Origin of the sequence: Duganella aquatilis (genome assembly GCF_009674565.1) — a bacterium.
GTDB lineage: Bacteria > Pseudomonadota > Gammaproteobacteria > Burkholderiales > Burkholderiaceae_D > Rugamonas > Rugamonas aquatilis.
Genome location: NZ_WKJL01000013.1, coordinates 57,672 through 171,912 on the forward strand (window position 1 = coordinate 57,672; position 114,241 = coordinate 171,912).

Sequence of the window (114,241 nt, forward strand, 5' to 3'; positions counted from 1 at the left end):
GATGGACGGCCGCATGCCGATGATGGATGGCGAGCAGGCCACGCGCCTGATCCGCGCCGGAGGTAACGAAGACTACCGCGTGCTCGATCCGGAGGTGCCGGTGATCGCGCTGACCGCCAACGCCAGCGACCACGATCGGGCGCGCTACCTGGCGGGCGGCATGGACGGCTTCCTCAGCAAGCCGGTGGACGAGCGGCTGCTGTACGACCAGGTGGAAAAAGTCATCGCCCAGCACCTGAGCCGCGGCCGGACGCTGCGCCCGACCGATGTCGAACACCTGGAATCGCTGGACCGGCAGTTCGGTGTGGCGCCGGCGCCGCAGGCAGGCGACGCGGCGACCGACACGGTGCAGATCATGCCGCTGGCCGGCCTGTCACACAAGCACATGCAGCGCATCACGCAAGCCTTCCTGGACGAGGCGCCGCGCCGGCTGGAGACGGCGCGCGCGGCGGTGGTCGCCGGCAACGCCGGCGCGGCAGCGGCGGCGATCCACGCGCTGAAAGGCAGCGCCGGCTACCTGAATTCGCCGCACCTGCATTCGCTGTGTCACGAAATGGAAGCCGCCGCCAGCGCCGGCGACCTGGTCGAAGTGATCGACATGCTGCCCGGCGTCGAAGCGGCGCTGGACAAGGCCTGCGCCGACCTGCGCAGCGCCTGAACCGGGGTCAGTGCCGACATTCGGACATTGGGTCGCGCGCGACCTAATGTCCGAATGTCGGCACTGACCCCGGTTCAGCAAAGTTTGGCGTTTTCCGCGACAATGGAGGGCTTCGTTCCCATGCATCGGAAATTCCATGAACATTCCTGATAGCGCGCTGGCTGCGCGCGACGGCCTGCCGCCCGATGCGCGGCGGATCGCCATGTTGTCGGTCGCCATCGGCGTCGGCATGTCCGCGCTGGACACCGCCATCGCCAACACCGCCCTCCCCGCCATCGCCGACCAGCTGCACACCACGCCCGCAGCCTCGGTATGGATCGTCAACGTTTATCAATTGGCCATGGTGGCCACGCTGCTGCCGTTCGCCGCCCTCGGTGAAGTGATCGGCTACCGGCGCGTGTGCCTGTTCGGCATCGCCATGTTCACCGCCGCCTCGCTGGCCTGCGCGCTGGCCTGGTCGCTGCCGTCGCTGGTAATCGCGCGGCTGTTCCAGGGCATCGGCGGCGCCGCCATGATGGGCGTGAACACCGCCATGGTGCGCGCCATCTTCCCGGCCAAGCTGCACGGCCACGGCTTCGGCCTCAATTCGCTGGTGGTGGCGGTCGGCTTCGCGGTCGGGCCCACCGCCGCGTCGCTGATCCTGGCCGTCGCCTCGTGGCCCTGGCTGTTCGCCATCAATGTGCCGCTGGGCGTGATTGCCGTGGCGCTGGGCCGCCGCGTGCTGCCGCACACGCACCGCGCCAGCCACAAGATCGACGCCCCCACCGCCATCCTCAACGTGTTTGCCTTCGGCCTGCTGATCCTGACCTTCGGCGACGCCGCCCACCAGGAAGGCTGGCGCAAGCTGCTGCCGGAAGTGATCGCCACGCTGATCTTCTTCGGCCTGCTGCTGCGCCGCCAGGCCGGCCACGCCGCGCCAATGCTGCCGGTGGACCTGTTCCGGCGCCCGCTGTTCACGCTGTCGGCGCTGACCGCCGTCTGCACCTTCGCCGCGCAAGGCCTGGCCTTCGTCTCGCTGCCGTTTTATTTCGAGACCACGCTGGGCCGCTCGCCGATCGAAACCGGCTTCCTGATGACGCCATGGGCGGCGCTGGTGGCGGTCATGGCGCCGATCGCCGGCCGCCTGAGCGACCGCTATCCTGCCGGCGCGCTGGGCGGCATCGGCACCGCGTTGCTGTCTTCCGGCCTGGTGGCGATGCTGATGCTGCCGCCGAATCCCACGGTGCTGGACATCGGCTGGCGCATGGCCTGGTGCGGCATCGGCTTCGGCTTCTTCCAGGCGCCGAACCTGAAAGCCATCATGGGCAGTGCGCCGCCGGCGCGCGCGGGCGGCGCCAGCGGCATCGTCGCCACCGCGCGGCTGATCGGCCAGGCCAGCGGCGCGGCGCTGGTGGCCTACTGCTTCACGCTATCGGCCACGCGCGGCACCTCGTATGCGCTGATCCTTGCGGCGGTGTTTGCGGGCGTCGCCTGCATCGCCAGCTTCTCGCGGCTGGTCGTGTCCAACGAACTGTGAGCCGCGTTTGCGCGGACGCTGCTACACTCTCCGGCAAACGATCAAGGAGACGTCAGCATGTCCAACCGCACGCTTAACCTGACCGACACACTGTACGACTACGTGCTGGCGCACTCGCTGCGCGAGCATCCGGCACAGACGGCGCTGCGCGCCGCCACCCGCGGCCACGAACGCGCCAGCATGCAGATCTCGCCGGAACAGGGCCAGTTCATGGCCTTGCTGGTCGAGCTGATGGGCGCACGCAATGCGATCGAGGTCGGCGTCTTCACCGGCTACAGCGCGCTGTCCGTGGCGCTGGCGCTGCCGCCCGAGGGCCGGCTGGTGGCCTGCGATATCAGCGACGAATACACCAGCGTCGCCAGACCGTTCTGGCAGCAGGCCGGAGTGGCCGACAAGATCGACCTGCGTCTGGCGCCAGCGCTGGAGACGCTGCAGTCGCTGCTGGCGGACGGCGAGGCCGGCCTGTACGACTTCGCCTTCATCGACGCCGACAAGGTCAGCTACGATGCCTACTACGAAAGCTGCCTGCAGCTGGTGCGTCCCGGCGGCCTGATCGTGCTGGATAACACGCTGCGCGAAGGCAAAGTCACCGCCCGCGCCGACAACGACGATACCGCCGCGCTGCAAGCGCTGAACATCAAGCTGCGCGAGGACCATCGCGTCGACATTTCCCTGCTGCCGATCAGCGATGGCGTGACACTGGCGCGCAAACGCTAGCGCTGCGCGCGGGCCACCGGCTATTTCGGCCGCGCAGGCTGGATGTCCTCGTCAGGTTTGCTCAACAGGCCGGCGCGCAGCTGCTGCACCGCCACCGCGACTGATCGCGCGACGTTGCGCACCTCCTGCTGGAACTTCTCGTCCTTGTCCAGCACCAGGTGGCTCTCGGCGTAGGATTCGTAATAGCCCACGTAGCGGTCCAGCGCCGACTGCTTGCCGGCGTCGATCAATCCCATCCAGTCCAGCCAGTCGGCCAGGCCACGGCGCAGACCTTCGATGCCGGCCACGTCGCCGTGCACCACCAGCCCATACGCGCGGCCCGACAGGTGCTTGGGATAGTCCCAGCCAGCCAGTTCCAGCTCCTTGGCCTCCGCCGCCTTCTTGCCGTGCGTGGTGGTCGGATCGGGATTGCCGCCGTCCGCGCAGACCAGCCGGTCGATCATCAGCTTCAGCACCGACGGCGCCTGATACCAGTAGGTCGGCGTCAAAATGATGACGCCGTGCGCGGCCACCCACTTTTCGTAGATCTCCGCCATCCAGTCGTTGGTCTGGCGCTCGCCGTGGTTCGGGTAGCAGCTGCACGGCCAGTGACACAGCGGCATAGCGGTGGAGACACAGCCCTTGCAGGGATGGATGTGCAGGTCGTAGCCGGACGTGAGCAGGCTCAGATCCAGCACGTCGGCCTCGATATCCGCTTCGGCCAGCGCTTCCCTGGCCCATAAGCTCATGCGGTAGGTCTTGGAGATCTCGCCGGGGCAGGAACCGTCGTTGCGCGCCGCGCCGATAATCAGCAGCACGCGCGAGCGGGTTTGCGGATCTTTCTGGCGCTGCTCGGCCGCCAGCAGACGATCGCGCGTCGCCTTCCATTCCACCGACAGATCGTAATCGGGGTCAGCAAACTCGCTGCCCGCTTTCTGCGTGACGGGCGACTTGCGGCTGTCCTGGTAATTATGCCAGGCGATCTCCTCCACCTGCGCCAGCGCCGCCTGCACCGGTTCGAAGTTCGGGTCCTTGAACGAGCGCATGAACTGCAATTTGAATTCCTGGCGCTCCAACTTCTCCGGCGCCTGGCCCTGCCTTACCTCTGGTTCCGCCATGTGACCTCCATTTGATAAGCCAGCTTGGCACGCACGCCGGCGCTGCTCCGTTCGCTCACGCACACTCCTACACGCCCACGGCGCGTACACCTACTGCGGTCATGGCCGAGGCGGCATAGCATGTACCTGCAATCTTTTCAAAGGAGACCATCATGAGCCAGTCCAACAAACCCGATCCACGCGGCTTCAAGCCGGGCGCCAATATGCCGCAGGACGGTTACAACCCGAAACAGCAGGGCATGTCGGAAAGCGGCAACCACGCCACCGGCCATCCGGGCAACGATACGCCGCCGGGCAACCTGCAGCACGATCCGAAGGAGCAGTCGGAACGCGCGCTGCGCCAGGATAACCACAACCGCGCCGACCAGCGCAACGAGCAAAGCGCGGCTGCCGCCGCCACCGCCGCCACCCACCGCGACAAGAACGCCGGCGCGCGCGGCGACGACTCCACCGATACCAATCGCGACCGCAAGCGCTGATCAAAAGTAAATTCCAGTTTACTGGACACGGATTTCCTGTAAAATGGAAATCCATGGACATCAATCTTCTCATCGCCCGCCGCGTGCGGGAACTGCGCGACGCCCACGGCCTGTCTCTCGATGCGCTGGCGTCGCGCAGTGGCGTCAGCCGCTCCAACATCTCCCTGATTGAACGTGGCGAAAGCAGCCCGACGGCCGCCGTGCTGGATAAACTCGCCAGCGCGCTGGGCGTGGCGCTGGCCGCGCTGTTTGAAGATAAAAACGCTGAAGCCGAGCCGTCGCCGGTCATGCGCGCAGCAGCGCAGCCGGTATGGACCGATCCCGGTTCCGGCTATTTGCGCCGCAGCCTGTCGCCGTCCGCGCCGTCGCCACTGCAACTGGTGGACGTGGTGTTCCCCGCCGGCCAGCGCGTCGCCTACGACAGCGTGCCGCACAACGCCGACATTCACCAGCAGATCTGGATGATCGAAGGCGCGATGGAAATTGGCGTCGGCGAGCAGCAATGGCGGCTGGAGGCCGGCGACACGCTGGCGATGCGCCTGGATCGCCATATCGTCTACCACAATCCGACCCGCAAGCAGGCACGCTATCTGGTCGCGCTGACCAGCCAACCAGCCAACAGGAGAAGCCAATGAATGCAAGCGCGCCAACGATCGCGGTCCGCCGCATCAACGCTGACGAAGCGCACACGCGCGCCGATGCGCTGGCCGAAGCACTGGCCGACGTCTTGCTCGATTGCGTGGAAGGCGGCGCGTCGGTCAGCTTCATGCTGCCGCTGCCGCGCGCGAAGGCGCTGGATTTCTGGCGCGGCGTGCTGCAAGGCGCGGCGCGCAAGGAACGCGTGCTGCTGGTGGCTGAAACGGCAGCAGGCCGCATCATCGGTACCGTCCAGCTGATCACCGCGCAGCCGGACAACCAGCCGCACCGCGCCGACGTCGCCAAGATGCTGGTCCACCGAGACGCCCGCCGCCGTGGCGTGGCCGCGCAGTTGATGGCTGCCGTCGACCAGGCCGCGCGTGAAGAAGGCAAGACCGTGCTGGTGCTGGACACCGTCACCGGCGGCGACGCCGAACGCCTGTACCAGCGCGCCGGCTGGCAGATGGTCGGCATGGTGCCGAATTTCGCACTGATGCCGGATGGCGCCTTGTGCGGCACCACTTTCTTCCACAAGCAGCTTTAAAAGTCGGTCTCGCCCTCGATCACCACCGGATAACCGCTGATCGCGCGCGAGGTCTGCATGCCGGCCATCACCGCCGCCTCCACGCATCCCGCGTTGATGCCGGTCTTGATCCAGTCGCCCGTCAGGAACAGGTTGGAGAAGCCCGATTGGTCGGTGCGCAGGCGGTATTTGGTGCTGTCCACCACCGACATCACATAGCGCTCGGACGGATCGACATTGGCGCGCCAGTACTGCGAGTCGAACCGCTGCACCCCGGTGGCCCCGCTGCCATCCACCAGCCACTGCCACGGGAACGCGCCTGCCGGTCCGGCCGCCGACCACAGGGAGGCGATCTCCTTGCTCAACTGGTGAATCGCGCCCTCCTTCGCCACCTGCGCCATCCGCTGCGGGAAACCGTGGTCGCTCACCGGCGGATAGCTCTCCACCGGCAGCGCGCTGCAGAAGTAGGACACGTTGCGCGGGTCCAGCGGCGCCGGCCAGTCCTCGCGCACCAGCAGCTGATCCATCGGCGCCCAGGTGTCGAACGGTTCGGTGAAGCCGCTGAGCACCGGCTGCTGCCCCTGCGGCTGATTGGCCCAGCCCATTTGCGCCAGATCCTTGTCCAGCCAGACCTGGTAGGCCTGCGTCGCCACTGTCTGCACCTTCTCGGAGGTGGCCAGCAGCGCCGGGCTTTGCGCCAGCAGCTGCGGGCACAACACCGGCAGGGAGCCGATCGAAATACCGAACACCACCTGATCGAAATCGACGCCGCGCTTCAGCGTCACCGCCGGCAGCTCCTTGCCGAAGGCGTCGCGGTACACTTGCGGCCAATCGGTCCAATGCGATTCCAGGTTGATGCCCTTCTCCTGCAACAGCGCGGCCTGCGCCGGATCGATCTGGCCGTACAGCGGCTCGCTCGGCCAGCAATCCAGGCCTTTCACCGGCACCAGCGGATCGTAAGCGACGCCGGCCAGCTGCACCTGCTGCGTCATGCGGATGCTGCCGATCTGCGCGCCGTCCGGCACCAGCTCCTCGACCTTGTGGAAGAACCGGAACTTGACGCCACGCTTCAACAGCGCCTGATACAGCGGCGTGAAGATGGTGTCGCCCATCCCGGCCTGCATCTTGAACATGATGCCGCCCCTGTAGGCCAGGCCGATACGCGCCATCGCGCGCAGCATGGTGCCGGCTTCCGCGTTCGGCTTGTCGAAGGCGCCGCCTTCATAGGCGAAGATCAGGTCATAGAAACCGCGCACCGGCGCCGACTGCACGCATAGCTGCTCGTCGCCGCCATGCTTGCGCAGCCAGTCGCGGAAGTCGATATTGTTGATCACATCGAAGCCGTGCCTGATCACGCCGTCCTCGAACACGCCCTTCATCACCGTGATGCCGAGATCGAGGCAGATGAACAGGCGGCGGATATCGTCCGCCACATCGCCATCGGCGTTGGCGATCAGCTTGCCGTAACGCGCATGCAGCTTGCCGCGCACGCCGGCCATGGCGCCGGCCAGCGCCAGATGCTGCCCTTCGCCGGCGTCTTCCGCCATGTTGAACACCATGCCGGACAAGGCGCCGGCCAGCAGCGACACGTCGTCCAGCAGCTCGTGCGCCGACGAGGTCACGCCTTCGGCCAGGTGATACAGCCAGTCCGGAATGACGCCGGTGTGGTGTGGATGCGGCGGCAGTTCCATCTCCCTGGTGAGATTATCCAGGCCGCGTATCCACTGTTCGATCCAGCCGACCATGGCCACCGCCATCTGCCACAGCGTGATCTTCTGATCGCCCTCGCCCGGTTCGCCCGGCAGCGTGGGGAACACGATGGACCAGTTGCGCCACTGGTCGCCGACGCTCTCGGACAAGGCCACGTAATCCTGCTGCTTGAAGGCGGCGCGCCAGGTGGCCAGCGGCGCACCGGGCGGACGCTCCAGGCTTGCGTAAGCCGCCTTGATCATCTTGAACGCATTCGAATAAAAGCCGAACCAGATGTGCAGGCCATGCTCCTCGATGCGCTGGCCGTATTGGGCATTGCGGCCGCTGGCGCCTTTGCCGCCCAGCCGCCAGCCTTGCTGGTAGACGGTGATGTCGTAGTTGTTCTGCCAGCCCGGCTGCTCGGTGAGGTAGTAGGCGGTGGTCATGGCGCTGACGCCGCCGCCCAGGATCGCGATCTTCTGCGGCGCGATCGACGAGTTGTCCACCAGTTCCTCGCCCGGTTGCGCGGTGAAGTCGAAGTTCAGGTAGTACGGCAGGATGGCCTGCTGCGCGCCGAGTTGCAGGCCCAGTGTCTCGTTGAGCGGGAAGCTGTCGAAGGCGTGCAGCACCGCCTCGTATTCGTAGCCCAGCACCTTGCCGCTGTGGATCTTCTCGATGGTGGCCGGCGCCGCGAGGATGGCCTGGTACACCGCCTTGATGCCCGCACTGTCCGGGAACTGCTTGAGAAAGATCTGATCGATGCGCGGATTGCGCAGCAGCGAAATGATGTCATCCCAACCGGCGACGTCCATGTTGAAGAAATCGGGAATCGACAGGAACAGCTCAATGGCCTGCTCGATCAAGTCCAGCAGGCTGCTGACTTCCCTGTCGGCGCCGCTCTGTCGCGTGGCGGTCACTTCCAGCAGCGGATGCATGGCGATCTTCGTCTCCGGCGAGAACGGATGAAAGCCCTTGGCCGACAATGCGCAGCGCTGCGCGTCGATCTCGTATTCGCACAGATACTTGGGATAGCCGAACAGTTCGCGGCCGTTAATCAGCGCCATCGCGTCGTCGACGAAGATGTGGGCCGGGTAGTAGTAAATGTGGGCCAGCTTGCCCTCGTCGTCCATGGCGCCGACCATGATCCAGGTGACGATATCGATCTCGGTGATCCAGCCCTTGGCGTGATCGACCGGCGCCGCCGAATCGGCGTGGTTCACCTGCGTGAAGGTGATCAGCACATACGGCGAAATCGCCTTGAACGTCATGCGCTGGCCGGCCACCGTGTTCAGCGTGCCGTCCAGCGTGGCCTGCAGTTTCGCCAGGTCGCCCTTGACGAAAAAGCCGTACATGTCGGAGTTTTTCAGCTGCAGCGGTGAATGCATCATCACCGAGCCGCCCTGGTAAATATACGAAGGTCTGGTCGCCATGGCATCAAAAGGGAAATTAAAACAATGCCATAAGTGTATTTCAAATTCGGCACAAGTTGCCAAAAATAAATGTACAGATGAGCGTGTAAAATGGCGTCATGGCCAGAGATCAACATGAACAACGCGCGTGGGTGCGCATGCCGTCCGGACGCCGCCTGGACCTGCTCGATCCCACACCTTTCGACTGGGACGACAGCGACCTCGCGCTGGGCCTGGCGCGCACCTACCGCTGGGGCGGACATTCGGCGTGGCCGCTGCCGCTGTCGGTGGCGCAGCACTCGCTGACGGTGATGCATGTGCGCGCCGCCGCGTGCACCGCCATGGGCCTGACGCTGCCGCCGGTGTCGGCGCTGCGCGAACTGCTGCATGACGCGGAAGAAGGCCTGCTCGGCTTCGACTGCATCTCGCCGCTCAAGCCTTTTCTAGGCGACGCCTTCAAGACCTTGTCGCAGAAACTGGAGGCCGCCGTCTTCCTGCGCTACGGCCTGCCCGGTTGGACGCCGAAGGAACACGCCGCCCACAAGCTGGCCGACCGCCTGGCCGCCGCCAGTGAAGCCGTCCACATCGCCGGCTGGTCCGCCAAAGAAGTGCAGCAAACGCTGAAGATCAGCGTGCCGCCGCTGCACGACGATCCGCTGCAAACAATCTACGGCGGCACCGCCTGGGAACCCTGGCCACCCGCCCTCGCCGCCGAACGCTTCCTTGCCGAACTGGAGCGGCTGAAGGCCTGCAGCGGCTGACGCGGCCGCTTATACCAATGTATAGCTATACGGCCCGGCCAAGGTTGACGAAAATGACTTCATCAACCTCACCTGGAGCCAGACCATGAATACCGCTTCCGTCGTCATCGCCGATGTTCACCCGCTGATCCGCGCCGGCATGGCCGCCCTGATCGAGTCCGATGGCAAGTTCAAGCTGCTGGGCCAGGCCTGCAACGGCAGCCAGGCGCTGGAGATGTGCGAACGCCTGCAGCCGGACCTGGTGTTGATGGACATGAACATGCCGGACTGCGACGGTGTCGAAGCCATCGGCCGCATCCGCGCTGGACGGCCCAACGCCAAGGTCATCGCCCTCAGCGGCCACGAAGGCGAGGAAGACGCCGACCGCAGCATGCGCGCCGGCGCCCACGCCTACATGCTGAAAAGCGCCGCGCTGGCCGACCTGATGACCTGCATCCACGCTGTTTTGCAAGGCAAGAAATTCATGATGCCTGAACTGGCCGTCAAGCTGGCCAGCCGCATCCACGCCAACCAGCTGACGCCGCGCGAGCGCGACATCCTGATCCACTTGGCCACCGGCATGAGCAACAAGGTCATCGCGCGCGCCGCCGGCATCGGCGTCGGCACGGTCAAGTTCCACGTCAAGAGCATCATGGCCAAGCTCAACGTCTGCACCCGCACCGAGGCCGCCATGGTGGCCGCCAAGCGCGGTCTGGTCCACCTGAACTGAGGCGCTGGACATGCCGGTTTTCCGTGATAAAATTGCCAATTTTTCCGGAAGCCAACATGATCGTCGGTATAGACCTTGGTACGACCAACAGTTTAATCGCCGTATGGGACAACGGCGCGCCACGCCTCCTGCCCAATAGCCTGGGCGACGTGTTGACGCCATCGTGCGTCAGCCTGGACGACGACGGCACCATCCTGGTGGGGCGCGCCGCCCGCGAGCGCTTGCAGACCCATCCCGACCGCACCGCCGCCGTGTTCAAGCGCTACATGGGCAGCGACAAGAGCATACAGCTCGGCAGCCGCCAGTTCCGTCCGGAAGAATTGTCGGCGCTGGTACTGCGATCGCTGAAAGAAGACGCCGAAGCGGCGCTGGGCCATCCGGTCACCGAAGCCATCATCACGGTGCCGGCCTATTTCTCCGACGCGCAGCGCAAGGCCACGCGCGCCGCTGGCCAGTTGGCCGGACTGAAGGTCGACAGGCTGTTGAACGAACCGACCGCCGCCGCGCTGGCGTATGGCATCCATTTGCGCGGCAGCGAGACCAAATTCCTGGTGTTCGATCTGGGCGGAGGCACCTTCGACGTCTCGGTGCTGGACCTGTTTGAAGGCGTGATGGAAGTGCGCGCCTCTGCCGGCGACAACACGCTGGGCGGCGAGGACTTTGTCCATGCGCTGGTCAACCATTTCTTCGCTCACCACACGCTGCCGCCGGCACTGCGCAGCGATGCGTATTTCATGCAGCGCCTGATCTTCCAGGCGGAAGCCGCCAAACGCGCGCTGAGCGACGCCGCCAACGCCACGCTGCGCATCCAGCATCAGCAGACCGAGTACGTGCTGGAACTGGATGAAGCGGTGCTGGAACGCGTCAGCGCCGGCCTGCTGCAACGGCTGCGCGATCCGGTCGAGCGCGCGCTACGCGACGCCGGTCTGCGCAGCGCCGAACTGGACAACGTAGTGCTGGCCGGCGGCGCCACCCGCATGCCGCTGGTGCGCAAGCTGGTGGCACGCATGTTCGGCCGCTTTCCTTCCTGCGAGATCAATCCTGACGAGGTGGTGGCGCTGGGCGCCGCCGTGCAGGCTGGCTTGAAGACGCGCGATGCGGCGCTGGACGAGGTGGTGATGACCGACGTCTCGCCCTACTCGCTGGGCATCGGCGTGGCGATGCAGCTGGGCGACGGCAGCTATTCCAGCGGCCACTTCGATCCCATCATCGAACGCAATACGCCGGTGCCGGTGAGCCGCGTCAAGCGCTACTACCCGGTCGCCGACAAGCAAAAGAACCTGGAACTGCACATCTACCAGGGCGAGGCGCGGCTGGCGAAAGACAATATCCGTCTCGGTACATTGAATTGCAAGTTGCCCGGCGCCAGCATTGAAGCCGGCAGCATCGACATCCGCTTCACCTACGACATCAACGGTTTGTTGCAAGTCGAGGCTACCATCGTTGCGACGCAGGAAAAACATACGCTGGTCATCGAAGACAATCCGGGCTTGCTGTCCGAAGCGGATATCGCGGCGCGCTTCGCTCTGCTGTCGGAACTGAAAATCCACCCACGCGACCGGCTCGAACACCGCACCTTGCTCGCGCGTGCCGAGCGCCTGTACCAGCAACTGCGCGGCCAGCAGCGTGACTGGCTGGGGGAACACATCCGCAGCTTCGAACAGGTGCTGGAGACGCAGGACAAGCGCCAGATCGATGCCGTCCGCCAGCAGTTCATCACCGCGCTGGACGATATCGAACACACCAGCTACACCCAACAGTAAGACCACATGAACGACACGCCATTCTTCATGGAGCATCTGGGCTTGCGTCCGGATGCTGACGAGCGCGCGATCCGCCGCGCCTATGCCACCCTGCTGAAAAAGATCGACCAGGAAGCCGATCCTGCCGCGTTCCAGTCATTGCGAGAGGCTTACGACAACGCACTGTTGTGGGTGCGCCACGACAATCAAACCGGGCACGAAGCAACGATCGCGGCGCCGGCGCCAACGCCAGCGGAGGACGATCCGTCTACGCTCGCCAGTGCAATGTTCGCCGAATTCCTTCAGCACATGCCAGCGCTGCCCGCTGATGACGACGCCCTGTGGCAGCAGGCGCTGCAACAAAGCCTGGACGATGAGCGCCTGATCGGCATCAGCACCCGCGAGCTGTTCGAGCATCACATCGCAGCTTTGCTGGCGGGCGGTTGGCAGCCCGGCCACGAAGCCTTGCTGGTCGCCGCTGTCAAGGTCTTCGGCTGGGGCGACGACCGCCGTCGCTTGCGCAGTCTGGGCGAGGCCGGCATGATGCTCGATGCCGCCATCGACGAACGCGCCACCTTCGACCTGCAAGCGGCCGACGTGCGCTACGACCAGCGCCAGCTGATCGCCCGCCTGCGCGACGACACTCCGCCGACTACCCGCCAGCTGATGGAGGGCTTGCCGCTGCTGGAGCAACTGATCGCCCGCTTCCCGACCTGGCTGGCCATGGTCGCCAGCGCCCCGCTTATCATGCAGTGGCGGGCGTCGCACGCCCAGTTATCGAAGTGGCGCAAGCTACCCTTCCGGGCCGAACGTGCCGCCAGCAAAGCGGTGAGGGGCCGCATAGGACTGCTGATCTGGGCTATCTTTATCGGCATGATGGTGTTGGGCAGCCTCTTCTCTCCCGGCGAAAAAGCCAAGCCGCAAGTGGCGGACACTGCGGCGGACTACGCCAGGCGCGGCGCGACAGCGCTGGATCAGCACAATCTGACCGACGCCATTGACAATCTGACGCGCTCCCTGCGGCTGTCCAAGGATGCCGACAACTACGGCCTGCGCGCCATCGCTTACGCCTGGAATGGGCAGCTGGAACTGGCGCAGCAGGATATCGACCAGTCGGCAGCGTTGAATAGCGCCAGCCCGATGTTGTTCCGCGCAAGAGGCACGCTGGCCGGCAAACGCAAACAGTACGCCGAAGCGGTCGATGCCTTTAGCCTATCGCTGCAACTGGACCCGAACCATGTATTCACACTGCTGCAGCGCAGCTTTGCCTACTTTGAGCTGCACAATTACCCTCAGGTGCTGGCCGATACCGGCCAGGTACTGAAGCTGGATCCCAGCATCGGTATGGCCTACTCGCTGCGCCTGGACGTGGCCTGGATGCAAAAGGACAAGGCGGCGGCCATGAAGGAAATAGAAAGGATGCTGGCCGCCCGTCCAGACAGCAGCTACGCCCACCATGTTGCGGCCTTCTCATACACGCAGTGGGGCATGCGTCCGGAGGCAATCGCGGTACTGACGCGCGGCATCGAACGCGCCCCAAGCGCCAATCTCTACCTGTACCGCGCCCAGTTGCGTCCGTCCGCAGAACTGGCGCAGCGACGCAGCGACCTGGCCAAGGCCCTGTCGCTTGAACCACAATCCTTCAGCATCGCGCGCGATAGTGCGGAACTGGAAATCGGCACCGCTCATTTCAGCGACGCACAGCCCATCCTCACCTCGGCCCTGAACAAGGCCGCCCTCAGCAAGAGTCAGCGAAGCACATTGCTGGGCCTGCGCGGCATTGCCTATACCCAAACCGGCGCCGCCGCGCTGGCCCAGAGCGACTACAACGCAGCCCGGGCGCTGGTCGACAACGAAACCGGCCTGAACAACCTGTGCTGGTTGCTGGCGACGCATGACACCTCGCTGGACCTGGCGCTGTCGCTGTGCGATGCTTCGCTGGCAAAAGCGCCCGATGACGCCGCAGCGCTCGACAGCCGTGGCATGGTGTTGCTGCGCATGGGACGCTACCAGGAGGCCATCGCCAGCTACGACGCGGCACTGGCGAAGCGCCCTGGCTACTATACCTCGCTGTACGGGCGTGGTCTGGCCAGGCACAAGCTGGGCGCACATGCCAACGGCAACGCCGATCTGAAAGCGGCACGCGCCATTGACGACGGCGTAGACGAGGAATTCAGGAATATGGGACTCAAAGCAGGCTAGGCTTATGCCAGAGGCAACACGGTGGGGAAAGGTCTAGACTCCGGGGCATTCTGATTGTTATTGGAGGCATTCCGTGTTCCTTTTCCCCCACCGCCTGCTGGCCGCCTTCCTGCTGGCCTGCGCCGGCCTTGCCCAAGCCGCAGCGCCGATGGCGACCACCCAGGCGCCCGGCTATTACCGCATCATGCTGGGCGACTTCCAGGTGACCGCGCTGTCCGACGGCACGCATCCGTTCCCGGTCGATACAGTGATGACCAATATCACGCCGCAGCAAGCCATCCAGGATCTGGCCGATGTCGACCTCAAGCTGCCGGTGCAGGGCTCGATCAACGCTTTCCTGATCAACACCGGCAACAAGCTGATCCTGATCGACAGCGGCGCCGGCGCGCTCTACGGCCCGTGCTGCGGCAAGCTGATGGCGCATCTGCGCGCCGCCGGCTACCAGCCCGAGCAAGTCGACGAGGTGCTGCTGACCCACCTGCACAAGGACCACGCGGGCGGCATCCTGCAGAACAACGCCGCCGCCTTTCCCAATGCCGTGCTGCGCCTGTCGCAGGCAGAAGCCGATTACTGGCTGATGCCGGCCAACAAGGCCAAGGCGCCGGAGTTCCTGTCGACCTTCTTCGACGCCGCGCAAGCCGCGGTGGCGCCGTACAAGGCGGCCGGCCGCTATCAGCCGTTCAAGGATTTCGGTCCGCTGGAGCCGGGCATCGATGCGCTGCCGGCGCCGGGACACACGCCCGGCCATGCCGCCTACCTGGTGCAAAGCAAGTCGCAGCAGCTGCTGATCTGGGGCGATATCGTCCACGTGGCCGGCATCCAGTTCCCGCATCCGGGCGCCACCCTCAAATACGACAGCAGCGAACCTGACGCCCAGGGCACCCGCGCCAAACTGCTGGAGCTGGTCACCGGCAAGCAACTGATGGTCGGCGCGGCGCACATCGCCTTCCCCGGCCTGGGCCACGTGCGCCGGCACAAGGGCGAATACGAATGGCTGCCGCTCAACTATGACGAGACACCGCCAACTCAGCGATAAGCCGGTGAGCGGCGACTAACCCTATCGGGTATGTCGCTTCTTGCAAATCTGCCGTATTTCGCCAAACCGCCCCATGCTGCATCATCTGTGCTGAAGTCAACCACTGGATATGCAGCATGGCAAGCATCAAGCCCACTCCCGACCTGCGACCTGCGCGTCTGAACGCACTCGGCGAATTTGCCGCCTCCATCGCGCATGAAGTCAAGCAGCCGCTGGCCGCCATCACGCTCAACGCGCGCGCCGGCCTGCAATGGCTGGACCAGCATCCGCCGCGCGTGGAGGAAGCGCGCGCCGCCCTGCGCATGGTGCTGGAAGCCAGCACGGCGGCAACCGCCATGGTGCGCAGCCTGCACGGCATGGCCTGCCAGGCCGCGCCCGAACGCAGCGTGTTCGTCGTCAACGACATGGTGCGCGACGTGTTGCAGCTGCTGCGCGCCGAGCTGCGCCTGCAATGCATCACCGTCACCGAAGACTACGGCCCGGACTACCAGCTGAACGCCGACCGGGTACAGCTGATGCAAGTCATCATGAACCTGATCCTGAACGCGATTGAAGCGTTGCGCGACATCCACGACCGGCCGCGCACGCTGTCCCTGCACACCGGGCTCGACGGCGACGCGCTGTGCATCCGCGTGGCCGACAACGGCGCCGGCATTCCGCCGGCGCTGGCCGAACGCATCTTCGATCCCCTGTTTTCCACCAAGCCGGGCGGCACCGGCATGGGCCTGGCCATCTGCCGCAGCATTGCCCAGGCCCACGGCGGCGGCCTCCGGAGCGACAACGCCCGGCCGCACGGCGCCGCTTTTCACCTCAGCTTCAAGGAGTACACCTTATGGACCCCATCTCGATCCTGATCGCGGACGATCATCCCCTGATCCTGGCCGGCTTGAGCGCGCTGATCAGCGCCATGCCGGAATTCCGCCTGGTGGCGCAGGCCACCGACGGCCAGCAGGCGGTCGACCTGTACCGCCAGCACCGCCCGGACGTGGCCATCATGGACCTCAGCATGCCGCGCCTGAACGGCGTCGAGGCCATCGAACAGATCCGCGCCTGGGACGCCAACGCCAGCATCGTCATCCTCACCACCTACCAGGGCGACGAAGACGTGTACCGCGGCCTGAGCGCCGGCGCCAAGGCCTATCTGCTGAAAGACGCCAATACCGGCCAGCTGGTCGATTGCCTGCGCACGGTGGCCAGCGGCCAGCAATTCCTGCCGGCCGAAGTGGCCAGCAAGCTGGCCGAACGCAAGGGCACCAGCCAGTTGTCGCGGCGCGAACTGGAAATCCTCGCCCACCTCGCCACCGGCAAGAGCAACAAGATGATCGCGCGCAGCGCCGACATCGAGGTCGGCACCGTGAAATTCCACGTCAACAATATTTTGGCCAAGCTCAACGTCGCAAGCCGCACCGAAGCCGCCACAGTGGCGGCCCGGCGCGGCTTGCTCAGCGTCTTCTAAGATTACTTGGCAGGAACGGCCGGCAGAATCTTGTGGACGCTGCTGGTGCGTTCCGGCGCCTTGTGCACCATGGTGTAGGCGTAGTCCACGCCCATGCCGTAGGCGCCCGAGTGTTCGCGCACGATGGCCATCACGGCGTCGTAGGTTTCACGGTGGGCCCAGTCGCGCTGCCATTCCAGCAGCACCTGCTGCCAGGTCACCGGCACCACGCCGGCCTGGATCATGCGCGCCATGGCCTGGTCGTGCGCTTCTTTCGAGGTGCCGCCGGAGGCGTCGGCCACCATGTAGATTTCGTAATCGCCTTCCAGCATCGCGCACAGGGCAAAGGTGGTGTTGCAGACTTCGGTCCACAGGCCGGCCACGATGACTTTCTTCTTGCCATTGGCTTTCAGTGCGTCGCGCACTTTCTGGTCGTCCCACGAGTTCATCGACGAACGTTCCAGAATGTCTTTTTCCGGGAACACGTCCAGCAGTTCGGGATAGGTGTGGCCGGAGAAGGCCTCGGTTTCCACGGTGGTGATGGTGGTTGGGATGTTGAAGACCTTGGCCGCCTTGGCCAGGCCGACGGTATTGTTTTTCAGCACCTGACGGTCGATCGACTGTACGCCGAAGGCCATTTGCGGCTGGTGATCGATGAAGATCAGCTGGCTGTTTTGCGGGGTCAGGACTTCTAGTTTAGGATTGCTCATGATGGGTTCCAAGTGGTGTAAAAAGGAACCTTCATCTTAGGGTTTGACAGCCACAAACGCCACTCACCTAAATATAGGCTTTGCACGGTTCCTGGCTCTGTTAAGCTGTGGATTACGATTCACTACGGACTTGCCATGAACGAACAACTTACCGCCCTGACGCGCGGCCTGCGCGACCTGCACAAGCAGCTGATCAACCTGGAAACCCAGTATTTCGGCGCGGTCGGCAGCCCGCTGGAGCACTTGCAGCTGATCACCAACCATCCGCATTTCGCCTGGCTGCAAAAACTGTCCGGCCTGATGACGCAGATCGACGAGCGGCTCGACGAAGAAGAGCCGGTCACGGTGGAGGAAGCCAAGGCCTTCCGCCAGTCGCTGGAAATGCTGATCGGCCCGTGCGAGGAAGGCGACCAGGAGTTCCGCGCCAAGTACAACGCGCTGCTGCACGACGGCCCGGAACTGGTGATGGCGCATGGTAACGTGCGCCGGCTGCTGACCGCTATCTGAATCCGCGCAACCAGCGTTTCCAGCGCGCCTGGCCGGCGTAGGCGCATGCGGCCGGCACCACCAGCCGCATGCAGGTGCCGCCGCTGGCGCGGTTTTCCAGCGTCGCCTGACTGCCGATGCGGCTGGCGCGTTCGAACAGGCCGGTCAGGCCCCAGCGCCCGGAACTGCCGTGGTGGGCGATCTGCGGATCGATGCCCTTACCGTCGTCCAGCACCTGTACGGTGAACTGGGCCTCGCCGTAGGCCAGCTCCACCTGCACCGACGCCGCATCCGCATGGCGGAAGGCGTTGATCAGCGCTTCGCGGGCGATGCTGTAAACCTCGCACGCCACCTGCTCGTCCAGCGGACGCGGCTTGCCCTGCGTGCGCAGGCTGAACACGGCGCGATGGCTCTCCTCCAGTACTTCGCCCACCAGCATCAGGCCGCGCGCCAGGTCGCCGTCGCCCATGGCGCCGGAACGCAGATCCTGCAATTCGTCGCGCCCCTCTTCCATCACCTTGTCCGCCATCCGCAGCACGCGTTCGATCTTGCCCCGCGCCGGCGAGTCGGCCGGCAGGCCGGTGAGCGCCGACTGGAAGCTCAAGGTCAGGCCGTGCACGCTTTGCAGGAAACTGTCGTGCAGCGCGCGGGCAATGCGCTCGCGCTCGGCCGTGCGGGTGGCCAGGCGCAGCGTCGCCTGGTTCAGCCACATGCGGTACAGCAGATACACCACGCCGGCCAGCAATGCGGTGCACAGCAGGTAGAACAGCGGCGTCTGCCTGAAGGTCGGCAGGATGCGCAGCGCGACCACGGCCTCCCGGTCGTTCCACTGGCCGAACTGGTTCACCGCCGCCACGCGGAAACGGTAATCGCCCGGTTCCAGGTTGGTGTAGGAAACGGCGCGGCGCGTGCCGGGATCCTGCCACTCCGCGTCCACGCCTTCCAGCTGGTAGCGGAAGCGCAGGCCTTCGGGCATGGTGTAGCTGAGCGCCGTGTATTCGATGCGCAACGAAGTAGTGCCGGGCGCCAGCAGCACCGGCTTGTCCAGCTCCAGGTAGCGCTTACCTTGCGCCACCAGCGTTTCGATCTTGACCTGCGGCGGATGCGGCAAGGGATAGGCGCGCGTGCTGTCGAGCCGGGCGATGCCGTTGGTGCCGGCAAACCACAGCTGTCCCTCGGCATCGGCCACCGCGCTTGGCACGTGGTTGGTGATGGAGGCAAAGCCCGGATAGCCGTCCAGCGCGCCGTACAGCGCATAGTTGATGGGAAGCTCCGGATGTTCCAGCGCAATCCGCCAGTCGACGGCGCGCACGTGCACCACACCCTTGCTGCCGTTGAACCAGCGATCGCCATTGGCCGAGATCGCCATGCCGGAGACGCGCGACAGCACATCCGGATCTTGCGCGTTGAGGCGGCGGAACTGCCCGCCCTGCAACACCACCACGCCGGCATTGCCGCCCACCACCACTTCCGGGCCGCTATGCACGAAGGTGATGGCGCCGATGTCGCCTTCCTCGTGCGGTGCATAGCGGGTGATGCGGCCCTGGTCGTAGTACAGCAGCGTGCCGTCGTTATAGCCGAACCACATGGCGCCCGGCGCCCCCGGCGCGGCAAACGCCACCACCGCCGGCAAGCCCAGTTCGGCCTGCGACATCCACTTGCCGCCCTGCCAGCGGAACAGTCCGCGCCGCGTAACGGACAGCCACAGCGCCTTGCCATCATCCACCATGCGCACGGCGTTGACGACGCCGTGCTCCTCCAGGCCGGGCGGATAGGCGATGCGTTCCACCGTCTTGCCATGGCGACGTTCGATGTCGTGCGGCCCGGCCCTGAGCAGGCCGCCGTCGGCGCTGTTGGCCAGCGCGCCGTATTCCGTTTCCACGCCGCGCTCCAGCAGCCTGGCCGAGCCGTCGGCGTTCAGCCGCCACAATTCATTGGTGGGTCTGGCCAGCACCAGCACCCGCCCCGCCTCGTCGTGGGCAAAGGTGAAGAAGCGCTCGCCGCCGGACAGCTTCACCGGGAACAGGCGGTTCTGGCGGAAGCGTTCGACGCCGGCCTGGGTGCCGATCCAGATGCTGCCATCGCGATCTTCAAACACCACGTTGCCGGTCAGGTTGCTGACCTGCCAGGGCTGGTCCAGCCGGCTGTCCGGCTTGCCGGTGGGCGTGAACACACCGCCGTGCTGGCGGCCGACGCCATCGGTGCGGCAGACGCCGGGGCAGTTGAGCGCCCAGTAATTGCCGTCGCGGTCGAACAGGCCGTCTTCCTGCCCTTCACCCAGCGCCATCCACTCCGGGCGCGGCAGCTGTTCCCCCGGCTGCTGGGCAGGCACAGGGGTCAGCCTGTCGTGCGAGTCGAGCCACAGCCGGCCGTCCGGCGATGCGCTCAGGTTGGTCGTGTCGTAACCACTGAGCACGGAACGGAAGCGCTGCCCGCCGTGCGCGAGCACCATCAGCTGCTCGCCCGCCGCCAGCCAGATTTGCCGGTACTGGTCGATCAGGATGTTGGACACCCGGCCGCGCGGCAACCCCATCGCGGCGCCGACATTGCGCCACGCGCCCTGCTTCAGCTGCAGCAAGCCGCCATTGGTGGCGGCCCACACCACGCCGTCGTCGTCAGCGATGACATTGATCACGCCAGGAATCAGGTCGGGGCCGACATGGGAGGGATAGTGCGTCAGATGGCCTTTACTCAACCGGCTGACGCCACCGAAGATGTAGCCGATCAGCAGGTCGCCGTTGCGCAGCGCCTTCAGTGCGGTGATCGGTTTGGCGGGCATGGCCTCCCCGGGCAGCGCCTCGAAGCGCTGGAAACGGAAGCCGTCAAAACGGTACAGGCCGGTGCTGCTGCCGATCCACAGCCAGCCGTCGGCGGTTTGCGCCATGGCGGCGATTTCCCCTGGCGCGCCGTCCTTGCCGGTCCAGATGTCGTGATGGTAGTCGCTGAGTGCAACCTTGCTATCCAGTGCCCAGGCGCGCGGCGCGATGCAGGCCAATACCAGCAACAACAGGATTATGCGGCGACTCACAGGGAGGGCAATCAGGTCATTAATCAAGCTGTATCATAGACTAAAAAGCAAAAATATAAAAACCTATCAATTAGATAGATACAATAAAATTTACCAATCATGTTGCAGGCGTTAATCTGGTCGCAAGTTCCACCGATTAAGAGAGCAACATCATGACTATCCAAGCCCGCCTCCAATCCCTGCCACTGCCTGTCAGCGCCATCGCCCTGCTGGCTGCCATCGTGCTGGGCAGCCTCGACTATCAGGCCGCCGGCTGGCTGCTGTTCGGCATCGGCGTGATTACCTGGGCACGTTTCGATTCCCGGCACTTGCTGAAAGCCGACCGCAACGGCCTTTCCCCGGCGCTTGCGCTGCTGGCCTACACCGCGGTGGCCGCCGACCAGGCCAACGCCGCCGTGACGTTTGCGCTGGCCTTGCATGCGCTGGTGGTATTCCTTATCCTGATCAGTCGTCATCTCTCCGAAGAGGGAGCGCAAGCAATTTCTCAGCAAAAAGGCATAAGCCAGCGTATTTAAAGTGGTTTTTTCAGATATCCACACCAACTGTGGATAAGGGTGTGAATAACCGCCACTTGACAGCCGAGAACGCCTTTAACGACGGGCTTTTCAACAAAATGCCTAATCCACAGGCATATTTTTTCCTTTGAAAAATCAATGACTTAGGAAATGTCAAAAGTCGGCGCACGGAGATTTTTCGTCATCTTGAAAAAATAATTTTTGTGCATAAGTGGGATGCAGGACACCGTTGTCGCGCAGCACTGGGAATCCTTTGACAAAAGTGCTGGCAAGGAATAGTGTCACTCTGGAGTTCGGCCAGTTCGACTTACGATGGGAATCTGCATGAATCAGAACGACGACGATACCGATTGGATGATAGAAGACGAGGCGCAGCCCGGCAACGAGACGCGCCAGGGCGGCGCCAGTGCAGCCCCGGCGCCGCCGCCATGGCGGGTGCTGATCGTTGACGATGATGTGGATGTCCACGTTGTCACCAAGTTCTCGCTCAGCAACGCCTGCTTCCAGGGCCGCCGGCTCAGTTTTCTGCATGCCTACAGCGGCGAGGAAGCGCTCAACGTGCTGCGCAACACCCCGGACATCGCCCTGGTGTTGCTGGACGTCATCATGGAAACCAGCGACGCCGGCCTGCACGTGGCGCGCCAGATCCGCGACAGCCTGCACAACAACCTGGTGCGCATCGTGCTGCGCACCGGCCAGCCGGGCCAGGCGCTGGAGCACAGCATCATCCTCGATTACGACATCAACGATTTCTGGTGCAAGACCGACCTCACCACGCGCAAGCTGTTCACCACGGTGATTTCCTCGCTGCGCGCCTATGCCGGGCTGGAGGAAGCGCATCGCCACAGCGTCGCCCTGCAAAGCGAGCTGGACCGGGCTCTGAAGCTGCTGGCCGCCGTCGACCAGCATGCCGTGGTTGCCACGCTGGATGCACGCGGCCACTTCGTCACCGTCAACGACAAGTTCTGCACCGTGTTCCAGTACAGCCGCGAGGAGCTGGAGGGCGCCGACGCGCGCCTGCTGCACGCCCCGCCCTATCCGCAGGACCAGCTGGCCGATGCGCTGCAGGCGCTGAAAGATGGCGAAGCATGGACCGACGTCATCACCACCTGGCGCCGCGACGGCCAGGAAGTCCGGCTGCGCATCACCGCCACCGGCGACGGCGGCGGCGCCATCATCGTCGGCAGCGTGTTGCAGGCGCTCAAGATTCCGCTTTAAGTTTCGCTTAAGTTACGGATCCATAAGCATTTTTCCGGATATCCACAAATCCTGTGCATAACTATGTGGATAGCACCCCATTGACAACGGATACAGCCTGTAACGGCGCGGTTTTCTACAAACTGCACATCCAACAGGCAAAACGAATACCCTTAAAAATCAATGACTTATATTCTCACGGATTGTCACGCAAAAAGTTTTCAAAAAAATTCTTGCCAACATGATTTGTGTATAAGTAAACCTGGGCGCGGTATATCAATGCGTGGTTTTTCGCCGCTGATCCGGGTGCAATAGCACGCGTTCGATCACCTTGGGATCGACGTTGTGCGATTTCAGGTATTCGATCGCACACACGGTATTAAAACTGGACTGCACCAGGATGCCGCGGTTGACGACGGCGCTCCATTCCTCGTTGTGGCGGGGCTGGAATAAGCTGACCGGCGGGGCCGATTCCAGGCTCTGGACTAGCGAGACGTTCATCATGATCCTTCGTGAAAGTGAGGGGCTGCCGCCCCGATCGTCGATGCGCTCAGGGAGTATGGCCGACGCTCCGACAAAGTCAATGTCAGCCTCCTATCATTCCGCAATTAAAACCTTCCGTTCTATAATGTGGCATGAACCCCGACCGCCCGCGCCCCCATTCCCTGCTCGATCTGTTCATCTCCTTCACCCTGCTTGCGCTGCAAGGCTTCGGCGGCGTGCTGGCCGTGGTGCAACGTGAGATGGTGGAACGCAAGAAATGGCTGACGCCGGAAGAGTTTCTGGAAGACTGGGCCGTCGCGCAGATCCTGCCCGGCCCCAACGTGGTGAATATCTCGCTGATGATCGGCGACCGCTACTTCGGCCTGCGCGGCGCGCTCTGCGCCCTGGCCGGCATGCTGTGCGTGCCGTTGCTGGTGGTGCTGGGACTGGCGCTGCTGTATGCGCAGTACGGCAATCATTCGGGCGTGGCCGGCGCGTTGCGCGGCATGGCGGCGGTGACGGCCGGACTGATCGCGGCCACCGGCGTCAAGCTGGGGGCGGCGCTGCGCAAGCATCCGCTGCCGGGGTGGCAGACCGGGCTGATTGTGCTGCTGTGCATGGTCTTCGGACTGGCGCTGCACCTGCCGCTGGGCTACACGCTGCTGATCCTGGGCGGCCTGAGCTTTGCACTCACCTGGCGCAAGCTGAAAGGCGCAACCGCATGAACGAGGCGCCGCTCCACATCGTGTTGACCTTTGCCGACTGGCTGGGCCTGTTCGGGCATTACCTGCTGCTGTCGCTGCTGTCGATCGGCGGCGCGATTTCGACATCGACCGAGATGCACCGCTACCTGGTGGTGGAGCATCATTGGCTGACGCAGGCGCAGTTCAATAATTCGATGGCGATCGCGCAGGCGGCGCCGGGGCCGAACGTGCTGTTCGTGGCGCTGATGGGCTGGAACGTGGGCTTGAATGCGGGCAGCTATGCGGCGGCGCTGGCGGGCGTGGCGGTGACCATGCTGGGGATTCTGATTCCCAGCACCACCCTGACCTATTTTGCTGCGCGCTGGGGGCATCAGAACCGCGACCTGGTGGGCGTGCGCGCTTTCAAGCAGGGCATGGCGCCGGTGGTGGTGGGGTTGATGGTGTCGGTTGGGCTGATACTGGCGGCGGCCGGCGGCGATGCGGCAAGCGATTGGCCGCTGTGGGTGATTTCGCTGGTGGCCGGGTTGCTGATCTGGCGGACGCGGATTCATCTGCTGTGGCTGCTGGCGGCGGGGGCTGTTATTGGCTGGTTTTTACCCCTCTAGCCGCCGGTGGCCGGGTTTTACTTGTTCTGATAACCGCCGTAGTATTTTACCGGGCTCCAGTCTGGCGCCACCCCGAGTTTCGATGGCGCGTACTGCGCATACTCCGGCGCGGCGTAGACGACTTTGCCGTTGACGATCGTCAGGCTGGATTCCAGGTTCTTGATCTTCTCCACATCCATCGTGAAGTAGTCCTGCGGCAGGATCACCAGGTCCGCATACTTGCCTTTGGTCAGCGTCCCTTTCAGCTTCTCTTCGCCGCTCATCCACGCACTGCCTTGCGTCATCAGCTTCAGCGCCTGATAGCGGCTCAACACGTCCTTGCGCTGCCAGATCGCCAGTCCGCCCGCTGTCTTGCCGCTCACCGCCCAGTAAATCGAGGGCCACGGTCCATAGCTCGATACGCGCGTGCCATCCGTGCCCAGGCCGACCGGAATCTTCATCTCCAGCATCTTCTTAATCGGCGGCATCTGGCGGGTCTGCGCGCCGTACTGCTTCCAGTACAGCTCGCCCTGGAAGTACATGCGGTTCTGCACCGCAATGCCGCCGCCCAGCGCCTTCACGCGCGCCAGCTGCTTGTCGCTGATGGTTTCGGCGTGGTCGAAGAACCAGCGCAAGCCGTTCAGCGGCGTGTCTTTATTGACTTTTTCGATCACCGCCAGGTCGCGGTCGATGCTCTCGTCATACGTGGCGTGGATGCGGAACGGCCAGCGGTTCTTGATCAGCAGGCGCAACACCGGCTCCAGCTCGCCTTCCATCTCGTGCGGCATGTCCGGACGCGGCTCCAGGAAGTTCTCGAAGTCGGCCGCGCTCCACACCAGGTTCTCGCCGCCGCCCTCGGTGTTGTAGCCGTTGGCGTAGAACAGGTGATCGTTCTTGTCGGGATGGGTTTGCGTCAGCCAGCGCTGGTAGTCTTCCAGTTCCTTGCCCGGCTTCTGCGCGAACAGGTAATAAGAAGTGCGGACCGTCAGCTTGCCGTTCCTGGCCAGCTCCAGGCTCACCGCGTAATCGTCCGGATAGGCCTGGCCGCCGCCGCCCGCGTCGATGGCGCTGGTCAGGCCGAGGCGGTTCAGTTCGGTATAGTACTGCTGCGTCGAGTTCAGCTGTTCGTAGCGCGGCAGGACATTGGTCTTGGCCAGCGTGCCGTACAAAATAGCCGCATTCGGCTTGGCGATCAGCATGCCGGTCGGCTTGCCGTCCGCGCCCAGCTCCACCACGCCATCCTTGAATTTGGTGTCGGCGTTGTAGCCCAGCGCGGCGATACCCTTCTGGTTCAGGTAACCCAGGCCGTACAGGTAGAGAATGAACACCGGTTTGTCCGGCACCGCCGCATTGATTTCTTCCAGCGTCGGCAGGCGCTTTTCTTCGAACTGGAATTCGTTCCAGCCGCCCACCACCTTGATCCAGGCGCCGTCCGGCGTGCGCGCGGCCTGCTCCTTGAGCATCTGCAGCGCTTTCTTCAGCGAGGTCACGCCATCCCAGCGCAGCTCGGCGTTGTAGTTCAGGCCTTCGCGGATGATGTGCAGGTGCGAGTCGTTCAGGCCGGGAATGACGGTCTTGCCGGCGGCGTCGATCACTTGCGTGGTGGAGGATTTGAGCTTGAGGATCTGGGCGTTGCTGCCCACCGCCTCGATCTTGCCATCCTTGATGGCCAGGGCTTGCGCGAAGGCGCCCTCTTTGCTCATGGTGGCGACCTTGCCATTGGTGATGATCAGGTCGGTTGCGTGCGCGGGAAGCGCGCAGGCGATTGCTGCCGCGAAGGCGAGCTGGGTCAATTTCATAACGACTCCTAAAAATAAAAAAACCGGCGCGATCCGAAGGATTCGCGCCGGCCGTGTCAGAGAATTGAGGCCAGCTCAGTTCTCCGGATTACTCTTTGATTGCTTCGATAGCGAAGCTCAGGGTCACTTCATCGCCAACGTTAGGAGCGTAAGCGCCTGCGTTGAATTCGGTACGCTTGATGGTGGCGGTGGCGTTGGCGCCGCAAGCCAGTTTCTTGGCCATTGGGTGTTCAGCGCACTTGAAGTTGGTGATGGTCAGGGTCACTGGCTTGGTCACGCCCTTGATGGTCAGGTTGCCTTCCACGGTCGATGGCACGTCGCCTTTGAAGTTGACCTTGGTCGACTTGTAGGTGATGGTCGGGAACTTGGCGGTGTCCAGGAATTGTTCGCCCTGGATGTGGCCGTCGAACAGTTTCGAACCGGTGTCCACCGATTTGGCATCGATCGTTGCTTCTACCGAACCGGTCTTGGCAGCGCGGTCCAGCGTTACCTTGGCGGTGGTGCTGTTGAAGCGGCTTTGCTGGTTGCTGAAACCGAAGTGGCTGTAACCAAAGCTGGAGAAGGTGTGGTTGACGTCGGAGACGAAGGTATCAGGGGCAGCGAAAGCGGACAGGGAAACGCCGGCGGCGATCAGCAGGGCAACAATTTTTTTCATTTAGAAACTCCTAATGTGGTGAACAAGATTGTTCGAGTGAGGACGATTATGCTCGCGACATCTAAAGTTGTAAAACGAAAAATTTACCGCTTTACTATCGATAAAATCGATCATATCAGCGTAGCGTTATCATAACGGAACGAAAGGCGAAGGGAATCTGCCGAAAGACTTAGACCGGTGAGTCGTTCCCGCCGCAGGCGGGAATCCATGCAGAGGAGATTACGCCGCGATCGCAGCGTCGGAGACAGGCGTTTGCTTCAAAATCCGGCCCAGCAGGCGCTGTTCCAGCGCGGCAAACGCCGCATTGCCCCGCGCGCGCGGACGCGGCAGGTCGACCTTCATGTCCAGCGTAATCCGGCCGTCCTCGATCAGCACCACGCGGTCGGCCAACGCCAGCGCCTCCTGCACATCGTGCGTGACCAATACCGCGGTGAAACCGCGCGCCAGCCACAGAGACTCGATCAGCTGCTGCATCTCGATGCGCGTCAACGCATCGAGCGCGCCGAGCGGTTCATCGAGCAGCAGCAGTTGCGGCTCATGCAGCAAGGCTCGCGCCAGGGCGACGCGCTGACGCTGGCCGCCGGACAGCTCGGCCGGCCAGTCATCGGCGCGCTCCGCCAGGCCGACGGTGGCCAGCGTGGCCGCCGCCGCATTCAGCGACCGTGGCAGGCCGAGCGCGACGTTGTCCAGCACCGTCTTCCACGGCAGCAGGCGCGCCTCCTGGAACATGATGCGGATGCTGGAGGCGATGCTGCCCGTACCGATCTTGATGCTGCCCTGGTCGGCTGTCTCCAGCCCGGCGATCGCGCGCAGCAGCGTGCTCTTGCCGCAGCCGCTGCGGCCGACGATGGCGACAAACTCGCCGGGACGCAGTTCCAGCTGCACGTCATGCAGCACTTGGCGCGTACCGAAGGATTTGCTGACGCTCTCCAGATTCAGCGCCACGCCCTGGCGGCGCGCCGGTGGCGCGGAAGTCCAGGTCGCGCTCTCGCGCGGCAATGCGCCCGTATCGAACAAAGCGGTAGAAATATGCATGGGATCTCCTTAACGGTAAGCCGGGTTCCAGCGCAGGAAGTGTTTTTCCAGCCCGCGCGACACCAGATCGGCCGCCTTGCCCAGCAAGGCGTACAGCAGAATCCCGACCAGCACCACATCGGTTTGCAGGAACTCGCGCGCATTCATGGTCATGTAGCCGATGCCGGCTTGCGCCGAAATCGTTTCCGCCACAATCAGCAGCACCCACACCAGGCCGAGCGAAAAGCGCACGCCGACCAGGATGGACGGCAGCGCCGCCGGCAGGATCACGTCGCGGTACAGCGGCCAGCCGGACAGGCCATAGCTGCGCGCCATCTCGATCAGGCCCTGATCCGCCGAGCGGATGCCGTGGAAGGTATTCAGGTACACCGGGAAGAACACGCCTACCGCCAGCAGGAACAGCTTGGCCGTTTCGTCGATGCCGAACCACAGGATCACCAGCGGTATCAGCGCCAGCGCCGGGATGTTGCGGACCATTTGCAGCGTGGTGTCGAGCAGCGTTTCCGCGCGGCGGAAGCTGCCGGTCAACAGCCCAAGCAGCAGGCCCAGACTGGCGCCGATGGCGAAGCCGGTGGTCGCGCGCCACAAGCTGGTACGCAGATGCACCCACAGCTCGCCCGACACCGCCAGCGTCCAGAAGGCTTTCGCCACCGCCCACGGCTCCGGCAGGATGCGGCTGGACAGCCAGCCCAGTTGCGACGATACCTGCCACACCGCGATCAGCAGCACCGGCAGTACCCACGGCGTCCATATGCTTTGCTTCTTCATCTACGCGGCCTTCTTCTTGGGCAGGATGTCGCTGGCCATGATCTCGCCGAACGGGCCGCTCAGCGATTGTTCGCCGTGGTCCCGCCCCTTGCCCAGCAGCGGGAACACCAGTTCCGCGAAGCGGTACGACTCTTCCAGGTGCGGATAGCCCGAGAAGATAAAGGTCTCGATACCCAGGTCGGCGTATTCCTTGATACGCGCAGCCACGGTTTCGGGGTCGCCCACCAGCGCGGTCCCGGCGCCACCACGCACCAGTCCCACGCCGGCCCAGAGGTTGGGCGATACTTCGAGCTTGTCGCGGCGTCCGCCGTGCAAAGCTGCCATGCGTTGCTGTCCTACCGAATCCATTTTGGCGAACGAGGCCTGCGCCTTGGCGATCACTTCGTCATCCAGATTGCTGATCAGTTCATCGGCGGCGCGCCATGCTTCCTCGTTGGTTTCGCGGACGATGACGTGCAGGCGGATGCCGAATTTGACGGTGCGGCCACGCTTGGCGGCGCGCGCGCGGATGTCGTCCAGCTTCTCGGCCACGGCGGCCGGCGGCTCGCCCCAGGTCAGGTAGACGTCCATCTGCTCGGCCGCCAGTTCGTGCGCCGGTTCCGACGAACCGCCGAAATACAGCGGCGGATGCGGTTTCTGCACCGGCGGATACAGCGTCTTGGCGCCCTTCACCTTGATATGCTTGCCGTCGAAATCGTAGCCCTTGTCGCCGCCCTCGCCCGCCAGCGACGCGCGCCATACGCGGATGAATTCATCCGAGATTTCGTAGCGCTTGGCGTGATCGGCATACAGGCCGTCGGCTTCCAGCTCGCCCTGGTCGCCGCCGGTGACGACGTTGATCAGCAGGCGGCCATTGGACAGGCGGTCGAAGGTCGACGCCATGCGCACCGCCAGTCCCGGCGTGGTCAGGCCCGGACGGATCGCCACCAGGAACTTGAGGTTTTGCGTCACGTGGATCAGCGACGAGGCGACCACCCATGCGTCTTCGCAGGAACGGCCGGTCGGCAGCAGCACGCCGTCGTAGCCCAGCGTATCGGCGGCCACCGCCACCTGTTTCAGGTAGTTGCCGTCGATGGCGCGCGCGCCCTTGGAGGTGCCGAGGTAACGACTGTCGCCATGGGTCGGAATAAACCAGAACAGATTCAGGGACATCTTGACTTCCTTATTGCGCCGCCAGCTGTTTCGCCGGCAGGGTTGCATCCTTGACCGCGATCGGTTTCGGGATCAGTTTCAGATTCGAGAAAGCATCGGCGACCTTTTGCTGTTGGTCCAGCACGTCGGCGCTGATCGGCTTGACGCCGTAGCTGTAGCGCGAGGCGGCCAGCGCCACAATGTCCACATCCAGCCCGGTTTGCGTGGCCAGGATGGCGGCGACTTCTTTCGGATTCCTGGCGCCCCACTCGTCGATGCGGGCGATTTCTTCCAGCACGATGCGAACGATGTCGCTGTTCTTCTCGGCATACGGACGCGCAGCCAGGTAGAACTGGTGATTGGCCACCAGCCCTTTACCGTCAGCCAGCACGCGCGCGTTCAGCTGCTTTTCGGCGGCGGCCAGGAACGGATCCCAGATCGCCCAGGCATCCACGCTGCCGCGCTCGAACGCGGCGCGCGCGTCGGCCGGCGGCAGATAGACCACTTCGATATCCTTGTAGCCCAGGCCCGCCTTCTCCAGCGCCTTCACCAGCAGGTAATGGACGTTGGAGCCTTTGTTCAGCACCACCTTTTTGCCTTTTAAATCAGCGAGGCTGCGCAGCCTGGAATCCTTGTGTACGACGATGGCTTCGCTGCCCGGCGACGGCGGCTCGTTGCCAACATAAACCAGGTTGGCGCCGGCCGCCTGCGCAAAGATCGGCGGCGCTTCGCCGACCGTGCCGAAGTCCACGCTGCCGACGTTCAGGCCTTCCAGCAGTTGCGGGCCGGCCGGGAATTCCGTCCATTTCACGGTGACGTTGCGCGAGGCCAGGCGCTGTTCCAGCGTGCCGCGGCCTTTCAGCAGCGTCAGCGTGCCGTATTTCTGGTAGCCGATGCGGACTTCCTGTTTGGCCGCCGTCTGCGCCTGCGACTGGCCTGCGCCGGCCGCCATCACGCCGGCCGCAAACAGCAAGCCCAGGGTATGACGGCGCGAAGCGCGTTTCTGTTCGATACTCATAAAGACTCCTTAGCGCGCCAGGCGCACAGGCTGGGCCGGCGCCACAAACACGTCATCCTGCCGCAGGCGCGGTGCGTTCAGGCATGCCGACAACGCATCCACGCCGGCCTGCACGCGCCAGGCGATGGCCGGATCGACCGTCAGGCCGCTGACGTCGTTCCAAGTCAGCTGCTGCGACGTCGCATAAATACTGGTGAAGACCTGGCGCGCGTCCAGCGCGTGCAGCACCGGGCGCAGCGCATAGTCCAGCGCCAGCATGTGCGACTGGCTGCCGCCGGTGGCCAGCGGCAGCACCAGCTTGTCCTTCAGGCCGTCCTGCGGCAGCAGGTCGAGGAAGGCTTTCAGCAGGCCGGTGTAGGAAGCCTTGTAAATCGGTGTGGCGATCACGATGGCATCCGCGTCGGCGACGGCATCGACCGCGCGCTTCAGGGCCAGATCGGCAAAATCCGCATGCAGCAGGGCTTTTGCCGGCAGGTCGCGTACTTGCAGTTTGCTGTGGCGGTGGCCCAGCGCGGCCAGCTTGTCGCCGACGTGATCCAGCAAACGGCCAGTGCTCGATGGCGCCGCCGGACTGCCGCTGATGAGAAGGATGCTCATGGTCTGTCCCGTGATTTTGATGGTGGCGTTCAGCATAAATCTGCACCATTGAATTCAAAACGAATTGTTTTGCGCTTCGATATGCAAAATCCATTGCATGATTTTTCCGCATAAGGAAAGCCGGATTTCTTCGTGTACTGACTTTGGAACGCTCTTCATACTGGCAAGACCGATTCCTCTCTCAAGTGGACATACCATGTCTAATGCCTTACTCAAACCGTCGCACCATCCTGCGCACGATCCGCTACACGTCGCGGCCGAACTGGCGCAGCGACTGGCCGCCAGCGCCAATGCGCGCGACCAGGCAGGCGGCCACGCAGCACAGGAACGCGAGTGGATACGTGAATCCGGCCTGCTTACCTTATCCATCCCGGCTGCCTACGGCGGCCAGGGCGCGGACTGGCCGACGGTCTATCAAGTGATACGCATCCTGGCCCGCGCCGACAGCGCGCTGGCGCATATCTTCGGTTTCCACCATCTGCAACTGGCCGGCATACAGCTGTACGGCAGCGCGCAGCAGCAGCGCCGCTTCCTGACGCAGACGGTGGAGCAGAATCTTTTCTGGGGTAACGCCCTGAATCCGCTCGACAGGCGCACCCTCGCGATCGATGCCGACTATGGCTTCCAGCTGGATGGCGTGAAGAGTTTTTCGTCCGGCTCGGTGGGTTCGGACTGGCTGACCATCTCGGCCTGGCACGAGCCGTCGCAAAGCGCCCTGATCGGCGTGGTGCCGACGCGCCAGCATGGCGTGGCGGTGCAGGCGGACTGGGACGCCTTCGGCCAGAAGCAGACCGACAGCGGCAATGTGCACTTCAATCAGGTGTCGCTGCCGTTGACGCAGGTGCTGCAGGCGCCGGGCGTCCAGCCAACGGCGCAGGCTTCGCTGCGGTCGCAGGTGGCGCAGCTGATCATGGCGAACTTATATCTCGGTATCGGCGAAGGTGCGTTTGAAACTGCGCGCGCCTATATCGCACAGGAAGCGCGGCCCTGGTTCGCTTCCGGCGTGGAGAAGGCCGGCGCCGATCCGCTGGTTCAGCATCGCTTCGGCCAGTTGTGGCTCAAGCTGCGGCCTGCCGCCGTGCTGGCGGACCACGCAGCACAGGAGCTTGATCGCCTGTTCCGTCTCGGCGCGGCCGTCACGGCACAGCAGCGCGGCGAGCTGGCGGTGTCGGTGGCCGAAGCCAAGGTGCTGGCGCATACGGCCGGCGTGGATGTCAGCAGCGAGATCTTCGAGCTGACCGGCGCGCGCTCGACTTCCGCCAAATTCGGCTACGACCGCTTCTGGCGCAACGTGCGCGTGCATACCTTGCACGATCCGGTCGACTACAAAATCCGCGACCTCGGACGCTATGCGCTCGACGGCACGCTGCCCGAACCTACTGCTTATTCCTGATTTTTCAATGACTACTCCCCTGATTCGCATCGAGCATGCGAGCAAATCCTTCGGCGACTTTCATGCGGTGCGCGATGTGTCGCTGGATGTGGTCCAAGGCGATATCTTTGGCCTGATCGGCAAGAGCGGCGCCGGCAAGTCCACGCTGCTGCGGTTGATTAATCTGCTGGAACGGCCGGACCATGGTGCGATCACGGTTGATGGGCGCGAACTGACGTCGCTGTCCAAGCGCGATTTGCGCGACGCGCGCGCCAATATCGGCATGATCTTCCAGCAGTTTAATCTGCTGCAGAATGCGACCGTTTCCGATAACGTCGCCTTCCCGTTGCATATTCATGGCGGGCAAAGCAAGCAGCAGATCGCTGCGCGCGTCAGCGACTGCCTGGCGCTTGTCGGCCTGTCCGACAAGGCTGACAGCTATCCCGCGCAGCTGTCGGGCGGGCAGAAACAGCGCGTCGCCATCGCCCGCGCGCTGGCCAGCAAACCGGCGGTACTGCTGTGCGATGAGCCGACATCGGCGCTGGACGCCGAGACCACGCGCGCGCTGCTGGCGACGCTAAAGGACATCAATCACCGGCTGGACGTCACCATCGTCATCGTCAGCCATGAACTGGACGTGATCGGCACGATCTGCGACCACGTCGCCGTCATCGAAAACGGCGCCATCGCCGAACAGTTCGCGCTCGACGACGCCACCAGCCTCGCCGCCCCACGACACACCGCCCTGGGCCGCGAACTCGCCGCCGCCGTCGCCACCCGCGCGAGCGCGGCGAATGCCATCGCCGCCATCGCGCCACTGGAGACCGCCCATGTCTGAACTCCTGTCCTCGCTGGGCGCCTCGGCCAACGCCATCGTCGCCATGCTGCCTGAAATGTGGGAAGCCCTCGGCCAGACGCTGGTCATGCTCGGCATCGGCCTGTCCGCCGCGATCCTGATCGGCGGCCCGCTCGGCATCGTGCTGTTCCTGGTGGCCGACGGCCAATCGCTGCAAAACCGTCCTGCCGCGCTGGTGCTGGGCTGGCTGGTGAACACCGTCCGGTCATTCCCCTTCATCATCCTGCTGGTGGCGCTGGTGCCGTTCACGCGCGCCATCGCCGGCACCTCCATCGGCCCGCTGGCCGCCGCCGTGCCGCTGTCGTTCGCCGCCATTCCCTACTTCGCCCGCCTGGTAGAACAGAACCTGCGCGAAGTCCCGCGCGGCGTCATCGAAGCCGCCCACGCCATGGGTGCCTCGGAACTGCAAATCATCCTGCGCGTGCTGCTGGTGGAAGCCCGCTCCGGCCTGGTGCTGGCGCTGACCGTGCTGTCGATCAGCTTCCTGTCCTACTCCGCCGTGGCCGGCGTGGTGGGCGGCGGCGGCATCGGCGATCTCGCCATCCGCTACGGCTACTACCGCTTCGAAACCGACATCATGGTCGCCACCGTCGCCATCCTGATCCTCATGGTGCAGGTGATCCAGTTTGCCGGCAACCGCATCGCCAAAAAAATAGATAAACGCTAAAAGGAAGCACATGAACACTCGCCGCAACCTGCTGCTGGCCGCCGTCGCCGCCGCAATCAGCCTCTCCGCCTACGCCAAAGACCCGAAAGAAATCGTCATCGGCACCAGCTCCGGCCCGTATGCGGACCAGATCAAGTTCGGCATCAAGCCGATCCTGGAAAAACAGGGCTACAAAGTCAAGCTGGTGGAGTTCAACGACTACATCCAGCCCAACTACGCGCTGGCCGAAGGCTCGCTGGACGCCAACGTCTTCCAGCACATCGTCTACCTGACCAAGTTCTCGACCGACCATAAGCTGGCATTGTCGGAACTGATCAAGATTCCGACAGCGCCGATTGCGCTGTACAGCCAAAAACACAAGACGCTGAACGACGTCAAGGAAGGCACTACCATCGCCCTGCCGAACGACCCGACCAACCAGGCGCGCGCGCTGGTGCTGCTGGATCAACTGGGCTGGATCAAGCTGCGCGAAAAAACCGATCCGCTGAAGGCGTCGGAAAAGGACGTCGCCTCCAACATCAAGAAAATCAAGCTGCTGCCGCTGGAAGCCGCACAGCTGCCGCGTTCATTGCAGGACGCCGACTACGCCTTCGTCAACGGTAACTACGCGCTGGCATCGGGCCTGAAGCTGAAGGACGCGTTGATCACCGAAAAAATCTCGCCATCCTACGCCAACCTGGTCGCCGTGCGCACCGCCGACAAGGACAAGCAGTTCGCCAAGGACATCGCCGCAGCCTACCGCTCGCGCGAATTCCTCGCCGTGACCAACAAGTACTTCGCCGACTACGCCAAGACCGACTATCAGCTTGCGCTGGAAAAGTAATGCCGAAACTCATACGCTTCAACGCCTTTCAAATGAACACGGTGAGCCACCAGTCGCCCGGACTATGGACCCACCCGCGCGACAACAGCCACCGCTACAAAGACCCGGACCACTGGACCGAGCTGGCGCAGCTGCTGGAGCGCGGGCGCTTCGACGCCATCTTCCTGGCAGACGTGCTGGGCGTGTACGACGTGTTTGAAGGCAGCGCCGACGCGGCCATCAAACACGGCGTGCAAGTGCCGCTGAACGATCCGCTGGCGCTGGTGCCGCTGATGGCGCAGGCCACCAGACACCTCGGCTTCGGCGTGACATGCGCGCTGACGTATGAACATCCCTACACCTTCGCCCGTCGCATCTCCACGCTGGACCACCTGACGCGCGGCCGCATAGGCTGGAACATCGTCACCGGTTACCTGGACAGCGCGGCGCGCAACCTCGGGCTGAATCAGCAACTGAGCCACGACGAACGCTACGACCTCGCCGACGAATACATGGAAGTGGTCTACAAGCTGTGGGAGCAAAGCTGGGAAGACGGCGCGGTGGTCAACGACAAGCAGCGCGGCATCTATACCGATCCGGCGCGCATCCATCCGATCAACCATGAAGGCAAATACTACAAGGTGCCCGGCTTTCACCTGTGCGAACCCTCGCCGCAACGCACGCCGCTGCTGTACCAGGCCGGCACCTCGCCGCGCGGCACGGCATTCGCGGCGCAGCACGCGGAATGTACCTTCGTCAGCGGACCAAGCAAAAAAGTGGTGAAGAAGTATGCGGACGACCTGCGTGCCGCCGTGCGCGCCGCCGGCCGCGATGGCGACGACCTCAAAATCTACGCCCAGGCGTTGATCGTCACCGCGCCGACGGAAGCCGAGGCGCGCGCCAAGCATGAAGAATACAAGCGCCACATCGACATCGAAGCCGCACTGGCGCTGCTGTCCGGCTGGACCGGCGTCGACTTCAGCAAGTTCCCGCTGGACGCCACCATCGAATACATCGACTCCGACGCCGGCCGTTCGGCGCTGGCTTCCTTCAGCCAGGCCGACCCGGACCGCCGCTGGACCGTGCGCGAAGCGGCCCAGTTCATCGGCCTTGGCGGACGCGGACCGGTGCTGGTCGGCGATCCATCGCAGATCGCCAGCCAGCTCGAAGCGTGGCAGGACGACACCGGCATCGACGGTTTCAATCTCGCCTTCGCCGTGGCCCACGAAAGCATGCGCGACGTGGTGGAGCTGGTTGTGCCGGAACTCCAGCGGCGCGGCCGCTATCGCCAGGAGTACGACGCCGGCACTTTACGCGAGAAGCTGTTTCAGCGTTCCCAGCGACCGCGCGTCCATTCCCACTCGTTGTGATGCCAGGCCCAGTGGCCAGGCACCCAGTAGTGTGAAGGGCTAGGCGCGACCGTGATCTGTTCGACGATCACCGCAGGCATAGGCCGCGCCGGTCCTTGATACCAATAGCCCCGCTGCCATTGCCAGCCATGGTCGCGCCAGGCCCAATGGCCCTGGACCCAGGCATAGCCGGAAGCCGGCGACGGCGGTATCATCTCCTGGATCGGCGCCGGTGCGTAGCGCACGGTGGCTGGATGGTCGTGGACCACCACGCGTTCCTTGACGACGGTGGTGCAGCCGCTTAAAGCGATGGCAATAGCCGCCGCGATGATTATTTTATTTGTCATGTTCAGAGTCCTCGGTGTTGATGCGGCGATTGCCGCGCCAGCACCTATAACGCCTGAGTCGACGAATCCGATGTATAAGGCAGGTTTCCGGCGTAAGTAAATGTAATTTTTCGCCAGAGCGCGATCGACACCGCCACGGTCATGGCGCCGGTGATTACATCGACCACGTAATGGCCGCCGAACTTCGGCGTCGCCAGGATCATGCTGATGTTCACCAACAGCACCGGCCACGCGAGCCGGGTGCGCCAGAATGCGCAGGTGAACAGCACCGCCAGCACGGTGTGATAGGAAGGAATCGAGATCAGTCCTTGCAAAGCGGTTGGATCGACGGTGCGCAATGCGCCGGAACGCAGCGGTTCAAAGTCGCTCAGCCCCGACATATCCACCGCCAGCTGCGCAGCGTAGTATTTGCCGGCGCCGGCCGCCGGATAGAACCAGCTGCTGACATGGGTAATGATCATGCTGACGACCATGCCGCCGCAAAAGTCGGACAGCTGCTTGAATCGCCGCGTCAGCGACAGGTAGATCACCATCAGCGGGAACTGCACGATAAAGCTCTTGTAGCCGTACTTCAGCCACAGATCCGCCCATGGATGCTGCTGTATCCAGCGGCAGTAGGCCACCCAGTCGAATCCCAGTGCGATATCCCAGCGCGACAGCGTCGCATCCACCAGCGGCGCATCGGTGGTGACCAGAAAATAGCCAAGCGCCGCCGAAAAATTACTGAAGACGATGAGCGCGACGTAGGTCAGCAGCATGCTGCGCACGCGGGCGCTGCGCCAGCAGCGAGGGAATACCAGCGGCGTCAGGAACGACAGGACCACCGCAAGGAGAATCGCCGCCCGCTCGCCATCGCGCAAGGCCCAATGCGCATGGTAGCCCCAGGCCAGCATGAGGATCAGATAGATGGCGGATACCAGGGACAGCGCCCTCAGGCCACGATAGTCCGGCGCCGGCAGCATCATACGTGCGACATTCCCTCGGATGGTAAATTTACAATACCGGATTGTATGACAAATCTTCTCCGATATGCATAATCCCGCAGCGGCGTGCCGGCGCCGATGGCGAATTAGTCGTTGCGCATCTGCGCCTGCGACACATTGCTGCCCGGCGGGACGCTCTGCGTCAGCCACACATTGCCGCCGATGGTGGAACCGGCGCCGATGGTGATGCGGCCAAGGATGGTGGCGCCGGCGTAGATCACCACGTCGTCTTCCACGATCGGATGGCGCGGCACGCCTTTGATCAAGACGCCCTGCTCGTCCGCCGGAAAGCGCTTGGCGCCCAGCGTGACGTGCTGGTACAGCCGCACGCGCTGGCCGATGATGGCGGTCTCGCCGATCACCACGCCGGTGCCATGGTCGATGAAGAAGCTGGCGCCGATCTGCGCGCCGGGGTGGATATCGATCCCGGTCAGCGAATGGCCGATGTCGGAAATCAGCCGCGCCAGGAATGGCGAGCCAAGGCGATGCAGGCTGTGCGCCAGGCGGTAGTACAGAATCGCGATGGTGCCCGGATAGCACAGCATGATCTCGGCCACCGACGTCGCCGCCGGGTCGCCGGAAAACGCCGCCTGCACGTCGGACACCAGCAGGCCGCGCACCTGGGGCAGCTCCGCCGCGAACTGGCGCGTGATGTCGTGCGCCTGCCGGGTCAACGCTTCTTCGTCAGGGATCGCGTCCTCGGACGAGAACTGCAAACCGCGCCGCACCTGCTCGGCCAGGCGGCTCAAGGTGGTGGTCAGGGTATCGCCGACGAAGAAGTCGATGCTCTCGTCGGTCAGGTTGGGACGGCCGTAATGGGTGGGGAACAGCGCCGCCTGCAGGCCGTTGACGATAATGGTCAGCGCCTCGCGCGACGGCAGTTCGCGCACGCGGCCATGGTGGCGGATGTTGTGGGTGGCCTCGCGCGATACACGCAGCTGCTCGATCACGCTGGCCAGGTTCCAGTGTGAAGGCTTGACGGACGTGCCGTCGAAAGTATCTATAGTCATATTGTCTCGAATTCGAAAAGCACGGGCGCAGTCGCCCACCGTGCAGCATAACCACCCGATCCGCGCAGGCGAACGAATGATTTCAGCCTTTCTTATGCGGCATGCGCATATCGCGTAAAATGCCGGGTCCAACGAACAATACGCTATTCATGAATATTTTGCTGACGCTGCTGCTGGCCGGCCTGACGATGGTCGGTCCGCTCGCCATCGATACCTATCTGCCGTCCTTCCCCGCCATTACCGTGGCCTTTGGCGCCAGCCCGCTGCTGGTGCAGCAGACGCTATCGATGTTCCTGTTCTGCTTCGCGTTCATGATGCTGTTCTACGGCACGCTGTCCGATTCGTTCGGCCGCCGCCCGGTGATTCTGGTCTCGCTGGTGCTGTATATCGTGGCGTCGGTGGTGGCAGCGATGGCGCCGTCGATCGGCGTGCTGCTGGCCTGCCGCGTGGTGCAGGGCCTGGCCGCCGGCGCCGGTTCGGTGGTGGGCCGCGCGATCGTGCTGGATCGCTTCGATGGCGTCCAGGCGCAGAAGATCCTGTCGCACATCATGATGGTGTTCGGCCTGGCGCCTGCGATTGCGCCGGTGCTGGGCGGCTGGCTGCAGGTAAGCTTCGGCTGGCGCTCGATCTTCTGGTTCCTCAGTGCCTTCGGCGTGATCATGCTGGTGGCCGTCCTGCGCGCGCTGCCGGAAAGCCTGGCGGTGAAGGACCGCCATCCTTTCCATCTCGGCGCGATCGCCAAGAACTACTGGAAGGTGCTGTGTCACCACCACTTCCTGCTGCTGGCGGTAGCGGTCGGCATGTGCTTTGCGGGCGTGGCGCTGTACATCGGCTCCGCCGCCTACTTCGTGATGAATATCCTGCACCTGCCGGAAACCGCGTTTGCGTGGATGTTCGTGCCGCTGATCAGCGGCATGGTGGTGGGTTCGGCGCTGTCGGGCAAATTCGCGCACCGCTACCCGCGCAAGTCGCAGGTATGGATGGGCTTTGCGATCATGATCATCGCCGGCGTGATCAACGTCGGCTACAACCTGTTCTTCGTGGCGGCGGTGCCGTGGGCGGTGATGCCGCTGTTTATCTATTCCTTCGGCCTGGCGCTGGCCATGACGCCGCTGTCGATGATCGCGCTGGAGTACTTCCCGAATAACAGCGGGCTGGCGTCGTCGATGCAGTCGTTTATCCAGATGCTGCTGTTTGCGCTGGTGTCCGGCCTGGTGGCGCCGCTGCTGTTCGACAGCGCGCTGAATCTGGCCTGGGGCGTGCTCGCCAGCCTGGTGCTGAGCGTGATCGCCTGGCTGCTGGCGCAGACCGGCACGCCGGTCACGCACGACTGATCAGGGCCAGGGCGCGGGATTCAGGTCGATATACTGCGCCCCGCCCTGCTCCGGCTCACGCTCGGCAGGTGAGCCGCCGGGCGCCTGGGCGGGATTGCGCAGGCCCAGTATCTCCTTGCGGGCTTCGACAAAGTCCGCGCTCGACAGCGGATTGTCCTTGTCGGGCCAGTTTTCCACCGCCCACGCCTGCAATTGCTCGAAACGCTGCCACAATTCGCTGATAAAGCGGCGACGTTCATCTTCGTTATCCATACGACCTCCTTGCCTATTCCTAGCTGTTGCGCCAGTATGCCCCAAGCGCGGCGAGGGGTCGGTACGCAAGATAACTCACTAGCATGTAAAATGACGCATTAATCTGCCTTAAGCCAGAACCACGAATGCGTCTCACCTCTTTTACCGACTATTCACTGCGTACGCTGCTCTACCTGGCGGCCAATCGGGATCGCCTGGTCACCATCCAGGACATCGCCGATCTGCATGTGATTTCAAAAAACCACCTGATGAAGGTGGTTTATCAACTCGGCCTGTCCGGCCTGGTGGAGACGGTACGCGGCCGCAATGGCGGGCTGCGTCTGGGGAAGGAACCGAAGGACATCAACATCGGCGAGCTGGTACGCTCTACCGAGACCGATTTCTTCATGGCCGAATGCTTCGACCGCGCCACCGACACCTGTCCGCTGACGCCTGACTGCAAGCTGAAACACACGCTGAACGACGCCACCCGGGCCTTCCTCAACGTCCTCGATCAGCAGACGCTGGCCGACATGCTGCCGGGCGATCCAGTGCATTCGCAGAGCAAGCCGGTGCGCATCATCCGCAACTCAGTCAAATCGCACTAGGCGGCATCCTGCCGCAGCTGCGGCAGCGACGCCATTAAATCCGAGAAGCGCTGGCCCTGGATCATCACGTGTTCACGCAGTAGATGGGCGGCGCGGTCGCCGTCGCCGTCCAGGATGGCCTGCACCACGCCGTCATGCTCGTTGTAGGAATTGGCCAGCCGGTTGCGCACGCGCAGTTGCAGGCGGCGGTAGGGACGCAGGCGGCGGTATAGCGCGCGCGTCTGCTCGATCAGGAATTGATTGTGGCTGCCGGCGTAAATCGCCTCGTGGAAGATTTCGTTCTTATAGTAATACTCGTCCGGCTCCTGCGCATCAAGCGCCGCCTGGCAGGCCTGGTGCGCGACCAATAGCGACTTCTGCTCGTCCGGCGTCATGCGGCGCGCGGCCAGGCGGCCGCAGACCGCCTCCAATTCCGACATCACCTCGAACATCTCCACCAGCTGCTGCGGCCCCAACTCGGCAACGATGGCGCCGCGGCGCGGCCGTATCACCACCAATCCCATGGACGACAGCTGAATCAAGGTCTCGCGGATCGGCGTGCGCGACACGCCAAAGCGCGTCGCCAGCTCGGTTTCATCGAGATGCTGGCCGGGTTTGAGCTCGCCGACAGCAATCATTTCTTCGATTTGCTCGCGGAGAGTAGCGGAATGAGTTGTCATGCCTCCCATTATATCGCTTGACAACGTATGCGCAACCGCTATTCTTGTATACATAAAAAAGCACATTGCATATCGAATGCGATAACGATAATATTTCTTTACATCAACCCTTGGAGGACGTATGACCGCTATCACCCGCAGGTCCGTACTAGCAGCTTTGGCAGCCAGCCCTTTGTTGTTGCAACCAGCCTGGGCGCAAACCGCGCTCAAGCTGTCCCACCAGTTCCCCGGCGGCACCGTCACCGAAGGCGATTTCCGTGACCGCCTGTCCCGCATGTTCGCCGCCGAAGTAGAAAAGCGCTCCAAGGGCGCGCTGAAGTTCTCGATCTATCCCGGCTCTTCGCTGATGAAGACCAACGCCCAGTTTTCCGCCATGCGCAAGGGCGCGCTGGACCTGTCGCTGGTGCCGCTGTCGTACGCCGGCGGCGAAGTCCCGGAAGTGAACATCGGCCTGATGCCAGGCCTGGTCACCTCCTACGAACAGGCCTACGGCTGGAAGAACGCCGAAGTGGGCAAGGAACTGTCGCGCATCCTGTACGACAAGGGCATCGTGATGGTCAGCTGGATCTGGCAAGGCGGCGGCATGGCCTCGCGCGGCAAGCCGGTGGTCGATCCGGACGACGCCAAGGGCATGAAGATCCGCGGCGGTTCGCGCGAGATGGACATGATGCTGAAGGCCGCCGGCGCCGCCGTGGTCACCCTGCCGTCGAATGAAATCTACGCCGCCATGCAGACCGGCGCGATGGAAGGCGCACTGACCTCCTCCACGTCGCTGATCTCGTTCCGTCTTGAGGAAGTGTCGAAGGCGCTGACCACCGCGCGCGGCGGCTCCTACTGGTTCATGCTGGAACCGCTGATGATGTCGCGCACCGTGTTCGACAAGCTGCCGAAGGACCAGCAGCAGCTGATCCTGACCGTGGGCGCCGAACTGGAAGCCTTCGCGCTCAAATCGTCGAAGGAGGATGACCAGCAAGTGGCCGTGGTCTACCAGAAAGCCAACGCCAAGGTGGTCGACATGACGCCGGCCTCGCTGCAAAAATGGCAGGCCATCGCCCGCGCCACCGCCTGGAAGGACTTCAGCGAGAAGAACGCCAGCTGCGCCAACCTGCTGAAACTGGCGGAGAAAACGCTGTGAGCCACGGCGTAGACATCGCGCCGTCGCGCGGTCCTGCGCCGCCGGACAACGCCGTCATCGCGGCGCTGACGGCGGCGCTGGACAAGCTGAATCGCCTGCTGATGACGCTGTCCATGATTGCACTGGTGCTGACCGCGCTGGTGCTGACCTACTCGGTGGTGTCGCGCTACTTCTTCAGCGCGCCCACCGACTGGCAGGACGAGGCCTCGGTCTTCATGCTGGTCGGCGTCACCTTTTTCACCACCGCCTATGTGCAGTTCCATCGCGGCCATATCGGCATCGAAGCGGTGGCGGGCCTGCTGCCGCGCCGCGTGAATGCGGTGCGGCTGTTCGTGGTGGACCTGGCGTCGACGCTGTTCTGCGCCTTCTTCACCTGGAAATCGTGGATGCTGTTCCACGAAGCCTGGGTGGATGGACAGACCACCTCCTCCACCTTCGCGCCGCCGCTGTGGATTCCGTACTCGATGATGGCCGCCGGCATGACGCTGCTCACGCTGCAACTGCTGCTGCAAACGCTGGCCCGCATGACCAACAAACCTGACTCGGAGCGCGCAGCATGAGTGACCTGACCCTGGGCGCGCTGTACGGCGCCGTTACGCTGGTGGTGATGTTCTCCGGGATGCCGATCGCATTCGCGCTGGGCATCGTGGCCACCGGCTTTATGTACTTCTTCATGCCGCCGTCCTCGCTGGACACGGTCACGCAGAACGTCTACGAAGAGATGGCGTCGATCACGCTGCTGTCGATTCCCCTGTTTATCCTGAAGGGCGCGGCCATCGGCAAATCGCCGGCGGGACGCGACTTGTACTCCGCCATCCACACATGGATGCACAAAATCCCCGGTGGCCTCGGCATCGCCAACGTGTTTGCCTGCGCGCTGTTCGCGGCCATGGCAGGCTCCTCGCCCGCCACCTGCTCGGCCATCGGTTCGGCCGGCATTCCGGAAATGCGCAAGCGCGGCTACTCGCCGGGCTTCGCGGCCGGCATCATCGCGGCCGGCGGCACGCTGGGCATTTTGCTGCCGCCGTCGATTACCATGATCCTGTACGCGGTGGCCGCCGAGCAGTCGCTGGGCCGCCTGTTCCTGGCAGGGATCGGCCCCGGCATCCTGCTGGTGCTGCTGTTTGCCGGCTACGCCGTCTACCGCGCCCGCAAGGAATACCGCATGGCGCTGGAGATCTACGAAAAAGGCGGGCAGAAGTCGGCCTACCTGGAAGACGAGCATTTCACCTTGAAGCAAAAAGTGGAAATGCTGCCGCGCGTGCTGCCATTCATTGTGCTGCTGATCGGCGTGATGGTGGCGCTGTACGGCGGCTTCGCCACCCCGTCCGAAACCGCGGGCCTGGGCGCGCTGCTGGCGTTGGCGCTGCTGGCAGTGATCTACGGCGTGTGGAAGCCGAAAGACCTGTCGCCCATCCTCGGTTCGTCGATCAAGGAATCGACCATGCTGCTGCTGATCATCGGCATGTCGCTGCTGTATTCCTACGTGATGAGCTACCTGCACATCAGCCAGTCGGCCGCCGCGTGGGTGGTCAGCCTGCACCTGTCGAAATGGGTGCTGCTGGCGGTGATCCTGTTCATGGTGATCGTGTTCGGCTTCTTCCTGCCGCCCGTATCGATCATCCTGATGACGGCGCCGATCATCCTGCCGCCGCTGCGCGAAGCAGGTTTCGATCTGATCTGGTTCGGCATCGTCATGACGGTGGTGATGGAGATGGGCCTGATCCATCCGCCGGTGGGACTGAATATATTCGTCATCAAGAACATCGCGCCGGACATTCCTTTGAAGGATGTGATCTGGGGCGTGTTCCCCTTCCTGTTGCTGATGGTGCTGGCTGTGCTGCTGCTGTGCGTCTTCCCATCGATCGCAACCGGCCTGCCTGACATGATTATGGGAGCAAAATAAAATGTCCTGGAACACCTTGCAGCAAAATCGCGAAGCGCGATTGCAGCGCGCCCGTACGGCGTTGGGCAATGAACTGGACGGCAAAAGCCTGCCGTCCGCGCGCATCGCCGATCTGCTGCATGCGGTCATCGAATGCGGCGACCGCGTTTGCCTCGAAGGCAATAACCAGAAACAGGCCGATTTTCTCGGCCATGCGCTGGCCCATTTGAATCCGGAGCGCGTCAACGACCTGCACATGCTGCAGTCGGTGCTGGCGCTGCCGGAGCATCTGGACGTCTTCGAGCGTGGCGTCGCTTCGCGGCTGGACTTTTCGTTCTCCGGTCCGCAGGCGGCGCGCGTGGCACGGCTGGCGTCCGCCGGCAAGCTGAATATCGGCGCCATTCACACCTACCTGGAACTGTTCAGCCGCTACTTCATCGACCTGCCGCCGCGCGTGTGCCTGATCGCGGCGGAAGCGGCGGACCGCGACGGCAACCTGTACACCGGTCCGAATACCGAGGATACGCCAGCCATCGTGGAAGCGACGGCGTTCAAGCAAGGCATCGTCATCGTCCAGGTGAACAAGATCGTGGACAAGGTGCCGCGTGTGGACGTGCCGGGCGACTGGGTGGATTTCGTCGTGCAGTCGCCGCGTCCCTATTACATCGAGCCGCTGTTCACGCGCGACCCGGCGCAGATTTCGGAAATCCAGGTGCTGATGGCGATGATGGCCATCAAGGGCATCTACGCCGAATACGAGGTGCAGCGCCTGAACCACGGCATCGGTTTCGACACCGCCGCCATCGAACTGCTGCTGCCGACCTATGCGGAATCGCTTGGCCTGCGCGGCAAGATCGGCAAACACTGGGCGCTGAATCCGCACCCGGCGCTGATACCGGCGATTGAAGCGGGCTTCGTCACCTCCATCCATTCCTTCGGCTCGGAACTGGGCATGGAGGAATACATCCACGCGCGGCCGGACGTGTTTGCGATCGGACCGGACGGCACCATGCGCAGCAACCGCGCCATGTGCCAGGCTGCCGGCCACTATGCCTGCGACATGTTCATCGGCTCGACCTTGCAGATCGACTTGCAGGGCAATTCATCCACCGCGACGGCCGGCCGTATCTCAGGCTTCGGCGGCGCCTCCAACATGGGGGCCGACGCGCGCGGACGGCGTCACGCCAGTCCGGCGTGGCTGAAGGCCGGCGAGCAGGCGCGCGCAGGCCGCAACACCATCCCGCGCGGCCAGAAGCTGGTGGTGCAAATCGTCGAAACCTTCCGCGAACACATGCAGCCGGCCTTCGTGGAAAAGCTGGACGCGTGGGAACTGATGGAACAGGCCAGGATGGCCATCCCGCCGGTGATGATCTACGGCGACGACGTCACCCACATCCTGACCGAGGAGGGCATCGCCAACCTGCTGCTGTGCCGCACCGACGAGGAACGCGAGCAGGCGATACGCGGCGTGGCGGGCTACACGCCGGTGGGCCTGGGACGCGACGCGCGCATGGTGGAAAACCTGCGCGACCGCGGCATCATCACGCGGGCGGAAGATCTGGGCATCGACAAGCGCCAGGCCACGCGCGACCTGCTGGCCGCACGCAATATGAAAGACCTGGTGCGCGCATCGGGCGGTTTGTACAATCCGCCCAAGCGTTTCCGCAACTGGTAAAGGAGCACGAAGATGGAAACCTTGAACTATCGATTTGAAAACGGCACCCACCGCCTGAGCGCGCCGCCGGAAGTTGTGGGCGTGGTCGGCTCCGGCAATCTGGAAGTGCTGATCGAGCCGGCGGCGCTGGATGGCGCCTGCAGCATCGAGATCACCACCGCCGCTGTCGGTTTCGGTCCGATCTGGGAAGCGGTGATGCGCGACTTCCACGCGCGCTGGCTGCTGGCCGACACCCGCATCTCCATCAATGACATGGGCGCCACGCCGGCCGTCGTCAGCCTGCGCATGGACCAGGCGGTGCAGACCATGCTGGGAGACGCGCCATGAGCCGCCCTGTCAGCTATCAGGAAGCGACCGCGCGCGAACGCTTGCAGCATCTGTTCAACGCCGGCAGTTTCGAGGAATTCATTCCGCCGTCGGAGCGCGTGACCAGCCCTCACCTGGCGCAGCTGAACGCGCCGGTGGCGTTTGACGATGGCGTGGCCATCGGCCGCGCGTTGCTGGGCGGTGTGCCGGTGTACGTGGCGGCGCAGGAAGGCGCCTTCATGGGCGGCGCGGTCGGCGAGGTGCACGGCGCCAAGCTGGTTGGCCTGCTGCGCAAGGCGGTGGCCGACAAGGTGGCGGCCGTGGTGGTGCTGGTGGAATCGGGCGGCGTGCGCCTGCACGAAGCCAACGCCGGCTTGATCGCGGTGTCGGAAGTGATGCGCGCCCTGCTCGATGCGCGCGATGCCGGCGTGGCGGTGGTTGTGCTGGTGGGCGGCGCCAATGGCGCGTTCGGCGGCATGGGCATTGTGACGCGTTGCGCCAATGTGGTTGTCATGTCGGAAGAAGCGCGGCTGGCGATGTCCGGTCCCGAGGTGATCGAGACCGCCAACGGCGTTGAGGAATTCGATTCGCGCGACCGCGCGCTGGTGTGGCGCACAACGGGCGGCAAGCACCGCTATCTGCTGGGCGATTGCCAGCGCATCGTGGCCGACGACGTGGCGGCGTTCCGCGCGGCGGCGCAGGAAGCGGTCGGGGCGCTGGCGGATGGCGCGACCGGCTTGACGCTGGAGGCGCTGGAGGCCGAGCAGAAGATGCTGGAGGATCGCCTCCACAGCTTCGGCGCCCTGCACGATCCGATCGATATCTGGAGCGCGATGCAGATGGCGGATGCGGAGAATATTCCGATGCTGGATGTGGACAGCTTTATCGCGGCGGCGGCAGCGCACCGCAAGGGAGTCTGAGATGGACTGGAAAAAACTGGCCGATACGCTGTTCCCGCAAGGTCACACGATCGTCGAGAAAAATGAATTCCTGAGCGGCGACGCGCAGGTGGATGGCCAGCCGGTGGCGGTAATCGGCACCACCGGTCATACGCCGATCGGCGTGGAGATCGCCCTGGCGCAGGCGCAGGCGATCCTGCGCACGGTGCGCGAGTTCCCGGGCCGGCCAATCCTGATGCTGATCGATACGCAAGGCCAGCGCTTGCGCCATCGCGATGAGATGTTGGGCATCAACAGCTACATGGCCCACCTGGGCAAGTGCGTGGATCTGGCGCGCCGCAAGGGGCACAAGATTATCGGCCTGGTGTACGACCAGGCGCTGTCCGGCGGTTTTATCACCAGCGGCTTGATGGCGGATGCCTGCCATGCGCTTCCCGATGCGACCATCCGCGTGATGGGTTTGCCGGCGATGGCGCGCATCACCAAGGTGCCGGAAGAGGTGCTGACCGAGCTGGCGCAGAGTAATCCGGTGTTTGCGCCGGGGCCGGAGAATTATCTGCGCATGGGCGGATTGGAGTCGATCTGGAATGGCGATCTGGCGCAGCATTTGCGTGCCGCGCTGGCGCAACCGGTTGCGGGCGATCAGCGCAGCGCGCTGGGACTGCAGCGTGGCGGACGCCGCTGGGCGCAGCCGGTGATTGATGCGGTGCTGTCGGGCAGCCATGTTCAACGCGCATAAAGATTTCGAGCGGCATATGCTGGTGTGGCTGACCGCAGCTGGTTGGCACGCCGCGATTGCCGCTGCGCGCGATGAACACAGGACCGCGCTGGCGCTGTGGGAAAGTCAGGATTGGCCGGTCGTGGTGCGTCGGCTGGAGGCGGATGTGGAGGCGGATGAGATTTGTCTTGGCCTGCCGCTGCCGCCGCATGCGGAGACCGGCCACAAGGTTCGGATCGGGCTGCGCGCGCGCGTTGCGGATATCCGCAAGACCGCGCCTGCGGTGGCGTTGCGGTCGGCCGGCGAGCATTTCGCGGCGCTGTGCGACGAGGCCGGAGCGCTGCAATTGCGTGTATATGGCTCGCTGGCGATGCAGACCTTGACCGGCTTGCAGTACGTGTCGCCGGCTTCGGATGTGGATGTGCTGTTTCACCCTGCCAGCCGGGATCAGTTGGCGGCTGGCGTGGCGCTGCTGGCGCGGCACGGGGAGCGCCTGCCGCTGGATGGCGAGATTGTTTTCCCCGGCGGCGCGGCGGTGTCGTGGAAGGAGTGGCGGATGGCGATGGCGCATCCGGCCAAGGTGATGGTGAAGGAATTGCAGTCGGTGCGCCTGGCTGATACCGCGTCGCTGCTGGCGACGCTGGAGCCGGCATGATGCGCGCGGCGCAGACTGGCATGCCTGGCGTGGTCGGCGCGACCGGACGCGATAGGGTCTTGCGCGCTCCGTTGATACCGGCGATTCCGCTGGGCCGCGCGCAGAAGCAGGCATTTGCGCGCGAGGTCGCGCGGCTGGCGGTGCGCAGCTTGCACGCGGAGTTGTGCCTGTATCCGAAGCCGGGGCTGGTGTCGCCGGTGGACAGCGGCAGTCATGACGATATGGATGCGGGCACGTTCATGCGCAGCATGTTCGCGCTGCGCCACTACTTCAGAAAAATCTGTTTGGCAGGATTGAACGATGCGCCGTTTGCGCAGCTGAAGCAGCTGGGCATTGCGGCGGAGGCGACGATGCTGAAGGCGACGCGCGGCATCAACACGCATCGCGGCGCGATTTTCAGTCTCGGCCTGCTGTGCGCCACCGCCGGCCGCGCCCGCGCGCAAGGCACGCCGATGACGCCCGCCGCCCTCCGCGCCGCAATGCTGATCCGCTGGGGCGAAGAACTCGCCATGCACGCCGCGCCTGCCGCCAACGAAGCTGCACCGATTCCGCCATCGCGTACGCAGCTGCGCGACGGCAAGGCGAAGGCGGCGACAGTACCGGCGCAGGAGGTGGTGGCGGAGCCGCTGAGTAACGGTTTGCGTGTGGCGTCGCGGTATGCGGTGAGCGGCGCGCGGGAGGAAGGTGCGCTGGGATTGCCGTCGGTGTTCGAGGTCGGCGTCCCTGCCCTGCTGGCAGCGCGGGCGCGAGGCGCAACCGTCACCGAGGAGCGCGTCGATACGCTGTACACCTTGATGGCCCACATCAGCGACAGCAACGTCTATCACCGCGCCGGCCCGCAGGGCGCGCAAATCGTGCGCGATCATGCCGAATGTTTTCTTGCGCAGGGCGGCACCGCCCACGCCAACTGGCGCGAAGAAGCGGTGGCCAGCCATCACGTCTTCATGCGGCACCGGCTCTCGCCCGGCGGCGCGGCGGATCTGCTGGCGGCGTGCTGCCTGGTGCAGTCCATCGCAACATTGGACAACAAATGAGTCGCGCGCGACTCCTGCTGCTGTGTCCCGGCCAGGGCGATCAGCACCCTGAGATGTTCAACCTCGCGCGCACAAGTGGCGCGGCGAGCAGCCTGCTTGACCAACTCGATGTACGGACCGATGGCGACATTTTCGCCAACCGTAACGCCCAGCCGCTGATCGTGGCCGCCACGCTCGGCATGTGGGAAGCCGTCCGCGACTTCGCGCCGCCGCCCGCGCTGGTGGCCGGCTACAGCATCGGCGAACTGTCCGCGTATGGCGTCGCCGGCGCCATCGCGCCAGCACAGGGCATCGCCTTGGCCGCACAGCGCGCGCAATTGATGGACGCCTGCCAGCAGGCCGCACCGGGACAGGCGTTGTTGAGCATCACGGGCCTGACGTTGGCAAACGCGGGCGCGTTGGCAGCGGCCCACGGCTTTCACATCAGCATAGAAACGGGAGAAGACACCTGCATCGCCGGCGGCCCCGCCGCACAGGCGGAAGCATTACAGCTGGCGATTGAGGCAAGCGGCGCGCGCAGCCGCCGCCTGCCGGTGAAAGTCGCGTCGCACACAACCTACATGCAAGCCGCTGTCGCACCATTCGCGGATGCGCTGCGCGCCACACCATTCCGGCCGCTGCGGGCGCCGGTACTGGCCGGCGTGGACGCGGCGGCCGTCGAAGACCAACCGCGCGCCACCGACACCCTGTCGCGCCAGCTGGCCGAAAAAATCCGCTGGCTCGCCTGCATGGACGCCGCCGCCGAAGCCGGCATCACCGTGGCGCTGGAACTTGGTCCCGGCGCCGCCCTCTCCCGCATGCTGCAAAACCGCCATCCGCACATCGCCACCCGCTCGGTGGCCGACTTCCGCACACTGGACGGCATCCGCAAATGGCTGGACCGCGCCACCGAAGACTGATCAGCGGTTGTTCTGCGCCGCCCACGCCATGATGTTCGACGCATCCATCGCGCCCGGCTGCCGCGCCACCTCGCGTCCCCCCTTGAACAGGGCCAGCGTCGGAATGCTGCGGATCGCGTAGCGCGCCGCCAGATCCTGCGCCTGCTCGGTATCCACCTTCACCACGCGGAACTGCGGTTCCAGGCGCTGTGCGGCCTGCGCGTAGAACGGCGCCATCGTGCGGCACGGACCACACCACGGCGCCCAGAAATCCACCAGCACCGGAATGTCGCTGCGCTCGATATGCTTGAGGAAGCGCGCACTGCTCAAATCCACCGGCGCGCCGGTGAACAAGGCCTTCTGGCACTTGCCGCACACCGGCTCGGCCGCCAGCCTGGCGGCCGGCACGCGATTGACCGCATCGCAATGCGGACAGACTATATGCAGCGACTCCGGCTGCGCGTTGGTGGTACTCGTCATGTTCATCTCCAGACAGCTGACTACGAGCTGAGCATGATAATCCAAGGACGAAAAAAATGCCGCGCCGCGCGAATTTGCTTCGCGCGCGCGGCCAATCAGGGCTTACGCTGCTGCTGGGGGCGATCAGGTCTCTTTACGAGCGCCAGTCTGCTTGCTGCTCTGGGCGGCAGCTTGGGCGGCGGTTTGGGCCGGAGTGGCCTGCCCTTGAAGATTGCCGCTTTCGCGGCTTTCGGTGCCGTTCTGGCCGCTTTGCAGCGACTGCTCGCCGCGCATGTAGCGGGCGCCGTCGGTGCGGAACGGATCGGTGAATTTCTCCACTGCGTCCTGATGGCTGCGCAGCGTTTTTTCCGTTTCTTCCGAGGTGACGCGCGCTACTTCATCGGCCAGGGCCTTGGCGGTGCGGCTGGTTTCCTGAATGTGCTCTTCGGCGACTTTGGACAGGTCCACCTGGGTGTCGGCGGCGATGCGCGACAGGTGCTGCTGATACGAGCGCAGCTTTTCAGCGGTGGGCTGGGCGTGCGCGGCGGCGGCGGCCAGCGCTTCGGTGGCGCGGTGCGAGGTGATGACCTGCTGGCCGGTCTGGGTGGTTTCCTCCAGCAGGGTTTGCGCCAGTTGAATGTTCAAATCGCTGTACTGCTGAACGGTACGGAACAGGGACTTGGACATATCGTTAAAGAACGACAGTTGCGCCTCCATGTGGGTTTTAGCGGCGGGGGTGACAGTTTGGGAAAATGGGTACATAGATTTGCCTCGAAAGTAAGGTGCCTGGAAGTTGTCCACGCCACGGAATGCAGCGCGAACGTCAAGGCTACGTTAGCTCGATTTGCTACGTTTGATCTGCGTCAAACGTTACCTACTTCCCACCCTGGCGGCGCGATTCAATCAACAGCCCGCAGGTAAACAGGAATATGCCTGTCAGAAAATACCCCGTGACTGTCGGAAAAGTCGCCACGCCGTTGAAACCCACAGCATCCAGCACCGGCGCAGTCCGCGCCTGCGTCGCCACGTACATGCCGAACAGGAACAGCGCCAGGAAGGTGCGCGCGGTCCGGCTCAGGCTGCCCAGCAGGCCGGCCGCCGCCGACAGGGCCAGCACGCCGCACAGCAGCGCGGCCGCGCGCAACGGCGTGGTCGCCAGCCAGCGCACCAGCACCGGCGCGGTGAACAGCAGCGCCAGCAGCATGGCGGCCAGCCACTGTGCCGCGTAGGCGCGCTCGCGGCCGCCCGGCGTTGCCGCGTTCAGTGCGTCGACGTCGTACTGCATGTCGCGCACGCTGATCTCGCTGATCAGGATGCCCCAGATAGCGATGGCGGCGATGACCAGCGCCCCCAGCGCCGCGCTGTCGGCCACGCAGCCCCAGACGAGCAGCGCCAGCGCCGCCGCGACCGCCGCCGGATTCGTCACCAGCACCAGCGCCAGCAAGGCCAGCGCGCGGCCACCCACACCAGGGACGCGCGCCGACCATCCAAACAGCGGACGCGCCAGCCGCGCGCAAGGACGCAGCCAGCCGTTGAGCAGCGCCAACGGCGACCAGCCGCCACGCTGCGCACGCACCTTGACGCGGTCCGGCGAAAAGCGGTGGAACAGCGGTATCGCCAGCAGCAGCGGCAACAGCGCGCACACCGCGCTGCCGACGCGGGTCCAGATGATCTGCGTGGTCCACAATCCATCCGGCAGCAGCACCGCCGAGGTTGTGACATCGAAGGTGCCGCCGCCGACCACCAGGCCTTTTGACGGCAGCACCACCTGGATCGCCTCGATGACGGCGCCGATGCCGGAGAAATCCAGCAACAGCACCGGCGTCCACTGCTGATGCGCGATGGAGGCAGCCGCGCCGGCGGCCAGCTGCGCCATCCAGACGACGAAATACAGCACGTCGCCGCCCTTGCCCATCAGCGGCGGCCAGGCCTCGAACAGCAGCACCATGCTGGCGGTGAAGAACACCAGCGGCAGCAGCACCAGCGCATAGGTTTGCAGATAAATCCCGAGCTGGATCGGCCCTTCGCCGCGCAGCAGATGCAGCACCAGCATGGTGGCCAGGAAGATCAGCAGCAGTCCGCACAGGTAGGCGACATTGCCCAGCCAGCGGCCCAGCAGGAACACGCCGGAAGCCAGCGGCGTGGCGGCCAGCACGGCGCCGATGCCGCTGCGCATATCCTCGTTCATGCGGCCGCGCGCCAGATAGAAGCCGGCCAGGCCGAAGAACAATCCTGTCAGCGCCGCGCTGCCGATGGCCAGGCAACTGCTGGTGTAGGCCACGCGCGCGTCGTCGCTGACGATCATCGCCTGGCCCTGCTGCGGATCGCCGACCATCAGCCAGGTGAGCACGATCAGCGCCAGCACCGCCACCAGCGTGCCGACGCGCCGCATGCGCAGCCGCACTTCGGCCAGCAGCAGCGCCTTGAGCGCGTCGCCGAACAAGGGAGCAAAGGCCGGCGTCATACCACCAGTTCCGCGTGGTCGCGCAGCGCGTAGCGTTGCGTCATCAGGGCTTCCTCCAGCGTCGGCTCGGCCGGCGCCGCACCGGCCAGCGGCGATGAAGGATGGGCGATGCGCAGCGTGATGCCGTCCGCCTGGCGCTGCGCCTGCAGCACCTGCACCCTCGCGCGCAGCGCTTCGTAATCCTGCGGCGCCACCGTCACCGACCACACCTGGCTGCGCGCGCGCTGCACAAAGCTGTCCGGGGTATCGCAGGCCACCAGCCGGGCCTGCTTCATGATCGCCAGCCGGCCCGCCATGTTTTCAATATCGGAGACGATGTGGGTCGACACGATCACCAGCTTGCGCAAGCCGATCTCCGACAGCAGGTGGCGGAAGCGCAGCCGCTCTTCCGGGTCCAGACCGGCGGTCGGCTCGTCGACGATCAGCACATCCGGATCGTTGAGCAGCGCCTGGGCGATGCCGAGGCGGCGCTTCATGCCGCCCGAAAAACCGGCCGCCTGGCGGTGTGCGTGGTCGTGCAGGTTGACCACCTCCAGCAACCGCCGGATGCGGGCCGGATCGCGCACGCCTTTCAGCGCGGCGAAGTACTGCATGAATTCCAGTGCGCTCAAATTCGGATAGACGCCGAAGTCCTGCGGCAGGAAGCCAAGCCGCGCGCGCATGGCCTCCGGCTTTTTCACGATGTCCACGCCGTCGAACAGGATCTGGCCGCTGGTCGGCCTGGCGATGGTGGCGATCATCTGCATCAGCGTGGTCTTGCCGGCGCCGTTATGGCCGATCAGGCCCACCACCCCGGCCGGCAAATCCAGGCTGACATCGTCCACCGCGCGGACATTCTTCCCAAAGGTCTTGACGACATTCCGTAATTCGAGCATGGCACTCCTGAAATGAAAACGGGGCCGTTGCCGGCCCCGCAAGCTGGAGATTTATTCTACCTTGTTATTTAAACAGCGCCGAAGCTTTTTGCACCGTGATGGCTATCCCGATGGCGAGAGGAATACCTACCGCCAGCCAGCCGAAAGCCACCGCCACCGGACTGGTGACGCCGGTCGACGCCACCACCGAACCGGTGGCCGCGGCGGCATCGCGTTCGTGCGCCAGCTTCTTCTCGGCCGCCAGTTCGGCGTCGCTCATGAAGTGCTTGTCGGCCAGCGGACGCACCAGCAGATTGCACACCAGGCCGACCAACAGCAGGCCGGCCAGCACATACATGGTGATGTCGTAAGCCTGCGCCTTGGCGACGCCATGCTCGATCTGGTACTCGCGCACGCCGCTGATCAGCAGCGGTCCGAACACGCCGGCCGCCGACCATGCGGTCAACAGCCGGCCGTGGATCGCGCCCACCATCTGCGTGCCGAACAAGTCGGCCAGGTAGGCCGGCACGGTGGCAAAGCCGCCGCCGTACATCGACAGGATGATGCAGAAGAAGATCACGAACAGCGCCAGGTGGCCGGTATGCGCCATGGTCGGAATCGACGCATACAGCGCCAGACCCAGCACGAAGAAGATGCCGTAGGTGGCCTTGCGGCCCAGGAAGTCCGAGCACGAGGCCCAGAAGAAGCGGCCGCCGATATTGAACAGCGACAGCAGGCCGGTGAAGCCGGCCGCAATCGCGGCGATCTGCGCTTTCTGCGCCGTGTTCAGTTCATTGAAGGACAGCGGCAGGTTCAGCAACTGGCCGCCGAAGATTTCCTGCAGCAGCGGCGACGCCATGCCGAGAATGCCGATGCCGGCCGTCACGTTCAGGCACAACACCCACCACACCAGCCAGAATTGCGGAATGCCCCACACCTTGCTGGCGTGGACATGGCGGGTGGTGATCATCGCGTTGCCGTTGGCGGCGGGCGGCGTCCAGCCGGCCGGTTTCCAGCCGGTCGGCGGCACGCGGTAGGCCAGCGCGCCGGCCAGCATGAAGACCAGGTAGATGGCGGCCATCACCAGGAAGGTCTGCCACACGCCCACCGAATCCGGCGTGGCGAAATGCTTCATCAGCTTGTCGGCCAGCGGCGCGCCGATCACGGCGCCGCCGCCAAAGCCCATGATGGCCATGCCGGTCGCCATGCCGCGCCGGTCCGGGAACCACTTGATCAGGGTCGACACCGGCGAGATGTAGCCGAGGCCCAGGCCAATGCCGCCGATGACGCCGGAGCCCAGCCACATCAGCCAGATCTGGTGCTGGTACACGCCCAGCGCCGAAATCACCAGGCCGCCGCACCAGCACACGGCCGACACCACGCCGGCCTTGCGCGGACCGGCATGTTCCAGCCAGCCGCCGAACAGCCAGGCGGACAGGCCGAGGAAGACGAAGAACATGGTGTACATCCAGTTCAGCATCGAGATCTGCCAGTCGCAACTGGACGACAGTATGCGTTCCAGCAGGCCGATGTCCACCGGACAAGCCAGCGACTCCTTGATGCCCAGGGCTTTCGACAGCGGCAGCCAGAACACCGAAAAACCGTACGCCATGCCGATGCACAGGTGAATCGCCAGCGCCGCCGGCGGCACCAGCCAGCGGTTGAAGCCGGTGCCCGCGACCGTACGTTCCTTCTCCAGAAAATCAAACAAAGCCATGCACTTTTTCCCCGATTAGTGTTTCTTATGAACAATATGGGGCGCAAGGATAGCACAAATGCAATGCCTAAGGAACGCGTTTCAGGTCGTCCAGCGTGAACCAGAGTTCCTTGCGTTGTAACGGCGTTTCAGGCGTCAGCAAGGGGTTGGGAAGGTTGATCAGCACGCGCTTGTCGAGCCGTGCCTGGCGGATTTGCGCGCCGTAGTAGGTGTGAAACAGTCTTTCAAAACTGCCGTCGGCCAGCGCAGCTTCCAGGCCGCGCCGCAGCGCCTCGGCCAGCGCCGGATTGTTACGGTTGACGAAGAAGTAATCGGCGGTCGGATAGCGCAGCACCACGTAGGGATCCACCACCAGCTCGGGATGGTGGGCGGCTTCCGCCCAGACTTCATTGACCGAGCGCGGCGCCCAGTCGATGCGGCCGGCGTTCAGCATGCCGAACATGGTGCTGTAGACTGCGGCCGGCTGTACCGTCAGGCCGCTATGGCGCAGGATCTGCACGTCCGGCCAGTCCTGGCCCTGCCCTGCCGTGTAGGGCAGCAGGTCGTCCAGGCCGCGCACCGACTCCAGCAGCTGCTTGTGATCGGCGCGCAGCAGGGCGATGCGCCAGCCGATCAGGCCGCGCGTCAGCGGGATGCGCACCGGCAGCAGCCGGGTCTCGCGCTCGGCCGAGGTCATGGTGCCGACCACGTCGATGCGCCCCTTGCCCGATTGGAGTTCGACCAGGGCGCGGTTCTGCTGCATGCCGGTGGCGGAGGCCTCGGCGCGATATTGGCCGCCGGCCTTCTCCAGCGCCAGATGCAGCAAGGCGATACCGTAGTCGCCCTGCGCGCCGTCGCCTTCCACGCGGGGATAATGGACGACCACAGGGGCGGCGGCAGCCCATCCGCTCCAGCACAGCAGCAATATGATCCACAACGCACGCATGACAGTCACTTCTGGAAGGAATCTGTCTTGATGCTGCGCCTGCGGTCCGCCGCTGTCAAGCTGACAAGAATAATTGCAACATGGCTGCGCTTAAATTTTAATCAGCGCGTGCATTCCCGCGCAGAAACGTGTAAACTGACGTTTATTGCCGAAGGGAAATATCATGGCCATCGCCGCACTCAGCTCAGGAGTTACAGGTCTCAACGCCGCACAACGCGCGCTGGGGAACAGTGCGCACGCGATCGCCAACATCGGCACCCAGGGTTTCCAGCCGTCGCAGGCCAACTTCACCGAAAATGCTCCGGCCGGCACCGGCGTCTCGCTCTCTCTCCAGGCCCAGCAACTGCTGCAGGTGGCTGGCCCGACGCCCAGCGCCAGCGCCACCAACCTGGCGACCGAAACCACCAACTCGCTGGTTTACAAGGCGCAGTTCGACCTGTCGGCCAAGGTGGTCCAGGCCGCCGACCAGAATCTCGGCACGCTGATCGACATCAAGGCTTGATCGCCGGTGGCCGCATCGGCCACAATGCGCGGTAATGAATACCTTGAATACCGCGCAACTCCTCGCCGGCCTGCCCTCGCGCTTGTCCGCCATTCCCCGCCGCTGGGCTGAACGGACGCCGCACGCCAACGCGCTGCACGACGGCGCACGCCACTGGACCTATGCCGAACTGGCCGCCGCCATCGACGCCGCCGCCGCGCAACTGCGCGCATGGCAGCTGCGGCCCGGCGACCGCCTCGCCGTCATCGGCGAAAACTGCGTGGCGCAGGTGGTGCTCAGCTTTGCCGCCGCCGACCTGGATGCGTGGATCGTGCACCTCAACGGCCGCCTGTCGGCGCGCGAAGTGGACGTGGTGCTGGAACACAGCGGGGCGCGGCGCGCCATCTACCTGGCCATGCCCGCCTCGCCCGAAACCAGCGAACATGCGCGGCGCCACGCGGCGCAGGCGGTCGACACGCCGCTCGGCACGTGGATGCTGGGCGCGCTGAATGCGGACTGCGCGCCGGAGCCGGTGCAGGCGCCATCGCATGAACAGGTGGCGGCGCTGGTCTACACCACCGGCACCACCGGCCAGCCCAAAGGCGTGATGCTCACGCACCGCAACCTGCTGTTCATCGCCGCCGTATCGAGCACGCTGCGCGGCCTGACGCCGCAGGACCGCGCCTATGGCGTGCTGCCGATCACCCACGTCTACGGCCTGACCTCGGTGATGCTGGGTACTTTATATGCGGGCGCCTGCCTGTACCTGTGCCCGCGCTTCACGCCGGACGCCCTGCTCAAGGCGCTGCGCGACGACGGCCTGACCATCGTGCAGGGCGTGCCGGCGATGTATGCGCGCTTGCTGGAAAAGCTCGGCGGCGCCGGCACGCCGCTGCCGACGCGGCTGCGCTTTGCCTACGCCGGCGGCTCGCCGCTGCCGCCGTCGCTGAAGGCGCAGGTGGAGCAGCTACTCGGCCTGCCGCTGCACAACGGTTACGGCCTGACCGAGACCTCGCCCACCGTCAGCCAGACGCGCCTCGACCAGCCGCGCAGCGACACCTCGGTGGGCCACGCCATTCCCGGCGTCGAAGTGCGCGTGACCGCCGGCGCGGACGGCATCGGCGAACTGTGGGTACGCGGCCCGAATATCATGCGCGGCTACTACCGCGAACCGCGGCTGACGGCGTCCGTGCTGGATGCGGACGGCTGGCTCAATACCGGCGACATGGTGCGCCAGGATGCAGATGGCGCGCTGCACATCGTCGGCCGCACCAAGGAACTGATTATCCGCTCCGGCTTCAACGTCTATCCGCTGGAGGTGGAGACGGTGCTCAATGCGCATCCGGCGGTCACCCAATCGGCGGTGGTCGGCCGCGCGACGGCGGATGGCGACGAGGAAGTGGTGGCCTTCGTCGAGCCGGACCCGCGCCGGCAGCTCGACATCGAAGCACTGCAAAGCTATCTGGCCGAGCGCCTGGCGCCGTACAAGCGCCCGTCCGAAATCATCGCCATGGCCGTCCTGCCCGCTGCGGCCACCGGCAAAGTCCTCAAGAACCAGCTGCGCCAGATGGCATCAGCACCAGCTTGCGGCGATTGACGATATCGTCATAGGCGCCGCTTTTGCGCAGCCGTTCCAGCGCGCGGTTGAACCGCGCCAGCAGCTCGGTGTTGGCCGGATCGCGATTCGCCATCATCACGTTTTCGGAGCGGAAGTAAGGCGTGTCGAGACTGTGGAAGCTCCCGGCTTGCTGCGTGAACTGGGTGTGCGCGATGTAGTTGCCGACGTTTTCATCGACGATCACCAGGTCGAAGCGCGCCACCTGCAGTTTGCGGAAATTGATCTGGTCATTGTTCGCCATGTCCAGCTCAATGCCGGCATCCTTGAACAGGCTTTCATACCAGTAGCCCGCCACGCCGCCGATCCGGAACCGCCGCAGCTCGGACAAGTCCTTGTAGCCGGCAGGCCAGTTGCGGCTTCCATGATCGTAGTAAAAGAATTTGGCCCTGCGCGCATACAGCGTGTCCGACAGCAGATAGCGCTCCACCCGCTCCGGCGTGGGCACGAACGGCACCACCGCCCACACCTCATGCGCGTCCAGGGCCACCACACAGCGCTTCCATGGCATGAAGCGGAAGGTGAACCTGACATCCATGTCCTTGCCGATCAACTCGAACAATTCGGTCATGAAGCTTTGACGGGGATTGGCGCTGACGTACGGAGGATATTCATTGGTGGCCACCACCAGTTCCAGCGTGGCCGCCCAAGCGGTGGTGCACCACATAACCAGCCATGCTGCGATCAAGTGCCGCATCGATTCTCCTTGCGCCAGGACTGACATCACTTATACGCGAGATCGGCGTAAATGTCAGTGACGGATGCGTTCGGAGAAATCGATGTCCTTGTCGGCGGCGCGCGCCCGGGCGGTGATGTGGGCGTTTTGCCGCAGCGCATCGAAGCCGCCCTGTCCCTGCAGCGCGCCAAGATCGTACAGATAGCGGTCCAGGTAGCCGGAAGCCAGCAGCCGCCAGTTGAGCGGCAGGCCGGGCGTGATGCGGCGCGCCATCTGGTAAATGATGGTGGTGCAGTTGCCGGTCAGCGTGTTATAAAAGCGCGGCGTGGCCTTCAGCTGCTCGCCTTCGTCCAGGTACGCCAGGAACAGCGAGCGCATCATCTCCGGCGGCATCTTCAGGCGGTACAGCCACATGTCCTCGTCGCGCACATTGGTGCGCACGCGCAGGATGTCGCGTTCGTCGGCGGCGATCAGCACCGTTTCGTATTTCTTGAAGAAGCCCGCAAGGCCGTCGAAACTCTCGCCGCGCTCCTTGCGGATCTCGATCGAAAAGGTCAGGTAGCGGCCGTCGCTGAAGCCGAACGACACCAGCGTATGGGCGATGGCCGGCCCCATCCAGTAGGACATCGCCACATCGACCGAGCGCAGCTGGTTCAGATCGTACTGCCGCGGCTCCCAGCGCACCGTGTAATCGGTATCGCTGCGCCAGTCGAAGTTGCGCACCAGGTCCAGCGTGACGACGCCGCCGTCCACCTTGCCGGTGACCATGCGCGCCACATCGTCGGCCCACACGCGGTCGTGCGACGGCTTGATGGTGCTCCACCACGCCATCAGCGCGAGCAGCAGCACCAGCCACACGGCCGGCGCGGCATAGCTGCGGCGCCACAGGCACACCAGCGCCGCGACGCCCAGCACCAGCCAGGCGGCCAGCGCCAGCTTGCGGACGATATCGGCGGCCGGCAGCTGGAACCACAGTGCGCCTGTGCCCCACGCCGCCAGCGCAACCAGCAGCAGTGAGGCGATGAGCATGGCGGCGAAAACGAGGATACGTTTGGTCATGCCCTGATTATGGGGCCTAATCCTCCTTGTCGTCGATTCCGCTGGCGCACCCGATCTGGACGCAGATCAGTTTTACTGCAATACTCAGCACCACGCCGATGACGCCTATCAGTTCCAACATGGCAGGTTCCGTTAAAAAATTTAAAAGCGAAGAAGAGACGCTTCACTTTAACGGCCACGCCGGATTTGATCCAATATCAAAAACGGCGGCCAACTATCTCGAAACGGCATAACGGTGATTTCGCTCAAACAGTTCAAATATTTCATAGAAATCGTGGAGGCCGGCAGCTACTCGCGCGCCGCCGAAAAATTATTCATCGCGCAGTCGGCGCTGAGCCGGCAGATCAAGGAGCTGGAGGACGCGCTGCAAACGCCGCTGCTCACGCGCGACGCGCGCCAGTTCGAGCTGACGCCGGCCGGCCAGCTGTTCTTCGAACGCGGCAAGCGCATCCTGGAAGACATCGACGACACGCTGGTACAGGCGCGCCACGTCGGCCAGGGCGCGCAAGGCGTGATCCGCCTGCAGCATTCCAGCTCGGTGATCCTGACGCCGCGCATCAGCAACGCATTGGCGCACGCGCTGGCGCAGCATCCGGGCGTGACGCTGGACGTGTCGATGCTGCCGTCGGAAAACCAGACCATGGAAATCGAGGAGGGCCGGGTCGACATCGGCCTGCTGCGGCTGCCGACCTTGCGCCGTCATCCGCACATCCAGGTGCGCGAAATCGGCAGCGAGCCGCTGATGGTGGCGGTGGCGCGCGCCTCGCCGCTGGCGGCGCTGGACAATGTCGAACTGGCGGACCTGAGCGCGCAGGCCTTCATCTCGATACCGCACAAGGACCGGGGCGGCTTGAGCTACCTGGTGGCCAACCTGTGCCTGGAACAGGGCTTCTTCCCGAAGCCGGCGCGGGCCCTGTCGCGCAAGTCGTCGCAGCTGAACCTGATCGAAGCGGGCCTCGGCATCGCCATCGTCCCCGAATGCATGCGGCTGACCGCGCCAGCGGGCGTCCACTTCGTCCAGCTGTCACGCGGCCGGCTGCTGTCCAGCGTCGGCCTGGCCACGCGCCGCGAAGCGGACCCGCTGGTGGCCGCGTTTGCCGATACGCTGATCGCGCGGCTGGCTTAGACGCCAACGAAAAACAGCGGCCATTGGCCGCTGTCGTATTCATCCAGGACCGGGATCAGCTGTCCTTTTTCTGGCTTTGACGGCCTGCCTCGGCGTTCTGCTCGGACGTGCCAGCGCGGGTGCCGCCGGAGCCGCCGCTTTTGCTGCCGGCGGCGCTGTCACTATCACTGTCGCTATCATCCTTGCTGCCGCGTGAGCCAGCGGCGCCACTCTGCTGGTTGCCGTCATTCTTGTGACTCTGGCTGCCGGCGGCGCGCGCTTCTTCGGATGTGAATTCGTGAGCGTTGCCCGATGCGTGCGCGGCGCGGCCGCCTTGATTCGAGGTTGCCATGATATGTCTCCACAATTGACTGGCTGCTGATGCGCCAGGAAGCAGCCATCATGCCCTCCGCCGCCAGCGCCTCCTAGAGCGGGCTGGCTGTCGCAGCGTAGGATATTCCTTGCTTATTTCAACCGCAGGTAATCTGCTGTCGAGCCCGATGGTAGCGCGGAGCAAGCGCCTACAACACGTCGGCCCTGCATCCTACAGGTCACTATGGATGAGCGCCTAAGATGCATCCATGACAAGTCCTTTGTCATCGCGCGCAGCGCGTTCACTTATGGAGAACAGCATGAGCAAACCTACCCAAGCCGGTAAAAACGGCGGCAACAGCAGCGTGCAGGAAGCAAAGGGCTCGAAGTCGTCTTCAGCCGGCAATGCCAGCGGCAGCACCACCACGACTGGCGGCAAAGGCAATAGCCAGTCGACCACCAGCGGCAGCAAGTCCGGCAAGTCCAGCAGCAAGTCGAAATGACGCGCGCGGGGCGCGCCTTGCACGTCCCGCTGAATGCATCCCATTAACCGGGCGACTGATGACTCCGACGTATGGCAAACTATGGCCATGCGAGACACACAGGAATCAGCATGAGCGCCGGACCCGACGACCAAGATCAGCAAGCAAACAACCCGCAACGCCGCGCCAGCGACCATGGCGAGCGCCGCCAGGACCAGCGCCAGCACCGCGATACCGGCACGCCGCGCTATCTCGACCCCGGCGACACCGTGTTTAGCCTGTGGGGCCGGGTGATCATGGCGCGCTACCGGCGCATCGCGGCGGCCGCCACGCGGCACATCATCCAGCGGCCGCTGCACATCGGCGTTTCGGCGCGCATCTTCCACCCCGAACCGGGCGCGACCGGCCTGCGCAGCAAGAACCTGCAATACCTGGAAGAATCGATCGCGCAGTGGGTGATGTCGCGCGACGTGCTGGTGTTCATGATCCCCACCGTCAATACCGACGGCCTGCTCCATCCTTCCAACATCCGCCTGCGCGACTACGCCAAGCACCTGGACGGCCTGGTGCTGCAAGGCGGCGCCGACGTGTCGCCGCAGAGCTATTCCGAATTACCGACGCGCCCAGAATGGGGCGGCGACCGCGCGCGCGACATGTACGAGCTGGAACTGCTGCATGAATTTGTCGAAGCCGGCAAGCCGGTGCTGGGCATCTGTCGCGGCTGCCAGCTGATCAATGTGGCTTTCGGCGGCACGCTATACCAGGACATCGCCACCGACGTGCCGGAGTCGCTGGCCCACGTCAATGACGACTACGACCGCAACCGCCACGAAATCGCCTTCCCCGCCGGCTCGTCGCTGGCGCGCATGTTCAAGGGCAAGCCGACCGGGCTGGTCAACTCGATCCACCACCAGGCGGTGAAGACCTTGGGACGCGACATGTCGGTCGAGGCGCTGTCGGTGCCGGACAATATGATCGAAGCGATCCGCTACCGCAAGGCGCCGTTTGTCATGGGCCTGCAATGGCACCCGGAATTCCACCGCGCCGGCGGCGTCGAACTGCTGGATTGCACCGGCATCCTCGACAACTTCCTGCGCGTGGCGCGCGAAACACGGTTCTAAAGCATCGTTATCCGATGAGGTGATCGCCCACCTCGGTAAGGCGATCACCTTCAAGTCATCAGCGGCCGCGGAAGCGCTGGATGGCCGCATCCACCACGCCCTCGACACTGCCGCTGCTGTCGAACTGCTGGCGCAGATAGTGCGCGTCGCTGCCTTCGTGCGTGACTTGCATCAGATGCTGCAAGCCGGCCGTTGCTCCCAGCGCGGCGCCGTACGGTTCCATCTTGCGCAGCGTGGTCAGGATGTCTTCGCGCAGCGACAGGCTTTCGTAGGTCTTGGGATGCACCACCGTGCCATCCAGGCCGAAGCGGCAGGCCTGGAAGCGGTTGTAGTTGTAGACCAGGTAGTCGTCTTCCTCCGGCGCCGCTTCGCGCCGTTCCAGCAGATAGCTGCACAGCGATTGCAGGTACACCGCCAGCGCCGCCGCCCGCTCCACCGTCAGCGGCGTATCGCATACACGCAGTTCAATGGTGCCGAACTCCGGCTTGGGACGGATGTCCCAGTAGAAGTCCTTCATGCTCTTGATCACGCCGGTGTGTTCCATCTTGGCGAAATACTCGTGCTCGAAGGTATGCCAGCTTTGCGTGAACGGCGCGCGGCCGCTCATCGGGAAGGCAAACACGGAATTCAGCCGCGCCGAATTGAACAGCGTGTCGTTCCCCTGCACATACGGCGACGAGGACGACAGCGCGATGAAGTGCGGCACGTAGCGACTCAGCGCATGCAGCAGGAACAGCGCATCGTCGCCCGACGCGCAGCCGATGTGCACGTGCTGGCCGAAAATGGTGAACTGCTTGGCCAGGTAGCCGTACAGCTCCGACACCTCCTTGAAGCGCGGCTTGGAGAAGATGCGGCGGTCCGACCATTTCTGGAACGGGTGCGTGCCGCCGCCGCAGATGCCGATGTTGAGCTGTTCGCCCGCCTGCACCAGCGTATCGCGGATCACCTGCAGCTGCGCCAGCAACTCGGTGTGGTTGGTGTGCACATCGCTGTTAATCTCGATCATGCTCTCGGTGATTTCCGGCGTCACATTGCCGGGGAAAGGCTTGCGGCTCAACAGGTGCAGCAGGTCCGGGCTGGACGCCGTCAGGTCATAGTCCGACAGGCTGACCAGTTGCAGCTCCAGCTCCACGCCCATGGTGAGCGGTTTCGATGTTTGAAATTCTTCCAACGCCATTTATCGTTCCTCCTTGGCAGGGGTTTCGTTGGCCCAGATCAGCGCGCGTTGCGTGATGACCGGACCGATCACTTCGAGCAGCAAGGTCATGGCCGTCAACGCGGCCAGTTCGTCGACCAGCACGATCCCCATGTATTTAGTCTGTTCCAGCAGCAGCGTGACGAACACCGACATCGGCGACAGCGCGATCCCGGTCAGCAGGCCCTTGCGCCACGAAATGCCGCCCACGTGCGCGAACGCCGCCACGCTGAAGGTCTTGACCACGAAACGCGCCAGCAGCAGCACGGCGGCCAGGCCGGCGCCATCGACCACGCGCTCCCATTCCAGCGTCGACACGGCAAACACGAACAACAGCACGGTCAGCAGCTCGCCGATGCCGCCGAAGTTACGCTCGGTGCGGCTGAACGCCACGCGCTTGTGGCGCGCCGCCAGGCCGAAGGTCAGCGTTGCCAGCACCGGCGATACGTCGAACGCGCGCGATGCGGCCACCAGCAGGATCACGCCCAGCGCGAACGCCATGGTGCCGTCCTGCGCCAGCGCGCCGAGGCGGCGCAGCAGCGCCGGCACGATGAAGCCCATCACCACGCCCATCGCGGCCGACACCAGCAGCTCGATGCCGCTGTGCGATACCGCCTGCGTCAGGCTGCCGGAGGTCTGGAACACCCAGAAGCCCACCACCACCTTGAACACGAACAGCGCCACCACGCTGTTGATCGCCACCAGGTGCAGCACGCGCTCGGTGACCTGGCCGGAACTGTCTTCCTCGTTAATCACGCGCAGCACGCCGGCCGGCGAGGTGGACATGGCCAGTGAAGCCAGCAACAACGAGGTGAGCGGCGGCATGCCGGTGAGATGCGAGATCAGGTAGACCACGCCGAAGGTCGCCGCCGATTCCACCAGGCCGCTGACCGCAATCCAGGGATTAATCCGCAGCCAGTGCAGATTGATGCGATAACCAAATTCAAACAGGATCAGACCGAAGGCCATATTGGCCAGGATGGTCACATTGCTTGAAGCGCCGCTGCTGAGCGCATCAGGGAATGCCTGTGCCAGTAAAAATCCAACCAAACCGTAAACACTGATGCGCGGCAGGCGCGTCCAGCGATGCGCGAATTCTCCCGAGAGCCAAGCCACGGCAATCGCCAATGGCCAGCCCAGATCGGCCAAAATGACCTGAATATCCGGCATGTACTTCTCCTTTTTAACAATACTTGTACAATTCTGCGCTAAGACCGCCGCTTTCACTGTGCGCTGGGAAACATAAGGAAACAAATATGCTTGAAATTGTCAGTGAACACGCCTGCTTCGGCGGCGTTCAACGCTTTTACCGTCACGATGCACGCGAAATCGGCTTACCGATGCGTTTTTCGGTCTTCATTCCGCCGCAGGCTGCGCACGGACCGGTGCCGGCCCTGTTCTATCTCGCCGGTCTGACCTGCACCGAAGAGACCTTCATGATCAAGGCTGGCGCGCAACGTGTCGCCGCCGAGCTGGGCCTGATTCTGATCACGCCCGACACCAGTCCGCGCGGCGCCAATGTGGAAGGCGAAAGCGAGAGCTGGGATTTCGGCGTAGGCGCCGGCTTTTATCTCGATGCCACGGAAGCGAAGTGGTCCAAGCACTATCGCATGTACAGCTATATTCACGAGCTGCGTGAACTGGTTGAGAAAGAGTTGCCCGTCGATGCACAGCGCATCGGCATCTTCGGCCACTCGATGGGTGGCCATGGCGCGTTGACCATGGCACTGAAACGGCCGGATGTATTCAGCTCGGTGTCCGCCTTTGCGCCGATTGCCGCGCCTTCGCAATGCCCATGGGGCAAGAAGGCCTTCACCGGCTATCTCGGAGCGGACACGACCGCATGGGCGCAGTATGACGCCACCGCGCTGATGACGCAAGCCCATGCGCCCTTCCCGGCCGGCATCCTGATCGATCAGGGCCTGGGCGACAAGTTCCTGGCGGAGCAGCTGTATCCGGAAGCGTTCGAGGCCGCATGCGTGACCGCAGCGCAGCCGCTGACCTTGCGTCGGCATGCTGGCTACGATCACGGCTACTACTTCATCTCGACGTTCGTGGAAGACCATCTGCGCTTCCACGCGAGGAATCTCGCAGCTTGACGCTATAGCTTGATCTCCGTGCCCAGTTTCTGCAGGAACTGGGCGATCCACGCGGGATGCGCCGGCCACGCTGGCGCAGTAACGAAGATGCCGTCGGTGACCGCCTGGTCGACGGGAATGTCGGCATAGGTGGCGCCGGCCAGTTTCACTTCCGGCGCGCAGGCGGGATAGGCGGAGATGCGTTTGCCTTGTATCACTTCGGCGGCGGCCAGCAGTTGCGCGCCGTGGCACACGGCGGCGATCGGCTTGCTGGCGGCGGCGAACTGCTGCACCAGTTCGATCACGCGCGGATTCAGGCGCAGGTATTCCGGCGCACGGCCGCCGGCGATCATCAGGCCGTCGTAGTTGGCGACCTCGGCTTCGGCGAAGGACGCGTTCAGCTTGAACAGGTGGCCGGGTTTTTCGGTGTAGGTCTGGTCGCCTTCGAAATCGTGAATGGCGGTCTTGATGGTGTCGCCGGCTTGCTTGTCCGGGCACACGGCGTGCACCGTGTGGCCGACGGCCTGGAGTGCCTGGAATGGCACCATGGTCTCGTAGTCTTCCGCAAAATCACCGGTCAAAAACAGTATCTTCTTGGCTGCCACGGTAGTTCCTTTCCTGAAAGTGAATCGAACAAGGATCGCAACGCCATCGATACTACCGCGTTTACTTTCACCGCACATTTGCAGTTCATCAAAAAGGTGAGGCATGGAGTGCCGGTGACTGGGTGTTGATCCACATCGAAGTGCAAGCCCAGCGCGACAGCTCGTTGGCGCGGCGCGTACTCGACTATAACTACCGTATTTTCAAGGAATATGAAATGCCGGTGGCCAGCCTCGTCGTGCTGGCCGACGCCGATCCAGGCTGGCGTTCTCACGCTTTCCACAATCGGTTGCTGGGCACGGTGATGGGCATTTCCTTCGCCACCGCCAAGCTGCTGGACTATGCCGCAAAAAGTGATGCGTTAATGAATTCGCACAATCCGTTTGCCTGGATCACGCTGGCTCATTTACGCACGCAACAAAGCCGCCACGACCCGGATCAGCTCTACGCAGCGAAGTGGAAACTGACCAAACTACTGTATCAACATGGCTGGAGCAAAAAGCGCATAATCGTTTTGTTCAAAGTGATTAATTGGATGATGGTTTTGCCGGACCAGCATCAGCAACGCTACTGGCGGGCTGTCCTGAAGATGGAAAAGGAGCGAAAAATGGAATGGATCACTCCATTGGAACAGTCGTTCATGGACAAAGGATTGCAGAAGGGTCTCAAGAAGGGCCTGGAGCAAGGCCGTCGAGAAGGAGCAATGGCGCTGCTGGAACGACAGCTCGTCAGACGCTTCGGGCCACTGCCGCAAAGAATCCGGAACAAGCTGACCAAGGCCAATGAAGAACAACTAGGCGCCTGGGGCGATGCGCTGTCGGAGGCGGAGTCGCTCAAGCAGATTTTCAGCTCGCCCGTCGCCCGCGCATAAAAAAACCGCAGCGTCGCCGCTGCGGTTTTGATGAAGCGTTCGCACTCAGGCCGTCGCGGCAGCCTTGCCCAACACGCTGCGAATGGTGCCCGCCAGATCCTCAGCCGAGAACTTGGCGACATACGCATCCGCCCCCACACCCTTGACGTGATCCTCGTTGGTCTTGCCGGACAGCGAAGAATGTATCACCACAGGAATCTTGCCGAAGCGCGGATCCTGCTTGATCAGACGGGTCAGCGTAAAGCCATCCATCTCCGGCATTTCCAGATCAGTCAGCACCATGGCCACGCGATCGGTGATCGGCAGGCCTTCGGCCTTGGCGCCATCCGCGATCGACTGCAGACGGTCCCAGGCTTCCTTGCCCGACTTGGTCATGATGAAGTGCACGCCCATCGCTTCCAGACCTTTTTCGATCAGGTTGCGCGCAACAACGGAATCGTCGGCAGCCAGCACCACGGAACCCGGCTTCAGCAGCACTTTCGGGCCGATGGTTTCGGGATCGATATCGTCACGCTCTGGCGGCACCAGGTCGCGCAAGATGGTTTCCACGTCCAGCACCTGCGCCAGGCGGGTGTTCTGCGTGTCGCCATCGACGCGGGCGATACTGGTGACCTTGCCGCCGGCCGTACCTTCGGCGGTCAGCACCTGGCTCCAGTCCAGGCGCACGATTTCTTCCACCGACTCGACCGCGAACGCTTGCGTGGTACGCGCGAATTCAGTGACCAACATGATATTCAGACCGGTTTTTGGGGTCACACCGACGATGCCTGGCAAATCCAGCACCGTGATGATTTGTCCGCGCAGATTCACAACGCCCAACATGTGTGGCGGGGACCCGGCCACAGCAGTCACTTCAGGCATTGCGACGATTTCGCGGATTTTGAAGACGTTAATACCGAACAGCTCGGAATGTTCGCCATTGGCGTCGCCGCCGAGACGGAACAGGAGGAGTTCGAATTTGTTGGAGTTGGTTAAGTTACTACGCTCATCAACTTCCTGTTGAACAGATTTCATGGATTTCGTCTCCCTTCGGTGGTCCTATCCCAGTATAACGTTTTGCAACAGTCGAACGTCACATTTTGACTGTAAGAAGTTGTTTTGGAGAACGATAAACAACAAAAAAGGAAGCCCGCGGGCTTCCTTTGTGTTTGCTACTGATTTGCTACTGAATTCTGGAGCGGGAGAAGAGTCTCGAACTCTCGACCTCAACCTTGGCAAGGTTGCGCTCTACCAACTGAGCTACTCCCGCAGAAGGCATGCATTATGACAGAAAGATTTCCATTTCGCCAGTGCCATAGCTCAACTTTTTACCGGACAGGCGATAGTGTAAGCTACCCCTGTTCAGCTATAGCAATCTTGCAGGAAAAGGAAGGGAATGGATTCAATCGAAGTCGTACTGGTCATGCTGCTGGCGGTGGTCGCCAGCGCCTACATCCGCCGGGTGCTGCCCGGCTCCATCCCGCTGCCGCTGGTGCAGATCGGCCTGGGGGCGCTGATCGCCGCGCAATCGAGCCATGGCGTGGACCTGGAACCGGACTTGTTCTTCCTGGTGTTCCTGCCGCCGCTGCTGTTTCTCGACGGCTGGCGCATCCCCAAGAGCGGCCTGCTGCGCGACAAGGGCACGATACTGGAGCTGGCGTTCGGACTGGTGGTGTTCACCGTCATCGGCGCCGGCTACCTGATCCACTGGCTGATTCCAGCCATGCCGCTGCCCGTGGCGTTCGCGCTGGCGGCCATCGTCTCGCCGACCGATCCGATCGCGGTCAGCTCGATCGCCTCCAGCGCACCGATTCCCAAGCGGCTGATGCACATCCTGGAAGGCGAGTCTCTGCTGAACGACGCCTCCGGCCTGGTGTGCTTCCGCTTTGCGGTGGCGGCCGCGCTGACCGGCACCTTCTCGCTGCAAACCGCCGCCCTCACCTTCGCCTGGCTGGTGGCGGCCGGCATCGGCGCCGGCGTCGCCGTGACCATGCTGATCACCTGGCTGCAACGCTGGCTAACGCGCCATTTCGGCGAACCGCCCGGCTCGCCGATCCTGGTCAACCTGCTGATTCCGTTCGGCGCCTACCTGGTGGCCGAACGCCTGCACGCCTCCGGCATCCTGGCGGCGGTGGCGGCCGGCATCACCATGAGCTACGTGGAACTGAGCGGCCACGCCATGGCCAGCACCCGCATCCAGCGTTCGGCCGTGTGGGACACGGTGCAGTTCTCGCTGAACGGCGTGATGTTCGTGCTGCTCGGCGAACAGCTGCCGGACATCTTCCACTCTGCCGGTATGTCGCTGGAAGAAAGCGGCCATATCAACCGCTGGTGGCTGCTGGTGTACGCGCTGGCGATCACCGCCGGCCTGCTGGTGCTGCGCATGGCGTGGGTCTGGGCCTCGCTGCGCCTGACCGTCTTCAAGCAGAAGGTGCGACATCAGCCGCGCCACAAGATCAATCCGCGCCTGCTGCTGGCCACCACGCTGGCCGGCGCGCGCGGCACCATCACGCTGGCCGGCGTGCTGACGCTGCCGCTGATGCTGCCCGACGGCCGGCCATTCCCGGCGCGCGCACTGACGATTTTCCTGGCCTGCTCGGTGATCCTGATCTCGCTGCTGGTGGCCAGCATCGCCCTGCCTCGCCTGCTGGCCGGCATGACCTTCCCGGCCGAACCGGAAGAACAGCAGGAAGAAGATATCGCGCGCCGCGCGGCGGCCAACGCGGCCATCGCCGCCATCGAGAAGACCCAGGTGACGCTGATGGAGTCCGAAGCCTGCCTCGATCCGGAGGTGTATCCGCAGGCGGCGGCGCGCGTCATCGCTTTCTATGAGCACAAGCTGAAAGAGGTCGATCCGGACAGCGAGCACGCATGGCGCAAGACCGACTACGCCGAGAAGGAGCTGCGGCTGGCGGCGCTGGCGGCCGAGCGCCGCACGGTGTTCGACCTGGCGCGGCACGATCACATTTCCGACGAAATCTCGCGCAAGCTGGTACGCGAGATCGACCTGATGGAAGCGCGCTACCGCTAAGCCTATGCAAAGAACACGCACCGTCATTGCGATCGCCTGGGTTCTGTTCTGGATGCTGATGATCAGCACCGCGATCCAGGAATACCTGCGCGATCACGATCACGGCCTGTGGAAACCGATTCTGTGGGAAAGCTCGTCGGCGCTAACCGCCACCCTGCTGCTGCTGGCGCAACGGCGCTTCACGCGCAAGCACGACCACCTGCTGCATTCGCCGCTGCGCTGGTTCGCGCGCCAGCTGGTGTGGTTGCCGATCTACTGGGTGGCGTTCACGCCGCTGGCGTTCAGCATGCGACACCTTATCTATGCGCTGGCGGGCGACACCTACACGCACGGCGGCTGGGCCGAGATCTTCCTGTACGAAGACATCAAGATGACGGTGTTCTTCTTCGTCTTCTCGACCATCACCTTCGGCGTGCTGTCGTTCCACGCCATGCTGGACGAGAAGCTGCGCGTCGAGCGCGCCAACGTCGCGCTGCGCGAGGCGCAGCTGCTGCGATTGAGCCAGCAGATGCAGCCGCACTTCCTGTTCAACGCGCTGAACACGATATCGTCCCTGATGTACAGCGATGTGCAGCGCGCCGACGCCATGCTGATCCAGCTGTCCGACGTGCTGCGCGCGACGCTGGATGTCGGCGAGTGCCACCTGGTGCCGCTGGAAACCGAACTGCGCATCCTGCGCGGCTACGCGGCGCTGATGGCGGAGCGCTTCTCGGACCGCGTCAGCATCGCATGGCAAGTCGATGATGCCCTGCTGGCCTGCCCGGTGCCGGTGATGAGCATGCAGCCGCTGTTGGAAAACATCTTCAAGCACACCGTGGAAAAGCGCCGCCAGCCGGTAACCATCACCATCTCGGCCCAGCGCCAGCAGGACATGCTGGCGCTGCGGCTGGAAGACGACGCCGGCACGCTGCCCGCCACCTCCTCGTTCGACAGCGGCATCGGCGTGCGCAACCTGCGCGAGCGGCTGGCAGCTCTGTACGGCGAGCGCGCCGGCTTCGACCTGGTCCAGCTCTCGCCTGCCGGCGTGCGGGCGGAAGTGAGGCTGCCATGCGCATCCTGATTGTCGACGACGAGCGCCCGGCGCGCGACAAGCTGCGCCGCATGCTGGCGGCCGAACCGGACATCAGCGCCATCGAGGAAGCGCGCGACGGCGTGGAAGCGCTGGAGCGCCTGCCATCGTTCGCGCCGGATGTGCTGCTGCTCGACATACAGATGCCTGAGATCACCGGCCTGGATGTCGCAGCCTCGCTGCCGGCGCCAGCGCCATTGATCATCTTTGTCACCGCCTACGACGAATACGCGATCAAGGCCTTCGACGCCAACGCCATCGACTATCTGCTCAAGCCCTACGACCAGCTACGCCTGCAACGTGCCTTGCAGCGTGCACGCGAACGCCTGGCCGCCCCGCGCGCCGCCGCAGCGCCGCTGCCGTCCGTGACGCAGCTGCTGGTCCCGGAACGCAACGGCACGCGCATCGTCAAGGTCGAAGCGATCCAATGGATTGAAACCGCCGACAACTACGTCGTCCTGCACACCGCCGACGGCGAACCGCTGATGCGCCAGACGCTGGCTGGCCTGCTGGACAAACTTGGTCCGCGCTTCGTCCGCTGCCACCGCCGCGCGGCGGTGCAACTGAGCTGGATCGCCGGCATCACCAACCTCGAAAAAGGCGACGGCGAACTGCTGCTGCGCAGCGGCGCGCGCGTCCCACTCAGCCGGCAATACCGCGCCGAGGTCATCGCACACCTGGAAGGGCAACATGCATTTAACCGTCACTAGCTGCTGCTCCGAAGAAGCCCATGCCAGGCTGGTCGATTTTTCCAACTCGCTTCAAGACGCACTCAATCCGCTCATCGTCGACGAGTCTTACGGCAGCACGGAACGGCTGATGGTCGTGATCGTGGCGGTCAACGCTACGCGCGAGGAGAATCTAGCGTTCTGCAAGGGCTACAACAAGGCCGGCACCTACACGGCCCTGATCACCAAGGAGAAGGTCAAGTATTGCAGCCTGGCCGTGCCCTTCGGCTCCGACGACGTGGTGAACACGCCTGAAGGCATGCTGCGCCGCCAGTTGATCGATGAGATCATGCGCGTCATGGCGCATCCCGCGACGAGGATTCCGAAGGCGTTCGAATTCGCGCGGCTGGCGGAACGCCTGAAACTTCCGCTGGAACTATATGCGCGGGCCACTTACGGCCACCACAACCTGACCACCGGGCGCCTCCGGCTACGGCCGCCAGTCATCGATGACCAGAAGCGGATACTGGCCTACAGGCTCGCCAACCGCGAGCACCTCCAGCCGTGGGAGCCGGAACGCGACGCGTCCTACTACACGCTGGAAACCGTGGAGGCGCAGCTCACGCAAATCGAGCTGGATATGGAAGCAAAGTCGTCGCTGCACTGGCTGATACAGCCGCAGGACAGCGAGGACGTGCTGGGCATGTGCAGCTTCACCAACATCGTGCGCGGCGCCTTCCAGGCCTGCCATCTCGGCTTCTCGCTGGCCGGCACGCAGCAGGGCAAAGGCTATATGCACGAAGCGCTGACAGCGGCGATCGCGCACGTATTCGAGGTGCAAAAACTCCACCGCGTCATGGCGAACTACCAACCGGACAATCTCGCCAGCGAAAAACTGCTGCAGCGGCTGGGCTTCGAGCGCGAAGGCTACGCCAGGCAGTATCTGAACATCAATGGCGCCTGGGTCGACCACGTCCTGACATCCTTGATCAGTCCAGGCGCAGGCACATATGCACCTCATCATAAAACGTGACACCGACTCTCATGCATCGCGGCTCCAGGCCAAACGCCTGAAATCCCAGCGACTCGTAAAGATTTTTAGCGCGATGATTTTCGGCGTTCACTGACAGGTGGATTTGCAGCACGCCCATCTCGACAGCGTATTCCCTGATGCGCATGAACAGCTGCCGGGCAATGCCTTCCTTTCGCCACGCCGGGTGCACGAAGACGCCCCACACGCTCGCCTTGTGCGCGACCTGGGCCAGCGTCTCCCGCCGTAAGCCGGCAATGCCGACCAGTTCTACGCCATGGAACGCGCCAAACACCGCCTGGCTGGCAGTCTGCGCTATCCTGGCCCGCACCTCGTCCGGCGTGCGCGCTGCCTCTTCCTCGGCGGTAGGCCATATGGCGCCGGGGGAATCGGCAATCGCCGTCAGCCGCAGCGCCTTGAACGCCGCGCCATCATCCTCGCCCAGCGGCCGGATAAAAAATTCCCGTTTTGTCGTCACTTGTTTTTTTGCTGCTTGAAGTGGTTTTCCATCGAGGCGAACGAAGGCCGTTGAACCGCCGAGATGACTTTGCGGCCAAACTCCACCGCCAGCGCGTATCCATTAAGACTGGCTATCATGTGACTTTGACGCATTGATAGATCTTGGTCGACTCCTGCATGGACGTCGATTTCGTTATCCATCACGAATGGACATGCGCACCTCGGACGTATTTAGTTGCGAAGAATTTTACTTTATCACATGCAGATGAAAACGCCGGCGCAGTTTCTCCGGCTGGCCCCACGCCCCGCCCATTTCGCCCCATGGCGCTGGACGCCGCGTCGCCGTCTCCTTAACCTGATCACATCAAACAAGGAGCCGACAATGACCACGCAGCGCCACTACTTCCTCGACTGGATACGCATCTTTGCCTTCTTCGTCCTGATCTTCTACCACACCGGCATGTACTACGTGACCTGGGACTGGCATGTGAAAAGTCCCTATGCCAGCACCGCCATCGAACCGCTGATGATCCTGTCGTCGCCCTGGCGCCTCGGCCTGCTGTTCATGATTTCCGGCGTCGCCACCGCCTTCATGCTGAAGAAGATCCGCATCGGCGCCCTGCTCAAGCAGCGCAGCTGGCGGCTGCTGGTGCCGCTGATCTTCGGCATGTTCGTCATCGTGCCGCCGCAATCGTATTTTGAAGTGGTGGAAAAAGTCGCCTACCAGGGCGGCTACGGCGAATTCATGCGCCTCTACGTCAGCGGCTACCACGGCTTTTGCCGCGGCGACGACTGCCTCAGCATCCCGACCTGGAATCACCTGTGGTTTGTGGCCTACCTGTGGGTGTACACCATGATCGGCGGCTTGATCGTCTGGCTGCTGGGCGCACGCTTCCAGCGTATCGCCGACGCGCTGGGCAATCTGCTCACCGGCTGGCGCATCGTCGTGCTGCCGGTGATTGGTCTGGCGGCGGCGCGCTACCTGCTCGCCGACCAGTTCCCGGCGACACACGCGCTGACCAACGACTGGTACAACCACGCGCAATACTTCTACCTGTTCGCGCTGGGCGCCTTGCTGGCCATGCAGAACAATTTCTGGGCCCGCGTCGAGGCGCTGCGCTGGACCAGCCTCGCGCTGTGGCTGGCCAGCTGGGCGCTGATCGTCTGCTACTGGTCGATCCCTGAAGCGCTGGCCTCCTCGCCTGAAGTCACGCAGTGGAAGCCGCTGATGCGCGCCGTGTACAGCCTGTGCCAGTGGGTGCCGATTCTGACCGTATGCGGCTTCGGCCACCGCCACCTGAACTTCGACAGCGCCAAGCGCCGCTACCTGACCGAAGCCGTGTTCCCGGTCTACATCCTGCACCAGACATTGATCGTCGCCATGGCGCACTGGATGAAGCCCATCAAACTGGCGCCGGTCACCGAAGGCGTGTTCCTGATCGTGCTGACCTTCACCATCAGCCTGGGCGTGTTTGAACTGGTGCGCCGCATCGCCGTGCTGCGCCCCTTCTTTGGACTGGGCCGGATTACTTCACAAACGTCAGCGTATGCTGGGCAGGCCCCGGCAATAGCGGCGACTCCCGCCCGGTAAGCCAGTCGATGCGGCCGTCCAGGAAGTATGGCGATAGCGGATGGCCACTCTGCCCCCCCGGCATATTGAAGATGCCCTGTTCTTCATGGCCCGGCGACACGGTCAGCCGCTCGGACTGGCCGAAGGTCGGTCCGGCCACGCGCGGCATGTGCTGGTCGCCCGGCAGCATGTCCGGCGCCACCTTCAGGTATTTGCCCAGCAGCGGTATCGCCGACGCCATCGGATGGGCGCTGGCCGCCGTGTTGCGCTGGCCCCACGTGGCGGCCGACAGCGGCTGGCCGTCCTTGGTCAGGTCGGCGATCGCGCGGTCCAGCGCCGCCAGCTCCAGCGCCTGCCAGTCGGGATACTGCGACGGCAGCCAGCCGGCAGGCTGCTGGTCCAGCACGCGCGCCAGCACCACCGGCCAGCGCGCGCTGACCGCCGACATGCTGGACTTCGGATCGATCTTCGCCAGTTCCACATTGGCGCCGCCGTACAGGATGTCGTACAGCGCATATATGAAGCCGCGCGTGATGCGGTAGCCGACCGAATCCACACTGGCCTTGCCGGTCCAGCCATCCTTCAGCAAGGCCCGCGCCTCGGCGCGCCGCGCATTGCCGGCGATGGCCTTGGCATCCAGCGCACCCATGGCGCGCTCGCGCCATGCGGTCAGGAACAGGGCGCGGTCGTCGAGACCGATGGCGTAGACTTTCTTCACATCCGTCTTCGCCCCCAGCGAAGCCAGGCCGTCGCGCACCTGATGCGTGCGCGCGCCAAGGTCGTAGCCGCCGTCGCCGATCAGCGCCGCGCCCTCGCCCGCCAGCTGGCGGCTGTTGGCGGTGGCGAGATGGCCCTCGGCTGGATTGACCACTTTCGGATATTCTTCCGGCGCCAGCCAGCCTTGCCATCGGCCTGCCGCATCGTCCGCCGTCAATGGATATGTCGAGACGAGGCCGCGCGCCTCGCGGCGCGGCAGCGGGCCGGCCACGGTCCAGCCGATATTGCCCTTGTCATCGCCGGCGACAAAATTCTGCGCCGGGATGCCCAGCGTCGGCGCCAGCGCCAGCGCCTGCTCCAGGGTATCGGCCGATTCCAGCTTGCCGGCATTGAAGTTGACCGCGCCCGGCAGATGCGCGGTCCAGTGCACCGCGTAGCTGCGGCCATCGACATCGCGAATCGGACCAAGCGAGGTTTCACGCACCACCAGCCTGGCGGCTGGCGCACCTTTGACCAGGATGGTTTCCTCATGCGCCACCGGCGTTTCCCATCCGGCCTGGGTACGCACCTGGCCCGGCTTGGCGGGATCGCTGTCGAGCGCGATCAGGTCCAGGTAATCGCCATAGCTATTGGTGAAGCCCCAGGCCACATGGCCGTTGCTGCCCACCACCACGAACGGCGTGCCGGGCAGCGTGACGCCGACCATGCGCCGCTGTCCGCCCTTCCCGTCCGGGAACTGCAAGGCCGCGCGATACCAGATGGCCGGCAGTTGTATGCCCAGGTGCATATCGTCGGCCACGATGGCGGCGCCGGTGTCGCTGCGCGCGCCCGCCACCGCCCAGTTGTTGCTGCCGACGGTATTGAAGAATTCCGCCTGCGCCACCCTGGCCGGCGCCGGCGTGCCGGCGGCTTGCGGCTGGCCCCACCACGCTGGCGGTGCGGCTGGAATCACCACGTCGCCGGTGGCGACGCCTTGCGCGTCGAGCGGCGCATCCCACGGCGTGGCCTCGGGCGAGAGGAAGGCGCGCTGCTCTTCGGTGGCGTGTTCGCGGAACCAGCCGCGCGCCAGCTCGCGCGACTCCAGGTTGCCCTGCAAATCGAAGTACATGGCCCAGATCACCAGCAGCGTGTCGGCCGGCGACCAGGCGCGCGGCGGCAAACCGACCAGCGCATATTCGAACGGCTTGGCGCCGAGCGCATTCAGGCCGTCGTTGACGCCGGCGACGTAACGGTCCAGCAGTGCGCGGTCCGCGGCAGGCATGGTCTTGAGCGCCAGTTCGCCGCGCGCGCGGAAGCGGTGCATCCGGTGCGATTTATCGAGCGGCAGCGCGCGGTCGCCAAACAGTTCGGACAATTCGCCGGCAGCCACGCGGCGCAGCAAATCCATCTGGAAGAAGCGCTCCTGCGCATGCACGAAACCGGTGGCATAGGCGACGTCGCCGCGACTGCCGCCGCTGATGACCGGCACGCCATGCGCGTCGCGTGCGATGCTGGCCGTGGTTTCCAGGCCCGCCGCCTGGTGCAAGCCGTCCAGCTGTGCGAGGCTGCCGCGCAAATACAGCCAGCCGGCGGCGATCGCCAGCACCAATAATCCCACTGCGATAATCAGTACACGCCTGGACCACACCAACAGCCGGTTGTTACGCATAGCTCCCCCGTTGTTATAAGCACCACCTTGCCCATAGTGCCAGAGAGATCAGCCGAGGTCCAGTTCCCACGTTTCGTTGATCATGTCCTTGCCGAAGGCGTGCACCGCTTCTTCGGCCACCAGCCGGTAGCCCTTGCTCTGGTAGATATGGCGCGCTTCCTTCTGCTGGTCCGTGGTCCACAGGCGCATCTTGCGGTAGCCGGCCGCGCGCGCGAAGCGGTGGCATTCGTCCACCAGCCGCGAACCGAGGCCGTAGCCGCGTGCCTGCTCTTCCACCAGCAGCAGCCGCAGCTTGGCCACGCCCTCCTCGCCGCTGCGCGCCAGCGCGATCGAGCCGACCGGCTGGCCGTTCATTTCGGCGATCCAGCAGTGTTCCAGCGCCGGATCGAACTCGCGCTCGAAGTCGGCGCAGATCTGGCCGGCCAGCGCTTCAAAGCTGCGGTCCCAGCCCTGCTGCGTCGCATACAGCTCGCCGTGGCGGCGCGTGATCCACGCCATGTCGCCGGGACGGTGCCCGCGCAGCACGAACGGCTGGGCGTATTTGAGGCCGGCCTGCGCCTCCAGCAGCTCGCGGATGGTGCGCATCGCATCCAGCATGCGCAGCTGGTCCGCCTCGTCAAAGCGCGCCAGCATGTCGCCCACCTCGTCGCGCGAGCGGCGGTCCAGCGGCTCGTAGACGGCGCGGCCCTGCTGCGTCAGGTGCAGCAGCTTGGAGCGGCCATCGGTGGCCGATGGCACCTTGCTGACCAGGCCAGCGCTTTCAAACTTGGCGACGATGCGGCTCAGGTATCCGCGATCCAGCCCCAGGTCGCGGCACAGCGCGGAAGACGGCTGGTCGCCCTGGTGCGCCAGCTCGTACAGCACGCGCATCTCGGTCAGCGTGAATTCGCTGTGCAGCAGGCCTTCGCGCAGCACGCCGATCTGGCGCGTAAAGAATCGGTTGAAGGAACGGACCGCGGCAACGCGGTCGTTGAAAACAGGGGTGGGCATCGCGACTCCGGCAAATTGACACCTGCCGATTGTGCGATAATTTGCTGACTCAGTCAACAATGTGTCGCACCGTTGCACCAAGATGCGCCGCGCGCCGCCGATAATGTTAGAGTAAGGACAACACGACTACACGGCCACCGCCGTCTCCGCCATGTTAGCTGCGCCGATTCCGAGTTATGACCGTGAACGCCTCGCCGCCCTGCGCGAAATGCTGATCCTCGACACGCCGCCCGAAGAGCGCTTCGACAAGGTGGTGCAGTTCGCGGCGCACGAGTTCGACGTGCCGATCGCACTGATCTCGCTCATCGACGAGAACCGCCAGTGGTTCAAGGCACGCGTGGGTCTGGACGCCTGCGAGACCGGCCGCGACATCTCCTTCTGCGGCCATGCGATACTTCAGCCGGACATTTTCGTCATCCCCGATTCCCGCGCCGACCAGCGTTTTGCCGACAATCCGCTGGTCACCGGCGCGCCGCACGTCATCTTCTACGCCGGCGCGCCGTTGTCGATGCCGTCCGGCTTCGTCATCGGCACGCTCTGCCTGATCGACCACAAGCCGCGCAAGCTGGACGCCACCGAACTGGCGATCTTCGCGTCGCTGCGCGATTTGCTGGTGGAAGAACTGGCCAACCGCGAGGAGGCATCCGATGAATGAAGCGTCGAAGCATCTGAACATGCTGCTGGTGGAAGAGCAAACGCTGCTGCGCAAGACCGTCTCGATGACCGCGCGTTCGCTGGGCATCGGCACGGTGCACGAAGCGGCCACCATCCAGGCGGCCGAACGCATGCTGCGCGAGCGCGCATTCCAGGGCGCGGTGATCTCGATCGACTGCGGCGCGGGTCAAGGCTGTCAATACAACCTGGCCTTGCTGGACAAGGTTCGCAACGGCATGTCCGCCAGCGACGCGAAAATTCCGATCGCCGTCATGGTCGACCAGGCCACCACGGACCTGATGCGCGAACTGCGCGACCGCCAGGTCAGCCGCGTCATCCTCAAACCCTTACGCGCCAGGATCCTGCTGGAAGCGTTTGAGTCCTTCGGCGCAAAAAGATAGTCATCGCACAGAGCCGGTCCCCGGCGCGGCCTAGCATGGAAGCTTTCCAAGCCATGCCGAAGGAACCGCGATGAACGACATCCCCGATATGCAGGACTGCATCGACGCCTGCACCAACTGCCACCAGGCCTGCCTGCAAACGGCGCTGACGCACTGCCTGCAAATGGGCGGCAGGCACGTCGCGCCGGACCACTTCCGCCTGATGATGGACTGCGCCACCATCTGCGAAGCCTCCGCCAACCTGCAACTGAGCGGCTCTCCCTACAGCAGGCAGCTGTGCGCGCTGTGCGCGGAAATCTGTCACGCTTGCGCGCTCAGTTGCCTGGAACTGGATGGCATGGAGGAATGCGCCCGCGCCTGCGAGGCGTGCGAGCACACCTGCCGCGCCATGGCGGCTTGACTAGTAGATTTCCCGCGCCACTTCGCGCACGGATTTGAGCAGCAGCTGCGCCCCCGGCGAGAGAATGTGGCCGTCGACCATGATGATGCCGTAGGCGTCCATGCGGCATGGTAGTTCGATCGGCAGGATGTTCAACACGCCCTGCGCTTCGTAATACTGCGCCACCGCGATCGGCATCACGTTGAGCGCGTCGGTCTGCTGCAGCAGCGGTTTAATCAGCAGCACCGCCGTGGTGTCGACCACGTTCACCGGCACTTCCAGACCGGCGCGGCGGAACATCAGTTCGCAGCGCGCGCGCAGGATGCTGCCTTGCGGCGGCAGTACCCACGGCTGGCTGGCGATGTCGCGCAGTTGCAGGTTCTTTGCCTTCAGCAGCGGATGGCCGGCGCGCACCACCGCGCACGCCGGTTCATCGCCCAGTTCCTCGTAGCTCAGGCCCTCGGCGCTTTCGCGCTCCGGAATGCGGCCGATCATGAAGTCCAGCCGGCCGCGCTGCAACTGCTCCAGCAGCACGTTGGACTGTTCCATCTCGACGCCGATGCGCAGCTTGGGCGCCTGCTGCTTGGTACGCGTGATCGCCTGCGGCAGCAGCGCGATCCCCGGCGTCATGATGGTGCCGATGTCGACCTGCCCGCTCAAGCCGGCCTTGATGGCGACAATGTCTTCGTGCGCCGCGGAGAGACTGGTCAATGCCATGCGGGCGTGGCGTATCATGGTCTCGCCGTAGATGGTCGGCTCCATGCCGCGCGGCAGACGCTCGAACAACTGCACGCCCAGCATCTCCTCCAGGTCCTTCAGCTGCTTGGACGCGGCGGGCTGCGTCATGTGCAGCTCCTCGGAAGCGCGGTGGATATTGCGTTGTTCGTCCAGCGCGATCAGCAGCAGCAGCTGGCGCGTTTTCAGGCGCGCGCGCAGGAACCAGTTAGGGTTAGTATCCATGTTTTGATGATATCATGTTCGATATTGATTAATGGACAATATCGTTTATATCGATATCACTTGCAAGCAGCACTAGGGTTGGCCGCAGGGCCTTCCCTGGTCTGCTTGATGAACGGGATGGTGCCGTCGGCGTTGTAGGCAAACTCCTCGATCGCCACCGAACGACGGTACTCGCCGCCACCCGGCAGTTTGGCGTTGTGGTAGATGATGTAGTTCTTGCCATTGAACTCAATGATGGCCTGGTGGATGGTCTTGACCTTGACGTTCTTCGACATGATGACGCCCTGGTACTTCCACGGACCAGTGGCGCTTGGGCCGGTCATGTAGGCCGTCTCCTCCGGGAACTCGCGCGAGTAGGACAGGTAGTAGGTGCCGTTATGCTTGTGCAGGTAGGAAGCTTCGGTAAAGCGCTCCACCCCGACAGTGTGAATCGGGCCATCCAGCTCGATCATGTTCGGCTTCAGCTTCGCATACTTCAGCACCGAATTGCCCCAGTAGAGATAGGCCTGGCCGTCGTCATCCTGGAAAATCGCCGGATCGATGTCGTCCCAGGCGATTTTCGTTTCCAGCGTCATGTCGTTGGTGATGAGCGCCGAACCGCGCGCGTCGACAAACGGGCCTTCCGGCTTGTCGGAGACGGCAACGCCGATGGCGCGACCCGGAATGCTGGCGTGATCCACCGTCGCGTAGAAGTAGTATTTGCCATCGCGCTTGGTGATGTCGGCAGCCCACGCATCCACCTTGCCGATCGCCCATTTGAAGGCGGATGGCGCAATCGGCGAACCACGGTCGGTCCAGTTCTTCATGTCGCAGCTGCTGTACATGCGCCATTCCTTCATGACGTAGTCCTTGTCGGTTGGCGACGCCTGGTCGTGACCGACGTACAGATAGGCCACGCCGTTTTCCACGAACGCCGCCGGGTCGGCGGTGAACAGCTTCGGCAGGATGGGATTGGCGGCGTGCGCCGTGCAAGCCAGCAGGCTCGCCGCCGCGAACATCAAACTCTTTTTCAAGATACTCTCCACTGTTGTAGGTTTATTTTTTATTACCGCGCATCGTCATCACGCGCTGCACGACGCAGAAGACGAACAGCAGGCCGCCGATGACGATCTTGGTCCACCATGAACTGAGCGTGCCGTCGAACGCGATCAGCGTCTGGATGGAACCCAGCACCAGCACGCCGGTCAGCGCGCCCGCCACGTAGCCGTAGCCGCCGCTGAGCAGCGTGCCGCCGATGACCACGGCGGCAATCGCATCCAGCTCCGTGCCCTGCGCGTGCAGGCCGTAACCGGACAGCATGTAGAACGAGAACAGCACGCCGGCCAGCGCCGCGCAAAAACCGGAGAAGGCGTAGATCAGCACCTTGGTGCGCGCCACGCGCAACCCCATCATCAGCGCCGACTGCTCATTGCCGCCGACAGCGTAAATGGCGCGGCCAAACGGCGTGCAGTGCGCCACGTAGATGGCGGCCGCCAAGGTGGCCAGGGCAATCAGCGCGCCCGGCGACAGGAAGCAATCCCCGATCGGCAGCTGCGTTTGCGACATGGCGACGAAGAACGGGTCGTCGATGGTGATCGAGTTAATGCTGATCAGGTAGCACAGCCCGCGCGCCAGGAACATGCCGGCCAGCGTGACAATGAACGGCTGCAGCTTGAAATAATGGATCAACGCGCCCATGGCCGCACCGAACACCGTGCCCAGCACCAGCGCCACGGCGATCACCAGCAGCGGCGGCCAGTGCCAGGTTTGCAGCATCCAGGCACAGATCATGGTGGTCAGCGCCAGCACCGAGCCGACCGACAGGTCGATGCCGCCGGAAAGGATGACGAAGCTCATGCCGACCGCGATCACCAGCAGGAAGGCATTGTCGATCAACAGGTTGAACAACACCTGCACCGACAGGAAGCCCGGATACGCGGCGCCGCCGGCGCCCAGCAGGACCACCAGCAGGAACACCGTGATCAGCGACGTGAAGTATGGCGAAGACGTGAACTTCATTACGCATTACCTCGCACGCTGCGGCGCCACATGTTTTTAAACTCCGAGGACTGCGACACGCAAACCAGGAACACGACCACCGACTTGACCACCATGTTCACCTCCGGCGGCAGGCCGATGGAATAGATGGTGTAGGTCAGCGTTTGAATGATCAGCGCGCCGATCACGCTGCCGGCCAGGCTGAATTTACCGCCGGCCAGCGAGGTGCCGCCCAGCGTCACGGCCAGGATGGCGTCCAGCTCCAGCAGCAGGCCGGCGTTGTTGGCGTCCGCGCTCTTGATATTGGAAGTGATCATCAATCCCGCCACGCCTGCACACGCGCTGCAAAAAACATAGACGAAGAAGATCAGCACCGCGGTCTTCAAGCCGGCCAGCCGCGCCGCCACCGGATTGATGCCGACCGACTGGATGAACAGACCAAGCGCGGTCCGGCGCAGCAGCAGCGCGGTGACGATGAACACGGCGGCCACGATGTACAGCGAGAACGGCAAGCCAAACAGGTAGCCGCTGCCGAGGAAGAAGAACGGCTTGTAGTAGACCGTAATGATCTGGCCATCGGTGAACAGCTGCGCCAGTCCGCGCCCAGCCACCATCAGGATCAGCGTGGCGACGATCGGCTGCAGGCCAAGACCGGCCACCAGCGCGCCGTTCCATGCGCCGCACAGCAGCGCCGCCCCCAAGGCGGCAGCCAGCGCAAGCCACATCGGCGTGTTGGCGACATATTCAGGCACGCCGTTTTGCATGACCATGGTGCCGCCTATGAGCATCGCCGCGACCGTGCCGCTGATGGCCACCGTGGCGCCGACCGAAATGTCGATGCCGCGCGTGGCGATCACCAGCGTCATGCCGATGGCGGCGAGAATCAGCGGCGCGGCACGGTTGGCGATGTCGATCAAGCTGCCGTACAGGTGACCGTCCTTGATCTCCAGGTGGAAGAAGCCGGGAACCATGACCAGGTCGATCAGCAGCAGGATCGCCAATGCAGCCAGCGGACGGAATAAAGGGTGGTGCAACAACTTATGCATTCTCATCTCCAGCCGCGATCACGTGCAGCACGGTGGTTTCGTCCAGCGCGCCGCGCGGATACTCACCGCCAGCCTTGCGGTCGCGCATGACGACAACACGGTCGCTCACACGCAGCACTTCCGGCAGTTCGGACGAAATGAACAGGATGGACATGCCATTGCGGCACAGGGCCGACACGTAGTCCATGATCTCCTGCTTGGCGCGGACGTCGATGCCGCGCGTTGGCTCGTCCAGGATCAGCAGCTTCGGATCGGTCACCAGCCAGCGCGCCAGCAGCACCTTCTGCTGGTTGCCGCCGGAGAGCGAACCGATAGGTGTTTCAATGCTGGCGGTCTTGATGCCCAGCGCCTTCACGTATTCTTCCGCCAGCTGCTGCTGGCGTTTCAGGGGAATGGCGCGCATGATGCCCATGCGGGCCTGCAGCGCCAGGATCAGGTTTTCGCGCACCGACAGTTCGAGGATGGCGCCTTCGTGCTTGCGGTCCTCGGAGCAGAAACCGATGCCAGCGGCGATGGCGTCGCGCGGCGATGCGAAGCTTTGCTCCTTGCCGTCGATGGCGATCGTGCCGCCATCCGCCCTGTCCGCGCCGAACAGCAGGCGCGCGGCCTCCGTGCGGCCGGAACCCAGCAGGCCGGCAAGTCCCAGCAACTCGCCCTTGTGAATGTCCAGATCCATCGGCAGCAGCGCGCCCTTGCGGCTCAAACCGACCGCGCGCAGGAAGGATTGCCGGCGCGACGGCTCGGCCGCCACGGCAGCGGCAAGCGGCGCGGCAGCTTCGGTGGCGACCTGCGCACCGACCATCTTGTTGACCAGTTCCACGCGCGACAGGTCGGCAGCCAGGTACTCGCCTTCCCGCTCGCCGTTGCGCATCACCGTGATGCGATCGGAAATCGCATACGTCTGATCCAGGAAGTGCGTCACAAACAGAATCGCCATGCCCTGCTCGCGCAGACCGCGCAAAACGCTGAACAGCAGATCCACTTCCTTTTCATCGAGCGAGGATGTCGGCTCATCCAGTATCAGCACCTTGGCCGACACCAGCAGCGAGCGCGAAATGGCCACCATCTGCTGGATGGCCAGCGGATAGTGCGCCAGCGGCAGCGTCACATCGATCCGGATCTGCATCCGCTCCAGCAGCGCGGTCGCCTGCCTGGTCATGGTCGGCCAGTCGATGCGGCCAAGTTTGCGCGGATAACGGCCAATGAAGATGTTCTCCGCGACCGACAAGTTCGGGCACAGGTTCACTTCCTGATATACGGTGCTGATGCCATGGTTCTGCGCATCCAGCGTGGACTGCGGCTGTATCGCCTGGCCGGCCAGCAGGATCTGCCCATGGTCCGGCGCATACACGCCGGTCAGCACCTTGATCAGCGTGGACTTGCCGGCGCCGTTCTGGCCCATCAGCGTATGCACTTCACCGGGGAATAGATTGAGCGACACGCCATTCAAGGCCTGCACACCGGTGAAGGCCTTGCTGATGCCGCGCAGCTCCAGCACCGGGGCTGCGGGTGCGGAAGAAATCATCGTCATCGCATCAGTATTTACGGTTCGGGAATTCCTTGGCCGCGACTTCGGCCGGGAACACGCTTTCCTGCGTCACAACGCGCTTCGGCACCGCCTTGCCGGCGACGACATCCTTCGCGATCTGCATCAGCTGGGGGCCGAGCAGCGGATTGCATTCCACCGTCACGTTCAGCTTACCGGCGATCATGGCTTCGAACGCGCCCTTCACGCCGTCGATGGAAATGATGATGATGTCCTTGCCCGGCTTCAGTCCCGCTTCCTCGATCGCCTGGATCGCGCCGATGGCCATGTCGTCATTGTGCGCATACAGCACGTTGATCTTCTTGCCTTCGGCCTTGAGGAAGGCTTCCATCACCTCCTTGCCCTTGGCGCGGGTGAAGTCGCCGGTCTGCGAGCGGATTACCTTCAGCTTCGCATTGCCGGCGATGGCTTCTTCAAAGCCCTTCTTGCGGTCCAGTGCAGGCGCGGAACCCACGGTGCCTTGCAGTTCAACGATATTCAAAACGGCATCAGGCGTCTTCTTTTGACGCTCGACCAGCCAGTTGCCGGCGCGACGGCCTTCTTCCACGAAGTCCGAACCGAGGAAGCTGACGTACAGCGATGGATCGCTGACCTTGACGGCGCGGTCGGTCAGAATCACGGGAATTCTGGCGCGCTTGGCTTCCAGCAGCACCGTGTCCCAGCCCGATTCCACGACCGGCGAAAACGCGATTACGTCCACGCGCTGGGCGATGAAGGAGCGGATCGCCTTGACCTGGTTTTCCTGCTTTTGCTGGGCGTCCGCGAACTTGAGGGTCACGCCCTCCTTCTTCGCGGCGTCCTTGATCGATACAGTGTTCGCGGTGCGCCACTCGCTTTCGGCGCCCACTTGCGAGAAGCCGATCACCAGCGGCTTGGCGGCGAATGCGGCAGGCGCACCAAGGATGAAGGCGGCGGCAAGGCCGGTGGCCAGTACGGTTCTGCGATGGAAGGTCATGGCAATGTCTCCTGATCAGTTTTTATAGTGTTATTCGGATCAATACTATGAGAAACACAAATATCTATCCAATGATATTTTCACGTTCTGCAATATCATTTTTGGTATGTCAGCGCAGCAGGCGCAGGCCGTACAGGCCTCCGGCGACCGATCCATCGCGGGCGACAAACTTCACTACCAGCTTGCCAGTCGCTACGGCGCCGGGCGGTATGGCGTAATCGCGGGTGTACAGTTCCTGCGCGGCGCTGGCGTCGAGCCGGACTTCGGCCAGCAGCTTGTCGTTGATCAGGATATCGAAGCGGCGGCCGGCGTCGAGTTTTGAATATGTCAGCCGCAGGATGCGTGCTTCGCCTTTTTTGTCGGTCAGGTCGTAGCTGAACCAGCTGGTGGCGTGGCGCCAGTGCTTGCCCTTGTTGATGCCGGCGTCCGCGCCTTCGGCCTTGAAGAAGTGATCGGATTCCGGCTGCTGTTCGCCGGGCGCCACCTGGTCGATGGTCTGGGCGTCCAGCGCGAGACGCTCTTTTTCGTCCTGTGCGGCTTGCGCGCGGCGGCGCGCCAGGTCGCCCGGCGTGGAATACGGCCAGTAGACCACGTAGCGCGCATCGTGCACGCGGAAGAATGGCACGAAGGTGGTCGGGCCGGCGCCGGGCGACTGCACCAGTCCCGGCGCGGCGAAGGTCAGCGGCCGGCCCGGCACCGGCCGGAAGCGGCCGGCGAAGGCTGGGCTGTCGCTCACCAGCACCGGCGCCTGCTCCAGTGGGCATACCGGACCGCTGGCGATGTGCCCCATGCGCGAGTCGTCGGCCAGGTAGTTCAGCTGCTCGCCGGGGAATGGATTGGTTTTTGCCGCCAATACCATCGGGCCGTGCAGCACAGCGTAGTAAGCGGATTTGTCCGGCATCTGCTCCAGGCGTGTGGTCATCGGCAGGTAGACGACGACCTTGTCGCCGTCACGCCAGGGGCGGCGCACGTTGAGGTAGCGATCCGCGCCGATGGCGGCAGCCACCGGCTTGCCGTTGACGGTGATGCGCAACGCGCCCTGCGCCACCCACTCCGGATAGCGGATCTTCATTGTGAAGGTCTTGTTGCCTTTGACCGTGATGGTACTGCTGTCTTCATCCGGAAAGCGGTTGGACTGGCGGATTTGCACGCCCTGCTCTCGCCAGTCCAGCGTGGATGGGATGAACAGGTTGACGTACAAGCTGTCGCCGCGATGCGCGTAGATGAATTCTCCATACTTGGCGTGGCTTTCCAGGCCGGAGCCGACGCAGCACCACATGGCTTTCTGCGGCTGTGAATAGACGCGGTAGTGATTCGGCCGCATCGGCGTGAAGTAGACAAAGCCGCCGCTGCCCGGCCGCTGCGACGACAGGATATGGTTGTACAGCGCGCGCTCGTAGTAGTCGGCGTAACTGCCTTTGGCGTCGCCGGTGAACAGCAGCTCGGTGAGCTTGAGCATATTGTAGGTGTTGCAGGTCTCCGGCCCCTCGACCTCTTCGATCATCGATGAGAAGTCTTTGTCGTCGTGGAAGTGCTCCTTGACGCTGTTGCCGCCGATGGCGACCGTGCGGTGATCGTGGACGGTCTGCCAGAAGAACGCCACCGCCCGCTGCCAGTCGCGGCGCGACGTGACGTCGCCAATGCGCTTGAAGCCGATGACTTTCGGGATCTGCGTGTTGGCGTGCAGGCCGGTGAGCTGGTCCTTGCCGTCTTCCAGCGGCTGCAGGATGGCCTGGTGCGAAAAGCGGATAGCGAGGTCCATGTATTTCTGCTGGCCGGTCATTTGCGCGACATCGGCCAGAACTTCGTTCATGCCGCCGTGTTCCGCCCGCAGCATGGCTTGCATCTGTTCTTCGGTCAGGTGCGAGGTCAGGTCCAGCGTCCAGTCGCACAGGGCGATCAGCATGGCGCGCGCTTCCTGGTTGCCGGCGTAGGTGTAGGCATCGCGCAGGCCGGCGTAGGTCTTGTGCAGGTTGTACCAGGGGACCCACTTGCCGTTGACCGAGAAGTTGTCAGCCTGGAGTTTTCCCTGGGCGATTTCGCGCCACGCGCTGGCGCCGCCGGGAACGCCGCCGATATAGCCGTCACCATTGGCTTGCTGGCAGCGCTTGAGTTCTGCAACGAAATAGTTCAGGCGCTTGAGGACTTCGCGGTCGCCGGTGGCGGCGCACATCAGGGCCAGCGCGGACAGATAGTGGCCGCCCATGTGGCCATCGAGGCCGCTGGACTCCCAGTTGCCGTAGGTTGGCTGCTTGAGCGGCAGGCCGGCTTCGCGCATGAATGGGGCCAGCAGGCGGTCGGCGTCCAGAGAGAGGATGTAGCGCAGGTCGGTCTGCTGGGCTTCCAGGAATGGGCTTGGGCCGAGACGCACGGCGTTCAGCGGGAACAGCGCGATCTGAGCGCTTTCGTGCGCGGCTGCACCGCCGCCCAGCGCAGCCGCGCGCGTGCCTTGCTGCGCGGCCAAGGTGGTTGCGCCATCGGCGAAAACTCCGTGCGACGCGACCGTGGCTGCCGCGCCGGCGGCCATCTTCAGCGCGCGGCGGCGCGAGGACTGGCCGGCCATTATTTCGCCGGCAGCTGGTTGCTGCGATACTTGTTCAGATCCGCCTGATCGACGCCTGGCCAGCCGGCGGCGTCAAACTTCATCTCCATGATCTTCAGCTTTTGCAGGTAATTGTCCGCCGTCTCGTAAGCATGCAGCACCAGATAATCCTTGCCGTCCATGGTATAGGCGCTGTTGTGCCCCAGCCCCTTCCAGTCCTTGTCGCCGGCGATCAGCAGCGAGCCACCGCCCTTCAGCATATCGACGCCGTTCTTGTCCACATAAGGCCCGGTCACCTCCTTCGAGCGGCCGACCATCACGTGATAGGTGCTGTCAGCCTTCCTGCAGCACAAGCCGAAAGATACGAACAGGTAGTAGTAATCGCCCTTCCTGAAGATGAACGGCGCCTCGATCTCGCCCGGCCCGGCCTTCTCGGTGGCTGCGGCCTCGCCGCTGGTGCGACTGGCGATGGCATGCCACTCCTGCGGCTCGGCCAGGCCGGTCCAGTCCTTGTTCAGCTTCACCAGCTTCAAACCGCTCCAGAAGGAGCCGAACGACATCCAGGCATTGCCCTTGCCGTCCTCGATCACATTCGGATCGATGGCGTTCCAGTCGTCGCGCACCGGCACCGACTGCAGCACCATGCCCTGGTCCTCCCAGCGATAATCCGGCGAGCGCGGATTCAGCGTTTTATTGACGGTGACGCCGATGCCGGACGTGTTCTTGCCAAAGCCCGATACGGAATAGTACAGATAGTATTTCCCGTCATGGAACTGCACGTCCGGCGCCCAGATATGGTCGTCAAACGTCGGCGCGGCCTTCTTCGCCCACGTCGGCTGGCCCTTGAACACGCGGCCCTCCGGCGTCCAGTTCTTCAGATCCTTGGAGCTGTAGAAGGTGATGCCCGGCCCCGTGCTGAACACGTAGTAGGTATCGCCTTCCTTGGCCATCACCGGATCGTGCACGCTTACTTCCTTGGCCGGACAAGCCATTGCGGCCAGCGCTAACGCTACCGTCGATAAAACATACTTCATTGTGTGCTCCGTTTAGTTGCCGGTCCGCGCGCCCCAGATGGACACGCCGTCCGCCGATTGCGCCGTCCACGTCACCACAAACGCACTGGCGTTGGTATTCCACTGACGCGACAGCACGCCAACGAAAGTCCCGGTGGCGCCAAGTGCAATGGTGATCTTGTTGCTGCCGTTATGCTTCCATGTACCGCTGGCCGTGCCGGACACCGTGCCATCCGCCGCCAGCATCACATTCTGCGACGCCTTGAGCGTGGTCGAGATGTCCTTGCCGTGGTTGATCATCTTGTACGTGCCCGCCGCATCGGCCGCTGTCACTTCCGCCGACAGCGCGGTCGAGTTCTTGCTCAGCGGCGCGTAGCGGAACGGCGACACCACCAGCCAGCCGTCGACATTGATGAACATCTCATGCACGCGGATCTGGTGCAGCTCACCGGTGCCGGGAAAGCGCGTGTGGAAGATCAGGAAGTACTGGCCGGTGGACGCTTCGTAATAGGCCGAATTGTGGCCCGGCGACACGTAGCCCAGCGGCGTTCCCGTCTCGCCGGCCGCCAGGGCGAACTGGTGATTGCCCATGATCTTCTGGCCGTATGGCGCGATCGATGCATCGTCAAACAGCGGCAGCGCGGGATTGGCCTTGACGTTGGCCATGTCGTTGCCCTTCGCATCCAGATACGGACCGTCCGGATTCAACGATCGCGAAACGCGCATGTTGTAAGCGCCGTTGGCATCCAATCCGCCAAAGGACGTGAACAGGTAGTAGTACTTCGACTGCGGGCTGTACATCACATACGCGCCTTCGATGCGCGCGTGGTTGCCGCCCATCAGATGCTTGCCGTAGCCTTGGCCCGGCTTCTGCAAACCCGTAGCGGCGTCCATTTCCAGGATGAAGATGCCGCCCGAGTAGGAGCCGTAAATCATCCACAGCTTGCCGTTCTGGTCGAAGAAGGTGTTCGGATCGACCACGTTCGGCATTGTCAGCGCATCGTAGATGGTGACGCCGTCTTCGCCCGGCAGGCCCCACATGCCCGACTTGAGCAGAATCTGCTTGTTGACGTACGGGCCTTCCACCTTGTCCGCCACGGCGACGCCGAGCGCCGAACGCGGGGAGTCGCCCTTGCAGGCGCAGTAGTAGTGATAGAACTTGCCATCCGCGAGTTTCACGACGTCCGGCGCCCACAGGTCGGTCACCTGCGCCCAGGCGAAGGTGTCGGCCAGCGCGGTGATCACGTTGTTGAACAGCGGGTTGGTCGCGGTGACGTTGTCGGCGATCTTGGTCCAGTTCATCAGGTCCGTCGACCTGGCGGTGGCAAGGTGCGAGCCGAATACGTAGAACGTGCCGTCCACCTTGATGACGGATGGATCGTGGACCGAAGCGTCGGCGAACGTGATGGCGGTTGGTGTCGGCGTCGGTGTTGTCGTCGGCGAAGTCATTGAAGTGGCTGCGGCCGTGCCGCCGCCTCCGCCGCCGCCGCAACCTGTCAACAGCAGCGCAACGCCGCCGACAACGACTCTGCGGCGTGTGATCAGGATATCGTCCACGCGCTTACTCCACCGCCACCACGATCACGGCCTTGGCCGGAATCCTGACGGTCAGCTTGCCATCGGCGCCAGCGGCGGCGCTGAACGGTGCAGGCTTGATCGCGTTCGGCGACTGGAAGGTGTTATGGGTGTCCATTGCCGAGGAAGTCAGCACGCTGCCCTTCACCGCCTTGATCGCCTGGCCTGGAATATTCAGCGCCACATCGGCATCCTTGTTCGGATTGGTGTTCACCAGCGCCAGATACAGCTTGCCATCCGTGCCGCGCGCAGCCGAAGCGCTAATCTCCGGCACCTTGAAGCCGCCCGCGCTATAGTCCGGATTATCCTTGAGCGTCACCGGCAGCGAAGTCGCGCCCTGGAACGGCACGTACATCTGGTAGGTATAGTAGGTAGGCGTCAGCAGCATCCTGTCCTTGTCGGTGATGATCATCGACTGCAGCACATTGACCATCTGCGCGATATTCGTCATGCGCACGCGTTCCGCGTGAGCGTGGAAGATGTTGAAGTTAAGCGCCGCAACCACCGCATCGCGCAGGGTATTCTGCTGGAACAGGAAGCCGGGATTGGTGCCCTTCTCCACGTCATACCAGGTGCCCCACTCGTCGACGAACAGGCCCAGTTTTTTCTCCGGGTCGTTCTTGTCCATGGCGGCGCTGTTCTTCTGGATATGGCTTTCCATGCGCAGCGTGTTGGCCAGGGTGGAGATCCATTCGTTTTCCTGGAAACCGGTGGAAGCCCCTTTCACTTCCCACTTGCCGGTCGGGATGGTGTAGTAGTGGAAGCTGATGCCGTCGGTCTGCTTCTTCAGCTCCTTGCTCAGGACTTCGGACCACGTCACATCATTGTCGTTGCCGCCGCTGGCGATGATCTTCGGACGATACTGCTTGGGCGCGCGCAGGAAGGTCTCCACCTGCTTGTACACGTCCGAGTAGTACTGCGGACTCATATTGCCGCCGCAGCCCCAGGCTTCGTTACCCACCGCGAAGTAAGCCACCTTGAACGGCTTGTCATGGCCATTCTTGCGGCGCATATTGGCCAGCGTGGACTTGCTGTCGGAGGTCATGTACTCGATCCACTCCGACATCTCCTGCGCGCTGCCGGTGCCAAGGTTGCCGTTGACGTAGGCATCCGCGCCCAGCATCTCGACCAGGTCAAAGAATTCGTGCGTGCCGACGGCGTTGGATTCATCCACGCCGCCCCAGTTGGTGTTGACGTTGACCGGACGCTTCTCGCGCGCGCCGATGCCGTCGCGCCAGTGGTATTCGTCGGCGAAGCAGCCGCCCGGCCAGCGTACCAGCGGCACGTGGATGTTCTTCAGCGCGCCGACCACGTCGTTACGCCAGCCCTTGGTGTTCGGGATCTTCGATTTCGGGCCAACCCACAGGCCTTCATAGATGCCGGTGCCCAGGTGTTCGGCGAACTGGCCGTAGACGTCCTTGTTGATGACGGCGCCCGGCCTGGCGGCGTCGATGGTCAGGCTGACCGCATCGGCCGCGAAAGCGCCGCCGGAAGCCAGCATGCACAGGGCGAGTACGCCGCGTTGGATTTGATTCATATCTCCGTCTCCTTGATTTTATAGTTGGATGACAAAGCCGCCATGCGGCTTGATGGTTACGACTACTTTTTTGCCGGCAGCGATGCTGCGCTGGCTGAAATCACGCCCGCCTTCGCCGTCGGTGATGACGACGCCTTGTTTTTTGCCGACAAAGGACAGGTCCAGCGCCAGCGTTTTATCGGCCGTGGTGGCGTTGATGCCGGCGATATACCAGGTGTCGCCGGCGCGGCGCGCGATCACGACGTATTTGCCGGGATAGCCGTCCACCAGCCGGCTGTCGTCCCAGCTGCGCGGCAGGTTTTGCAGGAACTGCTTGACGTAGGCCGGCGCCGTCGCCATGCCTTCCGGCGTATCGGCGAAGTGCTGGATGCCGGACAGGTACAGCACCGACGTGGCCAGTTCAAAGCCGTTGCGGCTGGCGCGCCTGATGTTGGGAATATCGCCGAACACCACCGGTGTGAAATCCATCGGGTCGAACAGGTTGCGCGTGAACGGCAGCATGGCGGCGTGGCTGGGCATCAGGTCCTGGTCCTTCTGTTCGAAGGTGGTGTACTCGAAGCCGCGTATCGCTTCCATCGTCATCAGGTTGGGCCAGGTGCGCGCCCAGCCGCGCGGCAGCGTGGAACCGTGGAAGTTGAGCAGCAGGCCGGCGTCCGCGGCGTCGCGCAGGATGTTGTTGTAGTAGGCGATCATCGACTGGCCATCGCCGGCAAAGAAGTCGATTTTCAGGCCTTTGATGCCGATGTCGCGCAGGCGCTGGAACTCCTTGATGCGCTGCTCGTGCGTGAGCAGTTGGCCCTTCGGTGAGTATTCGGTTTTGTTCCATGCACCGGACGAGTTGTACCAGAGGATGAGGCCAACGTTTTTCGTCGCCGCGTAGTCGGCCAGTTCCTTGATCTTGTCATAGCCGATGTTGCGGTCCCAGTTGACGTCAATCAGGGTGTAATCCCAATGCATGTCGGCGGCGTAGTCGATGAATTTCTTCTGTACGTCGTAGACGATGGAATCGTCTTTCAGGATGGCCCAGCTCCAGGAGGCATGCCCTGGCTTGACGCGCGAGGCGTCAAAGGCGACCGCCGGTGCGGCCAGGTCGGTGCCCAGCGTGGAGTTGGTGACGATTGCCAGCGAACCGAGGGCGATAACGCGCCACGGCGAGGTGAGCGTGCCTTCCACTTCCGCCATCAGGCCGCCATTGGTGTAGACCTCCGCGGACATGGGATTGCCGATGCTGTATTTGCCGCCGCTGGAGTCCTGCGCCAGGCGGGAGGCTTGCCAGGTGCCATCCATATTCGCTTCCGAGATGGCGATCCAGTTGGCGCCGGCCTTGAACAGTGCAGGAAAGACCCAGCCCGCCTCGGTCGGCGACCTGGTGCCGGCCGGGATCTCCATCTGGTAGTGCTCTTCGTAGGAGGGATTGGTGTCGCTCCAACCGGTTTGCGCGACGGACATCGGTTGCAGCCAGGCCTTGGCGCCGGCCGGCAACGCGAAGGTGGTGTGTTCCTGCACCAGCTTTTTCAGCGGCAGCGACGGCTCGGCGACCACGTAGCGGAAGGCGACGCCATCGTTCGATACGCGGAAGGTGATGTCGATCTTTTGCTGTCGGGCGTTTTGCAGCGACCAGGTTTGTTCGTTGGCGCGGTAGCTGATGTCCTTGCGTTTGCCGACGGCCATCTGGTAGTGGTCTTCCACCAGGTGTGGGGCGCTTGTGGCGGTCAGCGTCAGATCGTCGGTCAGGTTGGCGCCGGCGAGTTGTAGGCCAAGGTCGGAGGCCAGCAGCACAGGCTTGCCGTCGCGGGCGATGGCGTACTTTAACGCGCCGTCTGTTTCGCTGACGGTGACGGCGATGTGCTGATCCGGGCTGCGAAGCGCGGTGTTTTGCGGGGCGGCCTGCGCGATGGATGCGAGCGATGCGGCGGCGCAGGTCAGCGCCGTGACTACGGTTGTCTTCACCATGTTCCTACCATTTTTTCTATGGTTGCTATACCCCGCCGCATCGATGTGCGGTGTCTCCGGGGGCGAACGGTGCTACTGCAGGCGGTTTATACCCAGCCTGCGTCGACGATGAATTCCTGCGCGGTGCACATGGCGCCGTCGTCGGCGGCCAGGAACAGCACCATCGATGCGACGTGCTGCGGCATCAGTTTGTTTTGCAGGCACTGGTTGCGCTTGATGTCGTCTTCGCCGGCATCGTCCAGCCACAAATCGATCTGGCGCTGGGTCATCACCCAGCCTGGCGTGACGGTATTGACGCGGATGCCGTGCGCACCGAACTCACGCGCCAGGCCGCGTGTCAGGCCATGCGTCGCGGCCTTGGTGGTGGCGTAGGCTGGATAGCCGGCATTCTTGACGTGCCATGAGATCGAGCCAACGTTGATGATGGAGCCGGCGCCCTTCTTCTTCATGCCTTCCAACACCGCCTGGCAGGTAAAGAACATCGGCCGCTGGTTGACGGCGATGCACTTGTCCCAGAATTCCTGCGTGACGTCGGCGGTTTCGTGGCGCTGGTCGTTGGCGGCGTTGTTCACCAGGACGTCGAAGTCGCCGACAAGGCCAGATAGTTCGGTCATCGTGGCTTGCAACGCCGGGATGTCTGTGATGTCGCACTGGCGGAACAGCGGTTCGGGATAGCCGGCTTCCTTCACGCGGCGTATCAGCGCCAGGCTGGGATCGCGGGCGATATCGACGAAGGCGACTTGCGCGCCTTGCTCGGCGAACGAGATCACCATCGCTTCGCCGATGCCGGTGCCGCCGCCGGTGATGAATACGCGCTTGCCGCGCAGGCTGCCGAACTTGGCCAGTTGTGTCATACAGTCTCCGTTATGTACGTCTTTTTTATTTGCGGGTTAGCTCGCCATCGCGGCGCAGCCAGGTGGCCGAGCCGTTGTCGCGCAGGACTTCAGGCAGCAAGGCCTGCGACAGGTTCTGGTAGCTCACCGGACGCAGAAAGCGCGAAATCGCGCCCGTGCCGACCGACGTCGAGCGGCCGTCCGAAGTCGATGGGAACGGACCGCCGTGCACCATGGCGCTGCACACTTCCACGCCGGTCGGATAGCCGTTCGCCAGAATGCGGCCGACTTTACGCTCCAGCACCGGCAGCAGAGACTGCGCCGCTTCCAGGTCGCCCTCGTCCATTTGCAGCGTGGCGGTCAGCTGGCCTTCCAGCTTCTCCGCAACCTGGCGCAGTTCCGCCACGTCCTTGCACGCCACCACCAGTGAAGCCGGTCCAAAGATCTCTTCCTGCAGCGCATGCTGCGACAGGAACGATGCGGCGCTCGACACGAACAACGCCGGAGCCCCCTTGCCTTCCGCCTGCGGCGCCAGTGCCAGCGTCTTCACATCCGCATGCTCCGCCAGCTGGCTGACGCCGCGCGCGAAGTTGCCGGCGATCCCCGGCGACAGCATCGAGCAGGCCGCGCCGCCCACCAGCGCTTGCGACGCTGCCGCGGTGAAGCGGTCCAGATCAGGACCGGCGATCGCCAGCACCAGGCCAGGATTGGTGCACAGCTGGCCCACGCCCAAGGTCAGCGAGCCGGCGAAACCAGCGGCGATGTCTTCGGCGCGGTTTTTCAGCGCTTCCGGCAGCAGGAACACCGGATTGATCGAACTCATTTCGGCATACACCGGAATCGGTACCGGACGCGCGGCCGCAGCGGCCATCAACGCCATACCGCCGCCACGCGAGCCGGTGAAGCCGACCGCCTTGATGGCCGGATGACGCACCAGTTCAATACCCAGCTCATTGCCAACGCCGGTCAGCAGCGAGAACACGCCAGCCGGCAGGCCGCAGATCTCGACAGCTTTCACAACGGCGCGGCCGACCAGCTCCGAGGTGCCTGGATGCGCAAAGTGCGCCTTCAGCACCACCGGGCAGCCGGCGGCCAGTGCCGACGCGGTGTCGCCACCGGCCACAGAAAACGCCAACGGGAAGTTACTGGCCGCGAAAACAGCCACAGGGCCAAGGCCGATCATGCGCATCCGCAGGTCGGGACGCGGCGGCGTCCGGTCCGGCAGCGCTTTATCAAAGCGTACATCGTGCCACGAGCCTTCGCGCAGCAGGTTGGCAAACATTTTCAGCTGACCGACGGTGCGGCCACGCTCTCCCTCGATGCGGACGCGTGGCAGGCTGGTTTCCGCCATCACGCGCTCCACCAGCTCATCGCCCAGCTCCATGATCTGGTCGCCGATGGTTTCGAGGAAGTAGGCGCGCTTGTCGTCGCTCAGCGCACGGAAGGTATCGAACGCCTCATCGGCCAGGCGGCAGGCCAGGTCGATCTGCGATGCGTCCACGGTGCGGAACTCAGGCTCGATGACCTGGCCCAGCGCCGGATTGTAAGCACGGACGCCAGCGCCCGTGCCCTTGACGGCTTTGCCGCCGATCAGTGCATCACCGGTGATGTTCATAGTGTTTTCACTTTCGCGACGTCGGTTTTAAACACGGTCAGCTTGTTGCGCAGGGCCGGACCAAATTGCGGCGAGTCGATTTCAAAGGTTTCGCCAGGCTGCACGACAATGTTGTCGGCCACGCTCAGGGTGGCGGTGCCGAAGAAATGCACATGCACGTCGCCCGGACGCCTGAACAGCGGGTACTTGAAATGGTGATGTTCCAGGTTGGCGATGGTGTGCGACATATTCTGTTCGCCGCTGAAGAATGGCTTCTCCCAGCGCACCTTGCCTTCCTTGTCGTAAATGCGCGAGGTGCCTTCGATGCTGGCTGGCGCTTCGCCGACCAGCAGCGCCGGGCCCAGGCCGCAGACGCGCAGCTTGGAGTGCGCCAGATACAGGTAGTTCTGGCGTTCGGTCACGTGGTCCGAGAATTCGTTACCGATGGCGAAGCCGACGCGGTATGGCTGGCCGTCGTCGCCGATCACATACAGGCCGGCGACTTCCGGTTCTTCGCCGCCGTCCAGCGCGAAGTCCGGCATCGCCAGGTCCTGGCCGCTGGCGGCAACGATGGAGCCGTCGCCCTTGTAGAACCATTCCGGCTGCACGCCGGCGCTGCCGGCGGCTGGCTTGCCGCCTTCCACGCCCATGCGAAACATCTTCATGGAGTCGCTCAGGGATTCGACGTCGCCGCCGATTTTCTTGTGCATGGCGTCGCGAGTGTCGGCGCTGCCCAGGTGGGTCAGGCCGGTGCCGGTGACGTAGGTGTGAGCGTCGTCGGTGTGATCCAGCGGCGACAGCAGGCGACCGGCAGCAGCCACGGCGTCGAAGGCCGCGGTTTGCGCGCCGACCGATTTATCCACCAGCGCAGCCAGGCCGACCGATTTGCGGATCGCATCCTGGGCCAGCGCGTAGGTGGTGCTGTAGCCGTCGATGATGCGGATGGTGTTCTGTTCCAGCACGCCGACCTGGCGCGCGCCTTGTTCGTTCTTGAATTGTACGAGTAGCATGAAGAATCTCCGGATTAATGCGAGTGGCGTGGCACGGCGGAGCCGCGATTCCCGACCAGGAAGTCGAAGTCGCAGCCTTCGTCGGCCTGCAGCACGTGCTCGATGTACAGCTGCTGGTAGCCGGTCTTCGGCCCCGGCGCACTGCCCTGCACGCGGACCGCCTGGCGTGCCGCCATCTCTTCGTCCGAAATCTCCAGGTTCAGCAAACCGCCGGCGCAATCGAGCGTGATCCAGTCGCCGTCCTTGACGATGCCCAGCGGGCCGCCGGCCATGGCTTCCGGCGCCACGTGCAGCACCACGGTGCCGTAGGCCGTGCCCGACATGCGCGCATCCGAAATCCGCACCATGTCCTTGACGCCAGCCGCCAGCAGCTTGGGCGGCAGGCCCATATTGCCCACTTCCGCCATGCCCGGATAACCTTTCGGGCCGCAGTTCTTCATCACCAGCACCGAGTCCTTGTCCACCTCCAGATTCGGGTCCATGATGCGCGACTTGTAATGCTCGAAGTCCTCGAACACCACGGCCTTGCCGCGATGCTGCATCAGCTCCGGCGTGGCGGCCGATGGCTTCAGCACCGCGCCGCGCGGCGCCAGGTTGCCGCGCAAAATGCAGATGCCGCCGTCCTTGCGGATCGGATTGTCCAGCGTGCGGATGACTTCCTCGTCGCAGATCGGCGCATCGTGGCAGTTTTCCCAGATGGTCTTGCCGTTGACGGTCAGCGCATTCGGATGCGGCAGGATGTTACCGTCGCCCATGCGGCGGATCACCCCCGGCAGGCCGCCGGCGTAATAGAACTCTTCCATCAGGAAGCGGCCCGATGGCAGCAGGTCGACGATGGTCGGCGTGCCGCGTCCCACGCGGGTCCAGTCTTCCAGTTCCAGATCGACACCGATACGGCCGGCGATGGCCTTCAGGTGGATCACGGCGTTGGTCGAACCGCCGATGGCGGCGTTGACGCGGATCGCATTTTCAAAATTCTCCTTGGTCAGGATCTTCGACAACTTCAGATCCTGCTTCACCATTTCGACGATGCGGATGCCCGACATATGCGCCAGCACGTAGCGGCGCGCATCGACGGCGGGAATGGCGGCATTGTGTGGCAGCGAGGTGCCCAGCGATTCGGCCATGCAGGCCATGGTCGACGCGGTGCCCATGGTGTTGCAGGTGCCGGCGGAACGCGAGTGGCCCGCTTCGGCGCCGATGAAATCGTGCATCGAAATTTCGCCAGCCTTGACCTGCTCGTGCAGCTGCCAGACGGCGGTGCCGGAGCCGATGTTCTTGCCGTTCAGTTTACCGTTCAGCATCGGGCCGCCGGTGACGACGATGGTCGGAATGTCGACCGAGGCGGCGCCCATCAGCAGCGCCGGTGTGGTCTTGTCGCAGCCGACCAGCAGGACGACGCCGTCCATCGGATTGCCGCGTATGGATTCTTCGACGTCCATCGACGCCAGGTTACGGGTCAACATCGCGGTGGGACGCAGGTTCGATTCGCCGTTGGAGAAGACCGGGAATTCGACCGGGAAGCCGCCGGCTTCGTAGATGCCGCGCTTGACGTGTTCCGCCAGTTTGCGGAAGTGGGCGTTGCAGGGGGTCAGTTCAGACCAGGTGTTACAGATGCCGATGATCGGCTTGCCTTCGAATTCGTGATCAGGAATCCCCTGATTTTTCATCCAGCTGCGATACATGAAGCCGTTTTTGTCCTGGGTACCAAACCACTCGGCGGAGCGCAGCTTCACCTTTTTGTCATTCTCAGACATGCATTTCTCCTCAGTATTTTCCTGTGCGGGAGCCTGAATGTCACGCCCCCGCATCGATTAGGCATACTAAGATGTACTGAGATAACTTTCCAATAAAATGTTTATCGATATCGATACCAAAATCGATATACCTAGACCGTCGAGAAGCGGTAAGCCATCACCGTCGAATACTCCTCGTTCGGACGCAGGATCGCCGAGGGAAAGTCGGCGCGGTTCGGCGAATCCGGGAAGTGCTGCGGTTCGAGACAGAAACCGCTGCGATAGCCGTAGATGCGCCCTTTTCCGCTGATGCTATCATCGAGGAAGTTGCCGCTGTAGAACTGGATACCCGGCTCCTGCGACAGCACTTCCAGCACCCGGCCGGACGCGCGGTCGACCACGCGGGCCGCCACTTCCAGCGCTTTTTCAGCGGATTTATTCAGCACGAAGTTATGGTCGTAGCCCGAGCCGTAACCCAGTTGCTCATCCTTTTGGCCGATCCGTTCGCCGATGGTGTGCGGCGTGCGGAAGTCGAACGGCGTGCCTTCGACCGCCGCCGGCGCGCCCACCGGAATCAGGCCGCTGCCCACCGGCGTATAGGCGTCGCCGAAAATGGTCAGCTCGTGACCCAGGATATCGCCCTTGCCGGCCAGGTTGAAATAGGCGTGGTTGGTCAGGTTCATCGGCGTGGCCTTGTCGGCGACGGCGTGGAAAGCGATACGCAGTTCGTTATTGTCACGCAGTTCGTAGATGACGGTGATTTCGGCATTGCCAGGGTAGCCCTGATCGCCGTCCGGGCTGACGTAGCTCAGGATCAGGCCCACGGACTTGGGCGTGTTGAAGGTTTCGGCATCCCACAGTTTGCGGTGGAAGCCCTCGGCGCCGCCGTGCAGGTGATTGGCGCCGTCGTTCAGGTCCAGCTGAAAGGTCTCGCCGTCCAGCGTGAAGCGGCCGTTGGCGATGCGGTTGCCGTAGCGGCCGATCAGCGCGCCGAAGTAGTTCGATTCGCCCATATAGGCGGCGACGTTGTCGAAGCCGTGGCAGACGTCGGCCAGCACGCCGTCGCGGTCCGGCACGTGCAGTTCGGCGATCACGCCGCCAAGGTTGCTGATCTTCGCCACCATGCCGTTGGCGTTGGTCAGCGTGTAGAGCGTGGCTTCGCGGCCGTCCGCCAGTGCGCCAAAGGGGGATTCAGTAATCGTTGCTTGCATGTTGACTCTTTAATGACGCGGCGGCCGGCGGGAATATGCTTCCACGCCGGCCGCCGCCGATGTTCCATGGGACGGGAATGTCGTCAGGCGATCGACGGCTTTCCGAAAACAGGCATACCCTGCGCGTCCCACTTCAGCGGTTTGACGAAAGTGTGACGGTCCGGATTCCACAGCGGATCGCCGATAATCTCGGTATAGGTACGTGCATGATAAACCAACATCACCGTTTCGCCATCATCCGCCACGGTGAAACTATTGTGGCCGGGGCCGTAGATCTTGTGTTCGAAGTCGGTTTGCAGCACCGGTTCTTTCATCTTGGTCCACGACGCCGGGTCCAGCACATCGGCGTTTTCGTCGGCCCACAGCAGGCCCATGGCGTAGTTTTCGTCGGTGGCGCTGGCCGAGTAGCTGATGAAGATCTTGCCGTTCTTTTTCAGGACGGACGGGCCTTCGTTGACCCAGAAGCCGCGTATCTCCCAGTCGAACTCCGGCTTGCTCAGCATGACCGGCGGGCCGCCCAGTTGCCACGGCGTTTTCATCGGCGCGATGTAAATATTGGAATTGCCTTCGATCGCCACGTCCTTTTGCGCCCACACGTAGTACAGCTGGCCCTTGTGGCTGAAGGTGGTCGCATCCAGGCAGAAGGTGTCGATGCCGGTGTCGATCTGGCCCATGAACTCCCACTCGCCTTCCAGCGGATTGGCGTTGGTGTTACGGATCGCGTACATGCGGTGCTGGAACAGCTTGTACTTGATCTCGCGGCTCGGCGCGGCGGCGAAGTAGACATACCAGGCGCCGTCGTTGAAGTGCAGCTCCGGCGCCCAAACCAGCTCGCTGTACGCGCCGGTATCCGGCTTGTGCCAGACATCGACCTTTTCCGCATCCGCCAGGCCGGCGATGGTCCTGGCGCGGCGCAGCTCGATGCGGTCGTACTGCGGCACCGAAGCGGTGAAGTAGTAATAGCCATCGGTATGACGGTAGATATGAGGATCGGCGCGCTGCTCGATCAGCGGTGTGAGTACATTTTCCATTTCAGATTCCAAAAAATTAGACTGCCACATAAGCCTTGGTTCCCATCTGCGCCTTGACCTCGGTGTAGTACGCATCGTCGATACGGTACTTGAACATCAACAGTCCCATCACAGTATGGAAGAAGCCGGGAATCAAGGTCAGCATCAGCACGATGCCATGGAGCGCAAACGCGGTCTGCTCGTGATTCGGCTGGTATTCAAAATACGTCAGCAGCACGCCCACCAGCGCGCCGGCGATGCCCATGCCGGCCTTCTGGCAGACCGAGATGCCGCCGAAGGCGAAGCCGGAAACGCGCTGGCCGGTCTTGACGGTGCCGTAGTCGATGGCTTCGGCGATGGCCGACCAGAACACCGGCGCATGCAGGTCCACCACGAACGACAGCAGGAAGTACAGCACGAAGGCCAGCATGGTGTCGCCCGGCTTGACGAAGAAATACATCGCCGCGCTGATCACGCCGACGCCGATCTGGGTCCAGCGGAACAGCTTGACCTTGCTGTAGAACTTGGTGATCCAGGTCGAGGCGATCATCGACAGGATGGCCGCCGCGACGCCGGTCGACAGGAAGGCCGACACGGTGGCCGCATCGGCGCCGAGATAATACTTGGCGTAATAGATGGCGACCGAGCCGCGCACCACGTAGCCGATGGTGCCGGTGACACAGACGGCGCACAGGATCAGCCACTGGTCATTTTTCAGCAGCACCCTGATCTGCTCGGACAGCGACTGGCGCTGCACCTTGTGCACCACGCGCTCGGTGGTGGAGAAGAAGCAGAACAGGAACAGCACCACGCCCATCACCGCCATCACCGCCATCGCGGCCTGGTAGCCGGTGGCCGCGTTGCCGCCGCCCCAGCGTTCGGACAGCAGCGGCACGATCACCGTCACCATGAAGGCGCCGACCTTGGCGAAGAACAGGCGGTAGCCGTTGGCCGACAGGGTTTGCTGCGGATCGTTGGACAAGGCGCTGGGCAGCGAGATATACGACACGCCGACGCCGGAAGTCATCACCGTCATGATGATGTAGGTGGAATAGGCCCATACCAGCTTGGCGCTATAGCCCCAGTCCGGCGTGGAGAAGACGAAGAACACGCTCAGGCCATACGGCACGGCCAGGAACAGCAGCCATGGACGATAACGTCCCCAACGCGTCAGCACGCGGTCGGTGATCTGCCCCATCACCAGGTCGCTGGCGGCGCCGACGATCTTCACCAGCACGAACAGCAGCGCCAGGTCGGTGGTCTTCAGGCCGTAGATATCGGTGTAGAAGAAGGTAATGATCAGCATCATCGACGAGATCACCACGTTCAGCGCCATATCGCCAGCGCCAAAGCCGACCTTCTCCAGTACCGACATTTTTTGATTCGACATTGCTTACCTCTCAAAGCCAAGTCCCCGCGAGTGCGGGGACCAGGTAGTGTTAAACCAGCTTATCTTAGTTTTTCCAGCTCAGGGACAAGCCCACGGTGCGGTCATAACGGCGGGTATCGCGCGGGAAGACCACCGGGTCCGCCCAGTAATCCTGATACTTGAAGTTCAGCAGATTGGTGCCGGTCAGGTTGACCGACATATTCGGCGTGATCTTGTAGCTCAGCGAGCCATCCAGCGACGACATCGGCGCGGCGATCAGGTCCTTCCCTTTCAGGTTGGCCGGGTCCGGCGTATCGCCGTAGATCTGGGTGAACTTCGAACGCCAGTTGTACGCCAGGCGCGCCGACCAGCCCTCCTTCTCGTACAGTGCGACGATGTTGTAGGACAGCTTGGACATGCCGGCGAACGGCTTGTCCTCCAGGTTGGGATCGACCGACGACGTCACGCCGCCCTGGGTGAAAGTCACGTTGGCCTGCAGGCCGAAGCCGCTCAGCCATCCCGGCAGGCCGTCGTAGAACTGCTGGTACGCCAGTTCCGCGCCTTGCAGGTGGCCCTTGTCGGTGTTGAACGGACGGCTGGTGTTGTAAGTCACGCCCTGGTAGACCTCCTGCACCGACTTGTTCATGATGTAGCCGTCGAAGTTATGACGGAACAGCGTGGCGCTCATATAGCCGGTCGGTGCGAAGTACCATTCCAGCGAGCCGTCGAAGTTCTGACCGGTGAACGGCTTCAGTTCCGGATTGCCGCCGGAGGCCGTGGCCAGCGTGGTGGTGCCGTTCGAGTTGACGTAGGCGGTGGCCGGGTTCAGTTGGGCGAAGTCGGGACGGGTCAGAGTCTTGGCATAGGCCAGGCGCGCCAGCAGGTCCTTACGGATGCTCAGCTTAAAGTTCGCGCTTGGCAGCACGTCGGTGGCGGAACTGGTCTTCGACACCGGCACGTACACATCGCCGCCCGACGAGGTGACCTTGTTATTGGCCAGCACATCGACATCGGTCTTGGTGATGCGCACACCGAACGCGCCATCGACCGGGTAGGCGCCGAGATCAAAACCGATCTTGGCCTTGCCGTAGAAGGCGTAGTTCTTTTCCTTGTCTTCGAAGAAGGATGCCTGGTCGATCGCCTTCGGCGCCGTGGTTCCCGTCACAGCCTGGCGGACGATCGAGGTATTGTTGACCAGGAAGCTGGCGCATGGCGTCGCCCAGCTGGGCGTGCCGTAGTTGACCGACATCGTTTGCGTGGTGCAGGACAGGCCCGGAATGCTGGCCATTGTCACGCCAGGCAGCGCGCCGACGCTGCCTTCGAGCGACTTGATCGACTCGGCGCTGCGGTCGTTGAAGCGCACGCCGGCGCTGAACTCCTTGAACAGGCCCTCGTTTTCCGGCGTGTAGGTGGCGTCGGCACGCCAGTCGGTCGAGGCGCCGCGATCGCGGCCATAGCGGTCGAAGAACTGGAACAGATAGATCTTGCTTGGATCGGTGATGCCGGCGCCCTGATACTGGGCGAAGGCGCCGCCATCGACATTGGTCTTGATGTAGACCTTGTCGGCATTGGTGTTGGTATCCAGGATGGGATTGACCCAGTCATACTTGCTGGTGGTGCGGGCAATCTCCGTGCTGGTGCGCAGGCCAGGCGTGACGCGCCATTTGGCGCCGACGGCGTACTGCTGGGCGGTGCTGGTCGAGGCGCGGCCCTGGGTCGACAGAATGGTAAAGGTATTGGTCGAATTGATCGTGTCGGTCTGGTTGGTGCCCGGGATGGTGGTGACCTTGATCTGATCAGGGCTGGTGGCCCACGGCAGGCCGACGAAGAAGTCGGTTTCGTCGGCGCCCTTGAACTGCGAGTGCAGGCCCTCGGCATACACTTCCAGGTCGGCGTTCGGCTTCCATTGCAGGGCGAAGTTCTCGGCGGTGCGCTTGCGCTGGCCGTAGATGTCCTGGATGCCGACCAGGTCCGGCCCGGTCAGATTGGGCACGGCGGGCGAGGTGGCGGTGTCCTTCTTGATCGGGAAGGTCTCGAAGCCGCGCTCCTCGTGGAAACGGTCCTTGACATACGAAACGCCGAACAGCGCGCCCACTTCGCCGATGTCGGTCTTCCAGCGGTTCGAGATCATGCCCGACACTTCAGGGTCGGTGGCCTTAGCCTTGTCCTTGTTCTTGGCGCCGACCTGGGCGCTCATCTGCAGGCCCTTGAAATCGAACGGGCGGTTGGTGCGGACATCGATCACGCCGGCAATGCCGCCCTCGACCAGGTCGGCGCTCTGCGATTTGTAGACGTCGGCGCGCTGCAGCATGGTCGATGGAATGTCGGCCAGCTGGATGTAGCGGCCGGTGGTGGTGAACATCTCGCGGCCGTTGATCAGGGTGGCGATGCCGGGCAAGCCGCGAATCAGCACGGTATTGGCTTCTCCGGCGTCGCGGCGGACCTGGATGCCGCTGACGCGGGCCAGCGTTTCGGCCACGTTGGTATCCGGGAATTTGCCGATGTCATCAGCGACGATGGAGTCGATGACGTTGTCGGCCTCCTGCTTGATTTTCTGGGCGCTTTGCGCGGCGCGGCGCACGCCGGTCACGGTCACGGTGGCGTCCGGCGCCAGCTCGGCGGCGTCAGTGGGTGGCGCTACCTGCGCAAGCACTTCGAAACTGCTCAACAGGCCTGCGGCAGCCAGGACGGCGACGCCGGATTTAAGGACGAGACGATGCTTTGCCTGGGACATGGAAGTCCCGGATATAGTGTGTTTCATATGTCTCCAGTGTTATCTGTTTTATGAGAGCGCTGCGTGATAGCAGGTCGTCTGGAGCAAATCTTAGGTGCTGGCGAAAAAACTAACCAATCAATTTTTGACGGTTTTAGATATCGAAAAAGATATCGTCAGCCTGTAGAAATCAGTGGAAACCGTTTTACTGCCCTACAGGCTTGCCATAAAACCAATTAGGCAATGCGCAATTATGTCGTCAGTACACAACAGCGCATAGCCGATGGGGCCGTAGCGCCTATTGGAAAGCAACTTCCGTAAAACTGCGCAGCTTGCGGGAATGCAGCTTGTCGACCCCCAGCGCCCGCAGCAGTTCCACCGCGCGAATGCCGATGCGCAGGTGCTGGTCCACACGGTCGCGGTAAAACTGGTTGGCCATGCCGGGCAGCTTGATCTCGCCGTGCATGGGCTTGTCGCTCACGCACAACAAGGTGCCGTAGGGAACGCGGAAACGGAAACCGTTGGCGGCAATGGTGGCGCTTTCCATATCCAGCGCGATCGCCCTGCTCTGGCTGAAACGGCGCTCCGGCGTGCGCTGCGGCATCAATTCCCAGTTGCGGTTATCGGTGCTGGCGACAGTGCCGGTGCGCATCACGCGCTTCAGGTCGTGGCCGGTGAGCTGCGTGACTTCCGCCACGGCGGCCTCGATCGCCACCTGCACCTCGGCCAGCGGCGGAATCGGCACCCACAGCGGCAGGTCTTCATCCAGCACGTGATCCTCGCGCACGTAGCCGTGCGCCAGCACGTAGTCGCCCAGTTCCTGCGTGTTGCGCAGGCCGGCGCAGTGGCCCAGCATCAGCCAGGCGTGCGGACGCAGCACCGCGATGTGGTCGGTGATGGTCTTGGCGTTGGCCGGGCCGACGCCGATGTTGACCATCGAGATGCCGGCGCCGTCGGCGCGAATCAGGTGATAGCCCGGCATCTGCGGCAGGCGTGGCAGGGGCGAACCGTGGGCATCGCCCGGTTCCACCGCCTGCCCCACGCGGCGCATCACCAGGTTGCCCGGTTCGACAAAGGCGATGTAGTCGTTGCCAGGTTCGCCGGCCGGACTGGCCATCAGCTCATGTCCCAGCTTGATGAATTCGTCGATATAGAACTGGTAGTTGGTGAACAGGACAAACTTCTGGAAATGCTCGCACGAGGTGCCGGTGTAGTGGCGCAGGCGTTGCAGCGAATAGTCGACGCGCGGCGCGGTGAACAGCGACAGCGGCTGTGCCTCCCCCATCGGCGGCTCGTGGGTGCCGTTGGCGATGCCGTCGTCCATGGCGGCCAGGTTGGGCAGGTCGAACACGTCGCGCATCAGCAATCGGCGTTCGGCGGTCAGGCTGCCTTCGATGTGCTCATGTTCCGCGAACGAGAAGTGGATCGGAATCGGCTGCGCGCTGACGCCCACTTCCAGCTTGACGTGGTGGTTGCCGTGATTCTTCAGCAGCAGCTTGAATTGCTGGAGGTAGTAGCGGGCGAACAGGTCCGGCCGCGTCAGCGTGGTTTCGTAGGTGCCGGGACCAGCGACAAAACCGAAGGCCAGGCGCGAATCGGCGCGGGCCACGGTGTCCGTATGTACGCGAACGAACGGATAGCAGGCGCGCACGTGCTCGCCGACGTTTTCGCCTGCCACAAAACGCTTCATGGCGTCGCGCAGGAAGGCGATGTTGGCGTCATAAATGGCCAGCACCTGGTCGTAGGCGGCCTGGGCGTCGTCAAACTGCATGGGGGCGATGAATGGACGGGTGGTAGACATGCGACTCCTTCAGTTTTGGCTGGTATTTCCTATTGTAAAGGCTGTAAGCAGAACTTGCATTCTCCCTCTATGGCAACCATCTGGCGTACCGTACAATGGCACCCTGACACCAATCAAAGCACCCGCATGAATCAACCAGTAACACCGCACATCGCAGACGTTCTTTTTGGCCCGCAGCAGGAGAGTTTGCTGCGCGAGGAAATCCTCGCCGATCTGCTGGAAACCAGCGCCGCGCGCGCGCCCGGACAGATCGCGCTGATTTTCGGCGAACGCTCGCTGACTTACAGCGAACTGAATGCGCAGGCCGACCTGGTCGCGGCGCGCCTGATCGCGGCCGGCGTGCAGCCGGGGCAGATCGTCGGACTGTGGCTGCCGCGCGGGATCGAGCTGCTGGTGCTGCAAGCCGGTATCGCCAAGGCGGGTGCGGCCTGGCTGCCGGTGGACGAAGATACGCCGGTCGAGCGCCTGCAGGTGTGCCTGGACGATGCGTCCGGCGCCGGCGTGCTGACCAGCGCCGCGTTTGCGCCGCGCCTGTCCGCGCTGAGCGGTTTCGATCGTCCCATCTGGACTGCGGAAGTGGTGCTGGCCGCTCCCGCCGCCAGCGAGGTGCTGGCGCGGCGCGGCGCAGTGTCGCCGGACGTGCCGGCCTATGTCATCTACACCTCCGGCTCGACCGGCAAGCCGAAAGGCATTCTGATCACCCAGCGCAGCATCTGCCACTTCCTGCGCAGCGAGAACGAGGTGCTCGGCGTGCAGGCCGGCGACAAGGTGTACCAGGGCTTTTCGGTGGCCTTCGACATGTCGTTCGAGGAGATCTGGATTTCGTACCTGGTCGGCGCCACGCTGTGGATCGGGCCCAAGGAGATCAGCGGCGATCCGGAAACGCTGCCGCGCATGCTGGAGCAGAACCACGTCACCGTACTGCATGCGGTGCCGACGCTGCTCGCGCTGTTCAACCAGGAAGTGCCCAGCCTGCGCCTGATTAACCTCGGCGGCGAGGCCTGCCCGGAATCGCTGGTGCAGCGCTGGTCGCGCGAAGGCCGGCAGATGTTCAACACCTACGGCCCGACCGAAGCCACCGTGTCCGCCAGCCTGGCGCGTTTGCAGCCGGGCTATCCGGTCACCATCGGCCGCCCGCTGCCCAACTACGGCCTGCTGGTCATCGATGCCAACACCGAGCCTGCCGCGCCGGCCGGCCCGGTCCTGCGCCTGCTGCCGCACGGCGAAGTCGGCGAGCTATGCATCACCGGCCCGGGCCTGGCCGCCGGCTATCTCGGCCGCCCGGACCTGACGGCCGAAAAGTTCCTGCCCAATCCCTGGTCCGCCGGTCCGCACGACGCGCGCCTGTACCGCACCGGCGACCTGGCCCGCATCGGTCCTGACGGCGAAGTCACCTGCCTTGGCCGCGCCGACGACCAGGTCAAGATCCGCGGCTTCCGCGTGGAGCTGGGTGAAATCGAAGCCCTGCTCGCCCAGCAGCCCGGCGTCGGCACCGTCGCCGTCCTGCTGCGCAAGGACGACGGCATCGACCAGCTGGTGGCCTACCTGGTCGCCGACGCTGGCGTCACGCTGGACAACCGCGCCCTGCGCGCCGCCCTGACCGAAAAGCTGCCGCCCTACATGGTCCCCGGCCGCTACGAAATGCTGGACGCCATGCCGCGCCTGACCTCCGGCAAAATCGACCGCAAGACGTTGAAAGCCACGCCGCTCAGCGCACCGCCGGCCGGCAGCGCCGAAGATTCCGACCTGCCCGAAACGCCGGCCGAAGCCGCTCTGTTCGCGGCACTGGCCGCGCTGTTCCCCGGCCAGCCCATCCTGCGCCAGGCCGACTTCTTCACCGACCTTGGCGGCCACTCCTTCTTCGCCGCGCGCCTGGCCTCCTCGCTGCGCGCCGATCCGCGCTACGCCCACATCACCGTGCGCGACATCTACCAGCAGCGCCAGATCGGCAAGATCGCGCAAGTGCTGGGCGAAGCGCAGGCCTCCGCCATCGAAGAACAGGACTGGACGCCGCCGTCCCGGCTCAAACGCTGGATCTGCGGCGCCGCGCAGGCGGCCGCCATGCCGCCGCTGGTCACGCTGCGCATGGCGCAGTGGCTGGCGCCGTTCTTCACCTACCACTTCTTCACCGGCGATCCCGGAGACTCGGTGTCGCGCGCGATCGCCGCCTCGGTCGGCGTGTTCCTGCTGGCGACCATCGGCGAATTCGCCATCGCCATCCTCGGCAAATGGCTGATCGCCGGCCGCCTGAAGGCCGGCGTCTATCCGTTGTGGGGCCTGACCTACTACCGCTGGTGGCTGGCCGACCGCCTGGTCGAATCGGCGCCCGCCTACCTGTTGAGCGGCTCATCGCTCAACGCCTGGTGGCTGCGCGCGCTCGGCGCCAAGGTCGGCAAGGAAGTCATCATCGGCTCGATGACGCTGCGCGCGCCGGACCTGCTGGACATCGGCGACCAGGTCAGCATCGGCAACGCCGTCAACTTTGAAAACGCCCGCGTCGAGCGCGGCCAGCTGCACCTGGGCCAGATCACGCTGGGACAGGACGCCTGTATCAGCTCCTTCGCCATCATGGAAGGCAATACCCGCGTTGAAGCGCTGGGCCACCTGGAAGGCCAGTCCGCGCTGAGCGACGGCGGCGTGGTGCCGGCGGGCCGCATCTGGGCCGGTTCGCCGGCGCGCGACATGGGCGCCTTCGACACCAGCCGCCTGCCGCCGCGCCCTCCGGTCACCGCCATGCGCCGCGCCGCCGAAGCGCTGTTCTTCATGCTCGGCATCCTGGGCGTGGTCACCCTGTTCTTCATGCCGGTGTTCCCGAGCTTCGTGCTGATTGACTGGTTCGACGAGGCCGGCTGGCTGCCGTGGATACAGGGCGACGACGTGCGCATCCAGCTGCTGCGCTACTTCCTGCTGGCCTTCCCGGCCAGCACGGTGCTGATCGTGCTGACGGCGCTGGTGTCGGCCGGCATCCGCTGGAGCGCGCTGCCGCGTTTGAAACCGGGCCAGTTTCCGATCCACGGCAACACCTACTGCGCCAAGTGGCTGGTGAGCCAGATCCAGGAATCGAGCCTGAACGTCCTGCACGGCATTTACGCGACCGTGTTCGCGCCGTACTGGTATCGCCTGCTGGGCGCCAAGGTCGGCAAGGACGCCGAAATCTCCACCGCGCTGGGCGTGGTGCCGGACATGCTGACGCTGGGCGACGAAACCTTCATCGCCGATGCGGTGATGCTGGGCGACGAGGAAATCGACGGCGGCTGGATGGTGATGAAACCCACCGTGATCTCGCACCGCAGCTTCGTCGGCAACGGCGCCTACATCCCGGACGGCACCGTGCTGCCGGAGCATGTGCTGATCGGCGTGCATTCGCGCGCGCCGGACAACGCGCAGATGAACAGCGGCGACACCTGGCTCGGCTCCCCGCCGATCAACCTGCCGGCGCGCGAGCAGACCAGCGGTTATCCCGAATGGCTGACGTTCCATCCATCGCCGCTGCGCCGCCTGGGGCGCGGCTTGATCGAGGCGTTCCGCATCGTCGCGCCGCATGCGCTGGTAATCGCGGTGGGCTACACGCTGGTGCTGGCCGTGATGCCGGCCGCCGGCGCCGGCCGCTGGGGCGAAGTGATCTGGGACCTGACGCTGGCGGGCCTGGTGTACGGCGTGGGCAACTACGTGTTCGTGGTGCTGCTCAAGTGGCTGCTGATCGGCCGCTATCGCAAGCAATCGGAGCCGATGTGGACGCCGTTCGTGTGGCTGTCGGAAGGCGTGACCAATCTGTACGAAGGCATCGCCGTGCCGAACTTCATGCGCTACCTGCGCGGCACGCCGTGGCTGCCGATGGCGTTCAACCTGCTCGGCGCGCGCATCGGCAAGGGTGTGTACATGGACACCACCGACATCACGGAATTCGATTGCGTGCAGATCGGCGACCATAGCGAGCTGAATGCCCTCACCTGCCCGCAGACCCACCTGTTCGAGGACCGCGTGATGAAGATCGACCACGTTGTTATCGGCGAGCGTGTCTACATGGGGCCGCGCGCGGCGGTGCTGTACAGCGCTGCCGTCGGCGACAACGCCCGTCTTGGCCCGCTCACGCTGGTGATGAAGGGCGAGCACATACCAGCCAACGGCAACTGGGCCGGCTGCCCGGCCGCGCCAGCGCGCAAATGAACACGCTGGCCGTCCAGGCCTGGCCCGGCCCGACGCCGGCGCCGCAGGACGGCCTGTTTGCAATCCTGATCGACACATCCAGCGCGCCAGCAGCGCGCGCCAGCGATGCAGGCGCCCGGCGCGACGCGGCCCGCCGCCAGATCCGCCTCGCGGCGCGCGAAGCGCTGGCCGCCTTGCTCCGCCTGCCCATCGGCGATATCGCCATCATCTCCGCGCCCGGCATGCAGCCGCGCATCCAGCTGGCCGGCGCGGAAAGCCGCATCGGTTGTTCCTTTACCTACGACGACCATTACGCACTGGCTGCCATCAACCTGCGAGGCCCGGTCGGCGTGGACATGATGCGCATCCAGGACATCCCC

At 63.8% G+C, this 114,241-nt stretch carries 105 protein-coding genes, 1 tRNA gene and 1 pseudogene (2 of these 107 only partly in view); 52 read left to right on the forward strand and 55 right to left on the reverse strand.

The features are described 5' to 3' along the window. The 3 genes from GJ698_RS17670 to GJ698_RS17680 all read left to right on the forward strand — a co-directional run. On the forward strand, positions 1-658 hold the final stretch of the coding sequence (locus GJ698_RS17670) for a hybrid sensor histidine kinase/response regulator (protein WP_154359173.1). It extends 2,138 nt beyond the left edge of the window; only the last 658 of its 2,796 coding nucleotides appear in the window; the start codon falls outside the window, past its left edge; its stop codon occupies positions 656-658. 136 nt (positions 659-794) lie between these two features. After that, the gene (locus GJ698_RS17675) at positions 795-2,174 is read left to right on the forward strand and encodes an MFS transporter (protein ID WP_154359174.1); all 1,380 of its coding nucleotides are present in this window, start codon (positions 795-797) and stop codon (positions 2,172-2,174) included. Positions 2,175-2,231: 57 nt separating this feature from the next. Next, on the forward strand, positions 2,232-2,891 hold the full coding sequence (locus GJ698_RS17680; protein ID WP_154359175.1) for a class I SAM-dependent methyltransferase: 660 nt from the start codon (positions 2,232-2,234) through the stop codon (positions 2,889-2,891). A 20-nt stretch (positions 2,892-2,911) separates the two neighbouring features. Here the strand turns inward: GJ698_RS17680 and GJ698_RS17685 are convergent, their stop codons facing one another. After that, a complete protein-coding gene (locus tag GJ698_RS17685; RefSeq protein WP_154359176.1) occupies positions 2,912-3,988 on the reverse strand; it encodes a flavodoxin family protein in 1,077 nt (358 codons plus the stop codon). 152 nt (positions 3,989-4,140) lie between these two features. Between GJ698_RS17685 and GJ698_RS17690 the strand changes: the two genes are divergently transcribed. Genes GJ698_RS17690 through GJ698_RS17700 form a run of 3 tightly spaced genes read left to right on the forward strand, consistent with a single transcriptional unit; the run spans position 4,141 to position 5,647 of the window. After that, on the forward strand, positions 4,141-4,467 hold the full coding sequence (locus GJ698_RS17690) for a hypothetical protein (protein WP_154359177.1): 327 nt from the start codon (positions 4,141-4,143) through the stop codon (positions 4,465-4,467). 53 nt (positions 4,468-4,520) lie between these two features. Then, complete coding sequence (locus tag GJ698_RS17695; protein ID WP_154359178.1) at positions 4,521-5,102, forward strand: helix-turn-helix domain-containing protein; 582 nt, start codon at positions 4,521-4,523, stop codon at positions 5,100-5,102. Beyond that, on the forward strand, positions 5,099-5,647 hold the full coding sequence (locus GJ698_RS17700) for a GNAT family N-acetyltransferase (RefSeq protein WP_154359179.1): 549 nt from the start codon (positions 5,099-5,101) through the stop codon (positions 5,645-5,647). The genes GJ698_RS17695 and GJ698_RS17700 overlap by 4 nt, the downstream gene beginning before the upstream one ends. On the opposite strand, the gene GJ698_RS17705 is transcribed toward GJ698_RS17700, so the two are convergent. Next, complete coding sequence (locus GJ698_RS17705; protein ID WP_154359180.1) at positions 5,644-8,745, reverse strand: NAD(P)-binding protein; 3,102 nt, start codon at positions 8,743-8,745, stop codon at positions 5,644-5,646. The genes GJ698_RS17700 and GJ698_RS17705 overlap by 4 nt on opposite strands. 98 nt (positions 8,746-8,843) lie before the next feature. Between GJ698_RS17705 and GJ698_RS17710 the strand changes: the two genes are divergently transcribed. From GJ698_RS17710 to GJ698_RS17740, 7 genes are all read left to right on the forward strand, one after another. Beyond that, positions 8,844-9,485 carry a phosphohydrolase gene (locus GJ698_RS17710; RefSeq protein ID WP_154359181.1) on the forward strand — a complete coding sequence of 214 codons (642 nt, stop codon included), beginning with the start codon at positions 8,844-8,846 and terminating at the stop codon, positions 9,483-9,485. Between the two features lie 85 nt (positions 9,486-9,570). Further along, positions 9,571-10,194, forward strand: a complete 624-nt coding sequence (locus GJ698_RS17715; RefSeq protein ID WP_154359182.1) for a response regulator — start codon at positions 9,571-9,573, stop codon at positions 10,192-10,194. Positions 10,195-10,250: 56 nt separating this feature from the next. Further along, positions 10,251-11,957 carry a molecular chaperone HscC gene (locus tag GJ698_RS17720; RefSeq protein ID WP_154359183.1) on the forward strand — a complete coding sequence of 569 codons (1,707 nt, stop codon included), beginning with the start codon at positions 10,251-10,253 and terminating at the stop codon, positions 11,955-11,957. A gap of 6 nt (positions 11,958-11,963) precedes the next feature. Beyond that, complete coding sequence (locus GJ698_RS17725; protein WP_154359184.1) at positions 11,964-14,138, forward strand: J domain-containing protein; 2,175 nt, start codon at positions 11,964-11,966, stop codon at positions 14,136-14,138. 73 nt (positions 14,139-14,211) lie between these two features. Beyond that, positions 14,212-15,174, forward strand: a complete 963-nt coding sequence (locus tag GJ698_RS17730; protein WP_371865368.1) for an MBL fold metallo-hydrolase — start codon at positions 14,212-14,214, stop codon at positions 15,172-15,174. Between the two features lie 116 nt (positions 15,175-15,290). Further along, positions 15,291-16,028 (forward strand): sensor histidine kinase, encoded by a 738-nt coding sequence (locus GJ698_RS17735; RefSeq protein WP_154359185.1) that lies wholly within the window; start codon positions 15,291-15,293, stop codon positions 16,026-16,028. Beyond that, on the forward strand, positions 16,007-16,630 hold the full coding sequence (locus GJ698_RS17740; RefSeq protein WP_154359186.1) for a response regulator: 624 nt from the start codon (positions 16,007-16,009) through the stop codon (positions 16,628-16,630). Before GJ698_RS17735 ends, GJ698_RS17740 begins: the two co-directional genes overlap by 22 nt. 2 nt (positions 16,631-16,632) lie before the next feature. Here the strand turns inward: GJ698_RS17740 and GJ698_RS17745 are convergent, their stop codons facing one another. Continuing rightward, entirely contained in the window at positions 16,633-17,319 is a 687-nt protein-coding gene (locus GJ698_RS17745) for a hydrolase (RefSeq protein WP_154359187.1), read from the reverse strand. A gap of 135 nt (positions 17,320-17,454) precedes the next feature. Between GJ698_RS17745 and GJ698_RS17750 the strand changes: the two genes are divergently transcribed. Continuing rightward, positions 17,455-17,826: a hypothetical protein gene (locus GJ698_RS17750; protein WP_154359188.1), complete on the forward strand. Its 372-nt coding sequence runs from the start codon at positions 17,455-17,457 to the stop codon at positions 17,824-17,826. Here GJ698_RS17750 and GJ698_RS31280 read toward each other — a convergent pair. After that, complete coding sequence (locus tag GJ698_RS31280) at positions 17,819-20,833, reverse strand: sensor histidine kinase (RefSeq protein ID WP_154359189.1); 3,015 nt, start codon at positions 20,831-20,833, stop codon at positions 17,819-17,821. The two genes, GJ698_RS17750 and GJ698_RS31280, sit on opposite strands and share 8 nt — an antisense overlap. A gap of 152 nt (positions 20,834-20,985) precedes the next feature. On the opposite strand from GJ698_RS31280, the gene GJ698_RS17760 reads away from it, so the two are divergent. Further along, positions 20,986-21,348 carry a hypothetical protein gene (locus GJ698_RS17760; protein ID WP_154359190.1) on the forward strand — a complete coding sequence of 121 codons (363 nt, stop codon included), beginning with the start codon at positions 20,986-20,988 and terminating at the stop codon, positions 21,346-21,348. A gap of 324 nt (positions 21,349-21,672) precedes the next feature. Continuing rightward, on the forward strand, positions 21,673-22,566 hold the full coding sequence (locus tag GJ698_RS17765; RefSeq protein ID WP_154359191.1) for a PAS domain-containing protein: 894 nt from the start codon (positions 21,673-21,675) through the stop codon (positions 22,564-22,566). A gap of 255 nt (positions 22,567-22,821) precedes the next feature. On the opposite strand, the gene GJ698_RS17770 is transcribed toward GJ698_RS17765, so the two are convergent. Further along, positions 22,822-23,049 carry a hypothetical protein gene (locus GJ698_RS17770; protein WP_229260047.1) on the reverse strand — a complete coding sequence of 76 codons (228 nt, stop codon included), beginning with the start codon at positions 23,047-23,049 and terminating at the stop codon, positions 22,822-22,824. A 131-nt stretch (positions 23,050-23,180) separates the two neighbouring features. On the opposite strand from GJ698_RS17770, the gene GJ698_RS17775 reads away from it, so the two are divergent. Next, the gene (locus tag GJ698_RS17775) at positions 23,181-23,753 is read left to right on the forward strand and encodes a chromate transporter (RefSeq protein WP_154359192.1); all 573 of its coding nucleotides are present in this window, start codon (positions 23,181-23,183) and stop codon (positions 23,751-23,753) included. Continuing rightward, entirely contained in the window at positions 23,750-24,337 is a 588-nt protein-coding gene (locus tag GJ698_RS17780; RefSeq protein ID WP_154359193.1) for a chromate transporter, read from the forward strand. The genes GJ698_RS17775 and GJ698_RS17780 overlap by 4 nt, the downstream gene beginning before the upstream one ends. Positions 24,338-24,354: 17 nt before the next feature. On the opposite strand, the gene GJ698_RS17785 is transcribed toward GJ698_RS17780, so the two are convergent. The 7 genes from GJ698_RS17785 to ssuE all read right to left on the reverse strand — a co-directional run bounded on the left by GJ698_RS17785 (position 24,355) and on the right by ssuE (position 31,319). After that, positions 24,355-26,115: an amidohydrolase gene (locus GJ698_RS17785; protein WP_154359194.1), complete on the reverse strand. Its 1,761-nt coding sequence runs from the start codon at positions 26,113-26,115 to the stop codon at positions 24,355-24,357. An 88-nt stretch (positions 26,116-26,203) separates the two neighbouring features. Further along, on the reverse strand, positions 26,204-26,770 hold the full coding sequence (locus GJ698_RS17790) for a YceI family protein (protein ID WP_154359195.1): 567 nt from the start codon (positions 26,768-26,770) through the stop codon (positions 26,204-26,206). A 219-nt stretch (positions 26,771-26,989) separates the two neighbouring features. Further along, positions 26,990-27,805: an ATP-binding cassette domain-containing protein gene (locus tag GJ698_RS17795; RefSeq protein ID WP_154359196.1), complete on the reverse strand. Its 816-nt coding sequence runs from the start codon at positions 27,803-27,805 to the stop codon at positions 26,990-26,992. 9 nt (positions 27,806-27,814) lie between these two features. Further along, positions 27,815-28,573 carry an aliphatic sulfonate ABC transporter permease SsuC gene (ssuC, locus tag GJ698_RS17800; RefSeq protein ID WP_154359197.1) on the reverse strand — a complete coding sequence of 253 codons (759 nt, stop codon included), beginning with the start codon at positions 28,571-28,573 and terminating at the stop codon, positions 27,815-27,817. Further along, a complete protein-coding gene (gene ssuD, locus GJ698_RS17805; RefSeq protein WP_208023845.1) occupies positions 28,574-29,719 on the reverse strand; it encodes an FMNH2-dependent alkanesulfonate monooxygenase in 1,146 nt (381 codons plus the stop codon). It abuts the gene before it with no gap. Positions 29,720-29,735: 16 nt separating this feature from the next. Then, positions 29,736-30,722, reverse strand: coding sequence for a sulfonate ABC transporter substrate-binding protein (locus tag GJ698_RS17810; RefSeq protein WP_154359199.1), 987 nt, complete (start codon positions 30,720-30,722; stop codon positions 29,736-29,738). Between the two features lie 9 nt (positions 30,723-30,731). Then, a complete protein-coding gene (gene ssuE, locus GJ698_RS17815) occupies positions 30,732-31,319 on the reverse strand; it encodes an NADPH-dependent FMN reductase (RefSeq protein ID WP_154359200.1) in 588 nt (195 codons plus the stop codon). A 196-nt stretch (positions 31,320-31,515) separates the two neighbouring features. Between ssuE and GJ698_RS17820 the strand changes: the two genes are divergently transcribed. The 5 genes from GJ698_RS17820 to GJ698_RS17840 are packed head-to-tail and all read left to right on the forward strand — an operon-like array spanning position 31,516 to position 36,386. Continuing rightward, entirely contained in the window at positions 31,516-32,712 is a 1,197-nt protein-coding gene (locus GJ698_RS17820; protein ID WP_154359201.1) for an acyl-CoA dehydrogenase family protein, read from the forward strand. A 7-nt stretch (positions 32,713-32,719) separates the two neighbouring features. Continuing rightward, positions 32,720-33,529 (forward strand): methionine ABC transporter ATP-binding protein, encoded by an 810-nt coding sequence (locus GJ698_RS17825; protein WP_154359202.1) that lies wholly within the window; start codon positions 32,720-32,722, stop codon positions 33,527-33,529. Beyond that, positions 33,522-34,214: a methionine ABC transporter permease gene (locus tag GJ698_RS17830; RefSeq protein ID WP_154359203.1), complete on the forward strand. Its 693-nt coding sequence runs from the start codon at positions 33,522-33,524 to the stop codon at positions 34,212-34,214. The genes GJ698_RS17825 and GJ698_RS17830 overlap by 8 nt, the downstream gene beginning before the upstream one ends. A 10-nt stretch (positions 34,215-34,224) precedes the next feature. Next, on the forward strand, positions 34,225-35,037 hold the full coding sequence (locus tag GJ698_RS17835; RefSeq protein ID WP_154359204.1) for a MetQ/NlpA family ABC transporter substrate-binding protein: 813 nt from the start codon (positions 34,225-34,227) through the stop codon (positions 35,035-35,037). Continuing rightward, a complete protein-coding gene (locus tag GJ698_RS17840) occupies positions 35,037-36,386 on the forward strand; it encodes an LLM class flavin-dependent oxidoreductase (RefSeq protein WP_154359205.1) in 1,350 nt (449 codons plus the stop codon). Before GJ698_RS17835 ends, GJ698_RS17840 begins: the two co-directional genes overlap by 1 nt. Here the strand turns inward: GJ698_RS17840 and GJ698_RS17845 are convergent. The 3 genes from GJ698_RS17845 to epsC all read right to left on the reverse strand — a co-directional run bounded on the left by GJ698_RS17845 (position 36,344) and on the right by epsC (position 38,705). Continuing rightward, on the reverse strand, positions 36,344-36,712 hold the full coding sequence (locus GJ698_RS17845) for a YXWGXW repeat-containing protein (protein ID WP_154359293.1): 369 nt from the start codon (positions 36,710-36,712) through the stop codon (positions 36,344-36,346). The two genes, GJ698_RS17840 and GJ698_RS17845, sit on opposite strands and share 43 nt — an antisense overlap. Before the next feature lie 44 nt (positions 36,713-36,756). Beyond that, positions 36,757-37,677 (reverse strand): phosphatase PAP2 family protein, encoded by a 921-nt coding sequence (locus GJ698_RS17850; protein ID WP_154359206.1) that lies wholly within the window; start codon positions 37,675-37,677, stop codon positions 36,757-36,759. 104 nt (positions 37,678-37,781) lie between these two features. Then, positions 37,782-38,705: a serine O-acetyltransferase EpsC gene (gene epsC, locus GJ698_RS17855; RefSeq protein ID WP_154359207.1), complete on the reverse strand. Its 924-nt coding sequence runs from the start codon at positions 38,703-38,705 to the stop codon at positions 37,782-37,784. Positions 38,706-38,854: 149 nt separating this feature from the next. Between epsC and GJ698_RS17860 the strand changes: the two genes are divergently transcribed. Beyond that, complete coding sequence (locus GJ698_RS17860) at positions 38,855-40,039, forward strand: multidrug effflux MFS transporter (RefSeq protein WP_154359208.1); 1,185 nt, start codon at positions 38,855-38,857, stop codon at positions 40,037-40,039. On the opposite strand, the gene GJ698_RS17865 is transcribed toward GJ698_RS17860, so the two are convergent. Continuing rightward, the gene (locus GJ698_RS17865; protein WP_154359209.1) at positions 40,040-40,291 is read right to left on the reverse strand and encodes a hypothetical protein; all 252 of its coding nucleotides are present in this window, start codon (positions 40,289-40,291) and stop codon (positions 40,040-40,042) included. Between the two features lie 125 nt (positions 40,292-40,416). Here GJ698_RS17865 and GJ698_RS17870 point away from each other — a divergent pair, with 125 nt between their 5' ends. Further along, positions 40,417-40,878, forward strand: coding sequence for an RrF2 family transcriptional regulator (locus GJ698_RS17870; RefSeq protein ID WP_154359210.1), 462 nt, complete (start codon positions 40,417-40,419; stop codon positions 40,876-40,878). Here the strand turns inward: GJ698_RS17870 and GJ698_RS17875 are convergent. Next, positions 40,875-41,537, reverse strand: coding sequence for a GntR family transcriptional regulator (locus GJ698_RS17875; protein WP_154359211.1), 663 nt, complete (start codon positions 41,535-41,537; stop codon positions 40,875-40,877). The two genes, GJ698_RS17870 and GJ698_RS17875, sit on opposite strands and share 4 nt — an antisense overlap. A gap of 121 nt (positions 41,538-41,658) precedes the next feature. Between GJ698_RS17875 and dctP the strand changes: the two genes are divergently transcribed. From dctP to GJ698_RS17925, 10 genes are read left to right on the forward strand one after another with little or no spacing between them, the layout of a single operon-like run. Then, a complete protein-coding gene (gene dctP / locus GJ698_RS17880) occupies positions 41,659-42,672 on the forward strand; it encodes a TRAP transporter substrate-binding protein DctP (protein ID WP_154359212.1) in 1,014 nt (337 codons plus the stop codon). Then, positions 42,669-43,232 (forward strand): TRAP transporter small permease, encoded by a 564-nt coding sequence (locus tag GJ698_RS17885; protein WP_371865369.1) that lies wholly within the window; start codon positions 42,669-42,671, stop codon positions 43,230-43,232. Before dctP ends, GJ698_RS17885 begins: the two co-directional genes overlap by 4 nt. Beyond that, positions 43,229-44,578, forward strand: coding sequence for a TRAP transporter large permease (locus tag GJ698_RS17890; RefSeq protein WP_154359214.1), 1,350 nt, complete (start codon positions 43,229-43,231; stop codon positions 44,576-44,578). The genes GJ698_RS17885 and GJ698_RS17890 overlap by 4 nt, the downstream gene beginning before the upstream one ends. A 1-nt stretch (position 44,579) precedes the next feature. After that, positions 44,580-46,232: a malonate decarboxylase subunit alpha gene (gene mdcA, locus GJ698_RS17895; RefSeq protein WP_154359215.1), complete on the forward strand. Its 1,653-nt coding sequence runs from the start codon at positions 44,580-44,582 to the stop codon at positions 46,230-46,232. A gap of 12 nt (positions 46,233-46,244) precedes the next feature. Continuing rightward, a complete protein-coding gene (gene mdcC / locus GJ698_RS17900; RefSeq protein ID WP_154359216.1) occupies positions 46,245-46,559 on the forward strand; it encodes a malonate decarboxylase acyl carrier protein in 315 nt (104 codons plus the stop codon). After that, the gene (locus GJ698_RS17905) at positions 46,556-47,458 is read left to right on the forward strand and encodes a biotin-independent malonate decarboxylase subunit beta (RefSeq protein WP_154359217.1); all 903 of its coding nucleotides are present in this window, start codon (positions 46,556-46,558) and stop codon (positions 47,456-47,458) included. Before mdcC ends, GJ698_RS17905 begins: the two co-directional genes overlap by 4 nt. A gap of 1 nt (position 47,459) precedes the next feature. After that, entirely contained in the window at positions 47,460-48,176 is a 717-nt protein-coding gene (gene mdcE, locus GJ698_RS17910) for a biotin-independent malonate decarboxylase subunit gamma (protein ID WP_154359218.1), read from the forward strand. Beyond that, positions 48,160-48,810: a malonate decarboxylase holo-[acyl-carrier-protein] synthase gene (gene mdcG / locus GJ698_RS17915; protein ID WP_229260048.1), complete on the forward strand. Its 651-nt coding sequence runs from the start codon at positions 48,160-48,162 to the stop codon at positions 48,808-48,810. The genes mdcE and mdcG overlap by 17 nt, the downstream gene beginning before the upstream one ends. Then, positions 48,807-49,844 carry a triphosphoribosyl-dephospho-CoA synthase MdcB gene (gene mdcB, locus GJ698_RS17920; RefSeq protein ID WP_229260049.1) on the forward strand — a complete coding sequence of 346 codons (1,038 nt, stop codon included), beginning with the start codon at positions 48,807-48,809 and terminating at the stop codon, positions 49,842-49,844. The genes mdcG and mdcB overlap by 4 nt, the downstream gene beginning before the upstream one ends. Beyond that, complete coding sequence (locus GJ698_RS17925; protein WP_154359219.1) at positions 49,841-50,743, forward strand: acyltransferase domain-containing protein; 903 nt, start codon at positions 49,841-49,843, stop codon at positions 50,741-50,743. The genes mdcB and GJ698_RS17925 overlap by 4 nt, the downstream gene beginning before the upstream one ends. Here GJ698_RS17925 and trxC read toward each other — a convergent pair whose 3' ends face one another. From trxC to GJ698_RS17955, 6 genes are all read right to left on the reverse strand, one after another. Next, positions 50,744-51,202: a thioredoxin TrxC gene (gene trxC / locus GJ698_RS17930; protein WP_154359220.1), complete on the reverse strand. Its 459-nt coding sequence runs from the start codon at positions 51,200-51,202 to the stop codon at positions 50,744-50,746. Between the two features lie 123 nt (positions 51,203-51,325). Continuing rightward, on the reverse strand, positions 51,326-51,943 hold the full coding sequence (locus tag GJ698_RS17935; protein WP_154359221.1) for a phasin family protein: 618 nt from the start codon (positions 51,941-51,943) through the stop codon (positions 51,326-51,328). 112 nt (positions 51,944-52,055) lie between these two features. Then, on the reverse strand, positions 52,056-53,645 hold the full coding sequence (locus tag GJ698_RS17940) for an ABC transporter permease (protein WP_154359222.1): 1,590 nt from the start codon (positions 53,643-53,645) through the stop codon (positions 52,056-52,058). Next, positions 53,642-54,520: an ABC transporter ATP-binding protein gene (locus tag GJ698_RS17945; RefSeq protein ID WP_154359223.1), complete on the reverse strand. Its 879-nt coding sequence runs from the start codon at positions 54,518-54,520 to the stop codon at positions 53,642-53,644. The genes GJ698_RS17940 and GJ698_RS17945 overlap by 4 nt, the downstream gene beginning before the upstream one ends. A gap of 64 nt (positions 54,521-54,584) precedes the next feature. Then, entirely contained in the window at positions 54,585-56,216 is a 1,632-nt protein-coding gene (locus tag GJ698_RS17950) for an OFA family MFS transporter (protein WP_154359224.1), read from the reverse strand. A 67-nt stretch (positions 56,217-56,283) separates the two neighbouring features. Beyond that, positions 56,284-57,141, reverse strand: a complete 858-nt coding sequence (locus GJ698_RS17955) for a substrate-binding periplasmic protein (RefSeq protein WP_154359225.1) — start codon at positions 57,139-57,141, stop codon at positions 56,284-56,286. 163 nt (positions 57,142-57,304) lie between these two features. Here GJ698_RS17955 and GJ698_RS17960 point away from each other — a divergent pair, with 163 nt between their 5' ends. Together GJ698_RS17960 and GJ698_RS17965 are read left to right on the forward strand one after the other, a co-directional pair. Next, complete coding sequence (locus tag GJ698_RS17960) at positions 57,305-57,643, forward strand: flagellar basal body rod C-terminal domain-containing protein (protein WP_154359226.1); 339 nt, start codon at positions 57,305-57,307, stop codon at positions 57,641-57,643. Between the two features lie 34 nt (positions 57,644-57,677). Then, a complete protein-coding gene (locus GJ698_RS17965; RefSeq protein WP_154359227.1) occupies positions 57,678-59,219 on the forward strand; it encodes a class I adenylate-forming enzyme family protein in 1,542 nt (513 codons plus the stop codon). Here GJ698_RS17965 and GJ698_RS17970 read toward each other — a convergent pair. Together GJ698_RS17970 and GJ698_RS17975 are read right to left on the reverse strand one after the other, a co-directional pair. Continuing rightward, complete coding sequence (locus GJ698_RS17970; protein WP_166454895.1) at positions 59,170-59,934, reverse strand: substrate-binding periplasmic protein; 765 nt, start codon at positions 59,932-59,934, stop codon at positions 59,170-59,172. The two genes, GJ698_RS17965 and GJ698_RS17970, sit on opposite strands and share 50 nt — an antisense overlap. Positions 59,935-59,988: 54 nt before the next feature. After that, positions 59,989-60,972 (reverse strand): Lnb N-terminal periplasmic domain-containing protein, encoded by a 984-nt coding sequence (locus GJ698_RS17975; protein WP_154359229.1) that lies wholly within the window; start codon positions 60,970-60,972, stop codon positions 59,989-59,991. A gap of 235 nt (positions 60,973-61,207) precedes the next feature. Between GJ698_RS17975 and GJ698_RS17980 the strand changes: the two genes are divergently transcribed. Then, positions 61,208-62,098 carry a LysR family transcriptional regulator gene (locus GJ698_RS17980; protein ID WP_371865370.1) on the forward strand — a complete coding sequence of 297 codons (891 nt, stop codon included), beginning with the start codon at positions 61,208-61,210 and terminating at the stop codon, positions 62,096-62,098. A gap of 55 nt (positions 62,099-62,153) precedes the next feature. Here the strand turns inward: GJ698_RS17980 and GJ698_RS17985 are convergent, their stop codons facing one another. Then, the gene (locus GJ698_RS17985; protein WP_154359230.1) at positions 62,154-62,429 is read right to left on the reverse strand and encodes a hypothetical protein; all 276 of its coding nucleotides are present in this window, start codon (positions 62,427-62,429) and stop codon (positions 62,154-62,156) included. 280 nt (positions 62,430-62,709) lie between these two features. On the opposite strand from GJ698_RS17985, the gene GJ698_RS17990 reads away from it, so the two are divergent. Beyond that, positions 62,710-62,892: a hypothetical protein gene (locus GJ698_RS17990; protein WP_154359231.1), complete on the forward strand. Its 183-nt coding sequence runs from the start codon at positions 62,710-62,712 to the stop codon at positions 62,890-62,892. A gap of 110 nt (positions 62,893-63,002) precedes the next feature. Further along, positions 63,003-63,992, forward strand: coding sequence for a gamma-glutamyl-gamma-aminobutyrate hydrolase family protein (locus GJ698_RS17995; protein WP_154359232.1), 990 nt, complete (start codon positions 63,003-63,005; stop codon positions 63,990-63,992). Between the two features lie 58 nt (positions 63,993-64,050). Here GJ698_RS17995 and GJ698_RS18000 read toward each other — a convergent pair whose 3' ends face one another. Both GJ698_RS18000 and GJ698_RS18005 read right to left on the reverse strand, forming a co-directional pair. Continuing rightward, entirely contained in the window at positions 64,051-65,169 is a 1,119-nt protein-coding gene (locus tag GJ698_RS18000; RefSeq protein WP_154359233.1) for a YbdK family carboxylate-amine ligase, read from the reverse strand. Beyond that, entirely contained in the window at positions 65,170-66,357 is a 1,188-nt protein-coding gene (locus tag GJ698_RS18005; protein WP_154359234.1) for a cation:proton antiporter, read from the reverse strand. Positions 66,358-66,443: 86 nt separating this feature from the next. Between GJ698_RS18005 and fghA the strand changes: the two genes are divergently transcribed. Beyond that, on the forward strand, positions 66,444-67,286 hold the full coding sequence (gene fghA / locus GJ698_RS18010) for an S-formylglutathione hydrolase (RefSeq protein WP_154359235.1): 843 nt from the start codon (positions 66,444-66,446) through the stop codon (positions 67,284-67,286). Positions 67,287-67,288: 2 nt separating this feature from the next. Here fghA and GJ698_RS18015 read toward each other — a convergent pair whose 3' ends face one another. Continuing rightward, positions 67,289-67,870, reverse strand: a complete 582-nt coding sequence (locus GJ698_RS18015; RefSeq protein ID WP_371865371.1) for a DJ-1/PfpI family protein — start codon at positions 67,868-67,870, stop codon at positions 67,289-67,291. A 122-nt stretch (positions 67,871-67,992) separates the two neighbouring features. Here GJ698_RS18015 and GJ698_RS18020 point away from each other — a divergent pair, with 122 nt between their 5' ends. Beyond that, a complete protein-coding gene (locus GJ698_RS18020; protein ID WP_154359237.1) occupies positions 67,993-68,739 on the forward strand; it encodes a DUF4351 domain-containing protein in 747 nt (248 codons plus the stop codon). A 45-nt stretch (positions 68,740-68,784) separates the two neighbouring features. On the opposite strand, the gene GJ698_RS18025 is transcribed toward GJ698_RS18020, so the two are convergent. Both GJ698_RS18025 and GJ698_RS18030 read right to left on the reverse strand, forming a co-directional pair. Then, positions 68,785-69,753 carry a chemotaxis protein gene (locus GJ698_RS18025; RefSeq protein WP_154359238.1) on the reverse strand — a complete coding sequence of 323 codons (969 nt, stop codon included), beginning with the start codon at positions 69,751-69,753 and terminating at the stop codon, positions 68,785-68,787. A 159-nt stretch (positions 69,754-69,912) separates the two neighbouring features. Then, positions 69,913-69,988, reverse strand: a tRNA-Gly gene (locus tag GJ698_RS18030). 126 nt (positions 69,989-70,114) lie between these two features. Here GJ698_RS18030 and GJ698_RS18035 point away from each other — a divergent pair. From GJ698_RS18035 to GJ698_RS18050, 4 genes are read left to right on the forward strand one after another with little or no spacing between them, the layout of a single operon-like run. Next, positions 70,115-71,749: a Na+/H+ antiporter gene (locus GJ698_RS18035; protein ID WP_154359239.1), complete on the forward strand. Its 1,635-nt coding sequence runs from the start codon at positions 70,115-70,117 to the stop codon at positions 71,747-71,749. A gap of 4 nt (positions 71,750-71,753) precedes the next feature. Continuing rightward, the gene (locus GJ698_RS18040; RefSeq protein ID WP_154359240.1) at positions 71,754-72,809 is read left to right on the forward strand and encodes a sensor histidine kinase; all 1,056 of its coding nucleotides are present in this window, start codon (positions 71,754-71,756) and stop codon (positions 72,807-72,809) included. Then, positions 72,797-73,528 carry a LytR/AlgR family response regulator transcription factor gene (locus tag GJ698_RS18045; protein ID WP_154359241.1) on the forward strand — a complete coding sequence of 244 codons (732 nt, stop codon included), beginning with the start codon at positions 72,797-72,799 and terminating at the stop codon, positions 73,526-73,528. The genes GJ698_RS18040 and GJ698_RS18045 overlap by 13 nt, the downstream gene beginning before the upstream one ends. Further along, positions 73,509-74,519: a GNAT family N-acetyltransferase gene (locus GJ698_RS18050; RefSeq protein WP_229260050.1), complete on the forward strand. Its 1,011-nt coding sequence runs from the start codon at positions 73,509-73,511 to the stop codon at positions 74,517-74,519. Before GJ698_RS18045 ends, GJ698_RS18050 begins: the two co-directional genes overlap by 20 nt. On the opposite strand, the gene GJ698_RS18055 is transcribed toward GJ698_RS18050, so the two are convergent. Then, complete coding sequence (locus tag GJ698_RS18055) at positions 74,476-74,994, reverse strand: GNAT family N-acetyltransferase (protein WP_371865372.1); 519 nt, start codon at positions 74,992-74,994, stop codon at positions 74,476-74,478. The genes GJ698_RS18050 and GJ698_RS18055 overlap by 44 nt on opposite strands. Beyond that, positions 74,991-75,154 (reverse strand): annotated as a pseudogene (locus GJ698_RS18060) (flagellar motor stator protein MotA); the annotation flags it as partial. The gene GJ698_RS18055 and the pseudogene GJ698_RS18060, both read right to left, overlap by 4 nt. Positions 75,155-75,357: 203 nt before the next feature. Here GJ698_RS18060 and GJ698_RS18065 point away from each other — a divergent pair. Then, positions 75,358-76,566 carry an acyltransferase family protein gene (locus GJ698_RS18065; protein WP_154359242.1) on the forward strand — a complete coding sequence of 403 codons (1,209 nt, stop codon included), beginning with the start codon at positions 75,358-75,360 and terminating at the stop codon, positions 76,564-76,566. Here the strand turns inward: GJ698_RS18065 and GJ698_RS18070 are convergent. Both GJ698_RS18070 and GJ698_RS18075 read right to left on the reverse strand, forming a co-directional pair. Further along, entirely contained in the window at positions 76,502-78,910 is a 2,409-nt protein-coding gene (locus GJ698_RS18070) for a penicillin acylase family protein (RefSeq protein WP_154359243.1), read from the reverse strand. The two genes, GJ698_RS18065 and GJ698_RS18070, sit on opposite strands and share 65 nt — an antisense overlap. A 48-nt stretch (positions 78,911-78,958) precedes the next feature. Beyond that, complete coding sequence (locus GJ698_RS18075) at positions 78,959-79,900, reverse strand: bifunctional helix-turn-helix transcriptional regulator/GNAT family N-acetyltransferase (RefSeq protein WP_154359244.1); 942 nt, start codon at positions 79,898-79,900, stop codon at positions 78,959-78,961. A 151-nt stretch (positions 79,901-80,051) separates the two neighbouring features. On the opposite strand from GJ698_RS18075, the gene GJ698_RS18080 reads away from it, so the two are divergent. The 3 genes from GJ698_RS18080 (at position 80,052) to GJ698_RS18090 (ending at position 81,355) form a co-directional block, all read left to right on the forward strand. Continuing rightward, entirely contained in the window at positions 80,052-80,555 is a 504-nt protein-coding gene (locus GJ698_RS18080) for a GAF domain-containing protein (protein WP_154359245.1), read from the forward strand. Next, the gene (locus GJ698_RS18085) at positions 80,548-80,955 is read left to right on the forward strand and encodes a DNA-binding transcriptional response regulator (RefSeq protein WP_154359246.1); all 408 of its coding nucleotides are present in this window, start codon (positions 80,548-80,550) and stop codon (positions 80,953-80,955) included. Before GJ698_RS18080 ends, GJ698_RS18085 begins: the two co-directional genes overlap by 8 nt. Before the next feature lie 70 nt (positions 80,956-81,025). After that, positions 81,026-81,355 (forward strand): four-helix bundle copper-binding protein, encoded by a 330-nt coding sequence (locus tag GJ698_RS18090; RefSeq protein WP_154359247.1) that lies wholly within the window; start codon positions 81,026-81,028, stop codon positions 81,353-81,355. Here the strand turns inward: GJ698_RS18090 and GJ698_RS18095 are convergent, their stop codons facing one another. From GJ698_RS18095 to GJ698_RS18190, 20 genes are all read right to left on the reverse strand, one after another. After that, entirely contained in the window at positions 81,356-82,294 is a 939-nt protein-coding gene (locus GJ698_RS18095) for a LysR family transcriptional regulator (protein WP_154359248.1), read from the reverse strand. A gap of 56 nt (positions 82,295-82,350) precedes the next feature. Next, a complete protein-coding gene (locus GJ698_RS18100; protein ID WP_154359298.1) occupies positions 82,351-83,292 on the reverse strand; it encodes a glycoside hydrolase family 43 protein in 942 nt (313 codons plus the stop codon). Between the two features lie 37 nt (positions 83,293-83,329). After that, complete coding sequence (yjfF, locus tag GJ698_RS18105; protein ID WP_154359249.1) at positions 83,330-84,292, reverse strand: galactofuranose ABC transporter, permease protein YjfF; 963 nt, start codon at positions 84,290-84,292, stop codon at positions 83,330-83,332. Then, the gene (locus tag GJ698_RS18110) at positions 84,292-85,317 is read right to left on the reverse strand and encodes an ABC transporter permease (protein ID WP_307766657.1); all 1,026 of its coding nucleotides are present in this window, start codon (positions 85,315-85,317) and stop codon (positions 84,292-84,294) included. Before GJ698_RS18110 ends, yjfF begins: the two co-directional genes overlap by 1 nt. Then, on the reverse strand, positions 85,310-86,848 hold the full coding sequence (locus tag GJ698_RS18115; RefSeq protein ID WP_154359251.1) for a sugar ABC transporter ATP-binding protein: 1,539 nt from the start codon (positions 86,846-86,848) through the stop codon (positions 85,310-85,312). The genes GJ698_RS18110 and GJ698_RS18115 overlap by 8 nt, the downstream gene beginning before the upstream one ends. A gap of 4 nt (positions 86,849-86,852) precedes the next feature. Continuing rightward, positions 86,853-87,818 carry an ABC transporter substrate-binding protein gene (locus GJ698_RS18120; protein ID WP_154359252.1) on the reverse strand — a complete coding sequence of 322 codons (966 nt, stop codon included), beginning with the start codon at positions 87,816-87,818 and terminating at the stop codon, positions 86,853-86,855. A gap of 109 nt (positions 87,819-87,927) precedes the next feature. Beyond that, positions 87,928-90,381 (reverse strand): glycoside hydrolase family 127 protein, encoded by a 2,454-nt coding sequence (locus GJ698_RS18125; protein ID WP_229260051.1) that lies wholly within the window; start codon positions 90,379-90,381, stop codon positions 87,928-87,930. Continuing rightward, positions 90,381-91,394, reverse strand: a complete 1,014-nt coding sequence (locus GJ698_RS18130; RefSeq protein ID WP_154359253.1) for an arabinan endo-1,5-alpha-L-arabinosidase — start codon at positions 91,392-91,394, stop codon at positions 90,381-90,383. Before GJ698_RS18130 ends, GJ698_RS18125 begins: the two co-directional genes overlap by 1 nt. Before the next feature lie 12 nt (positions 91,395-91,406). After that, the gene (locus tag GJ698_RS18135; protein ID WP_371865373.1) at positions 91,407-92,930 is read right to left on the reverse strand and encodes a glycoside hydrolase family 43 protein; all 1,524 of its coding nucleotides are present in this window, start codon (positions 92,928-92,930) and stop codon (positions 91,407-91,409) included. Positions 92,931-92,934: 4 nt separating this feature from the next. Next, positions 92,935-94,485: an alpha-N-arabinofuranosidase gene (locus GJ698_RS18140; RefSeq protein WP_154359254.1), complete on the reverse strand. Its 1,551-nt coding sequence runs from the start codon at positions 94,483-94,485 to the stop codon at positions 92,935-92,937. Between the two features lie 18 nt (positions 94,486-94,503). Beyond that, positions 94,504-96,438, reverse strand: coding sequence for a glycoside hydrolase family 97 protein (locus GJ698_RS18145; RefSeq protein WP_154359255.1), 1,935 nt, complete (start codon positions 96,436-96,438; stop codon positions 94,504-94,506). Positions 96,439-96,524: 86 nt separating this feature from the next. After that, positions 96,525-97,292, reverse strand: a complete 768-nt coding sequence (locus tag GJ698_RS18150) for an SDR family NAD(P)-dependent oxidoreductase (RefSeq protein ID WP_154359256.1) — start codon at positions 97,290-97,292, stop codon at positions 96,525-96,527. A 25-nt stretch (positions 97,293-97,317) separates the two neighbouring features. Beyond that, on the reverse strand, positions 97,318-98,886 hold the full coding sequence (locus GJ698_RS18155; protein ID WP_154359257.1) for an aldehyde dehydrogenase (NADP(+)): 1,569 nt from the start codon (positions 98,884-98,886) through the stop codon (positions 97,318-97,320). Then, a complete protein-coding gene (gene araD1 / locus GJ698_RS18160) occupies positions 98,883-99,875 on the reverse strand; it encodes an AraD1 family protein (RefSeq protein ID WP_154359258.1) in 993 nt (330 codons plus the stop codon). Before araD1 ends, GJ698_RS18155 begins: the two co-directional genes overlap by 4 nt. Positions 99,876-99,889: 14 nt before the next feature. Beyond that, on the reverse strand, positions 99,890-101,632 hold the full coding sequence (locus tag GJ698_RS18165; RefSeq protein ID WP_154359259.1) for an IlvD/Edd family dehydratase: 1,743 nt from the start codon (positions 101,630-101,632) through the stop codon (positions 99,890-99,892). Between the two features lie 131 nt (positions 101,633-101,763). Beyond that, complete coding sequence (locus GJ698_RS18170; RefSeq protein ID WP_154359260.1) at positions 101,764-102,822, reverse strand: aldose epimerase family protein; 1,059 nt, start codon at positions 102,820-102,822, stop codon at positions 101,764-101,766. Positions 102,823-102,905: 83 nt separating this feature from the next. Next, entirely contained in the window at positions 102,906-103,853 is a 948-nt protein-coding gene (locus tag GJ698_RS18175) for a glycoside hydrolase family 43 protein (RefSeq protein ID WP_154359261.1), read from the reverse strand. A 16-nt stretch (positions 103,854-103,869) separates the two neighbouring features. Further along, on the reverse strand, positions 103,870-105,222 hold the full coding sequence (locus GJ698_RS18180; RefSeq protein ID WP_154359262.1) for an MFS transporter: 1,353 nt from the start codon (positions 105,220-105,222) through the stop codon (positions 103,870-103,872). Between the two features lie 64 nt (positions 105,223-105,286). Further along, positions 105,287-107,935 carry a TonB-dependent receptor gene (locus GJ698_RS18185; RefSeq protein WP_229260052.1) on the reverse strand — a complete coding sequence of 883 codons (2,649 nt, stop codon included), beginning with the start codon at positions 107,933-107,935 and terminating at the stop codon, positions 105,287-105,289. 277 nt (positions 107,936-108,212) lie between these two features. Continuing rightward, positions 108,213-109,715, reverse strand: a complete 1,503-nt coding sequence (locus GJ698_RS18190) for an AMP nucleosidase (protein ID WP_154359264.1) — start codon at positions 109,713-109,715, stop codon at positions 108,213-108,215. A gap of 126 nt (positions 109,716-109,841) precedes the next feature. Here GJ698_RS18190 and GJ698_RS18195 point away from each other — a divergent pair, with 126 nt between their 5' ends. Together GJ698_RS18195 and GJ698_RS18200 are read left to right on the forward strand one after the other, a co-directional pair. Then, the gene (locus tag GJ698_RS18195) at positions 109,842-113,882 is read left to right on the forward strand and encodes a Pls/PosA family non-ribosomal peptide synthetase (RefSeq protein ID WP_154359265.1); all 4,041 of its coding nucleotides are present in this window, start codon (positions 109,842-109,844) and stop codon (positions 113,880-113,882) included. Then, positions 113,879-114,241, forward strand: partial view of a 4'-phosphopantetheinyl transferase family protein gene (locus GJ698_RS18200; protein WP_154359266.1) — the 5' portion only. The gene runs 237 nt beyond the window's last position; 363 of the gene's 600 nt are visible here — the first part of the coding sequence; the start codon lies at positions 113,879-113,881; the stop codon falls past the right edge of the window. Before GJ698_RS18195 ends, GJ698_RS18200 begins: the two co-directional genes overlap by 4 nt.

Coding starts and splice junctions, on each gene's coding strand:
- GJ698_RS17675 (WP_154359174.1), top strand. CDS start 795: ATGAACATTCCTGATAGCGCGCTGGCTGCGCGCGACGGCCTGCCGCCC.
- GJ698_RS17680 (WP_154359175.1), top strand. CDS start 2,232: ATGTCCAACCGCACGCTTAACCTGACCGACACACTGTACGACTACGTG.
- GJ698_RS17685 (WP_154359176.1), bottom strand. CDS start 3,988: ATGGCGGAACCAGAGGTAAGGCAGGGCCAGGCGCCGGAGAAGTTGGAG.
- GJ698_RS17690 (WP_154359177.1), top strand. CDS start 4,141: ATGAGCCAGTCCAACAAACCCGATCCACGCGGCTTCAAGCCGGGCGCC.
- GJ698_RS17695 (WP_154359178.1), top strand. CDS start 4,521: ATGGACATCAATCTTCTCATCGCCCGCCGCGTGCGGGAACTGCGCGAC.
- GJ698_RS17700 (WP_154359179.1), top strand. CDS start 5,099: ATGAATGCAAGCGCGCCAACGATCGCGGTCCGCCGCATCAACGCTGAC.
- GJ698_RS17705 (WP_154359180.1), bottom strand. CDS start 8,745: ATGGCGACCAGACCTTCGTATATTTACCAGGGCGGCTCGGTGATGATG.
- GJ698_RS17710 (WP_154359181.1), top strand. CDS start 8,844: ATGGCCAGAGATCAACATGAACAACGCGCGTGGGTGCGCATGCCGTCC.
- GJ698_RS17715 (WP_154359182.1), top strand. CDS start 9,571: ATGAATACCGCTTCCGTCGTCATCGCCGATGTTCACCCGCTGATCCGC.
- GJ698_RS17720 (WP_154359183.1), top strand. CDS start 10,251: ATGATCGTCGGTATAGACCTTGGTACGACCAACAGTTTAATCGCCGTA.
- GJ698_RS17725 (WP_154359184.1), top strand. CDS start 11,964: ATGAACGACACGCCATTCTTCATGGAGCATCTGGGCTTGCGTCCGGAT.
- GJ698_RS17735 (WP_154359185.1), top strand. CDS start 15,291: ATGGCAAGCATCAAGCCCACTCCCGACCTGCGACCTGCGCGTCTGAAC.
- GJ698_RS17740 (WP_154359186.1), top strand. CDS start 16,007: ATGGACCCCATCTCGATCCTGATCGCGGACGATCATCCCCTGATCCTG.
- GJ698_RS17745 (WP_154359187.1), bottom strand. CDS start 17,319: ATGAGCAATCCTAAACTAGAAGTCCTGACCCCGCAAAACAGCCAGCTG.
- GJ698_RS17750 (WP_154359188.1), top strand. CDS start 17,455: ATGAACGAACAACTTACCGCCCTGACGCGCGGCCTGCGCGACCTGCAC.
- GJ698_RS17760 (WP_154359190.1), top strand. CDS start 20,986: ATGACTATCCAAGCCCGCCTCCAATCCCTGCCACTGCCTGTCAGCGCC.
- GJ698_RS17765 (WP_154359191.1), top strand. CDS start 21,673: ATGAATCAGAACGACGACGATACCGATTGGATGATAGAAGACGAGGCG.
- GJ698_RS17770 (WP_229260047.1), bottom strand. CDS start 23,049: ATGATGAACGTCTCGCTAGTCCAGAGCCTGGAATCGGCCCCGCCGGTC.
- GJ698_RS17775 (WP_154359192.1), top strand. CDS start 23,181: ATGAACCCCGACCGCCCGCGCCCCCATTCCCTGCTCGATCTGTTCATC.
- GJ698_RS17780 (WP_154359193.1), top strand. CDS start 23,750: ATGAACGAGGCGCCGCTCCACATCGTGTTGACCTTTGCCGACTGGCTG.
- GJ698_RS17785 (WP_154359194.1), bottom strand. CDS start 26,115: ATGAAATTGACCCAGCTCGCCTTCGCGGCAGCAATCGCCTGCGCGCTT.
- GJ698_RS17790 (WP_154359195.1), bottom strand. CDS start 26,770: ATGAAAAAAATTGTTGCCCTGCTGATCGCCGCCGGCGTTTCCCTGTCC.
- GJ698_RS17795 (WP_154359196.1), bottom strand. CDS start 27,805: ATGCATATTTCTACCGCTTTGTTCGATACGGGCGCATTGCCGCGCGAG.
- ssuC (WP_154359197.1), bottom strand. CDS start 28,573: ATGAAGAAGCAAAGCATATGGACGCCGTGGGTACTGCCGGTGCTGCTG.
- GJ698_RS17810 (WP_154359199.1), bottom strand. CDS start 30,722: ATGAGTATCGAACAGAAACGCGCTTCGCGCCGTCATACCCTGGGCTTG.
- ssuE (WP_154359200.1), bottom strand. CDS start 31,319: ATGAGCATCCTTCTCATCAGCGGCAGTCCGGCGGCGCCATCGAGCACT.
- GJ698_RS17820 (WP_154359201.1), top strand. CDS start 31,516: ATGTCTAATGCCTTACTCAAACCGTCGCACCATCCTGCGCACGATCCG.
- GJ698_RS17825 (WP_154359202.1), top strand. CDS start 32,720: ATGACTACTCCCCTGATTCGCATCGAGCATGCGAGCAAATCCTTCGGC.
- GJ698_RS17830 (WP_154359203.1), top strand. CDS start 33,522: ATGTCTGAACTCCTGTCCTCGCTGGGCGCCTCGGCCAACGCCATCGTC.
- GJ698_RS17835 (WP_154359204.1), top strand. CDS start 34,225: ATGAACACTCGCCGCAACCTGCTGCTGGCCGCCGTCGCCGCCGCAATC.
- GJ698_RS17840 (WP_154359205.1), top strand. CDS start 35,037: ATGCCGAAACTCATACGCTTCAACGCCTTTCAAATGAACACGGTGAGC.
- GJ698_RS17845 (WP_154359293.1), bottom strand. CDS start 36,712: ATGACAAATAAAATAATCATCGCGGCGGCTATTGCCATCGCTTTAAGC.
- GJ698_RS17850 (WP_154359206.1), bottom strand. CDS start 37,677: ATGATGCTGCCGGCGCCGGACTATCGTGGCCTGAGGGCGCTGTCCCTG.
- epsC (WP_154359207.1), bottom strand. CDS start 38,705: ATGACTATAGATACTTTCGACGGCACGTCCGTCAAGCCTTCACACTGG.
- GJ698_RS17860 (WP_154359208.1), top strand. CDS start 38,855: ATGAATATTTTGCTGACGCTGCTGCTGGCCGGCCTGACGATGGTCGGT.
- GJ698_RS17865 (WP_154359209.1), bottom strand. CDS start 40,291: ATGGATAACGAAGATGAACGTCGCCGCTTTATCAGCGAATTGTGGCAG.
- GJ698_RS17870 (WP_154359210.1), top strand. CDS start 40,417: ATGCGTCTCACCTCTTTTACCGACTATTCACTGCGTACGCTGCTCTAC.
- GJ698_RS17875 (WP_154359211.1), bottom strand. CDS start 41,537: ATGACAACTCATTCCGCTACTCTCCGCGAGCAAATCGAAGAAATGATT.
- dctP (WP_154359212.1), top strand. CDS start 41,659: ATGACCGCTATCACCCGCAGGTCCGTACTAGCAGCTTTGGCAGCCAGC.
- GJ698_RS17890 (WP_154359214.1), top strand. CDS start 43,229: ATGAGTGACCTGACCCTGGGCGCGCTGTACGGCGCCGTTACGCTGGTG.
- mdcA (WP_154359215.1), top strand. CDS start 44,580: ATGTCCTGGAACACCTTGCAGCAAAATCGCGAAGCGCGATTGCAGCGC.
- mdcC (WP_154359216.1), top strand. CDS start 46,245: ATGGAAACCTTGAACTATCGATTTGAAAACGGCACCCACCGCCTGAGC.
- GJ698_RS17905 (WP_154359217.1), top strand. CDS start 46,556: ATGAGCCGCCCTGTCAGCTATCAGGAAGCGACCGCGCGCGAACGCTTG.
- mdcE (WP_154359218.1), top strand. CDS start 47,460: ATGGACTGGAAAAAACTGGCCGATACGCTGTTCCCGCAAGGTCACACG.
- mdcG (WP_229260048.1), top strand. CDS start 48,160: ATGTTCAACGCGCATAAAGATTTCGAGCGGCATATGCTGGTGTGGCTG.
- mdcB (WP_229260049.1), top strand. CDS start 48,807: ATGATGCGCGCGGCGCAGACTGGCATGCCTGGCGTGGTCGGCGCGACC.
- GJ698_RS17925 (WP_154359219.1), top strand. CDS start 49,841: ATGAGTCGCGCGCGACTCCTGCTGCTGTGTCCCGGCCAGGGCGATCAG.
- trxC (WP_154359220.1), bottom strand. CDS start 51,202: ATGACGAGTACCACCAACGCGCAGCCGGAGTCGCTGCATATAGTCTGT.
- GJ698_RS17935 (WP_154359221.1), bottom strand. CDS start 51,943: ATGTACCCATTTTCCCAAACTGTCACCCCCGCCGCTAAAACCCACATG.
- GJ698_RS17940 (WP_154359222.1), bottom strand. CDS start 53,645: ATGACGCCGGCCTTTGCTCCCTTGTTCGGCGACGCGCTCAAGGCGCTG.
- GJ698_RS17945 (WP_154359223.1), bottom strand. CDS start 54,520: ATGCTCGAATTACGGAATGTCGTCAAGACCTTTGGGAAGAATGTCCGC.
- GJ698_RS17950 (WP_154359224.1), bottom strand. CDS start 56,216: ATGGCTTTGTTTGATTTTCTGGAGAAGGAACGTACGGTCGCGGGCACC.
- GJ698_RS17955 (WP_154359225.1), bottom strand. CDS start 57,141: ATGCGTGCGTTGTGGATCATATTGCTGCTGTGCTGGAGCGGATGGGCT.
- GJ698_RS17960 (WP_154359226.1), top strand. CDS start 57,305: ATGGCCATCGCCGCACTCAGCTCAGGAGTTACAGGTCTCAACGCCGCA.
- GJ698_RS17965 (WP_154359227.1), top strand. CDS start 57,678: ATGAATACCTTGAATACCGCGCAACTCCTCGCCGGCCTGCCCTCGCGC.
- GJ698_RS17970 (WP_166454895.1), bottom strand. CDS start 59,934: ATGCGGCACTTGATCGCAGCATGGCTGGTTATGTGGTGCACCACCGCT.
- GJ698_RS17975 (WP_154359229.1), bottom strand. CDS start 60,972: ATGACCAAACGTATCCTCGTTTTCGCCGCCATGCTCATCGCCTCACTG.
- GJ698_RS17985 (WP_154359230.1), bottom strand. CDS start 62,429: ATGGCAACCTCGAATCAAGGCGGCCGCGCCGCGCACGCATCGGGCAAC.
- GJ698_RS17990 (WP_154359231.1), top strand. CDS start 62,710: ATGAGCAAACCTACCCAAGCCGGTAAAAACGGCGGCAACAGCAGCGTG.
- GJ698_RS17995 (WP_154359232.1), top strand. CDS start 63,003: ATGAGCGCCGGACCCGACGACCAAGATCAGCAAGCAAACAACCCGCAA.
- GJ698_RS18000 (WP_154359233.1), bottom strand. CDS start 65,169: ATGGCGTTGGAAGAATTTCAAACATCGAAACCGCTCACCATGGGCGTG.
- GJ698_RS18005 (WP_154359234.1), bottom strand. CDS start 66,357: ATGCCGGATATTCAGGTCATTTTGGCCGATCTGGGCTGGCCATTGGCG.
- fghA (WP_154359235.1), top strand. CDS start 66,444: ATGCTTGAAATTGTCAGTGAACACGCCTGCTTCGGCGGCGTTCAACGC.
- GJ698_RS18025 (WP_154359238.1), bottom strand. CDS start 69,753: ATGAAATCTGTTCAACAGGAAGTTGATGAGCGTAGTAACTTAACCAAC.
- GJ698_RS18035 (WP_154359239.1), top strand. CDS start 70,115: ATGGATTCAATCGAAGTCGTACTGGTCATGCTGCTGGCGGTGGTCGCC.
- GJ698_RS18040 (WP_154359240.1), top strand. CDS start 71,754: ATGCAAAGAACACGCACCGTCATTGCGATCGCCTGGGTTCTGTTCTGG.
- GJ698_RS18045 (WP_154359241.1), top strand. CDS start 72,797: ATGCGCATCCTGATTGTCGACGACGAGCGCCCGGCGCGCGACAAGCTG.
- GJ698_RS18050 (WP_229260050.1), top strand. CDS start 73,509: ATGCATTTAACCGTCACTAGCTGCTGCTCCGAAGAAGCCCATGCCAGG.
- GJ698_RS18065 (WP_154359242.1), top strand. CDS start 75,358: ATGACCACGCAGCGCCACTACTTCCTCGACTGGATACGCATCTTTGCC.
- GJ698_RS18070 (WP_154359243.1), bottom strand. CDS start 78,910: ATGCGTAACAACCGGCTGTTGGTGTGGTCCAGGCGTGTACTGATTATC.
- GJ698_RS18075 (WP_154359244.1), bottom strand. CDS start 79,900: ATGCCCACCCCTGTTTTCAACGACCGCGTTGCCGCGGTCCGTTCCTTC.
- GJ698_RS18080 (WP_154359245.1), top strand. CDS start 80,052: ATGTTAGCTGCGCCGATTCCGAGTTATGACCGTGAACGCCTCGCCGCC.
- GJ698_RS18085 (WP_154359246.1), top strand. CDS start 80,548: ATGAATGAAGCGTCGAAGCATCTGAACATGCTGCTGGTGGAAGAGCAA.
- GJ698_RS18090 (WP_154359247.1), top strand. CDS start 81,026: ATGAACGACATCCCCGATATGCAGGACTGCATCGACGCCTGCACCAAC.
- GJ698_RS18095 (WP_154359248.1), bottom strand. CDS start 82,294: ATGGATACTAACCCTAACTGGTTCCTGCGCGCGCGCCTGAAAACGCGC.
- GJ698_RS18100 (WP_154359298.1), bottom strand. CDS start 83,292: ATGTTCGCGGCGGCGAGCCTGCTGGCTTGCACGGCGCACGCCGCCAAT.
- yjfF (WP_154359249.1), bottom strand. CDS start 84,292: ATGAAGTTCACGTCTTCGCCATACTTCACGTCGCTGATCACGGTGTTC.
- GJ698_RS18110 (WP_307766657.1), bottom strand. CDS start 85,317: ATGCATAAGTTGTTGCACCACCCTTTATTCCGTCCGCTGGCTGCATTG.
- GJ698_RS18115 (WP_154359251.1), bottom strand. CDS start 86,848: ATGACGATGATTTCTTCCGCACCCGCAGCCCCGGTGCTGGAGCTGCGC.
- GJ698_RS18120 (WP_154359252.1), bottom strand. CDS start 87,818: ATGACCTTCCATCGCAGAACCGTACTGGCCACCGGCCTTGCCGCCGCC.
- GJ698_RS18125 (WP_229260051.1), bottom strand. CDS start 90,381: ATGGCCGGCCAGTCCTCGCGCCGCCGCGCGCTGAAGATGGCCGCCGGC.
- GJ698_RS18130 (WP_154359253.1), bottom strand. CDS start 91,394: ATGAAGTATGTTTTATCGACGGTAGCGTTAGCGCTGGCCGCAATGGCT.
- GJ698_RS18140 (WP_154359254.1), bottom strand. CDS start 94,485: ATGAATCAAATCCAACGCGGCGTACTCGCCCTGTGCATGCTGGCTTCC.
- GJ698_RS18145 (WP_154359255.1), bottom strand. CDS start 96,438: ATGGTGAAGACAACCGTAGTCACGGCGCTGACCTGCGCCGCCGCATCG.
- GJ698_RS18150 (WP_154359256.1), bottom strand. CDS start 97,292: ATGACACAACTGGCCAAGTTCGGCAGCCTGCGCGGCAAGCGCGTATTC.
- GJ698_RS18155 (WP_154359257.1), bottom strand. CDS start 98,886: ATGAACATCACCGGTGATGCACTGATCGGCGGCAAAGCCGTCAAGGGC.
- araD1 (WP_154359258.1), bottom strand. CDS start 99,875: ATGCTACTCGTACAATTCAAGAACGAACAAGGCGCGCGCCAGGTCGGC.
- GJ698_RS18165 (WP_154359259.1), bottom strand. CDS start 101,632: ATGTCTGAGAATGACAAAAAGGTGAAGCTGCGCTCCGCCGAGTGGTTT.
- GJ698_RS18170 (WP_154359260.1), bottom strand. CDS start 102,822: ATGCAAGCAACGATTACTGAATCCCCCTTTGGCGCACTGGCGGACGGC.
- GJ698_RS18175 (WP_154359261.1), bottom strand. CDS start 103,853: ATGGAAAATGTACTCACACCGCTGATCGAGCAGCGCGCCGATCCTCAT.
- GJ698_RS18180 (WP_154359262.1), bottom strand. CDS start 105,222: ATGTCGAATCAAAAAATGTCGGTACTGGAGAAGGTCGGCTTTGGCGCT.
- GJ698_RS18185 (WP_229260052.1), bottom strand. CDS start 107,935: ATGTCCCAGGCAAAGCATCGTCTCGTCCTTAAATCCGGCGTCGCCGTC.
- GJ698_RS18190 (WP_154359264.1), bottom strand. CDS start 109,715: ATGTCTACCACCCGTCCATTCATCGCCCCCATGCAGTTTGACGACGCC.
- GJ698_RS18195 (WP_154359265.1), top strand. CDS start 109,842: ATGAATCAACCAGTAACACCGCACATCGCAGACGTTCTTTTTGGCCCG.